The 113,710-nt window shown below is 67.6% G+C and carries 105 protein-coding genes and 1 riboswitch (2 of these 106 running past the window's edge); of the genes, 42 read left to right on the top strand and 63 right to left on the bottom strand.

What is annotated here, in order from left to right; translation table 11 throughout:
• Both CFB39_RS21930 and CFB39_RS21925 read right to left on the bottom strand, forming a co-directional pair.
• A protein-coding gene (locus tag CFB39_RS21930; protein ID WP_089474417.1) for a CHAD domain-containing protein crosses the window boundary here: on the bottom strand, positions 1-1,332 show its 5' portion. 303 nt of this gene lie to the left of the window's left edge; 1,332 of the gene's 1,635 nt are visible here — the first part of the coding sequence; its start codon is at positions 1,330-1,332; the stop codon falls past the left edge of the window.
• A gap of 126 nt (positions 1,333-1,458) precedes the next feature.
• Entirely contained in the window at positions 1,459-1,842 is a 384-nt protein-coding gene (locus CFB39_RS21925) for a tautomerase family protein (RefSeq protein ID WP_089428020.1), read from the bottom strand.
• A gap of 115 nt (positions 1,843-1,957) precedes the next feature.
• On the opposite strand from CFB39_RS21925, the gene CFB39_RS21920 reads away from it, so the two are divergent.
• From CFB39_RS21920 to CFB39_RS21900, 5 genes are all read left to right on the top strand, one after another.
• Positions 1,958-2,815, top strand: coding sequence for a LysR substrate-binding domain-containing protein (locus tag CFB39_RS21920; protein ID WP_039358052.1), 858 nt, complete (start codon positions 1,958-1,960; stop codon positions 2,813-2,815).
• 41 nt (positions 2,816-2,856) lie between these two features.
• Positions 2,857-3,780, top strand: coding sequence for a DMT family transporter (locus tag CFB39_RS21915; protein ID WP_089432355.1), 924 nt, complete (start codon positions 2,857-2,859; stop codon positions 3,778-3,780).
• 67 nt (positions 3,781-3,847) lie between these two features.
• The gene (locus CFB39_RS21910) at positions 3,848-4,627 is read left to right on the top strand and encodes a sensor histidine kinase KdpD (protein ID WP_089474416.1); all 780 of its coding nucleotides are present in this window, start codon (positions 3,848-3,850) and stop codon (positions 4,625-4,627) included.
• 76 nt (positions 4,628-4,703) lie between these two features.
• Entirely contained in the window at positions 4,704-6,047 is a 1,344-nt protein-coding gene (locus CFB39_RS21905; RefSeq protein ID WP_089428023.1) for a hemolysin family protein, read from the top strand.
• Between the two features lie 22 nt (positions 6,048-6,069).
• Positions 6,070-6,654, top strand: coding sequence for a thiamine phosphate synthase (locus CFB39_RS21900; protein ID WP_089474415.1), 585 nt, complete (start codon positions 6,070-6,072; stop codon positions 6,652-6,654).
• Between the two features lie 72 nt (positions 6,655-6,726).
• Here the strand turns inward: CFB39_RS21900 and CFB39_RS21895 are convergent, their stop codons facing one another.
• Positions 6,727-8,379 (bottom strand): DUF3459 domain-containing protein, encoded by a 1,653-nt coding sequence (locus tag CFB39_RS21895; RefSeq protein WP_089475630.1) that lies wholly within the window; start codon positions 8,377-8,379, stop codon positions 6,727-6,729.
• 309 nt (positions 8,380-8,688) lie between these two features.
• Here CFB39_RS21895 and CFB39_RS21890 point away from each other — a divergent pair, with 309 nt between their 5' ends.
• Together CFB39_RS21890 and CFB39_RS21885 are read left to right on the top strand one after the other, a co-directional pair.
• Entirely contained in the window at positions 8,689-9,396 is a 708-nt protein-coding gene (locus CFB39_RS21890; RefSeq protein ID WP_089474414.1) for a class I SAM-dependent methyltransferase, read from the top strand.
• 153 nt (positions 9,397-9,549) lie between these two features.
• On the top strand, positions 9,550-10,218 hold the full coding sequence (locus CFB39_RS21885) for a glutathione S-transferase (protein ID WP_089474413.1): 669 nt from the start codon (positions 9,550-9,552) through the stop codon (positions 10,216-10,218).
• A 24-nt stretch (positions 10,219-10,242) separates the two neighbouring features.
• Here the strand turns inward: CFB39_RS21885 and CFB39_RS21880 are convergent, their stop codons facing one another.
• A complete protein-coding gene (locus tag CFB39_RS21880; RefSeq protein ID WP_089475629.1) occupies positions 10,243-10,896 on the bottom strand; it encodes a DUF1345 domain-containing protein in 654 nt (217 codons plus the stop codon).
• 139 nt (positions 10,897-11,035) lie between these two features.
• On the opposite strand from CFB39_RS21880, the gene CFB39_RS21875 reads away from it, so the two are divergent.
• Positions 11,036-11,767: a metallophosphoesterase gene (locus CFB39_RS21875; RefSeq protein ID WP_089474412.1), complete on the top strand. Its 732-nt coding sequence runs from the start codon at positions 11,036-11,038 to the stop codon at positions 11,765-11,767.
• 44 nt (positions 11,768-11,811) lie between these two features.
• On the opposite strand, the gene CFB39_RS21870 is transcribed toward CFB39_RS21875, so the two are convergent.
• Positions 11,812-12,507 carry an RES family NAD+ phosphorylase gene (locus CFB39_RS21870; protein ID WP_089428028.1) on the bottom strand — a complete coding sequence of 232 codons (696 nt, stop codon included), beginning with the start codon at positions 12,505-12,507 and terminating at the stop codon, positions 11,812-11,814.
• 2 nt (positions 12,508-12,509) lie between these two features.
• Positions 12,510-12,929, bottom strand: a complete 420-nt coding sequence (locus tag CFB39_RS21865) for an MbcA/ParS/Xre antitoxin family protein (RefSeq protein ID WP_089474411.1) — start codon at positions 12,927-12,929, stop codon at positions 12,510-12,512.
• A gap of 234 nt (positions 12,930-13,163) precedes the next feature.
• On the opposite strand from CFB39_RS21865, the gene CFB39_RS21860 reads away from it, so the two are divergent.
• Complete coding sequence (locus tag CFB39_RS21860) at positions 13,164-13,946, top strand: ABC transporter substrate-binding protein (RefSeq protein ID WP_089474410.1); 783 nt, start codon at positions 13,164-13,166, stop codon at positions 13,944-13,946.
• A gap of 1,103 nt (positions 13,947-15,049) precedes the next feature.
• Positions 15,050-15,436, top strand: coding sequence for a GtrA family protein (locus CFB39_RS21850; RefSeq protein ID WP_089474409.1), 387 nt, complete (start codon positions 15,050-15,052; stop codon positions 15,434-15,436).
• 28 nt (positions 15,437-15,464) lie between these two features.
• On the opposite strand, the gene CFB39_RS21845 is transcribed toward CFB39_RS21850, so the two are convergent.
• Positions 15,465-16,946: a sigma-54 dependent transcriptional regulator gene (locus tag CFB39_RS21845; RefSeq protein WP_089474408.1), complete on the bottom strand. Its 1,482-nt coding sequence runs from the start codon at positions 16,944-16,946 to the stop codon at positions 15,465-15,467.
• A gap of 450 nt (positions 16,947-17,396) precedes the next feature.
• Positions 17,397-18,314, bottom strand: a complete 918-nt coding sequence (locus CFB39_RS21840) for a metal-dependent hydrolase (protein WP_089475628.1) — start codon at positions 18,312-18,314, stop codon at positions 17,397-17,399.
• A gap of 581 nt (positions 18,315-18,895) precedes the next feature.
• Here CFB39_RS21840 and CFB39_RS21835 point away from each other — a divergent pair.
• The 3 genes from CFB39_RS21835 (at position 18,896) to CFB39_RS21825 (ending at position 21,675) form a co-directional block, all read left to right on the top strand.
• Entirely contained in the window at positions 18,896-19,237 is a 342-nt protein-coding gene (locus CFB39_RS21835) for an FKBP-type peptidyl-prolyl cis-trans isomerase (RefSeq protein WP_089474407.1), read from the top strand.
• 35 nt (positions 19,238-19,272) lie between these two features.
• Positions 19,273-20,046: an AraC family transcriptional regulator gene (locus CFB39_RS21830; RefSeq protein ID WP_089474406.1), complete on the top strand. Its 774-nt coding sequence runs from the start codon at positions 19,273-19,275 to the stop codon at positions 20,044-20,046.
• A gap of 189 nt (positions 20,047-20,235) precedes the next feature.
• Positions 20,236-21,675, top strand: coding sequence for an MFS transporter (locus CFB39_RS21825; protein ID WP_089474405.1), 1,440 nt, complete (start codon positions 20,236-20,238; stop codon positions 21,673-21,675).
• Positions 21,676-21,702: 27 nt separating this feature from the next.
• On the opposite strand, the gene CFB39_RS21820 is transcribed toward CFB39_RS21825, so the two are convergent.
• The gene (locus CFB39_RS21820; RefSeq protein ID WP_179257717.1) at positions 21,703-22,155 is read right to left on the bottom strand and encodes a helix-turn-helix domain-containing protein; all 453 of its coding nucleotides are present in this window, start codon (positions 22,153-22,155) and stop codon (positions 21,703-21,705) included.
• Positions 22,156-22,309: 154 nt separating this feature from the next.
• Here CFB39_RS21820 and CFB39_RS21815 point away from each other — a divergent pair, with 154 nt between their 5' ends.
• On the top strand, positions 22,310-23,545 hold the full coding sequence (locus CFB39_RS21815; RefSeq protein ID WP_089474403.1) for an MFS transporter: 1,236 nt from the start codon (positions 22,310-22,312) through the stop codon (positions 23,543-23,545).
• A gap of 139 nt (positions 23,546-23,684) precedes the next feature.
• Here CFB39_RS21815 and CFB39_RS21810 read toward each other — a convergent pair whose 3' ends face one another.
• From CFB39_RS21810 to CFB39_RS21765, 10 genes are all read right to left on the bottom strand, one after another.
• Positions 23,685-24,851 (bottom strand): glycosyltransferase family 4 protein, encoded by a 1,167-nt coding sequence (locus tag CFB39_RS21810; protein WP_046549987.1) that lies wholly within the window; start codon positions 24,849-24,851, stop codon positions 23,685-23,687.
• Positions 24,851-26,035 (bottom strand): glycosyltransferase family 4 protein, encoded by a 1,185-nt coding sequence (locus CFB39_RS21805; RefSeq protein ID WP_089428037.1) that lies wholly within the window; start codon positions 26,033-26,035, stop codon positions 24,851-24,853. Before CFB39_RS21805 ends, CFB39_RS21810 begins: the two co-directional genes overlap by 1 nt.
• Positions 26,032-27,498, bottom strand: coding sequence for a glucose-6-phosphate isomerase (locus CFB39_RS21800; protein ID WP_089474402.1), 1,467 nt, complete (start codon positions 27,496-27,498; stop codon positions 26,032-26,034). Before CFB39_RS21800 ends, CFB39_RS21805 begins: the two co-directional genes overlap by 4 nt.
• A 10-nt stretch (positions 27,499-27,508) precedes the next feature.
• Positions 27,509-28,657, bottom strand: coding sequence for a glycosyltransferase family 4 protein (locus tag CFB39_RS21795; protein WP_089474401.1), 1,149 nt, complete (start codon positions 28,655-28,657; stop codon positions 27,509-27,511).
• 43 nt (positions 28,658-28,700) lie between these two features.
• The gene (locus tag CFB39_RS21790) at positions 28,701-29,660 is read right to left on the bottom strand and encodes a glycosyltransferase family 2 protein (protein ID WP_089474400.1); all 960 of its coding nucleotides are present in this window, start codon (positions 29,658-29,660) and stop codon (positions 28,701-28,703) included.
• 64 nt (positions 29,661-29,724) lie between these two features.
• A complete protein-coding gene (locus CFB39_RS21785) occupies positions 29,725-31,950 on the bottom strand; it encodes a polysaccharide biosynthesis tyrosine autokinase (protein WP_089474399.1) in 2,226 nt (741 codons plus the stop codon).
• Positions 31,951-32,000: 50 nt separating this feature from the next.
• Positions 32,001-33,179 carry a polysaccharide biosynthesis/export family protein gene (locus tag CFB39_RS21780; RefSeq protein ID WP_069251045.1) on the bottom strand — a complete coding sequence of 393 codons (1,179 nt, stop codon included), beginning with the start codon at positions 33,177-33,179 and terminating at the stop codon, positions 32,001-32,003.
• Positions 33,173-33,616 carry a low molecular weight protein-tyrosine-phosphatase gene (locus CFB39_RS21775; protein WP_089428042.1) on the bottom strand — a complete coding sequence of 148 codons (444 nt, stop codon included), beginning with the start codon at positions 33,614-33,616 and terminating at the stop codon, positions 33,173-33,175. Before CFB39_RS21775 ends, CFB39_RS21780 begins: the two co-directional genes overlap by 7 nt.
• Before the next feature lie 30 nt (positions 33,617-33,646).
• Positions 33,647-35,059, bottom strand: a complete 1,413-nt coding sequence (locus CFB39_RS21770) for a UDP-glucose/GDP-mannose dehydrogenase family protein (RefSeq protein WP_089428043.1) — start codon at positions 35,057-35,059, stop codon at positions 33,647-33,649.
• Positions 35,060-35,132: 73 nt separating this feature from the next.
• A complete protein-coding gene (locus CFB39_RS21765) occupies positions 35,133-36,506 on the bottom strand; it encodes an undecaprenyl-phosphate glucose phosphotransferase (protein WP_089475627.1) in 1,374 nt (457 codons plus the stop codon).
• 428 nt (positions 36,507-36,934) lie between these two features.
• On the opposite strand from CFB39_RS21765, the gene CFB39_RS21760 reads away from it, so the two are divergent.
• On the top strand, positions 36,935-38,461 hold the full coding sequence (locus tag CFB39_RS21760; protein WP_089474398.1) for a mannose-1-phosphate guanylyltransferase/mannose-6-phosphate isomerase: 1,527 nt from the start codon (positions 36,935-36,937) through the stop codon (positions 38,459-38,461).
• Positions 38,462-38,584: 123 nt separating this feature from the next.
• Here CFB39_RS21760 and CFB39_RS21755 read toward each other — a convergent pair whose 3' ends face one another.
• The 8 genes from CFB39_RS21755 to CFB39_RS21720 form a co-directional block, all read right to left on the bottom strand.
• Positions 38,585-39,517 (bottom strand): transposase, encoded by a 933-nt coding sequence (locus CFB39_RS21755; protein WP_089428045.1) that lies wholly within the window; start codon positions 39,515-39,517, stop codon positions 38,585-38,587.
• 734 nt (positions 39,518-40,251) lie between these two features.
• Complete coding sequence (locus CFB39_RS21750; RefSeq protein WP_089474397.1) at positions 40,252-40,833, bottom strand: DUF3501 family protein; 582 nt, start codon at positions 40,831-40,833, stop codon at positions 40,252-40,254.
• A gap of 31 nt (positions 40,834-40,864) precedes the next feature.
• A complete protein-coding gene (locus CFB39_RS21745; protein ID WP_089474396.1) occupies positions 40,865-42,202 on the bottom strand; it encodes a heterodisulfide reductase-related iron-sulfur binding cluster in 1,338 nt (445 codons plus the stop codon).
• A gap of 123 nt (positions 42,203-42,325) precedes the next feature.
• Entirely contained in the window at positions 42,326-42,748 is a 423-nt protein-coding gene (locus CFB39_RS21740) for a rubrerythrin family protein (RefSeq protein WP_089428047.1), read from the bottom strand.
• 277 nt (positions 42,749-43,025) lie between these two features.
• Positions 43,026-44,294, bottom strand: a complete 1,269-nt coding sequence (locus tag CFB39_RS21735; protein WP_089428048.1) for an RNA polymerase sigma factor — start codon at positions 44,292-44,294, stop codon at positions 43,026-43,028.
• On the bottom strand, positions 44,291-44,707 hold the full coding sequence (locus CFB39_RS21730; RefSeq protein WP_089428049.1) for a VOC family protein: 417 nt from the start codon (positions 44,705-44,707) through the stop codon (positions 44,291-44,293). The genes CFB39_RS21735 and CFB39_RS21730 overlap by 4 nt, the downstream gene beginning before the upstream one ends.
• Before the next feature lie 41 nt (positions 44,708-44,748).
• Positions 44,749-45,168 (bottom strand): YciI family protein, encoded by a 420-nt coding sequence (locus tag CFB39_RS21725; RefSeq protein ID WP_089474395.1) that lies wholly within the window; start codon positions 45,166-45,168, stop codon positions 44,749-44,751.
• A 125-nt stretch (positions 45,169-45,293) separates the two neighbouring features.
• Positions 45,294-45,647: a YciI family protein gene (locus tag CFB39_RS21720; protein ID WP_089432340.1), complete on the bottom strand. Its 354-nt coding sequence runs from the start codon at positions 45,645-45,647 to the stop codon at positions 45,294-45,296.
• A 204-nt stretch (positions 45,648-45,851) separates the two neighbouring features.
• On the opposite strand from CFB39_RS21720, the gene CFB39_RS21715 reads away from it, so the two are divergent.
• The 4 genes from CFB39_RS21715 to CFB39_RS21700 all read left to right on the top strand — a co-directional run bounded on the left by CFB39_RS21715 (position 45,852) and on the right by CFB39_RS21700 (position 50,327).
• Positions 45,852-47,717, top strand: coding sequence for an ExeM/NucH family extracellular endonuclease (locus CFB39_RS21715; protein WP_089474394.1), 1,866 nt, complete (start codon positions 45,852-45,854; stop codon positions 47,715-47,717).
• Positions 47,718-48,002: 285 nt separating this feature from the next.
• The gene (locus CFB39_RS21710) at positions 48,003-48,389 is read left to right on the top strand and encodes a YqjD family protein (RefSeq protein ID WP_089428053.1); all 387 of its coding nucleotides are present in this window, start codon (positions 48,003-48,005) and stop codon (positions 48,387-48,389) included.
• Between the two features lie 64 nt (positions 48,390-48,453).
• A complete protein-coding gene (locus CFB39_RS21705; RefSeq protein WP_089428054.1) occupies positions 48,454-49,038 on the top strand; it encodes a YSC84-related protein in 585 nt (194 codons plus the stop codon).
• A 236-nt stretch (positions 49,039-49,274) separates the two neighbouring features.
• Complete coding sequence (locus CFB39_RS21700) at positions 49,275-50,327, top strand: AI-2E family transporter (RefSeq protein WP_089428055.1); 1,053 nt, start codon at positions 49,275-49,277, stop codon at positions 50,325-50,327.
• A 43-nt stretch (positions 50,328-50,370) separates the two neighbouring features.
• Here the strand turns inward: CFB39_RS21700 and CFB39_RS21695 are convergent, their stop codons facing one another.
• The 6 genes from CFB39_RS21695 to CFB39_RS21670 form a co-directional block, all read right to left on the bottom strand.
• Positions 50,371-50,886 (bottom strand): thioesterase, encoded by a 516-nt coding sequence (locus CFB39_RS21695; RefSeq protein ID WP_089474393.1) that lies wholly within the window; start codon positions 50,884-50,886, stop codon positions 50,371-50,373.
• 208 nt (positions 50,887-51,094) lie between these two features.
• Entirely contained in the window at positions 51,095-52,111 is a 1,017-nt protein-coding gene (locus CFB39_RS21690) for an NADP-dependent oxidoreductase (RefSeq protein WP_089474392.1), read from the bottom strand.
• Positions 52,112-52,148: 37 nt separating this feature from the next.
• Entirely contained in the window at positions 52,149-52,937 is a 789-nt protein-coding gene (locus CFB39_RS21685; RefSeq protein WP_089474391.1) for an SDR family oxidoreductase, read from the bottom strand.
• A 464-nt stretch (positions 52,938-53,401) separates the two neighbouring features.
• Positions 53,402-53,992, bottom strand: a complete 591-nt coding sequence (locus CFB39_RS21680; protein WP_089474390.1) for a phosphatase PAP2 family protein — start codon at positions 53,990-53,992, stop codon at positions 53,402-53,404.
• Positions 53,993-54,073: 81 nt separating this feature from the next.
• The gene (locus CFB39_RS21675) at positions 54,074-55,390 is read right to left on the bottom strand and encodes an Nramp family divalent metal transporter (protein ID WP_089428060.1); all 1,317 of its coding nucleotides are present in this window, start codon (positions 55,388-55,390) and stop codon (positions 54,074-54,076) included.
• A 71-nt stretch (positions 55,391-55,461) separates the two neighbouring features.
• Entirely contained in the window at positions 55,462-56,391 is a 930-nt protein-coding gene (locus CFB39_RS21670; RefSeq protein ID WP_089474389.1) for a helix-turn-helix domain-containing protein, read from the bottom strand.
• A 497-nt stretch (positions 56,392-56,888) separates the two neighbouring features.
• Between CFB39_RS21670 and CFB39_RS21665 the strand changes: the two genes are divergently transcribed.
• Both CFB39_RS21665 and CFB39_RS21660 read left to right on the top strand, forming a co-directional pair.
• A complete protein-coding gene (locus CFB39_RS21665) occupies positions 56,889-57,812 on the top strand; it encodes a LysR family transcriptional regulator (protein WP_089474388.1) in 924 nt (307 codons plus the stop codon).
• Between the two features lie 95 nt (positions 57,813-57,907).
• Positions 57,908-58,309, top strand: a complete 402-nt coding sequence (locus CFB39_RS21660) for an OsmC family protein (RefSeq protein ID WP_089474387.1) — start codon at positions 57,908-57,910, stop codon at positions 58,307-58,309.
• A gap of 102 nt (positions 58,310-58,411) precedes the next feature.
• On the opposite strand, the gene CFB39_RS21655 is transcribed toward CFB39_RS21660, so the two are convergent.
• Positions 58,412-59,293, bottom strand: a complete 882-nt coding sequence (locus tag CFB39_RS21655; protein WP_089474386.1) for a Dyp-type peroxidase — start codon at positions 59,291-59,293, stop codon at positions 58,412-58,414.
• A 489-nt stretch (positions 59,294-59,782) separates the two neighbouring features.
• Between CFB39_RS21655 and CFB39_RS21645 the strand changes: the two genes are divergently transcribed.
• The gene (locus tag CFB39_RS21645; protein ID WP_089474385.1) at positions 59,783-61,645 is read left to right on the top strand and encodes an ABC transporter ATP-binding protein; all 1,863 of its coding nucleotides are present in this window, start codon (positions 59,783-59,785) and stop codon (positions 61,643-61,645) included.
• A 206-nt stretch (positions 61,646-61,851) separates the two neighbouring features.
• Entirely contained in the window at positions 61,852-62,565 is a 714-nt protein-coding gene (locus tag CFB39_RS21640; RefSeq protein ID WP_089474384.1) for a riboflavin synthase subunit alpha, read from the top strand.
• Positions 62,566-62,579: 14 nt separating this feature from the next.
• Here CFB39_RS21640 and CFB39_RS21635 read toward each other — a convergent pair whose 3' ends face one another.
• The 12 genes from CFB39_RS21635 to CFB39_RS21575 all read right to left on the bottom strand — a co-directional run bounded on the left by CFB39_RS21635 (position 62,580) and on the right by CFB39_RS21575 (position 79,081).
• Positions 62,580-63,158: a hypothetical protein gene (locus tag CFB39_RS21635; protein ID WP_179257716.1), complete on the bottom strand. Its 579-nt coding sequence runs from the start codon at positions 63,156-63,158 to the stop codon at positions 62,580-62,582.
• Positions 63,159-63,246: 88 nt separating this feature from the next.
• Complete coding sequence (locus CFB39_RS21630) at positions 63,247-64,488, bottom strand: voltage-gated chloride channel family protein (protein WP_089474382.1); 1,242 nt, start codon at positions 64,486-64,488, stop codon at positions 63,247-63,249.
• 79 nt (positions 64,489-64,567) lie between these two features.
• Positions 64,568-64,674: riboswitch (Fluoride riboswitch) on the bottom strand.
• Positions 64,675-64,745: 71 nt separating this feature from the next.
• Positions 64,746-65,765, bottom strand: a complete 1,020-nt coding sequence (locus CFB39_RS21625) for a chemotaxis response regulator protein-glutamate methylesterase (protein WP_089474381.1) — start codon at positions 65,763-65,765, stop codon at positions 64,746-64,748.
• Complete coding sequence (locus CFB39_RS21620; RefSeq protein WP_089474380.1) at positions 65,762-68,071, bottom strand: hybrid sensor histidine kinase/response regulator; 2,310 nt, start codon at positions 68,069-68,071, stop codon at positions 65,762-65,764. The genes CFB39_RS21625 and CFB39_RS21620 overlap by 4 nt, the downstream gene beginning before the upstream one ends.
• Positions 68,068-68,775: a chemotaxis protein CheW gene (locus CFB39_RS21615; protein ID WP_089474379.1), complete on the bottom strand. Its 708-nt coding sequence runs from the start codon at positions 68,773-68,775 to the stop codon at positions 68,068-68,070. The genes CFB39_RS21620 and CFB39_RS21615 overlap by 4 nt, the downstream gene beginning before the upstream one ends.
• 46 nt (positions 68,776-68,821) lie before the next feature.
• Positions 68,822-70,231 carry a CheR family methyltransferase gene (locus CFB39_RS21610; RefSeq protein ID WP_089474378.1) on the bottom strand — a complete coding sequence of 470 codons (1,410 nt, stop codon included), beginning with the start codon at positions 70,229-70,231 and terminating at the stop codon, positions 68,822-68,824.
• On the bottom strand, positions 70,228-70,740 hold the full coding sequence (locus CFB39_RS21605) for a chemotaxis protein CheW (protein WP_089432330.1): 513 nt from the start codon (positions 70,738-70,740) through the stop codon (positions 70,228-70,230). Before CFB39_RS21605 ends, CFB39_RS21610 begins: the two co-directional genes overlap by 4 nt.
• Positions 70,737-72,413 carry a methyl-accepting chemotaxis protein gene (locus CFB39_RS21600; protein WP_089474377.1) on the bottom strand — a complete coding sequence of 559 codons (1,677 nt, stop codon included), beginning with the start codon at positions 72,411-72,413 and terminating at the stop codon, positions 70,737-70,739. The genes CFB39_RS21605 and CFB39_RS21600 overlap by 4 nt, the downstream gene beginning before the upstream one ends.
• Before the next feature lie 124 nt (positions 72,414-72,537).
• Complete coding sequence (locus CFB39_RS21590) at positions 72,538-73,671, bottom strand: hybrid sensor histidine kinase/response regulator (RefSeq protein ID WP_089474376.1); 1,134 nt, start codon at positions 73,669-73,671, stop codon at positions 72,538-72,540.
• Positions 73,672-74,150: 479 nt separating this feature from the next.
• On the bottom strand, positions 74,151-75,734 hold the full coding sequence (locus tag CFB39_RS21585) for a Na+/H+ antiporter (RefSeq protein WP_089428076.1): 1,584 nt from the start codon (positions 75,732-75,734) through the stop codon (positions 74,151-74,153).
• A 243-nt stretch (positions 75,735-75,977) separates the two neighbouring features.
• Positions 75,978-77,411 (bottom strand): aldehyde dehydrogenase family protein, encoded by a 1,434-nt coding sequence (locus CFB39_RS21580; protein ID WP_089474375.1) that lies wholly within the window; start codon positions 77,409-77,411, stop codon positions 75,978-75,980.
• A gap of 29 nt (positions 77,412-77,440) precedes the next feature.
• Positions 77,441-79,081, bottom strand: coding sequence for an acetolactate synthase large subunit (locus tag CFB39_RS21575; RefSeq protein ID WP_089428078.1), 1,641 nt, complete (start codon positions 79,079-79,081; stop codon positions 77,441-77,443).
• A gap of 351 nt (positions 79,082-79,432) precedes the next feature.
• On the opposite strand from CFB39_RS21575, the gene CFB39_RS21565 reads away from it, so the two are divergent.
• Together CFB39_RS21565 and CFB39_RS21560 are read left to right on the top strand one after the other, a co-directional pair.
• The gene (locus CFB39_RS21565; RefSeq protein ID WP_347880112.1) at positions 79,433-79,750 is read left to right on the top strand and encodes a type II toxin-antitoxin system RelE/ParE family toxin; all 318 of its coding nucleotides are present in this window, start codon (positions 79,433-79,435) and stop codon (positions 79,748-79,750) included.
• A gap of 3 nt (positions 79,751-79,753) precedes the next feature.
• Positions 79,754-80,053 (top strand): addiction module antidote protein, encoded by a 300-nt coding sequence (locus CFB39_RS21560; RefSeq protein WP_021157290.1) that lies wholly within the window; start codon positions 79,754-79,756, stop codon positions 80,051-80,053.
• Between the two features lie 48 nt (positions 80,054-80,101).
• Here CFB39_RS21560 and CFB39_RS21555 read toward each other — a convergent pair whose 3' ends face one another.
• The 5 genes from CFB39_RS21555 to andAc all read right to left on the bottom strand — a co-directional run bounded on the left by CFB39_RS21555 (position 80,102) and on the right by andAc (position 84,890).
• On the bottom strand, positions 80,102-81,388 hold the full coding sequence (locus CFB39_RS21555; protein ID WP_089474372.1) for a DUF445 domain-containing protein: 1,287 nt from the start codon (positions 81,386-81,388) through the stop codon (positions 80,102-80,104).
• A 170-nt stretch (positions 81,389-81,558) separates the two neighbouring features.
• The gene (andAa, locus tag CFB39_RS21550) at positions 81,559-82,779 is read right to left on the bottom strand and encodes an anthranilate 1,2-dioxygenase system ferredoxin--NAD(+) reductase (RefSeq protein WP_089474371.1); all 1,221 of its coding nucleotides are present in this window, start codon (positions 82,777-82,779) and stop codon (positions 81,559-81,561) included.
• On the bottom strand, positions 82,769-83,095 hold the full coding sequence (gene andAb / locus CFB39_RS21545; RefSeq protein WP_089474370.1) for an anthranilate 1,2-dioxygenase ferredoxin subunit AndAb: 327 nt from the start codon (positions 83,093-83,095) through the stop codon (positions 82,769-82,771). The genes andAa and andAb overlap by 11 nt, the downstream gene beginning before the upstream one ends.
• Before the next feature lie 20 nt (positions 83,096-83,115).
• Positions 83,116-83,601 carry an anthranilate 1,2-dioxygenase small subunit AndAd gene (gene andAd, locus CFB39_RS21540; RefSeq protein WP_089443060.1) on the bottom strand — a complete coding sequence of 162 codons (486 nt, stop codon included), beginning with the start codon at positions 83,599-83,601 and terminating at the stop codon, positions 83,116-83,118.
• 17 nt (positions 83,602-83,618) lie between these two features.
• On the bottom strand, positions 83,619-84,890 hold the full coding sequence (gene andAc, locus CFB39_RS21535; protein ID WP_089457761.1) for an anthranilate 1,2-dioxygenase large subunit AndAc: 1,272 nt from the start codon (positions 84,888-84,890) through the stop codon (positions 83,619-83,621).
• A 213-nt stretch (positions 84,891-85,103) separates the two neighbouring features.
• Here andAc and andR point away from each other — a divergent pair, with 213 nt between their 5' ends.
• Positions 85,104-86,063 carry an anthranilate 1,2-dioxygenase regulatory protein AndR gene (gene andR, locus CFB39_RS21530; protein ID WP_089474369.1) on the top strand — a complete coding sequence of 320 codons (960 nt, stop codon included), beginning with the start codon at positions 85,104-85,106 and terminating at the stop codon, positions 86,061-86,063.
• Positions 86,064-86,218: 155 nt separating this feature from the next.
• Here the strand turns inward: andR and CFB39_RS21525 are convergent, their stop codons facing one another.
• A complete protein-coding gene (locus CFB39_RS21525) occupies positions 86,219-87,109 on the bottom strand; it encodes a LysR family transcriptional regulator (protein ID WP_047851664.1) in 891 nt (296 codons plus the stop codon).
• A gap of 91 nt (positions 87,110-87,200) precedes the next feature.
• Here CFB39_RS21525 and CFB39_RS21520 point away from each other — a divergent pair, with 91 nt between their 5' ends.
• Genes CFB39_RS21520 through catC form a run of 3 tightly spaced genes read left to right on the top strand, consistent with a single transcriptional unit; the run spans position 87,201 to position 89,603 of the window.
• On the top strand, positions 87,201-88,334 hold the full coding sequence (locus tag CFB39_RS21520; RefSeq protein WP_089428086.1) for a muconate/chloromuconate family cycloisomerase: 1,134 nt from the start codon (positions 87,201-87,203) through the stop codon (positions 88,332-88,334).
• Positions 88,335-88,366: 32 nt separating this feature from the next.
• Positions 88,367-89,269 (top strand): catechol 1,2-dioxygenase, encoded by a 903-nt coding sequence (gene catA / locus CFB39_RS21515; RefSeq protein WP_089428087.1) that lies wholly within the window; start codon positions 88,367-88,369, stop codon positions 89,267-89,269.
• 43 nt (positions 89,270-89,312) lie between these two features.
• Complete coding sequence (catC, locus tag CFB39_RS21510; protein ID WP_011355923.1) at positions 89,313-89,603, top strand: muconolactone Delta-isomerase; 291 nt, start codon at positions 89,313-89,315, stop codon at positions 89,601-89,603.
• 116 nt (positions 89,604-89,719) lie between these two features.
• On the opposite strand, the gene CFB39_RS21505 is transcribed toward catC, so the two are convergent.
• Positions 89,720-90,499, bottom strand: coding sequence for an NAD(P)H-dependent oxidoreductase (locus CFB39_RS21505; protein ID WP_089474368.1), 780 nt, complete (start codon positions 90,497-90,499; stop codon positions 89,720-89,722).
• A gap of 86 nt (positions 90,500-90,585) precedes the next feature.
• On the opposite strand from CFB39_RS21505, the gene CFB39_RS21500 reads away from it, so the two are divergent.
• The gene (locus CFB39_RS21500) at positions 90,586-91,479 is read left to right on the top strand and encodes a LysR family transcriptional regulator (RefSeq protein ID WP_089474367.1); all 894 of its coding nucleotides are present in this window, start codon (positions 90,586-90,588) and stop codon (positions 91,477-91,479) included.
• 164 nt (positions 91,480-91,643) lie between these two features.
• Entirely contained in the window at positions 91,644-92,048 is a 405-nt protein-coding gene (locus CFB39_RS21495; RefSeq protein ID WP_039344831.1) for a DUF2471 family protein, read from the top strand.
• A gap of 195 nt (positions 92,049-92,243) precedes the next feature.
• Here CFB39_RS21495 and CFB39_RS21490 read toward each other — a convergent pair whose 3' ends face one another.
• A complete protein-coding gene (locus tag CFB39_RS21490; protein ID WP_089475625.1) occupies positions 92,244-94,277 on the bottom strand; it encodes an NADPH-dependent 2,4-dienoyl-CoA reductase in 2,034 nt (677 codons plus the stop codon).
• An 85-nt stretch (positions 94,278-94,362) separates the two neighbouring features.
• Here CFB39_RS21490 and CFB39_RS21485 point away from each other — a divergent pair, with 85 nt between their 5' ends.
• Positions 94,363-95,463: an AraC family transcriptional regulator gene (locus CFB39_RS21485; protein ID WP_089474366.1), complete on the top strand. Its 1,101-nt coding sequence runs from the start codon at positions 94,363-94,365 to the stop codon at positions 95,461-95,463.
• Here CFB39_RS21485 and CFB39_RS21480 read toward each other — a convergent pair.
• Positions 95,460-96,350 (bottom strand): LysR family transcriptional regulator, encoded by an 891-nt coding sequence (locus tag CFB39_RS21480; protein WP_089474365.1) that lies wholly within the window; start codon positions 96,348-96,350, stop codon positions 95,460-95,462. The genes CFB39_RS21485 and CFB39_RS21480 overlap by 4 nt on opposite strands.
• Positions 96,351-96,505: 155 nt before the next feature.
• Here CFB39_RS21480 and CFB39_RS21475 point away from each other — a divergent pair, with 155 nt between their 5' ends.
• A complete protein-coding gene (locus tag CFB39_RS21475; RefSeq protein WP_089428106.1) occupies positions 96,506-96,925 on the top strand; it encodes an ester cyclase in 420 nt (139 codons plus the stop codon).
• Positions 96,926-96,974: 49 nt separating this feature from the next.
• On the opposite strand, the gene CFB39_RS21470 is transcribed toward CFB39_RS21475, so the two are convergent.
• The 3 genes from CFB39_RS21470 to CFB39_RS21460 all read right to left on the bottom strand — a co-directional run bounded on the left by CFB39_RS21470 (position 96,975) and on the right by CFB39_RS21460 (position 99,296).
• Positions 96,975-97,415, bottom strand: coding sequence for an aconitase X swivel domain-containing protein (locus CFB39_RS21470; RefSeq protein WP_373452748.1), 441 nt, complete (start codon positions 97,413-97,415; stop codon positions 96,975-96,977).
• A gap of 16 nt (positions 97,416-97,431) precedes the next feature.
• Entirely contained in the window at positions 97,432-98,679 is a 1,248-nt protein-coding gene (locus CFB39_RS21465; protein WP_089474363.1) for an aconitase X, read from the bottom strand.
• 188 nt (positions 98,680-98,867) lie between these two features.
• Positions 98,868-99,296 carry a MarR family winged helix-turn-helix transcriptional regulator gene (locus tag CFB39_RS21460; RefSeq protein ID WP_089428109.1) on the bottom strand — a complete coding sequence of 143 codons (429 nt, stop codon included), beginning with the start codon at positions 99,294-99,296 and terminating at the stop codon, positions 98,868-98,870.
• 90 nt (positions 99,297-99,386) lie between these two features.
• Here CFB39_RS21460 and CFB39_RS21455 point away from each other — a divergent pair, with 90 nt between their 5' ends.
• From CFB39_RS21455 to CFB39_RS21435, 5 genes are all read left to right on the top strand, one after another.
• Positions 99,387-100,307 (top strand): LysR family transcriptional regulator, encoded by a 921-nt coding sequence (locus CFB39_RS21455; RefSeq protein ID WP_089474362.1) that lies wholly within the window; start codon positions 99,387-99,389, stop codon positions 100,305-100,307.
• Between the two features lie 81 nt (positions 100,308-100,388).
• Positions 100,389-100,820, top strand: coding sequence for a MarR family winged helix-turn-helix transcriptional regulator (locus CFB39_RS21450; protein ID WP_069250988.1), 432 nt, complete (start codon positions 100,389-100,391; stop codon positions 100,818-100,820).
• A 64-nt stretch (positions 100,821-100,884) separates the two neighbouring features.
• Positions 100,885-101,979, top strand: coding sequence for an HlyD family secretion protein (locus tag CFB39_RS21445; protein WP_089474361.1), 1,095 nt, complete (start codon positions 100,885-100,887; stop codon positions 101,977-101,979).
• 13 nt (positions 101,980-101,992) lie between these two features.
• Positions 101,993-103,567, top strand: a complete 1,575-nt coding sequence (locus CFB39_RS21440; protein WP_089474360.1) for a DHA2 family efflux MFS transporter permease subunit — start codon at positions 101,993-101,995, stop codon at positions 103,565-103,567.
• 19 nt (positions 103,568-103,586) lie between these two features.
• On the top strand, positions 103,587-105,023 hold the full coding sequence (locus CFB39_RS21435) for an efflux transporter outer membrane subunit (RefSeq protein WP_089474359.1): 1,437 nt from the start codon (positions 103,587-103,589) through the stop codon (positions 105,021-105,023).
• 162 nt (positions 105,024-105,185) lie between these two features.
• Here CFB39_RS21435 and CFB39_RS21430 read toward each other — a convergent pair whose 3' ends face one another.
• A complete protein-coding gene (locus CFB39_RS21430) occupies positions 105,186-105,437 on the bottom strand; it encodes a hypothetical protein (protein ID WP_241025782.1) in 252 nt (83 codons plus the stop codon).
• A 262-nt stretch (positions 105,438-105,699) separates the two neighbouring features.
• On the opposite strand from CFB39_RS21430, the gene CFB39_RS21425 reads away from it, so the two are divergent.
• Positions 105,700-106,404: a hypothetical protein gene (locus CFB39_RS21425; RefSeq protein WP_089474357.1), complete on the top strand. Its 705-nt coding sequence runs from the start codon at positions 105,700-105,702 to the stop codon at positions 106,402-106,404.
• Between the two features lie 287 nt (positions 106,405-106,691).
• Here CFB39_RS21425 and CFB39_RS21420 read toward each other — a convergent pair whose 3' ends face one another.
• The 4 genes from CFB39_RS21420 to CFB39_RS21405 all read right to left on the bottom strand — a co-directional run bounded on the left by CFB39_RS21420 (position 106,692) and on the right by CFB39_RS21405 (position 110,364).
• Positions 106,692-108,116 carry a phosphatidylserine/phosphatidylglycerophosphate/cardiolipin synthase family protein gene (locus CFB39_RS21420; protein ID WP_256991442.1) on the bottom strand — a complete coding sequence of 475 codons (1,425 nt, stop codon included), beginning with the start codon at positions 108,114-108,116 and terminating at the stop codon, positions 106,692-106,694.
• Positions 108,117-108,528: 412 nt separating this feature from the next.
• Complete coding sequence (locus CFB39_RS21415; RefSeq protein WP_089474356.1) at positions 108,529-109,035, bottom strand: hypothetical protein; 507 nt, start codon at positions 109,033-109,035, stop codon at positions 108,529-108,531.
• 142 nt (positions 109,036-109,177) lie between these two features.
• Positions 109,178-109,810: a glutathione transferase gene (gene yfcF / locus CFB39_RS21410; RefSeq protein ID WP_089474355.1), complete on the bottom strand. Its 633-nt coding sequence runs from the start codon at positions 109,808-109,810 to the stop codon at positions 109,178-109,180.
• Between the two features lie 143 nt (positions 109,811-109,953).
• On the bottom strand, positions 109,954-110,364 hold the full coding sequence (locus CFB39_RS21405; RefSeq protein ID WP_089428115.1) for a TIGR02594 family protein: 411 nt from the start codon (positions 110,362-110,364) through the stop codon (positions 109,954-109,956).
• A gap of 183 nt (positions 110,365-110,547) precedes the next feature.
• Here CFB39_RS21405 and CFB39_RS21400 point away from each other — a divergent pair, with 183 nt between their 5' ends.
• The 3 genes from CFB39_RS21400 to CFB39_RS21390 all read left to right on the top strand — a co-directional run.
• Positions 110,548-111,459, top strand: coding sequence for a LysR substrate-binding domain-containing protein (locus tag CFB39_RS21400; protein WP_089474354.1), 912 nt, complete (start codon positions 110,548-110,550; stop codon positions 111,457-111,459).
• A gap of 138 nt (positions 111,460-111,597) precedes the next feature.
• Positions 111,598-112,914 (top strand): MFS transporter, encoded by a 1,317-nt coding sequence (locus CFB39_RS21395; protein ID WP_089474353.1) that lies wholly within the window; start codon positions 111,598-111,600, stop codon positions 112,912-112,914.
• A 12-nt stretch (positions 112,915-112,926) separates the two neighbouring features.
• Positions 112,927-113,710, top strand: the 5' portion of a protein-coding gene (locus CFB39_RS21390; protein WP_089474352.1) for an amidohydrolase family protein. Its footprint extends 458 nt past the window's final position; only the first 784 of its 1,242 coding nucleotides appear in the window; its start codon is at positions 112,927-112,929; the stop codon falls past the right edge of the window.

Raw genomic sequence — 113,710 nt, 5'->3', positions numbered from 1 at the left:
GGCCGTGTCGAGCGACGTCAGCGACGGTGACGCGTACAGATGACCGAACAGCCGCCGCACGCGCTTCGTCGCGTGGCGCCGCAGCGAAGGCGCGTCGCCGTCTTCGGCCGACGGCAGCGCAAGCGAGCTCAGCCACTCGAGCCAGCCGAGCGTCAGCCGCGCATAGCGGGCCGAATGCAGCGCCTGGCGCAACTCGACCCGCGCGGCCGCGCACTGCGCGCGCGCGGCGTCGAGCGTGCCGTTCCACTCGCCGTCGCCGCCGTCGGCCGCAATCAGCGCGGGCAGGCTTTCGGTCGCGAACACGTCCCAGTCGCGCACCGTGCCGAGCAGCGACGCAAGCCAGCGCAGGTCGACACCGAGCGTGTCGCGCCACTGGCGGTCGGCAAAGCGCGGGAAGAAGCGCATCAGCGTGCGCAGGCGGCGCAGCGCGACACGCATCTGGTGCACGAATTCGGGATCGTCATGCTCGAGCACCCCGCCCTCGTTGCCGAGCCACTGCGCGGTGATGTCGCCGGACAGCGCGAACAGCGCGGCGCGCTGCGTGCGCACGCCGTTCAGGTCGACGGGCTTGGCCTTGACGGGCCCATCGGCGGCCGGCTCGGCCGCGCATGCGCGATCGATCACGCTCGTCAATTGCACGAAGGCGGGCCACGCGCCGCTCAATTCGCGCGCCGCGGCAAACAGCGCATGCAGCGCGGCGGTGCGCGCGGGCAGTGTCTCCCAGTCGGGCGCCGCAAGGCGCAGCTCGACGAAGCGACGCGGCGGCTCGCTGCCGCGATGCAGCGTGACGTCGTCGAGCGTCATCTCGACCACGACGCCGCCGTCGTCGGCCCAGCGCCCGCGCCGCCGTTCGCTGACGAGGCGCAGCGCCGACGATTCCGGCTGCACGCTCGGGGCCGGGAGCGCTGCGGCATCGGGCGCGACGCCGTCCACTTCATCTGCCGGTGCATCGGCGGCGGCTGCAGCGGCCGCCTCGGGCACGGGCAGCGGCATCGCGACGGCGATGCCCGCATGCTCCGCGTCGAACAGTTCGCGCGCCGTGACGCCTGGCGCAAATGCCGTCGTGCGCGACGCGACCACCCGCCTGCCGTGCGCATTCGACTCGACCCACGTCCACCAGCTCGCGCCGGGGCTCGACTCGGCCTCCTCGATCTGGCACGGCTCGATCGTCACGCGCTCATGGCCGCGGCGCATCCGGACCTGCGGGCAGATCCGCCACGCGCGCACGAGTTCGGCGCCGAAATCACGCTGCGCCCCCCGGGCGCGACTCACGGCCTTGACCGGCCACCCTTCCAGCGACAGCGACAACACGATTTCCAGCACACGCGACATGGAGGCTCCTGCACATGAAGAATCGCCGGCGCATCATCCGCGCCGGCGTCGACCGTGAAGCTGCTTCCATAGTACACGTCGCCCAAATTCGCAGGCGACGATCTGGCCCTGTCGTGCTGTCGCAGGTCAAACGGCGTATTGCGCGAGGCCGTTGCCGAACGACCAGTCCTCCTTCAGCACCTCGACAAGACTGATGAATACGTCCTGCTGCCGCACGCCCGGCTGCTGCGCGAGGTTGTCCGCGATCGCCCGGTACAGCGCCCGCTTTTGCTCGAGCGTACGCGTGTTGTTCGCGGTGATCTGGATTATCACGAGATCGTCGCTGCGTTCGATATCGAGGTAGTGACGACCGAACACGAAGTTCTCGGCCGCATGCTCGGTGACAACCATGAAGATGTCGTCCTCGGGCACGTTGAACGTGTGCATCAGCGCGCGATGCACGCCGTCGACGAGCGCCGCACGGTAGGCGGCCGGCTTGCCTTCGCGCACTGCGATACGGGTGAATGGCATGGTCCTGCTCCTGTCGGTGAAATTGACGTTGAAGAACGGAAACACAGCGTCAGGTTAGGCGCGCCGAACTATAATGAACAGTCATCGATGAATATTTCATCCATTTACATCGAAAATGAAAGTCCTGGATCTCGATGCGGTCCGTGCGTTCGTGCTGGTCGCCGATCTCGCCAGCTTCACGCGCGCCGCCGACGCGCTCGGCACCACCCAATCGGCCGTCAGCCTGAAGCTGAAGCGGCTGGAGGCCCACCTCGGCAAGCCGCTGCTCGCGCGTACGCCGCGCGTCGTCAAGCTGGCCGCCGACGGCGAGAACTTCCTGCCGGCCGCCCGCGCGCTGCTCGATGCGCACGATCATGCGCTGGGCGCGATCTCGGCCGGTACGCACCGGCTGTCGCTCGGCGTCAGCGAGCACGTCGCGGTGCCCGACCTGCCGGCCGTGCTCACGAGCCTGCATCGGCAGGATCCGGGGTTGTCGCTCGAAATGCATCTCGGCACGTCGACGAACCTGCTCGCGCAATACGACGAACGCCGGTTCGATGCGGTGATCGTGCGGCACGAGCCGGGCGAAGACCCGCCGCGCGAAGACGGCACGCTGCTGTTTTCCGAACCGCTCGCCTGGCTCGCCGCGCCGGACTGGGTGCCGCGCGCGGGCGAGCCGCTGCCGCTCGCGGTGCTGGCCGGCCCGTGCGGCGTGCGGGCCGCCGCGCTGCGCGCGCTCGACCATGCGGGGCGGCCGTGGCGCGAGCGCTTTACGGGCGGCGGCGTGGCGGCGGTCACGGCCGCCGCCGCCGCGGGGCTCGCCGTCTGCCCGCTGGCGCGGCGGGTCGCGCCGCGCACGCTGGTCGACGTCGGCGCGAAATTCGGGCTGCCGCCGCTGCCGCTGTCGCAGGTCGTGCTGTATTCGCGGGTACGCGACGCACGTGCCGGCGCCGCGTTGCGCAGGTTTGCCGACAGCCTTGCAATCTCGGCGTAAACTAACGGGTTTCGCCGCCCGCAATCTCCAGAAGAATTCCGATGACGCCCGACGCCCGCAAGCACCTCCGCGCCAACCTGCTGATGCTCGCCGCCGCCGCGATCTGGGGTTCGGCTTTCGTCGCCCAGCGCCTGAGTCTCGACGTGATCGGGCCGTTCCTGTTCACGGGGCTCCGTTTCCTGCTCGGCGCGCTGGTGCTGGTGCCGCTGCTGATGCTGAACACGGCGTCGCGCACGCAACTCGCGGCGATCCGCCGTGAGCCGACGCTGCTGCTGCCGGGCCTCGCGCTCGGCGGGCTGCTGGCGGTATCGATTTCGCTGCAGCAGATCGGCCTGCAGTACACGCGCATCGCCAACGCAGGCTTCATCAGCTCGCTGTACGTCGTGATCGTGCCGCTGATGGGCGTGTTCGCCCGTCACCGGATCGGCCCGGGCACGTGGTTCGGCGCACTGCTCGCGGCGATCGGCCTGTATTTCCTCAGCATCAACGAGCAATTCTCGGTGCTGTACGGCGACTGGTTCCAGCTCGCCGGCGCCGTGATCATCGCCGCGCACGTGATGGCCGTCGGCCATTTCGCGAAGCGCCACAATCCGCTCGTGCTCGCGTTCATGCAGTTCGTCGTGTGCGGCGTGGCGTGCCTCGCGGTCGGCCTCGTCATCGAGCCGGTCAGCGGCACGATGCTGCGCAACGCGCTGCCGACGCTGCTGTACGGCGGCCTGCTGTCGGTCGGGGTCGGCTATACGATGCAGGTGGTCGCGCAACGCGACGCGGCGCCCGCGCACGCGGCCGTGATCTTCAGCATGGAAGGCGTGTTCGCGGCGATCGCCGGCTGGGCCGCGCTCGGCGAAACGCTGACGCTGCGCGCGCTCGTGGGCTGCGCGCTGATGCTGGCCGGCCTGCTCGCGTGCCAGTTGCTGCCGAACGGCGACGCCCGGAAAAAGGACGAAGACGCGCTCCCGGCGTGACACGCACCGTCCCTATAATGACGGTTCGCGTGACTTCCACGCCAACCGCTTCCGACAGGCCAGCTCCGTGACGTCCACTACCGTCGATCCCGCCGCCGACCTGCTGCGCGAACGCGCAGCGCATTACGCCACCCAGGCGGCGCTGTTCCTGCGCGACCAGGCGCTCTCCACCGCGTCGCACGACCTGCGCAGCCCGCTGAACGCGATGCATAGCTGGGCGTACGTGCTCGAACGCCAGCTCGCCAACGCCGATCCGAACCTGCAGCGCGCGCTCGCGGGCATCCGCACGGGCATCGACCAGCAGGTTGCGCTGATCGACGACGTGCTCGACGCGCCGCGCGCCGAAACGCGCACGCTCGCCGTCAAGCCGCAGCCGTTCGCGCTGCGCGCGCTGCTCGACGACACGATCGCACTCGCCCGTTTCGCGCTCGCCGACGCACGGCAGGTCGCGCTCGACGCGACGCTGCCGGACGGCGAACCGTCGCTGACCGCCGACCGCGAACGCATCGCACAGGCGCTCTGGACGATGCTCACCGCCGCGGTCGAAGCCAGCGCCGCCGGCAGCCGCGTGACGTTTGCGTGCGCGCGCGACGGCCTGCAGTTCACCGCGCGCGCCACGTGTACCGTCAACGCCGTCACGCTCGCCGATCCCGCGCAACCGCATGCATTCGAATCGTTCGCACGACGCGAGATGCTGCGCGAGCGCGACGCCAAGCGCGTCGCCTGGACGCTCGCGCTTTGCCAGCGCGTCGCGCTCGCACACGGCGGCACGTTCGCGCACGACGCGTTCGTCGACGGCGCCACGGCCACCATCACGCTCTCCGTCCCCGGTGAGGCGCCGGTGTAAGCAATCGGCCGCCCGACACATTACAAATTCCTTTCTGGCTCTATACTGACGGGCCTGTCATAACCGGAGTGCTTCTTTGTTACAGATCTTCGCGCTCATCGGCGCGTTGTTCCTGGTGGCCCTGAACGGGTTCTTCGTCGCGGCCGAATTCGGCCTCGTCAAACTGCGCGCCACGCGCGTCAAGACACTGGCCCGCAAGCACGGCCTGCGCGGCCGCATCCTCGGCATCGTGCACGGCCGGCTCGATGCGTATCTTTCCGCGTGCCAGCTCGGCATCACGCTTGCGTCGCTCGGCCTCGGCTGGGTCGGCGAACCGGCCTTCGCGCAACTGCTCGGCCCGCTGCTCGACCTGATCGGCGTGGAATCCGAACGCGTCGTGCACCTGATCTCGCTGGTGTTCGCGTTCTCGCTGATCTCGTTCCTGCACATCGTCGTCGGCGAGCTGGCGCCGAAATCGATGGCGATCCGCCAGCCGGAGAAGGTCGGCCTGTGGGTCGCGCTGCCGCTCTATGCGTTCTACTGGGCGATGTATCCGGCGATCTGGGTGCTCAACAACAGCGCCAACGCGGTGCTGCGGCTCGCGGGGCTCTCGGCCGACCACGGCAGCGACGCCCACTACTCGACCGACGAGCTGAAGCTGATCCTGCGCAGCCGCCGCAGCACGGCCGGCAATCCGGCCCAGCCGGCGCGCGGCACGTACAGCAACGACGAGTGGAACACGCTCGCGCATTCGCTCGACTTTTCGTCGATGACCGTGTCGGACCTGATGCGGCCGGCCCATGAAATGATCGGCCTGCGCCGCGACCTGCCGCTGCCCGACAACATGGAGATCGTCGCGCGGCACCGCTTCAGCCGCTATCCGCTGTTCGAGGATGCGTCGCGCGAACAGGTGAGCGGGCTGATCCACCTGAAGGACCTGCTGCTCGCGCGTCACGCGGGTGCAGCGCTGGAAGACCTGTCGGACTACGTCCGCCCCGTGCAGTACGTGAGGCCCGACACGCCGGCGCTCGACCTGTTCCGCCGCTTCCGCAAGGGCGCGCCGCACTTCGCGCTGGTCGGCAACAAGGGCGAGAAGCCGATCGGCTTCCTGACGCTCGACAACCTGCTCGGCGCGCTGGTCGGCCAGATCCACGACGAGTTCCGCCAGGGCGACGCCGACTGGAGCCGCCTCGACGACGGCACGCTGATGGGCAAGGGCAGCCTGCCCGTCGTGTCGCTCGAGCAGGCGCTCGGCATCGACATCGACGAAGGCCGCGCGGAATCGGTCGGCGGCCTCGTGATCCAGGCGCTCAGCGACCTGCCGACCGAAGGGCAGCGCGTGTCGTTCGACCGCTTCGACGTCGTCGTGAAGAAGATGAACGGGCCGCGTATCGTGCTCGTGCGCGTCTACCCGAAGATCTCGAAAGAGGCCGACGAATGACGGCCGCGCTGCGCCGCACGCGATGAACGCCACGCTGCCGCGCTGCTGCGTGATCACGCCGGAGCCGGCGTCCGCGTCGGCGGCCGATTGCGCGGCGTTCCTCGACCGGCTGTCGGCCGTGCTCGCGCGCGGCGAGACGCTCGTGCAACTACGCGTGAAATCGCTCGACGCAACCGCGTTCGCGCGACTCGCCGCCGAAGCGCTCGCGCGCTGCGACGCAGCCGGCGCGCATCTGATGCTGAACGGGCCGATCGATGCGGCCGGCGTGATGCGGCTCGACGGCGCCGGCTGGCATCTCGACGGCACCGCGTTGCGCGCCGCCACGCAGCGGCCGTTGCCGGCCGGAAGATGGGTGTCCGCCGCCTGTCACACGCGCGACGACCTGCGGCTGGCCGCGCGCGCCGGTGCGGATTTCGTCACGCTGTCGCCCGTGTTGCCGACGCTCAGCCATCCCGGTGCGCCGACGCTCGGCTGGACACGGTTCGGCGCGCTGGCCGCCGAGGCCGCCATGCCCGTCTTCGCGCTCGGCGGCATGACACGTACCCACCTCGACGATGCACGCCGCCACGGCGCCTACGGCATCGCAGGCATTCGCGGGTTCTGGTAGTTCGGAGATTGCCCTGCGGTGCAGCCGGGCGCAGATGCGCCCGGCCGCTCAAACGCTTACCCGCTCACGTCGTCATGCGTTCAGGTTCGGACGCATGCCGCGCCAGGCGCCGTCATCGATGCGACGCGCATCGTGCGTGAGCGCATACCGGTTGACGTCACCCGTCAGCCACGCGACGAGCGCATACGGCGGCAACACGCCTTCATCGACCCGGTCGCGCGCACGCGCCGGCGTCTCGAACACGACCCGCCCGCTCGGTGCATCGAACGGCACCGCGTCGGGCGACAGGTTCAACGCGATCGTCAGCGTCTCGTCGTCGGCGAGCCGCCATGATGCGAGCAGCGCGTCGGCATCGCCGTCGCCGTCCGACTTCAGCGCTCGCGCCTCCTGCGGCCGGCAATCGGACAATCGCGGCGCGATCAGCTTCGCGCGCACCGCGAGCGCCGACTGCACGAAATGCGCGCGATCGACATCGCGCGCGGTTTCGTCGAAGATCAACGGGATCTGCGGCGTGAGCAGCGACAGCGCCAGTGCGGCCAGACCGGCCGCCTGCCCGTGGTCGCCCTGCCCGCAGTCGCGCCACGCGCCATCGGACAGCACCAGCGACGTCAACGACAGCCCGCTGTCGGCGGCCATGCCTTCCCCCGACCCGGCCGGCTGGAATGCGGCTCCGGCCGCGGTCAGCGCGCGGGCGAGCGTGTGGATCGACTGGTGCGTGGAAATGCCTTCGTGGGCCGACACATCGCGCCCCGTCAGCCGGTGCAGCGCGCGTTCGCCGCAGCCGTTCCACTGTGCATCGAAATGGGTATCGGCTAGATGCGCCGGATGCCGTTCGCTGCCGAGGACGAGATGGATCAGCCGGTCGGCCGGCACGGCCGCGCGCACGCGATCCGCGATCTCGCGCAGCCACGACACGCCGATCCGGTCGGCCTCGCGCAGGCGCAGCCCGTCGCAACGGTACTCGTCGATCCAGTACAGCGCGTTGTCGCAGAAGAAATCGCAGACTTCCGGATGATCGAGCGCGAGCGGCGGCGCCTGGAGCGGATCGTCACGCGTATGGAAGAACGGCGCCGCGTAGTGGCGCAGCGCCTCGGTGCCGCTGCCGAAGCGCGCGTAATCGAGTTCCAGCAGCACCGCGAGACCGTAGCCGTGCGCGTCGTCGATCAGCGCCTTCAGCGCGTCGGGGCCGCCTTCGGCCGCGAGCGGCGCGAACGGCAGGCTGTCGTGCGGCGACGCGAGCAGCTCCAGCGCGGTCACGCCGAGCCGCGCGAGTTGCGGCAGGCGCCGGCGCACGCCGTCGAAGCCGCCCACCGCGTGCGGGCGAATCGCATAGAGCGCGATGTCTTCCCATGCGCGCCCGTGCCAGAACGTGTTGCGCCACGTGAACGCGCGCGGGTCGATGACCTCGCTCGGGCCGTTGAGCCCTTCGGGTTGCGAGCGCGACGCGGGATCGGGAATCGATACCGCATCGTCGAGGCGATAGCGATAAAGCGCACCCGCACCGCAATCGGCAAAGACTTCGAACCAGTTCGTGCCGGCCGCCGTCATCGGGACGAGCAACGGGCCGAAGCCGGTATCGAGTTCGAGCTGGACCTGCGTGCTGCCCGGCGCCCACACGCGAAAATGCGTGCGCGGCGTCGCGCACAGCGCGCCACAGGGCTGGGCGCCGAACGGCAAGCAGTGAATGTAGTGCTGCGCATACGGATCGTGCGGACAATCGGACATCATGCGCTCCTCGTGCGTGCCGAGCGGCATGGCCGCGCCAGCGGGGCGCGGCGCATCGGGGCCCGGCATGCGACGGCCAGGCGAGGGGAGAGAACCGAGTATGCGCCGGATTCGCTACCGCGATGCATCGCATCCGGACATTTTTAAATACGAATCGACCCCGGGAAAACCCGCAATCCTGCCGGTCCCGACGAGTCGGGTAGCAGTCATACCGGAATGGCTGCTCGCCTTGTTGCACCGGCCGCGCACGCTTACGCTCTGCGCCATGCTCGCGGACACGACGTCCGCGCCCGACCCGAGGAACCCGCCATGTCGCTTCCCGCCAGCGCCGCCAAATTCGATCCGGCACGCGCGCACGAATACGCCGAGCAATCCCGCATCGCGCTCGCCGGCTACGATGCCTGCCACGAACTCACCGCGTGCATGCTCGCGTCGGCGATCGCGGCGCCCGACGCGCGGATCCTCGTCGCGGGCGCGGGCGGCACCGGGCAGGAAATCTGCGTGGCGGCCGCGCTCGAGCCGGGCTGGCAGTTCACGGCCGTCGACCCGTCCGCGCCGATGCTCGCGCTCGCGCGCTCGAACGTCGAAGCCGCGGGTTTCGGCGCACGCACGGCGTTCGTCGAAGACGGTGTCGATGCGTTGCCCGACACGCCCGCGTTCGACGGCGCGACGCTGATCGGCGTGCTGCACCACGTCCCCGGCGACGAAGCGAAGGCGGCGCTGCTGCATGCGATCGCGCGGCGCCTGAAACCCGGCGCGCCGCTCGTGCTCGCCGGCAACCATCGCCGCTACGCGGACCACCCTCGCCTGCTCGACGCGTGGCAGCAGCGCTGGCGCATGAAAGGCGCGACGCCCGAAGCGGTGCGCGCGCAACTCGCGAAGATCCTGCAGGGCGCCGATCCGCCCGCGTCCGAGGACGCCGTGTTCGGCCTGCTGAGCGATGCGGGCTTCGATGCGCCGCTGCGCTTCTTCGCGAGCCTGTTCTGGAGTGCGTGGATCGCGGTGCGGCTCGCGTGATGGAGCGGGGTGGCCGGCCAAGCGCGGTCGGCCAGACGCGGCCGACTAGGCGCGGCCGGCTAGGCGCCGTTCGTCACGGCGCGCAACGCGTTTCGCGTATGCGCCCTCCGCGCTGGGTATGATGTCGTTCCCGCCCTCACTCCCGGCGTCGACATGCTCACCGTCCATCACCTGAACAACTCGCGCTCGCAGCGCGTGCTCTGGCTGCTCGAAGAACTGGATGTGCCGTACGAGATCGTGCGCTACGCGCGCGATCCGAAGACGATGCTGGCGCCGCCCGCGTTGCGCGCGATCCATCCGCTCGGCAAGTCGCCGGTCGTCACCGACGACGGCCGCACGTACGCCGAATCGGGCGCGATCATCGAATACCTGGTCGAACGCTACGGCAACGGGCGCCTCGCGCCGCCGCCCGGCACGCCGGCGCGGCACGACTACACGCACTGGCTGCACTACGCGGAAGGGTCGGCGATGCCGCCGCTGCTGCTCAAGCTCGTCGCGCTGCGAATCGCGCACGCGCCGATGCCGTTCTTCGCACGGCCGATCGCGCGCAAGATCGCCGACACGCTGCAGTCGAACTTCGTCGATCCGCAGATCGCCCTGCATCTCGGGCATGTCGACGACACGTTGGGCCGCACCGGCTGGTTCGTCGGCGACGGTTTCAGCGCAGCCGACATCCAGATGAGCTTTCCGCTCGAAGCCGCGACCGCCCGCGGGGGCGGCAGCCGCTATCCGGCGATCGCGCGTTTCCTCGACGCGATCCACGCGCGGCCCGCGTACCAGCGGGCGCTGGAGCGCGGCGGCCCGTACGACCTGCTCAAGTGACGCTGCGATTCACCCTGGCCTGCGTCAGCTCAGCAGGCCCGCCGCGACGTTGATCGACAGCCCGAGCACGGCCATGTTGAAGTAGAACGACAGGATCGACTGCGCGAGCACCGAGCGCCGCGCGGAACGGTTCGCCAGCGACACGTCGGCCGTCTGCGACGCGACCGCGAGCGTGAACGCGAAATACAGGAAATCCCAGTAATCGGGTTCGGGGCTCTTGTCCGGAAAGCGCAGCGCGCGATCGTTGCTCGGCGAGCCGTAATAGAGCCGCGCATAGTGCAGCGTGAAGATCGTCGGGATCAGGAACCACGCGCCGAACAGCGTCGCGCCCGTGATTGCGTAATGGCTGAGCCCCGCGCTGAAGCCGACGCTCTTGACGGTCGCGAGTTCGATCGCGATCGCGGCGACGCTCGCGACGGTCGCAAGGCACACGACGGTCAGCACGGTCGTCGCGTTTTCATCCTCGCGGATCGCGATTTCGCGCACCTGGTGATGGTGCGCGGTGACCATGCGCACCCACATCAGCACGAGATACAGCCAGATCGCGCAATCCCAGCCGATCAGCGCACGCGCGGTCGGACGCAGCGAAAACGGCAGCAGCACCGCGCACAGCGCGCCGGCGACGAATGCCGCGACCATGCGCGGCCGGTTGCGTAATACCTGCGGATAAAGCGTCATCATGTGATTCCGAAAGCAAATGGAAAGGGTTCGGCCGGCGCGCGGGACATACCGCCGCGCCGCACCGGCGGGTATTGCCCCGATTATCGTCATTCCATCGTGACGTGGCGATGGGGGCGCGAGCGCCTAAGATATTGGGATGACTGCCACCGCCCCCCTCTGCCGCCATCCGGCGAACACGGTCGGCCGCGACTTCGTCGTCGGCGACCTGCACGGCTGCGTGGATGTGCTGCGCGCGCTGCTGCACGACATCCGCTTCGATCCGGCCCGCGACCGCCTGTTCTCGGTCGGCGACCTCGTCGACCGCGGCCCTGCCTCCGAAGCCACGCTCGACCTGCTCGACCGCCCGTGGTGCCACGTCGTGCGCGGCAATCACGAGGAAGTGCTGAGCCTCGTGGCGCGCGGCAAGCTATCGCCCGACGCGTGGCGCGGGATCGGCGGCGACTGGGGTGCCGACCTGCCGCCGGAACGGCTGCACGCGCATGCGGCGCGCGTCGACGCGCTGCCGCTGGTGCGGGTGATCGGCGACGGCCCCGGGCGCTTCAACGTGCTGCATGCGGAATTCTTCGGCTCGGACGCCGATCTCGACACGGGCAGCTATGCGCACGACGTGCGCGAGCGGCTGATCTGGGGCCGCGATCTCGTCCAGGGGCTCGCCGATCCGGCGCGGCAGGCCGGGCTGTCGCTGACCTGCACCGGGCACACGCCGGTGCGCGCGCCGCAGCGGATCGGCGCGCAGTGGTTCATCGACACGGGCGCGTTCGCTCCGGCCGGGCGGCTCACGCTCGCCGAGCCGCGCACCGGGCGCACCTGGTCGATGACGCAGGCCGAGGCACGCGAACGCCATGCGGGCGACTGGCCGCTGCCTTGAGGCGCCGATAGGTGCTGATCGGTGCTGACGCGCGCGAGCGGCCCCTAGCCGACCTGGTTCAGTTCGAATACCGCATCGACGGCCGAGCCGTTCCAGTTGTATTCGAGGTAGGCCGCGTGATGGCAGTCGCGCAGCAGCGCGGTGCGGAACGCCGCCAGGCACTCGCCGCGCGGGTCGCGCACCGACGGATAGACGATCCCTGCACCGCCCGCATTGCGCACCGCGCGGCCGAGCGCCTGCCCGGCGCTGTAATCGAGCGGATGCAGCAGCGCCGGATCGCGTTTCGGCCACGTGCGGATGTCGGCCACGTCGCCCTGCGCGATCACCGTATAGAGCCGCATTTGCTGGCGCATCGGCGGCTCCTTGGTCGCTTCCAGGAACAACGCGCTGTGATACCGCGTTTCGGCGATCGCCGTGTCGCGCGAACGCGCGCAGTAGAACACGCCGTAGCTGCCGTCGGAAAAGCGGCTGCCCTGCGGATTCAGGTGCGTGAACGCGGCCATGATCGGCCCCCAGCCCTGCCCGTAGCGGCGCTCGGCGGGCGGCACGAGGTCGAGTGTGCCGACTTCGTTGCGGATGCGGTCGTTGGTCAGCGATTCGAGTGCGTAAAGCGCGTCGAAATCGTCCGCCGAGGCTACGCGGTCGAACAGGTTGATCGCCGGGAAACGGGTGGGGATCACGCGATAGGCTGGCGCCCAGTCGACCGCGGTCGTGGGCCATTGTTGTGCTTGGATCGGCATGGTCACGCCCAGCCACCTCGCATCGCGTCGAGATATTGCCGGACGGCGACCAGATCGCCGACGTTGCCGGCGAGCATCCGGTCGAGTGCGCGCTTGCCGCCGAACGGCGCCGCGTCGTTCGGCCGCTTGACCCACGCATCGGCCGCGGCCGGCTGCGGCAGCAGGATCTGCAGCGCCTTGTAGATGCCGAGCAACAGCGATAGCCGTTCGAGCGTATCGCGCGGCAGCCGCGCCGATTCCGGCGTGGCCTTCCACTTGAAGAACGTCGAGCGGCCGGGCGACCCGAGCAGCACGATCTGCTCGTCGATCGTCAGTTCCCAGTCGCGCGCGATGTTGAAAAACGCGCGCAGGCCGGCCGCCGACATCTGCGCGACCGAGGCCTGCGGCGAGGCGGAGTGCGATTCACAAGCGGGCCGTGACATGATCGTTAGTCTCGAAACGAATTTACTAACAAGATTAGTCCATTTTCGTATTTTTGCAAGGGTCGAGACCCGCCGATCGATCCGCCCATCCGACAAAACGATATTTTTTGTCCATTCTGGACTCTGATTTTATTTTCTGCGTTAATGGCCGTGCGGACACCGCGCACAGACGCGGTTCGTATCCGTGAAACCGTGTCGCACAGAAACCGGAAGCACCCCGCCAAGGAACGCACCATGAAGAGACTGATTGCCGCTGTTTCGATCGCCCTGCTCGCGGTATCCGCAGGCCCCGCCGTCGCGAAGGACTGGACCACGATCCGCTTCGGCACCGATGCCAGCTACGCGCCGTTCGAGTCGAAGGCGCCCGACGGCAAGCTCGTCGGCTTCGACATCGACCTCGGCAACGAGATCTGCGCGCGCCTGAAGGCGAAGTGCGTGTGGCTCGAGAACGATTTCGACGGGATGATTCCGGCGCTGAAGGCGAAGAAGTTCGACGCGGTGCTGTCGTCGATGTCGATTACGCCGCAGCGCGCGCAGCAGATCGGCTTCACGACGAAGATCTACAACCAGCCGACGCGGCTCGTCGTGAAGAAGGGCTCGCCGCTGCTGCCGACGGCCGAATCGCTGAAGGGCAAATCGATCGGCGTGGAACAGGGCACGACGCAGGAAACGTATGCGAAGGCGTACTGGGGCAAGCAAGGCGCGAACGTCGTGTCGTACCAGAACCAGGACGGCGTGTACGCCGACCTGACCTCGGGCCGCCTCGACGCGGCACTGCAGGATGAAGTGCAGGCGGCCATCGGGTTCCTGAAATCGCCGCGCGGCGCGAACTACACGTTCGTCGGCCCGGAGCTCGTCGACGAGAAGGTGCTCGGCATCGGCGCCGGCATCGGGCTGCGCAAGGAGGACACCGACCTGAAGGCGAAGATCGACGGCGCCATCCTCGAGATGGTCAAGGACGGCACCTACAAGCGGCTCGCGTCCAAGTACTTCGACTTCGACATCTACGGCGGCTGAAACGGCGTCGCGCGCGTACGGGCGCCACACCCGTCGCGCGCGTCCGACCGCCCCTCCCCTCACCACCGGACGGCACCGGCGTAACACCGTTTGCCGTCGCATCGAATGCTTCACCCGTCGCACACATCGCACGACGCTTCGCATTTCATTCGGATTGCAGATTGATCGTCCGCGGGGACGATGCCTCGCGCGAACGGGTATCGTGCGGCTTCAGTCAGTAGGCGAAGACCGGGCGTCGAGGTACCGGCGCCCGTGTGCACATGCCCTTGCGAATCGGGTTCGCGTGCAGGAAAGTGCCGACCCGGCGCGGATGACCGGCAATCAACCGGATCCGCCTCGCACCGGGCGCGGAGAGATGGCCTGTCGATGCATGCCGGCCGGCTGCAAGAACGACGTTCGACCGACGATGCTCCGAATCACTGCGATCGCGGCCTGCCGGCCGCGGCGTGTGGCGATCGATCATTTTTCTTCCCCGTATCAATCTGATGGTTGTTCCGGCAACCGGACTCGACCGGTGCCCCGACGATCAGGCGACGACACTCCGTGCTCGCCGGAACGCAGCTGTCGTGCCGCGCGCCGTCGCCGCATCCCCGCGGACTCTGTCCTGGCCGGTACTGACAGCGTTCGCTGCCGAACCGGACGGACCGTGCATCATCGACTTTCGCATGCTCACTGTCGCAAGGAGCGGGCCAGCGTCGCGCGAGCCTGTCCGGACAAGCGATTGACCGGGCAGCATGGTGGCCGGAACGGGTGCGGAAGGCGGGAAGTTACGAAACTGAAACACGCGGCGCGCGGCCTGCGCTGGCCGCGTCGCAGCGCTGCCTTGCCGGATAAGGCTGAACAATGCAGCGCGACATTTTTACCGACGGGCGCCAGCCGTTCACCCCGATTTCCCGCGCCAATTTGCGTGACCGTCGAGGCGAAAATGTTTCATGCGCTTTACATGGCGCAGGCGGCACGGGAGCCGCAGGTTGTCCGCGCATCCATCGGCCGGCGGCATCGCTATACTGCGAAACCGGCGCGGGTCATGTTTGCGCCGGCGCCCTTCGCCGGCGCGTGACGTACTTCACCACGCCGCCCCATCACCCGAACGACCGCACCCGATGATCCGCACCCTCTATACCGCCGAACGCGCCAGGCTGATTCGCTTCGGGGTGTCGGGCGTCGGCTCGACCGCGCTGCATGCGCTGATCGCGGCCGCGATGTTCGCGCTGTTCGACGCGACGCCGGTGAGCGCGAACGCGGTCGCGTTCGCGTGCTCGACCGCGTTCTCGTATCTCGCCAACACGCTGTGGAGTTTTTCGTCACCGGTGACGTGGGGCAACTTCGTGCGCTTTCTCGCCGTCGCGCTGGCCGGACTCGGCATGACGATGCTGCTGGCGCACGGCACCGAGACGCTCGGCCTCGCCCGCGCGTGGAGCATCGTCGCGGTCGTGCTGTGCGTGCCGCCGGTCACGTTCGTGCTGCACCGGCTCTGGACCTATCGCTGAACCGGCTCACGCGTCACGCATGCGCCGCTCAGCCGACCCGCTGATGCCCCGCGTCGCCGGACGGCGCGCCGTCGTGCCCGCCGTTGTCGCCGTTCCCGCCGTTGTTGTCGTGATCGTTCAGCCCGTGCTCGATCATCATCCGGTAGAGCGTCACGCGTGAAATGCCGAGTTCGGCCGCGGCCTTGTTGATGCGGTGATCGTTGCGCAGCAGCGCATTCTCGATCGCGGTGCGCTCGGCGAGCGCCCGCGCCTGTTCGAGCGTCACGGGTTCGGTTTCGCCCGGCGTCTCGAGCCCGAGATCGTGCGGCGTCAGCAGCCGGCTTTCGGCCATCACGATCGCGCGCCGCACGCGGTTGATCAGCTCGCGCACGTTGCCCGGCCATTCATAGCGGCGCATCGCGTCGAGCGCGGCCGACGTGAAGCCGCTGATCTTGCGGCCGCTGTCGGACTTGAATTTCTGCAGCACGTAGTGCGCGAGGATGTCGATATCCTTGCCGCGCGCGCGCAGCGGCGGCTCGTGGATACGCAGCACGCACAGACGGTGATAAAGGTCCGCGCGGAAGCGCCCGGCCTCGACCGCGCCGTCGAGATCGACGTGGGTGGCCGAGATGATCCGTACGTCGACCGGAATCGATTCCTGCCCGCCGAGCCGCTCGATCTTCCCTTCCTGCAGGAAGCGCAGCAGGCTCGCCTGGCTTTCGACCGGCATGTCGCCGATTTCGTCGAGAAACAGCGTGCCGCCGTTCGCCGATTCGATCCGGCCCGCGCGCCGCTGGTTCGCGCCGGTGAACGCGCCGCGCTCGTAGCCGAACAGTTCCGACTGCAGCAGGTGATGCGGAATCGCGCCGCAATTGATCGCGACGAACGGGCCCTTGCCGCGGCCGGAGCGCTCGTGAATCGCGAGCGCGGTCAGCTCCTTGCCGGTGCCCGACTCGCCGGAGATGAACACGCTCGCGTCGGTCTTCGCGACCTTGCGGATCGTGCTGAACAGCTGCTGCATCGCCTCGCAGTTGCCGATCATCCCGTGTTCGCCGATCGACGCCGCGTAGGCCGCGCCATCGACGCGATCGAGCGCGGCCATCCCGCGCGCATGGCCGAGCACGTGCGAAATCCATTCGTAGGGCAACGGAAGGGTCACGTAATCGAAGCAATAGCTGCGGATCAGTTCGCGCACCGCGGGGCTGATCGTGATGCCGGCCTGCGCGATGGAAATCCAGCCGATCGACGGCTGGCTCAGGCACGCCTTCAGCGCGGGATAGTCGCGCGACGTGAACCCGGTGAAATCGACCAGACCAGCGGCGACGCTCACGCCGGAGGTCATGTTCTGCGCGGCGCCGGCCGTCTTCGCGACGGCGATTTCCCAGCCGAGCCCGCGCAGTTGCGCAAGCAACGGCTCATCGGGCGAGCGCATGATCACGAACAGCTTGCGTCCGTCCTCGGGCGCGGTGACGGACACATGCGACATCTCGGGCACCGCATGCCCGTTTGCGTCAGGTGACCTAGCAACCATCGTTGTTCCCCGCTTGGCGTTGGTATCGCGCCGGCTCGCCGTCACGCGCGACGGACCTCGATCGAACCGACATATTGGCCGCATTTCCGTCCGAATAAAATCCCCCCGTGCAGGAATCGCGCGTGAGGTGGACATTGTCATGAACGGTATATCGATGCGGCCGGTGCGCGGCTAGATGGGTGTTATCCCGGTGGCGTACGCGGCGGGACCCCTGAACGGGCGGCTGCGCGGCGCGCAAAGCCGCGCCGGTGCTGGCGCATGGCGTTCCCGGGCGATGCCGCGCGCGCCGGATCGGCTCGCCCGCGCATGCGTGCACTACCGGTCGACGGGCCCTCAGGGCGTCCGCGCAGCCGGTTCGAATTGATTTCGGTCAATCGTCAGAAGAAGACGGTTGATGCACGAACGCAACATGCGCGGCCCGATGCCGCGCCTGCCGGCGCAGCGGCGGTCTCAGCGGCCCGATGCGAGCGACGCCGGCGCGTTGGCGCGGCCACGGCCGGCCGGTGCGCCGCCCTGTTCGCCGTAGGCGGCGGCGAGCGCGTCGACCCGCGCCAGATGGTGGTGATTGTCGTGATCCCACGGATGGAAGCCCGGCCGGAAGAAGCTCAGCCATTCGCCGGCGATGCGCGGGAACAGCCCCCGGCGCGGCCCGTACAGGAACGCGATCATCCGCAGCATGCCGCGCACGTGATGGCCGGCGCCGCGATCGCGCCACAGCAGCGTCGCATGCATCAGGAATACGGTCGGCCAGAACGTCAACGTCGTCAGCAGATACACGCCGATGCGGATCAGGTAACGACGCAGCCCCGGTTCCATCGCGGTGTTCCAGACGTCGAACGACACGGCCTTGTGCTCGGTTTCCTCGAGCGCGTGCCAGATCCACATCTGGCGGTAGCCCTCGACCGAGCCGTCGAGGCGCGTCGGGTCGCGCAGCAGCCAGTCGGCGAGCATCGCCGTGTAGTGCTCCGCCGCGACCGTGTGCGCGAGCTGCACCGAATGCGGCAGCTTGCGCTTCATGTAGCCGAGCACCGTCCAGACGCGCTTGTCGAGCTTGCGAGCGGGCAGGTGGTTCGCCTGCATCAGCTCGTTGTACTCGATGTGCTCGCGCGTGTGCATCGCCTCCTGGCCGATGAAGCCGAGCACCTGCTGCTTCAGCACGGGATCGTCGATCCGGTCACGGTAGTTGCGCACCGAATCCATGAAGAAACGCTCGCCGGCCGGAAACAGCAGCGACAGCGCGTTGAAGAAATGGGTCACGTGCGACCCGAGGCCATGCCAGTCCTTCGCGCGTTCGACCGGCAGGTCGAAGCGCAGGTCGCGGCGCACCGGCATGATCCCGGCTGCGGTGGCGGAAGCGGCTGACTTCATGTTCATCGTTCTCCTGGTTCCGGAGCGGCCCGGCGCGTCGTCCGACGCAGCCGGCGCAGGCCCGGGCGGCGCGTCGCGCACCGCCAAAATCTTGACATCGACAGCTGTAAAGATAGGCCGCCCGCGGCGGCGCACGCAAGCTACGCGGTAGATGCGCGCTTCCAAACAGGGCGCGGTCGAAAAGGCGGAGAAAACGGCGCTCGAACAGCGTGCAGACGGGGCGGGATTCGAACGCGCGCGGTGGCTCGCGAGCGATAGGCGCAGCGCCATGCCGTGTCACGTCGGCGGCCTGAAAGCTCCATTCGGCGGGCGTTTCACGGAAATCGGCAATGCCACACGGTACGCCGCGGCGCGCCCTGGTAGCACCGATTCATACACGCGTCGCACTCGCACGGTGCAACCGCGGTCGCGAGGCGCGCGAAAAATTCAAACGCGCGTTCCATTTGCGCTTCGGACGATCACGGCCACTGCGGCCCGGCGCCGCCCGCGACATACGTGCGAGCGGCCGACAGCCACGAGCGGCGGCCCGCTGCGCGCTCGCCTACAATAGCGGTTTTACCCATCCTTTTTCAGGAGAAGTCATGTCTGTCATCACGACCGAATCGGGCCTCAAATACGAAGACCTGACCGAAGGCACCGGCGACGTAGCGCAAGCCGGCCAGACCGTCAGCGTCCACTACACGGGCTGGCTGACCGACGGTCAGAAATTCGACTCGAGCAAGGATCGCAACGACCCGTTCGCGTTCGTGCTCGGCGGCGGCATGGTCATCAAGGGCTGGGACGAAGGCGTGCAGGGCATGAAAGTCGGCGGCGTGCGTCGCCTGACGATCCCGCCGCACCTCGGCTACGGCCCGCGCGGCGCAGGCGGCGTGATTCCGCCGAATGCCACGCTCGTGTTCGAAGTCGAACTGCTCGACATCTGACACCGCGCGCGAGCCGCCGACTGACGCGCTGCCCCATGGCACACCTTTCGTCCCCCACCATCGCACTGCAACGCTACGACACGCTCGAAGCGTCGGACGTGCACGACTTTCACCAGATCGTGCTCGGCATCGACGGGGCGATGGTGATGGCGGTGGACGGCGTCAGCCAGCGGCTCGACCGGCACGGCGCGTGGCTGGTTCCGGCCGGCGCGCGCCACGATTACGCGGGCCTCGGCGAAAACCGCCAGCTCGTGCTCAATCTTCCCCTCGCGTCGCTCGCGGTGCCGCAGCGGCTGTTCGACAGCGCGCGCGCCGTGGCGATCGATCCGGCACTGACGTCGCTGGTCGCGCAGATCGCGGCCGCCGCCGCGCAACTCGACGCCCCCGCCGACGACGCGCGGCACGCGGCCGCGCACCGTTTCCAGTGGCAGGCCGCCGCGCGGCTGTGCGGCGCGCTGCTCGACGAACGCGCCATCGCCGCGCCCGCCTCGGGCCTCGATTTCGCACGCATCGACCGCTGGCTGCGCGCACGGCTCGAGGAGCCGCTGCGCATCGCCGATCTCGCCGCGCACTGCGGCTACGGAATGCGCCGCTTTCATCAACTGTTCGTCGACGCGTTCGGCGAAACGCCGCATCGCTACCTGCAGCGGCTCAGGCTCGACGCGGCCGTGATCCTGCTCGCGGACGGCCGGTATCCGCTCGTCGATATCGCCGGGAGGGTCGGCTTCGCGGATCAAAGCACGTTCACCCATGCGTTCACGAAGCGCTTCGGCGTGGCACCGGGACGCTGGCGCGGCGAGCGGCATTGAACGCAGCCGCTGGCCCGCGCTGAGCGCGCATCCCGGCACGTAGCGGCACGCTTCTTCGGCACATCGCGTTCGCGCCGGCCGGGCCGCAGCCTGTCTGTTCCCGCTTCGCGCCCCCTGCTTCGCCTCTGGCGTTTCGACGCTTCACGTTCCGCTGAAACATTGCATGTCCGTCGCGCCTACGATTGACGCATGGATCCGACCGCCCCCACGCCCGCCTTCCCGCCCGCGCTCGCCCGCGTCGTCGCGACCGTCAGCACCGGTTTCGTCGTGACGCAACTCGACGTGACGATCGTCAATATCGCGCTCGCGCATCTCGCCGGTGACCTGCATTTGCCGGTCGCCGGCCTGCAGTGGGTCGTCGATGCGTACACGCTCGCGTTCGCGGTACTGATGCTGTCGGGCGGCGCACTCGGCGACCGCTTCGGCGCGCGGCGCCTGTACATCGCCGGCCTCGTGCTGTTCGCGCTGGCGTCGCTCGCGTGCGGCGCCGCGAACGCGCCCGCGATGCTGATCGCGGCGCGCGCGCTGCAGGGCGTCGGCGCCGCGGCGATGCTGCCCAATTCGCTCGCGCTGCTCAACGACGCGTGTCGGCACGACCCGCGCCTGCGGGCGCGCGCCGTGGGCGGGTGGACGGCGGCCGGCTCGATTTCGATCGCGGCGGGCCCGGTGGTGGGCGGCGTGCTGATCGCGGCATGGGGCTGGCGCGGCATCTTCCTCGTGAACCTGCCGCTGTGTGCGGCCGGGCTGGCGGCTGCGTTTGCATGGATCCCCGCGCGCCGTGCGGCGGCGCCGGCCGCGCCCTCCCGTTCCATCCGCGCACTCGACCTGCGCGGCCAGTTCATCGCGATCGCGATGCTGACCGCGCTGACCGGCGCCGTGATCGAATGGCGGCCGCTCGGCTTCACGCATCCGGTCGTCGCCGGCGGCTTCGCGGTGGCCGCCGTCGCCGCGCTCGCGTTCGTCGTGGTTGAAGCGCGCACGGCCACGCCGATGCTGCCGCTGTCGCTGTTCCGCCATCGCACCTTCAGCACGGCCGTGCTGTTCGGGATCTGCGTGAACCTCACGTACTACGGCACCGTGTTCGTGCTCGCGCTGTACCTGCAGCGCGCACGCGGCGAAACGGCGTTGCAGGCGGGCCTTGCGTTCCTGCCGCTGACCGGCGGCTTCCTGCTGTCGAACCTCGCCAGCGGGCGCGTCGTGGCGCGTCACGGCCCGCGGGCGCCGATGCTGGCGGGCGCGCTCGTCGCCGCGCTCGGCTACGGGTCACTGCATTTCATCGGCGCGTCGACACCGCTGGCCGCCCTGCTCGTGCCGTTCCTGCTGATTCCGACGGGCATGGGCTTCGCGGTGCCGGCGATGACGACCGCCGTGCTCGCGTCGGTCGCGCCCGAACGGGCCGGCATCGCGTCGGCCGTGCTGAATACCGCGCGGCAGGCCGGCGGCGCGATGGGCGTGGCTGCGTTCGGCGCGCTCGCCGGCGGTGGCGGCGCGGCGCAGGTCGTGGACGGGTTGCGGATCGAAACGGCCGTGTCGGTCGCGCTGCTCATCACCGCCGCGCTGCTCGCGACGCGGGTGCGGCCCGATGCGCATCGCGGCGCGTCGTCCACGCGTCAGGTCGTCAGGTCGTGACGGCGGCCGATTGAACAACGGGTGCGGTCACGCGTCGCCGACCTTCCTCACGACCGTCTCGGCCGCCTTCAAAGGCCGGCCGTCGTCATGCCGCAGCGCGAGCTTGCGGATCGTACGCCCCGTGCTGCGGTCGACCAGCACCGAATGCGGCTCGCCGCGCGCGAACAGGTTCGCCTCGCCCCACTGCCGCAACATCACGATCACCGGAAACAGCCCTTCGCCCTTCTTGGTCAGCACGTACTCCTGATACGCGGTGCCGTCGGATGCCGGCACGACGTCGAACACGCCGGCGTCCACCAGCATCTTCAGCCGGTCGGACAGGATGTTGCTCGCGACGCCGAGGCTCGCGCGGAAATCGCCGAACCGGCGCACGCCGTCGAACGCATCGCGCACGATCAGCAACGCCCAGCGATCGCCGACGATATCGGTCGCCCGCGCCACCGGGCACGGCGAATCCGCAAGACTTTTCTGCCTGGCCATGTTCCTCTCCGCAATCTTGCCGGCCGCCTTCGCGGCAACACCGGCCATCCGTGCGCGGACCGCTCGCCCGCCGCCCAACAGGTTGCATTTTAAAACTACTTTTCCTACACTCCATACCAGTTTCAATTTGCAACTACTTTGCACGAGGGAACCGATGGAGTCTTCCTGTCAATCCGGCACCGTTGCATCGACCGCGCCGACACATGCCGCGCATCCGGCCGACGGTGGCCGCCTGTCCGCGGCGCGCGTCGCGTTGCTGGCCGTTTGCTGCGCGGCCAGTGTCGCGAACGTCTACTATGCGCAGCCGCTGCTCGATTCGATCGCGCGGGATTTCGGCGTGTCGCAGGCGGCCGTCGGCGGCGTGATCACCGCGACGCAGCTCGGCTGTGGGCTCGCGCTGCTGTTCGTCGTGCCGCTCGGCGACCTGCTGAACCGCAAGCGCCTGATCACCGTGCAGCTTCTGCTGCTGACGGCGGCCTGCATCGGGGTCGCCGCCTCGTCGACGCGCGTCGCGCTGCTGGCCGGGATGGTCGCGGTCGGGCTGCTCGGCACCGCGATGACGCAAGGGCTGATCGCGTGCTCGGCCGCGCTCGCGGGCGCCGGCGAACGCGGGCGCGTGGTGGGCGCCGCGCAGGGCGGCGTCGTGGTCGGGTTGCTGGCCGCGCGCTCGCTGGCCGGAGTCGTCACCGACATCGCGGGCTGGCGGGCCGTCTATCTGGTGTCGGGCGCGCTCGCGATCGCGATGCTCGTCGTGCTGTCGCGGCTATTGCCGGACGAGAACGGCCCGCGCGAGCGCATCGGCTACGCGGCGCTGCTGCGATCGATGGTGTCGCTGCTGCGCGATGAACGCGTGCTGCGCGTGCGTGGCGCGATCGCGCTGCTGATGTTCGCGGCCTTCAGCATATTCTGGAGCGCGCTGGTGCTGCCGCTGAGCGCGCCGCCGCACGCGATGTCGCATACGCAGATCGGCGCATTCGGCCTCGTCGGCGCACTGGGCGCGGCAGCGGCCGTCCGCGCGGGCCGGCTCGCGGATCGCGGGCGCGGCGAAGCAACGACCGGCGCCGCGCTCGCACTGCTCGCGTGCTCGTGGCTGCCGCTCGCGTTCGGCGCGACGTCGATTGGATGGCTGATCGTCGGCATCGTGCTGCTCGACGTCGGCGGGCAGGCCGTCCACGTCGTCAACCAGAGCATGATTCTCGGCGCGCGGCCCGATGCGCATGCGCGCCTCGTCGGCTGCTACATGCTGTTCTATTCGGCCGGCAGCGGGCTCGGCGCGATTGCGTCGACGATGATGTATGCGCGCGCCGGATGGACGGGCGTCTGCGTGCTCGGCGCGGTCGTGAGCGTGGCGGCGCTTGGCGTGTGGGCCGCCACGCTCAGGCGCGCGTGACGCGTGCCGGCGCCGAGTATCGAAGGGAGAAGAAGGCCGGCCCGCCCGCTACGGGCGGTCGGCACGCGAACCGGCCACGCACGCGCGCGCCGCCGGTTCGGCTTTCGGTTCGGCACGCAGGTCGCGCGCCGCGGCACACTCAACCTGCCGCCTGGATCGCCTCTTCGTACACGCCGGCAACGCGCCGCGCGATCACCGCGTTGTCGAAATGGTCACGTGCATAGCGCTTGCACGCGGCCTCGTCGGGCAACGTGATCGCGCCCGACAACGCCGCGCCGAGCCCTTCCGCGATCGCGTCCGCGCCCGTGGACGGCAGCACGAGATCGTCGGACAGCCCGGCCACCGCCTCCGGCAGCCCGCCCACCGGCGTGACCAGCACGGGCGTGCCGGACGCGAGCGATTCGACGGTGATCAGCCCGAAGCCTTCGAGCGCGACCGTCGGCACGACGCTGACCGTCGCCGCGCGGTACAACGCGGCCAGATGGTTGTCGGGCACGAAGCCGAGCAGTTTCACGTTGTCCTGCAGCCCGGCGGCATCGATGCGCTGCTGCAGTTCCTCGCCGATCTTGCCCTTGCCGGCGATCAGCAGCAGCACGTCCGGGTGACGGTGCTTGAGGAGGCCGATCGCGTCGATCAGGTCCTCCAGCCCCATGCGCCGCACGAGCCGGCGCACGGCCAGCACGATCGGCCGGTCCTGCGGCAGTTGCAGCTTGTGCCGCGCCTCGGCCGGCGTGAGCGGCGTGTCGAACTGCGCGGTATCGACGCAGCCGGGAATCACGCGCACGCGCGACGGATCGATTCCGTAGCGGTTCGTCAGGATCTGGCCGAACGCCTGCGACAGCACGATCAGCCGCGACGAACGCGTATAGACCGCCTGTTCGAGATAGCGCTTCGCGCGCTGGCCGAGCGACGCGGCGCCCTCGACCTGGCTTTCGTCGGCCCACGGCCCCTGGAAATGCGACACCTGCGGAATCCCGCGCGTGACGTCGAGGCCCGGGAACGTGTACAGCGCGAAGTGCGACGAGATCACGTCCGGCCGCTCGCTGCGGATCTCCTCGCGCAACGCGCGCCGCGCGGCGAGCATCCGGCGTGCAAGCGACTCCGATGCGGGGCCGAAGCCCTGGATCGCGCCGTCCGTGTCGTCGGCGACCTTCGGCGAGCCGGCGACGAGCCCGCGCACCTCGACGCCCGCGCCCGGCAGCGCGCCGACGAGCGAGTAGTACATCCGGTCGAGGCCGCCCGCGCGCTCGGGGAACCAGTGCATGCCGATTTGCAACGATTTGATCGGCCGGGAAGATTGGGACATCACGTTTGCTCCTGCGTGACTGCATGCTCGGCCCGCTCGAAAGCGGACGGCTGCGTGGGTTGGCCGATGCGCCGGTAAAGCGCGACATACTGGGCGCCCATGTGCGCCCAGCCGAAACGGGTCATCAGTTCGCGGGCGGCTTCGCCCATCGTGCGACAGGTGTCGCGCGATGCCGCGAGCGAGCCGATCGCCTGCGCGAGCGCGGCCGGATCGTCCGGATCCTCCAGCACGATCCCGCATTCGCGCGTGATGATTTCCGCGCCGCCCGCCGTGCGCGCGGTGACGACCGGCAGCCCGGCGGCCATCGCCTCGAGCAGCGACAGGCTCATCGCTTCGTAGCGCGACGGGAACACGTACGCGTCGACCGAGCGCATCAGCGTCGGCATGTTTTTAACGAGGCCGAGGAAATGCACGCGCGAATCGATGCCGAGCGCGCGCGCCTCCTCCGGATACGGGCTGCCGGGCAGATAGCCGGCCACCGCCAGGTGCACGTTCGCCGGCAGCTTCGTCAGCGCCTTCAGCACGGTGCCGAGGTTCTTGCGCGGCGTGCGCAGGTCGCCGACGAACAGCAGCAGGAACGCATCGTCCGGCAGCTTGAATGCCGCGCGGTCGGCCTGCGCCCCCGCGAACGCGCCGGCGTCGACACCGTTGTAGATCACGCTGATCTTGCGGCTGTCGATGCCGAGCCCGGCGATCTCGTCGGCCACCTTCTGCGACACGGCCGTGATCGCGCGCGAACGCCGGTACGCCCAGCGCTCGAGCGTGGTATTCACACGCGTATAGACGTACTGGTAGGCCGACCACAGCCCCTTCGTCGGCCCGAACGGATAGTACGGACTCTTGAACCAGCCGCCGTGCACGAAGTGCGCGGTATTGACGTCGGCCTTGATCCACGAAATGAAGCCGTTCACGTGCAGCACGTCGTACTCGCTGCGGTGCGATCGCAGCCAGGCCGCGCTCTTCAGCGCGAACACCTGCTGCTTGACGAGATTCGACGGCCAGAAGCCGCCGACCTTCACGGGCACCCAGCGCACGCGCGGGTCGGCCAGCAGCTCGGGCGCGACATGCGACGCGACCAGCGTGACCTCGTAGTTCTCGGCCAGCGCCGCGCGCGCGATTTCGTAATTGACGCGGCCCTGCCCGTCGTTATGTCGCACGACGTGCGTGACGATCGCGATTCTCAATGGTCGCCTCCCCGTAAACGCGCGGCGGCCAGCAGGCGTTGTGCCTTTTGCCAGTGCGCCGCGGAAAGAATCGAAAAAATGGCTGTGAACATCAGCAGGCCGCCCGTGCCGATCAGCGAGTTCGTGAACACGAGCATCGCGAAGGTCGACAGGCACAGGCTCAGGCACGCGCCGACGAACTTGTCCTTGCGCAACTTGAACGCCGCGCGCAGCGTGCGGCTGAACAGCATCACGACACCCGAGAGGTACAGCAGCGTGCCGGGCCAGCCGAGCACGAACGGCACGTTCATCACGCCGCTGTCGAAGCTGCCGTACTTGCCGAGCTCGCCGCTGTCGCTCGACAGCTTCGTGGATGCACCCGTCGCGCCCATCCCTTCGCCGGCGACGTCGGTGAACGCCGTCTGCGCGAAGGTGGCGTAGAACTTGTTGCGGTCGTCGTAGCTGCGGTCGTCCTTCAGGTTCGTGATCGACTGCAGGCGCGCGCCGAGACGGTCGGCCACCGGCCCGACGGTCAGCAGCGGCACGCACAGGCCGACCAGCACGACACCGCTGATCAGGATCCGCATCCGCACGCGGTTGTTCGACTGCGCGAGCTGGATCGCGAGCGCGATCACCCAGCCGCCCCACGTCGAGCGCACGAGACACAGCGCGAACGACACGAAGCCGGCCGCCCCGGCGAACCAGCGGATCTTCTGCGGCGCGGCGAACACGAACACCAGCGCGCCCATGATCGCGAACGCGAACGGCCCCGACGAGTTCATCGTGCTGAACACGCGCACGCCGTACGGCACCGGCTCGCCCTGCGAGCCCATGTCGGAGCCGATCATCCACAGCACGTCCCACTGCGGCATCACGAAGTACTGCACGACGCCGTACAGGCCCATCACGAGCATGCCCCACATGAACGTGGACAGCAGCACGTCGCGGTACTCGGGGTAGTCGCGTGCGTTGACCATGATGTGAAAGCCGATCAGCAGCGGGTACACCCAGTTCGCGAGGTCGTAGGTCGCGGCCATCACGCCGCTCGACACGATCCCGACGAGGTAGGCGTACGCAAGCCCGAACAGCATCAGCAGGATCGGGATCCCGCGCCGCTGCGCGAGCACGCGGTAATGCCGGATCAGCCCGAGGCCGGCGATCATCGTCACCGCGAGCGGCGCGACCTGGATCAGGCTCGTCGGCGTGAACGCGCCCTTCGACCAGTCGGCGAGACGCCGCACTTCCGGGCTCAGGAACCACACCCACCACATGAAGCCGACATAGCGCGCCGGACTCTTGAAATACAGCCAGAGGCCGACCGCGATGGCCAGCACCGGAAACGCGAGCGTCAGCACCTTGCCCTGGTGAATGGCGATCAGCGCGGCCGTGAACGTCCACAGCCCGGCCTGCCCGACCCAGTGCTTCCGCTCGGGAAGCCAGTTGCGTTTGCGCGACGGTGCGCGTTCGGCGGCAATCGTACTCATCGATCCGCTCTCACCGCGACGACGGGCGCGAATCCGCGAGCGGCATCGCGAGGCCCGCGGCAGCCGGCGTCCGGCGCCGGCGCAGCATGTCGCGCGTGATCCGCACGTGCTGCTCGGCGAACGCCTGCGTGGTCAGGTCACGGTCGCGCAGGCACGCGGCGGCGGCCTGCGCGCAGGCGAGCGCCGCGACCGGATCGGCCACGAAGCGATCGGCGGCCTGGCGCATTGCCTGCGCGTCGAACGCCGGCACATAGGCGGCCGTATCGTGCGGGAAGTAGTCACTGAGCCCGCCGACATCCGACACGATCATCGGCTTGCCGACGGCGGCGGCCTCGAGCATCACCGTGATGCCCGACGCATGGAAGTTCGGCCGCAGCGGCACGACGATCACGTCGGCCCATGCGTACAGCTCGTGCTGCTTCGCGAGCCCCGACGCCGAGCCGATCTTCACGTTCGGCGCGTGCCACTCGCGCGGCACGCGGCGGCGCGTCGCGAGCCGCACGTCGTAGCGCTCGTCGCCGCCGAACGCGGCGAGGAAGGTGCGCCAGTCGCGGTCGCGATCGTTGCCGATCGCCGCGATCCGCAGCGGCCGGTTCGGTTGCCATTGCCGCGGCTCGGTGATCGGGAAATCCTGCGTGTTCAGCCCGTAGTAGACGAACTCGGCGTCGCGGCCGAGATAGCGGCGGCACAGCTCGGCGTTGTCGCGGGCGAGCGTGGTCAGCGCGTCGGCGCGCGCGATCAGCTTGCGGTACAGCCAGCGGCGCGGGCCGCCGAAGCTGTTCCACTTGTCGAATAGCCACACGCTCTGCGCGAGCAGCAGCGGGCGCTTGCCCTGCGCGCCAGCCAGTTTCAGGATCAGCGCAGCGGCCAGGTGCTCCTGCTCCGTGTGCGTCCAGATCACGTCGGTGTTCAGCAGCGCGGCGCGGTTGCGCCACGCATGCACGACGTCGAAGCCGAGCGCCGCCTTCAGCGCGCGGCGCGCGAGGCTGGCGACGCGATTTTCGCCGCCGTCCTGCGAATAGGTCAGCCGGAATTCTTCGGATTCTGCATGGTGATAGCCGTACAGGCAGCCGATGTTCTCGCCTTTCCGGTAAGTACGCGGATCGGCGCCGTAAAACAGGTGAACGTGGACGTTCGTGGCAGCTTTCGTTGCAGTCATGCGAGCCCTCCGTGGGTGGCCGCGCGCGAGGCGCGCAGGCCGTTCAAGACGTCACCGGCGGCATCGCCGCACGATGGGGGGCAAGGTTCGCGCGGCGGGCGTCGCGCGCGCCGCGGCGCACCGCGCGCCAGTGCTCGCGGATCCGCTCGCGCCGCGCCGTATGCAGCGACAGCAGCACGTGCGCGAGGCCCGGGTAGACGCGCGTGCCGACCAGCGTCCACCACCACCACGCGATCTCGCGCCGGACCGGCGGCAGATGCTCGCGCAGGATCAGGTGCATGTTGTACGCGCCGTTGCTGATCGCATTCAGCGACGCGGCATCGCGCCGGTCGTCGTCGAAGCGCTCGGCCGGGAAATGATCGACCGCGATTGCCGGGTCGTAGACGAGCTTCCAGCCGTCGCGCTGCACGTGCATGCTGAAACCCATGTCGTTGTGCATCTGCGCGCCGGCGCCGCGCAGCCGCGTGTCGAAGCGCAGCCGCTCGATCGCCGCGCGGCGGTAGCTCATGTTCGCGCCTTTCAGCATGTCGACTTCGCGCAGGCCGCCGACGCCGAGATGATGGTTGCCGACGATCTTGCCGGACAGCGTGAGCTGGCCGACGCGTTCGCGCGATTCGTCGAGCACGCGGCCCTTCTCGTGCACCCAGTCGCGCCCGCCAACCGCGCCCACGCGCGGATCGGCCTCGAACACCGACTCGACGCGCGCGAGCCAGTCGGGGTGCGGCGCCGCGTCGTCGTCGGTGATCGCGACGATGTCGCCGTTCGCCGAGTCGAGCCCCTTGTTCAGCGCGGCGACCTGGCCCGGCACCTCGACCGGCACGATGCGCAGCGGCAGCGTGCCACCGACCGCCGGATCGGCGAGCCGTTCGTGCGTGGCGTCATCCTCCGGGCGCGCGACGACGATCACCTCGTCGGGCAGCCGATGCTGGCGCTGCAGCGCCAGCAGGCAGCGCGCGAGGTCGGCGGGCCGCCGATAGGTCGGAACGAGCACGGAAATTTTCATCGTTGATTCTCCTGTCGGCCGGGCAGGCAACACGCGCTGCCCGCCCGGTTACGTGCGATGCGGATCAGGCGCTCAGGTATTCATGCACGGCCGCATAGCCGCGGCCGTAGCCGCGCGCCTTCGGCGGCACGCCGTTGAAGATCCCGCCTTCCAGGTCGACGCCCGCGGTGCGCAGGCGCTTGATCGCGTCGGCGATCTCGCCTTCGGTATGCATGCCCGAGCGCAGCACGAGGAACGTCGAGCCGGCCATGCGGCCGATGATGGTCGCGTCGGTCACCGCCAGCACCGGCGGCGAGTCGATCAGCACGACGTCGTAGCGCTTGCCGAGCCCTTCGAGGTATTGCGGCAGGCGCGTCGACATCAGCAGCTCCGACGGGTTCGGCGGGCGCGTGCCGGCCGAGATGAACGACAGGCCCTGCACCGGCGTCTCGCGCACGGCGTCCTCGAGCGCCGACTGGTCGCTCAGCAGCTCGGACAGGCCCGGCTGCGACGTGAGGCCGAAGTAGCGGTCGAGCAGGCCGCGCCGCATGTCGGCGTCGATCAGCAGCACGCGCTTGCCCGAATGGGCGAGGAGCACCGCGAGGTTGACCGTCAGGAAGCTCTTGCCGATGCCCGGCGTCGGGCCCGTCAGCACGATCACGCGGTTCTTCGCATCCATCATCGCGAACTGCATCGCGGTGCGCAGGCTGCGCAGGCTCTCGACGCTGAGATCCTTCGGACGCAGGCTCGCGAGGATCGGCCGGGTACGGCTGCCGCTCTTCTCGGCCTGCGCGTCGAGCTTCACCTGCTCGGCGCTTTGCGGCACCAGCCCGTACAGCGGCAGGTTGAACGCGCGCTCGATGCGGTCGGGATCCTCGATGCCCTGGAACATGTTGCGGCGCAGGAACACGACGCCCGTGCCGAGGATCAGCCCGAGGAACACGGCGGCCGACAGGATCAGCACCTTCTTCGGCTTGACCGGATCGCCCGGACGCAGCGCCGAATCGACGAGGTGGATGTTGCCGCCCGTGCCGGCCTTCTGCACCGACAGCTCCTGCACGCGGTTCAGCAGCAGCACGTAGATGTCCTCGGCCACCTTCGCGTCGCGCTGCAGCTGGACGGCCTTCACTTCGGTGGCCGGCAGGCTGCGGAAGCGGTTGCTGAACTTGTCCTTCTCGCCCTGCAGCTCCGCGAGCTGCTGCTTCGCGGCGATCACCATCGGGTGCGAATCGGTGAAGCGCTGCGCGAGCGACGCGAGCTGCAGGCGCTGCGCGGCGATCTGCTGCTCGTACTGCACGCTGCCTTCGAGGTAGACCTTCGCCTCGTCGCTCGCGTTGATCGAGCCCGACGTGCGCTGGTACTGCGTCAGCGCGGCTTCCGCGCGTTCGAGGTCGGCCTTCAGGCGCGGCTCCTCGCCCTTCAGGAAGTCGAGCATCTTGGTCGCTTCGGCCTGCTTCGCGACCACGTGCTGGTTCAGGTACGACTGCGCGAGCGCGTTCGCGATCGCGGCGGTCTGGTCCGGGTCCTTGCCTTCGAGCGAGATCTGCACGACGCCCGTCTGCTTGCCCTGCTCGGTCACCTGAATGCCGGTCTGGAAGCCGCTGATCGCGTCGAGATCGTTGTAGCGGACCACCGTGAACTGCGTGCCGGGGCGCGCGACGAGCTTCGACACGAGCAGCGTCACGCCGCCGCCCTGCGCCGATTCGCCGACATGGCCCGACAGCAGCCGCATGCCGTTCTGGTCGACGATCGAATAGGTGCCGTTCGGGCCGGCCGTCAGCGTCAGCTTCTTGCCTTCGAGCGCGGGCACGACGTTGATCGAATCGACGTCGGCCACTTCACCGCCCCATGCGTACGACTTCAGGCCGAGCCACGGCTTCGCCGGCTCGCCCGGCGTCGCGATGCGCGCGGCGAGGCTGCCGATCACCGGCAGCGTCTTCGGCACGACCGAGAAGTTCAGCTTGAACTGCTCGACCACCGGCGCGACCACGCCGCGGCTCTTGATGATCTCGATTTCCGCGTCGGTCGGCGCCTGCTGCGGGCCGCTGTTGATCATCGCGCCCGTCTGCGTCTGCGTGAGCGCCTGCGACGTGTTGTCGTTGCCCTCGACCCGCACGTGCACGTCGGCCTGGTAGACCGGCTTCGCGATGTAGCAGTAGAGGCCGGCGAGCGCGACGACCGTGACCGCGATGCCGAGCAGCAGCCAGATGTCGTCCATGATCACCTGGAGCAACTGGCCGAGGACGACGTCCTCTTCCTCGGTTTTCGCGGACAGATCCGCGTAGGTGTGTTTCGCTTGCGTGTTCACCATTCGTTCCCGCTTGAGTGGTGCCGGGGCGGAGGCGCCGCCCCGGCGGGCTATCAGCGCGTGATTTGCCGCATGTAGAAGATCGTCTGGATCGTCGGCAGCACCTGCTGCAGCACACGGTTGAACTGCACCGAGCTGGCCGTGCTGACGTAGACGACGTCGAGCGGTTGAAGCGGGAAGCGGCTCGACAGCATCAGCGCATCCGGCTGCGTCATGTCGAGGCGGAACACTTCAGGCTTCGTCGGGTTGTCGCGCATCCCGCGCATCACGTAGATCTTGCGCGGGTTCGCGTCGGTGTCGAGGATGCCGCCGCCCGCGGTCAGCGCATCGGCGATGGTCAGCTTGCCCTTGAGCATCGGCACCGTGACCGGCGTCTTGACCTCGCCCATGATGAACACGCGGCTGTCGCTGCGGTCCGGCACGTTGACGATGTCGCCCGGCTGCAGCATCACGTTCTGCTTCACCTCGCCGCGATCGAGCACGCCGTTCGCGTCGAGCGTGTAGAGCTTGCCGTCGCGCGTCAGGCGCACGCGCTGCAGGTCGGCCTCGTTGGTCGAGCCGCCGGAGCGCGAGATCGCGTCGACGAGCGTCAGCGGCACGTCGCTCACCGCGAGCGGGCCCGGCTGCTTCACCTCGCCCGTCACCTGCACCTTCTGGCTGCGGAACGACAGCACGCGCACGTCGAGCTGCGGATTCTTCACGTAGCGCGACAGCGTGGTGGCCATCTGCTCGCGGATCTGCGCGACCGTCTTGCCGGCCACCTTGATGCGGCCGACGAACGGGAAGAAGATCGTGCCGTCCGAGGCCACCGTCTGGCCGTACGGATCGGCCTGGCCCGGCAGCGCGGTCGTATACGGCTGCTGCAACGCACCCGCGACCGACTGCGTCGTGTTGCCGCCGCTCGAGAACGACTGGCCCTGCGGCGTCGTCAGCTCGGGGTGGTCCCACACGGTGACGCCGAGGATGTCCTGCGGGCCGACGCGGTACACGTACTCCGACGGATCGGTATAACGTCCGGGCGGCAGCGGATGGTCGACCTGCGCTTTCTGCAGCTGGTCCATCACCACTTTGGCGTCGATGTAATGAACCGGATAGGTTTCGGCCGCTTGCTGCCGGCCTTCGTCCTTCAGGTTCGACGAGTCGAGGTAGTTGCCGGGCGCGGTTGCACAGGCTGACAGGAAAGTCGTCAGCGCGACGGCAAGCGCCACCGGGCGCATCGGGCGTTTCAGCATAGTTTCTGTAGCCATCCTTGAACCAGACGTTCGATCAGTGAGTAGCTCTCGCGGTAATCGGCCTCGGGGCCGCCGTGCGGGTCGGCAATCTCGGCCCCTTCCCACTTGCCGAGCAGGTGGACCTTGCCGCGCGCGAACGGATCGACCGATTCGACGGCCTTGATCTGTCCGCGCTCGCTGACGAGAATCAGGTCGGCGTCGCGCACGATCCGGCGCGACAGCCGCCGCGAGCGATGGGTCGTCGCATCGACGCCCCGCTCGGCGAGCAGCTGACGCATCACCGGATCGATGCCGTCGCCGTCGTTCGCATGCACGCCCGCCGAGTGGAACGTCGGGCGCGGGCCGCCGCGCGACGCGGCGTGCGACTTGAACAGCAGTTCCGCTGCCGGGCTGCGGCAGACGTTCGCGTGGCAGACGATCAGGATGTTCCGGAACATGGCGTCTCGTAACGAGTGACGGGAAACGGGTTACGCGCTGGCGGGCGCGGTGCCCGGCACACGGGCGGCGACGGCCTGGCGCGAGCCCGGCCGGCCGATCGGGTGGTATTCGATGCCCTGCTCGCTCATCGTCTCCGGCTCGTACAGGTTGCGGCCGTCGAAGATCACCGGCGATTTCCACAAGCGGCCGAGCGCGACGAAATCGGGGCTCTTGAAGATCTTCCATTCGGTGACGATCACGAGCGCGTCGGCATCGCGCGCGGCCTGCGCCTCGTCGTCGACGAAGCTCAGGCGCTCGAGCCAGCTCGGGTGATCGGCGAGATCGAGCGCGATCACGCGGCGCGCTTCCTCCTGCGCGACCGGGTCGTACGCGGCGATGCGCGCCCCGCGCGACAGCAGCTCGGCGATCAGCTCGCGGCTCGGCGCTTCACGCATGTCGTCGGTGTTCGGCTTGAACGCGAGGCCCCAGATGGCGAACGTGCGGCCGCTCAGGTCCTCGCCGAAGCGCGCGACGATCTTCTCGGCGAGCACGCGCTTTTGCGTGGCGTTGACCGACGACACCGCCTTCAGGATCTGCAGTGCCTGCCCGTGCTCGTCGGCGGTGCGGATCAGCGCCTCGACGTCCTTCGGGAAGCACGAGCCGCCGTAGCCGCAGCCGGCGTACAGGAAGTGATAGCCGATGCGCGGATCGGAGCCGATCCCGCGGCGCACGGCCTCGATGTCCGCGCCGAAGCGGTCGGCCAGGTTCGCCAGCTCGTTCATGAACGAGATGCGGGTCGCGAGCATCGCGTTCGCCGCGTATTTCGTGAACTCGGCCGAGCGCACGTCCATGTACAGCGTGCGCTCGTGGTTGCGGTTGAACGGCGCGTACAGCTTCTTCATCAGCTCGCGGGCGCGCTCGCCCGGCACGTCGTCGTCGCAGCCGATCACGATGCGGTCCGGCCGCGTGAAATCGTCCACCGCCGCGCCTTCCTTCAGGAACTCCGGATTCGACACGACCGAGAACATCTGGTCGCCGCCGCGCTTCGCGAGCTCCTCGGCCACCGCCGCGCGCACGCGCTCGGCCGTGCCGACCGGCACCGTCGACTTGTCGACGATCACCTTGAAGCCCGTCATGTAGCGGCCGATGTTGCGTGCGGCCGCAAGTACATATTGCAGGTCGGCCGAGCCGTCCTCGTCGGGCGGCGTGCCGACCGCGATGAACTGCACGTCGCCGTGCGCGACCGCGGCCTCGATATCGGTCGAGAAGCGCAGGCGGCCCGCCGAGCGGTTGCGCGCGATCACTTCCTTGAGGCCCGGCTCGTGGATCGGCACGCCGCCGTTGTTCAGGATGTCGATCTTTGCCTGGTCGACGTCGAGACAGAACACGTCGTGCCCGATGTCGGCCAGACATGCGCCGGTGACCAGCCCTACGTAACCGCTGCCGATGATAGTCAGATTCATGATGTGTCGGACCTCTTGACCAATGATTCGAAATTCGTAAAACCGGAATGCCTGCGCGGCGCGATCTCGGTGCTCAGTACGCGTTGCTGCCGGTGAAGCCTTTCCAGAGCGTCAGCACGACGATCTTGATGTCGAGCCAGAACGACCAGTTCTGCATGTAGTACAGATCGAGCTTCACGCGTCCCATCATCTTCTCGATCTGGTCGGTCTCGCCGCGATAGCCGTTGATCTGCGCCCACCCGGTGATGCCCGGCTTGATCCGGTAGCGGAACATGTAGCCCTTGACCAGATCCTTGTAGATGTCGTCGTGCGCGAGCGCATGCGGGCGCGGGCCGACGACCGACATCTCGCCCTTCAGCACGTTGATGAACTGCGGCAGCTCGTCGAGGCTCGTGCGGCGCAGGAACCGGCCGACCGGCGTCACGCGCGAATCGTTCTTCTTCGCCTGCGTGACCTGCCCCGCCACTTCCTGGTGCACCTTCATCGAGCGGAACTTGTAGATCTCGAACTCGTGCCCGTCGATGCCCTTGCGCTTCTGGCGGAAGAACACCGGGCCGCGCGACGTCAGCTTGATCAGGCACGCGATCAGCAGCATCACCGGCGCGAGGCCCGTGAGCGCCACCAGCGCGAACGCCCGGTCGAACACGAACTTCGGCAGGATCCGCACGTCGGTGATCGGCGACGCCGCGAGGTTGATCGCCGGCACGCCGAGCACCTCGACCACTTCCTGGTTGAAGAACGACAGCGTGCGCACGTCCGGGATGAAGCGGATATTCACGAAGTCGTGGCGGAACACCGTCACGATCTGGTGAATCCGGCGCTCCTCCGTGATCGGCAGCGTGAGCCACAGCTCGCTGATCGCGCGGCTGCGCACCAGCCATACCAGCGATTCGAACTGCCGCTCGATGCGCACGTCGTCGAGCGCGACTTCGCCGGGCGCTTCGCTCTCGTCGTACACGCACACCGGGTTGAAACCGGCTTCCGGCCGCGCCCGCATCTGGGCGATCAGCCGCCGCGCCGCCGGCGTCCCGCCGACGATCGCGACCGCCTTCAGGTTGTAGCCGCCGCGGCGCAGTTGCCGCAGCACGACGTGCACGCAGGCCTTCGAGCCGGCGAGCAGCGCCATCGTCACGAGCGCCCAGTACCCCAGCCACAGCCGCGACAGGTCGCCCGACTGGTGAAAGCTGAAGCTCAACAGGATGCCCGCGAGCTCGACCACCAGCCACGCGAACGCGACCCGCCCCACCAGCCCGACGAGACGCTTGCCGCGCCACGACTGGTAGATGCCGAAGGCGGGAAAGCACACGACGACGAGCAGGCAATCGAACAGCATCATCGTGCGCTGCAGGTCGTTGAGCCAGATGCTGCCACCGTGCAGCGCGGCGGCGATCAGCGCCCCCGTCACGACCATCGCGATATCGATGACTCTCGCCAGCACGCTCAACATGTCTGCTTCCTCTTTGAACAGGCGTTTGCCGAACAGCTCCTTGTGCGACCCGTGCCGCACATTCGATTCAAACGTTGCATGACGCTATTGAAGCGGTAAGAAATTTTCGCCTCAAGCGTACAAGTATTTCGAAAAATAATCGGAAATTCTTGCCGCGATGTTTCTGAATTAATTCGGCACGTTTTCCCGAAATTCCCTGGAATCGGGAATTTTTCAGAAGCTTTACGATTTCCGCTCACCCTTTGCGGGCGGTCAAGACCAGCCGATTCACCGATTTATTTTTTACTTTTTTATTTGCATCGGATGCCGGCTCGGAAAATTCTTCCCGATGAATGCGTGGCGAATATCCGGCAATGGATCCGGTTTTATTGTCGATTTACTTCATGCTACAACGACAGGCACTGACTTCAACCGTGGAGAGTGTCCTCATGAATGCTCCGGCCGTGGCTGCCGAAACGCGCCATTCTTCTTCCACCGCGCCCGCCGCCGGCACGCGCGTCGCCGTGCAACCGGTGATTCTCGCCGGCGGGTCCGGCACGCGCCTGTGGCCGATGTCGCGCGAACGTTTTCCGAAACAGCTGATCGGCCTGCTCGGCGAACATTCGCTGCTGCAGTCGACCGCACTGCGCCTCGACGGCCTGGCGGCCGACCATCCGCTGAACGACGACGTGCTGATCGTATGCGGCGAGGATCACCGCTTCACCACCGCCGAACAGCTGCGCCTGACCGGCAAATCCGCGTCGATCATGCTCGAGCCGATCGGCCGCGACACCGCGCCCGCGCTGACGCTCGCCGCGTTTCGGCTGGTCGCCGACGGCAACGATGCGGTGATGACCGTGATGCCGGCCGACCATGCGGTCGCCGACCTGCCGCGCTTCCATGCGGCCGTCGCGGCCGGCGTGCACTGCGCGATGCAAGGCAAGATCGCGACGATGGGCATCGTGCCGAAGCACGCGGAAACCGGCTACGGCTACATCCGCGTCGGCGCGCCGCTCGGCGACGCCGCCACGGGCCCACTCGACGTGCGCCGCCTCGACCGTTTCGTCGAGAAACCGCATCTCGAACTCGCCCGGCAGTACGTCGAATCGGGCGAATACTGGTGGAACAGCGGCATCTTCATCGTTCGCGCGTCGGTCTGGCTGAAGGCGATCCGCCAGCTCGAACCGGCCATCTACGCGGCCTGCGAACAGGCCGTCGCCCAGGGCAAGGCCGATGGCGATTTCTTCCGCATCGATCGCGAAGCGTTCGCCGCGTCGCCGTCGAACTCGATCGACTACGCGGTGATGGAGCCGCTCGCGAGCCTGCCGCAACTGTGCGAGAGCGTCGTCGTGCCGCTCGACGCGGGCTGGTCGGACGTCGGCTCGTGGGACGCGATCTGGCAGATCTCGCCCAAGGACGAGGCCGAGAACGTCGGCCGCGGCCACGTGCTGTTCGAAGGCGCGGAATCGACGTTCGCGCATTCGGAAAGCCGGCTCGTCGCCTGCGTCGGCACGCAGAACCTCGTCGTCGTCGAAACGCCGGACGCCGTGCTCGTCGCGGACAAGTCGCGCGTGCAGGACGTGAAGAAAATCGTCGGGCGCATCAAGGCGCAACGCGGCGCGGAAGCGACCGATCACCGCAAGGTGCATCGCCCGTGGGGCCACTACGACTCGGTCGACATGGGCGAGCGCTTCCAGGTGAAACGCATCGTCGTGAAGCCGGGCGCGCAACTGTCGCTGCAGATGCACCACCATCGCGCCGAACACTGGATCGTCGTCTGCGGCACCGCGCGCATCACGCGCGGCGACGAAACGTTCCTGCTGTCCGAAAACGAATCGACGTACATCCCGCTCGGCGTGTCGCACCGCCTGGAGAACCCGGGCAAGATGCCGCTCGAGCTGATCGAGGTGCAGTCGGGCGCGTATCTCGGCGAGGACGACATCGTCCGCTTCGACGATACCTACGGCCGGCAGTAACGCACGTGCACAGCGAGGCGCCGCTTCGACAGCGGCGCCTCGGGCAAGGCAGGCATGGAAAGACGGGACTTCCGCGCGGGCGTCGTGGCACACGACGGCCCGCGCGTTTCACCCGGTCGGCGATCAGCCGACGCGGTACACGTACTCGCGACGCTCCGGCTGCACCGGATCGTTGCGGCTTTCGGACAGCGCGCCCGCATGGCGCTCGGCGATGAAGCGCTGGATGTCCGACTCGGCACGCGCGAGCGCGGACAAGCCGGCCAGCACCTCGCCTTGCGGCTCGCGCGCCGGTTCGTCGCTCGCGCCATGGCGATCGATCCACTGGCGCGCCCAGTCGAGCGCGAACTGCTCGGCTTCCTCGGCATCGGTGAAGCGCGGCCCGATCAGGCCCGAGCGTTCGACGCGCCGGTCGTCCTGCGTAATCTCGGCCCACGCGCGATACATCAGGTTCTGCACCGGCTGCGCGATGCCGCAGATCGTATAGCCGCGATATTGGTCGACTTGCGGTTCGGCCGCGGCGAAGCTCGCCGACGACGCATGCGCATGGCGCAGCGCCGTCGACGGCGCACCGGGCACCGCGAACGACGGATCGACGACTTCGTCGACCGGCCGCGCGCTCATCGACGCACCCTCGCCCTCCCAAACGTTTGCCTGAGCGACCGGCAATTGCCACGACTCGGGGTTCTGCCAGAACACGCCGCGCAAGCGATCGTTATCGGGCACGGGCTCGGCACGGCGCGCGGGCACGGCCGGCTCCGGCGGCGGCGGGATATATGCGAACGTGCGCCCGCTGAACTGGGTCAGCACGTCGATCATCTGAAGCAGCGTGCCGGACGCGAGCCACTCCTCGTAGCGGCGACGGCACGTCGGCCCGGATGGATAGCGGCCGGGCAGTTTCGACCAGGCTTCACCGGTCGTCAGGATCCAGAGCACCGCGTTGGCAACGACGCGCGGTTCGGCTCGTGGACGCCCACGGCGGTTCAGCCGGATGGGTTCATCGGCGATCAGCGTTGAAAGACGAAACCACTCTTCATCGGTAAGCTCATCGAAGAACATAGTAGATCTCTCCACGCAGCCAGGCCGGGGCTGCGATTGGCGGCGCCGTCGCGACACATCGCGTCGCGGGGCGGCCAGGTTGCACATTATGGTTATCCGCTGTTGTGCATGCCGGTGCGACACCGCACTTTCACGGTGCCGAGATTCCCGGCAATGACGCACAAATCACGGTCTCACTCCAATGTGGGAATTTTTGTGCACGAAGCATACCATCCCTAGGGTTTATCTCAATATGACAATGACTTAATGTTACGCACTGAAACAACCTGCCATGGATGCGTAATGTATTTACGCTTGAATTTTTTTGCGGGATCTTTATGCCCGTCGCTGCAAAGGCCCGTCTGGCGGGGCTCCGCAGCGTATGAAGAATGCCTTTTCACGGGCATTTCCGGGCTGCTCCGACCCCGGCCGGCAACAATCCCGCGCATTGCTTCCCGATATCGGTAAATCAGGGAAAAAAGCGTAACAAGATATTCACGAATCGGTAAATCATTCAAATTCGGCCGATTTAAATTATCTCCATGCACAATCTTTTTATTGTTTCTCTGCGAGTGATGAAAGCACGGTGACGTGCGATGCACATTTTTCGCCACGCGCAAACTCGTGACGTCTGTTACATCTTCCGGGGCGACGCGCGGGCGATCGCGTCGCATCGGGGGCGGGAATTGTGTTTCGGGTCGGAACGGAAAAAGGAAAACCGGTGGCAAGCGGTGCCGGACGTTGCAGCGGACGCGTCAGCGCAGATCTGCAGCCAGCGACGCGGTCACGTCCGCGTCCACGCGCTGCGGCGGCATCGTGTAGGCCGGGTGATCGCAACCGATCGAGAGTGCCGCCCCGCCCCTGAGCGCCGCGCGCATCGGCCCGTCGAGCTCGAAGCGCACGAAGTGCACGGCCGACGTCTTCTCGGCGGTGTCGCGGTCGAGATCCTCGTCGGCGATCGCGTAGACGCGCGCATGCCCGTCGACCTGCAGGTACACGCGATCCTCGACACCGATCAGCCGCGCGAGCGCCGCGCGCCGTTCGATCTCGTGCTCGTATTCGATCTGCATCGTCGCCTTCAGGTTCGTGCCGTCGGGCACGAGCGGCAGATACGCGTCCAGCTCCCCTTCGATGCCGGCCTGGTCGAAGATCTTCTCGATGTGCAGCATCTCCTGGATCTGATAGCGGATCGTCGTCTCGTCCTCGAACAGGAAGCGCAGATGGTTGCCGAGCGCCACCGCGCGGCGGCGCTTGTAAGCGACGAGCCGCGCGTGTTCGGCCTTGCGGATCTTCGCGTACGCTTCGAGCGTCAGCAGGGAGTCGCGGGTCAACGTCATGGGAGATCCTCGTGGGTCGGCCGGCGGCGGCTCAGATGCCGTACGCGCGGCGCAGCAGCGTAAGCGGATGCGCGAGCGGCGCGGACGGCAGCCCCTGGTCGTCGATGCCCTGCACGATGTGATGGCCGGCCAGCGCGCAGTCCGACGACACGACATCCGGCCGCGGCTCGGCCATCGCCTTGAACACGGGAGCGCCGATCCGCATCGCGTCCGCGTGAAACTCCTTCTTCACGCCGAACGTGCCCGCATGGCCCGAGCAGCGCTCGACGACGTTCACGCGCGTGTCGGGCACGAGCGACAGCGCGTCGGCCGTCTTGCGGCCGATGTTCTGCACGCGCGCATGGCACGGCACGTGATACGACACGGTGCCGAGGCCGGTCTTGAAATCGGTCTTCAGCAGTCCGTCGCGATGGCGCGCGATCACGTATTCGAACGGATCCCAGAATGCGTCGGCCACCGCGCGCACCGCTTCGTCGCCGGGGAACATCAGCGGCAGCTCGCTCTTGTACATCAGCACGCAGCTCGGGATCGCACCGATCAGCGCATAGCCTTCGCGCGCGTAGCGTTCGAGCACGGGCAGGTTCATGTCCTTCTTCGCGGCCACGCCAGCGAGATTGCCCTGCTCGAGCAGCGGCATCCCGCAGCAGGCTTCGCGCGTGACGAGTTCGTACGGGATGTCGTTGTGCGCGAGGATCGCGAGCAGGTCGTGGCCGATGCCGGGCTCGTTGAAATTCACGTAGCAGGTTGCATAGATCGCAACCTTGCCGGGCGTGCGTTCGCCGTCGCGCACGGGCAAGCCGTCCGACGGCCTCGCCGCGCGCCGGAACTTGCGCGGCGCGAATTCCGGCAGCCACGCGTGGCGATCGACGCCGAGCGTCGCCTCGAGCGCATGGCGCGCGGGCGGCGTGCGGTTCACCGCGTTCACCGCCTGCGTGACGATCGGAATGCCGGCGAAGTGGCCCAGCGCGTCGGTGTTCGACAGCACCTTGTCGCGCAGCGTCGCTTCGCCGCGCTTGTAGCGCGCGGCCTTGCCGCGCAGCATCAGGTGCGGAAAGTCGACGTTCCACGCATGCGGCGGCACGTACGGGCATTTCGTCATGTAGCAGAGGTCGCACAGATAGCACTGGTCGACGACCTTGCCGAACGCGGCCTTCGGCACCTCCTCGATATCGCCCATCGGCGTGTCGTCGACCAGATCGAACAGCGTCGGAAACGCGCCGCACAACGACACGCAGCGCCGGCATCCGGCACAGATGTCGAACACGCGCGTCATTTCCGCATCGATCGCGGCCTGGTCGTAGAACGCATCGGACTGCCAGTCGAGCGGATGCCGGGTCGGGGCTTCGAGACTGCCTTCCTTGTGGGGCATGGAGCGCTCCATCCAGCGCGGCGCGCATGCGCGCCAGCGCCGCCCGCGCGATGCGGGCAGCGATGAACGAACAGCCGGCCGCTTGCCGGTCGCACGGCCTGCCGTGCGGCCCGCGGCGGCCCGTCAGTCGACGAGACTGTCCAGCGCCTTCGTATAGCGGTTCGCGTGGCTGCGTTCAGCCTTCGCGAGCGTCTCGAACCAGTTCGCGATTTCGTCGAAGCCTTCCTCGCGCGCCGCCTTCGCCATGCCCGGATACATGTCGGTGTATTCGTGCGTTTCGCCGGCGATCGCCGATTCGAGATTCTGGCGCGACGAACCGAACGGCAAGCCCGTTGCTGGATCGCCGACGGCCTCCAGGTATTCGAGATGGCCGTGCGCATGGCCGGTTTCGCCTTCGGCGGTCGAGCGGAACAGCGCGGCGACGTCGTTCTGGCCTTCGACGTCAGCCTTCGAAGCGAAATACAGATAACGCCGGTTCGCCTGCGATTCGCCCGCGAATGCGGCTTTCAGGTTCTCTTCGGTTTTGCTGCCCTTGAGTTGAGCCATTTGCGCCTCCGTTCGAGTCGGCGCGGCCGCGTGCGGAGCCGGGTCGATCAGGTATGTGGGGAACGATGCGCTTGCCGGGGCGCGCGCATCGTGCTCTTCAATCTAGGCGCTCGCGTTCGCATCCCCCAATAGGCTTTTTCAATCCGGGCGATAGTGCTTGGCGGGATGTGGGGCTCGGGGGCTCGGGGCTCGGGGCTCGGGGCTCGGGGCTCGGGGCTCGGGGCTCGGGGCTCGGGGCTCGGGGCTCGGGGCTCGGCATTCGCGCGTGCCGCGTGCGTCACGCGTCCGTCGCGCGCCTGAGCAGTAATTCGCGTTCGCGTTCGTTGCGCGTCAGTTCCGCCGCGCGGCGGAATTCGGCCTTCGCCTCGTCGGCGCGGCCCAGCTTCGCCAGCAGGTCGCCGCGCACGCTCGGCAGCCAGTGATAGCGCGCGAGCGCGGGATCGTCGCGCAGCGCGTCGACGAGTTCGAGCGCCGCAGCAGGCCCGAACGCCATCCCGACGGCCACCGCACGATTCAGCTCGACGACGGGCGACGGTGCGACTTCGGCGAGCGCGTCATACAGCGCGACGATCTGCGCCCAGTCCGTATCCGACGCCCGCCGCGCCCGCGCATGGCAGGCCGCCAGCGCGGCCTGCAGCGCATACGGCCCGCGTACGCCGCCGAGCTTCGTCGCGCGTTCGAGCGCCGCGAGGCCGCGCCGGATCAGCAGCGGATCCCAGCGGCTGCGATCCTGGTCGAGCAGCAGCACCGGCCGGCCCTGCGCATCGGTGCGCGCATGCATGCGCGACGCCTGCAGCTCCATCAGCGCGACGAGCCCGAGCACCTCGCTCTCGTCCGGCGCCAGCCCGGCCAGCACGCGGCCGAGCCGCAACGCCTCATCGCACAGCGCCGGGCGCGTCCAGTCGTCGCCCGAGGTCGCCGCATGGCCTTCGTTGAACACGAGATAGATCACTTCGAGCACCGACGCGAGCCGCGCGGGCCGCGCGTCGGCCGCCGGCACCTCGAACGGCACGTGCGCCGCCGCGAGCGTGCGCTTGGCGCGCACGATCCGCTGCGCGATCGTCGGCTCGGGCGTCAGGAACGCGCGCGCGATCTCGCCCGTCGTCAGCCCGCCGAGCAGCCGCAGCGTGAGTGCGACGCGCGCATCGGTCGACAGCACCGGATGGCACGACGTGAAGATCAGCCGCAGGAGGTCGTCGCCGATGTCGTCGTCGCTCGCGTCGGCCAGCGCCTCCGCGATGTCGGGGACGACGTGCGCCTCGAGCGCGTCCATCTCGTGACCGAGCTGGTCGCGCTTCGCCGCGTGGAGCGACTCCTGCCGGACACGATCGAGTGCGCGACGCTTCACGGCCGTCATCAGCCATGCGGCCGGGTTGTCGGGCACGCCGTCGACGGGCCAGTGCTCGAGCGCCGCGACGAGCGTGTCCTGCGCCAGTTCCTCGGCCACGCCGACGTCGCGCACCACGCGCGCGGCGCGCGCGATGATCTTGGGCGCCTCGATCCGCCAGACCGCTTCGATCGCACGGTGAGTCGCCTCACGCGTCACGACGCCTGCCCCTCGGCGGACGCGTCCAGCGGCATGGCCATCAGCTCCCATGCATGGCCGTCCGGATCGTCGAACCCGTGGCCATACATGTTCGGGTACTCGCGCGGCGCCTGCGGCGCGGACCCGCCGGCCGCCAGCGCCTTCGCGACGATCGCGTCGACCTCGGCGCGGCTGTCGCACGACAGGCACGACAGGACCTGCACCTGCGTTGCCGGATCGATGATGGTTTTGCCGGTGAACGTCTGGAAGAACGGCCGCACGAGCAACATCGCGAAGATCGTGTCGCTGATCTTGATGCAGGCGGCCTGGTCGTTGGTATAGGCCGGTACGACCTCGTAGCCGAGCGCCTGGTAGAACGCCTTCGAGCGCGGCAGGTCGGCCACGGGCAGGTTGATGAAAACCATCTTGTGCATGTCGGGTACTCCCGGTGAGGTTGGATTCAGGCGGCAATCAATCAGGCGCTGGTGCGGCCGACGTGGAGTTCGCGGAACCGCTCGACTGCATCGCTCGGCGTGAGGTCGTCGAGCTCGAACAGCGGCCGCACCTCGATCTCGCAATCCATCTCGGCGCCGAACGGCGCGGGGAACCGGCGCGTCCATTCGAGCGCTTCGTCGCGCGAACGCACCTGGATCAGCGTATAGCCGGCAATCAGTTCCTTCGTTTCGGCGAACGGGCCGTCGACCACGGTGGCCTTGCCGCCCGTGTAGCGCACGCGCCAGCCACGCGCGCTCGGCCGCAGCCCGTTCGCGTCGAGCAGCACGCCGGCTTTGGCCAGCTCCTCGTGATAGACGGTCATGGCCTCGACCAGCCGGTTGTCCGGCAACGCATCGGATTCGCTGACGGCGTTCGCCCGGATCATGATCATGAATCGCATCGTTCACTCCTTGTCGTCGGTGGAAGGCAGCGCCCATTCATCGGCGCCTTATCCGGACGACGGCCGGAAGACGGCCGGATCGACATATTCCGCGACATATCAGGGTAAATACCGAGTCGCGACCTTCACAGGAAGCACGGACCAACCGCCCGCACCTCGACCGTGCACCATTGCGCGGCCGGGCACTGGCGCGCGATCTCGATCGCTTCCTCGCGGGTATCGACGTCGACGATGAAGAAGCCGCCGACCATCTCCTTCGCCTCCGCGAACGGGCCGTCGAGCAGCCGCGTCTCGCCGTCGCGCACCTGCACGCGCGTCGCGCGCTCGGAACGCTCCAGCGACTCGACGCCGCGCAGCACGCCGCGCGCCTTCAGCGTCTCGGCGAAATCGACCATCCGCGCGTACAGCGCCTGACCTTCGTCGAGCGTGCGTTCGGCGCGCTGCTCGGTCGGCTCGACTATCAACAGCATGTAAGACATGGATGACTCCTGTGGGAACGGGGTGCGGCAGCGCTCGCCGCGCAATCGGGATGCGCCGGCCGATGCAAAAGCGTAACAGCCGCCGTGCGGCTTGCATCGTCGGCCGATCGGCAACTGGCCGGACGGCCATTTCGGCCGTTTCCTGACATTTTGCCGTCAAGATGCCTTCCCGAACCGTCGGATTTTCTTCCTGTGGACCGCCCCATGTCACGCCTGCTTGTGCCGCTTGCCGTTGCACCGTTCATCACCCTCGCCGCGCTCGCCGCCTGCCCTGCCCGGCCGGCCTTGGCCGCGCCGCCGGTCAGCGCCCGCTGCGGCGGCGCAACCACACCGATTGCCGACCTTCGCGGCGCCGGCGGCCCGTCGCCGCTGGCCGGGCAAACGACCTCGATCGAAGCGGTCGTCACCGCGGCGTTCGGCGGCGCCGACGGCCTCGGCGGCTTCTTCGTCCAGCAGGCCGACGCGCAGCGACGGCACCGGCCGGGCGTCTCCGAAGGCGTGTTCGTGTACGCGCCGAACACGCGCGCGCAGGCCGGCGATCGCGTGCATCTCACGGGCCGCGTCGACGAGCGCTACGGCCGGACGCAATTCACGCTGTCGGGCGGCATGACCGTCTGCGCCCGCGGGCAAACGGTCACGCCTGCCACGCTCACGCTGCCCGTCGCCACCCCGGCGGTGCTGGCCGCGCTTGAAGGCATGCGGGTGCGCCTGCCGCAAACGCTGACGGTCAGCGATACCCACGAACTCGGCCGCTACGGCAGCGTCGTCCTCAGCCACGGCCGGCTGCGCATCCCGACCCACGTCGCGCCGCCGGCCGAGGCCGCCGCGATCGCGATCGCCAACGCACGCAACCGCATCGTGCTCGACGACGGCTCGACCCGCCGCGATCCCGCGACCGTGCGCTATCCGCCGCCCGCGCTGAGCGCCGCCAACACGCTGCGCGCGGGCTACACGGTGCGCGGCGTCGAAGGCGTGCTCGAACTGCGCTACGGCGCATGGCGGCTGCAACCGGTCGCCGGCGCGGCACCGGTGTTCGATGCCGCCGCGAACCCGCGCACCGAGGCGCCGGCCCGGCACCCGGAGGCCGATGTGCGCATCGTGTCGTTCAACGTTTTCAACTATTTCAACGGCGACGGGCGTGGCGGCGGTTTCGATGCCCCGGCCAACCGCGGTGCAAAAACGCCCGCCGCGTTCGCGCGGCAGGAGGTGAAGATCGTCGCGGCGTTGCGCGCGCTGCGTGCCGACGTGATCGGGCTGATGGAAATCGCGAACAACGGCCACGGTGAAACGAGCGCCGTACGCCGCCTCGCCGCGCAACTGGGCGACGGCTGGCGCGCGGTCGAGCCCGGCGCCGCGCGCCTCGGCCGCGATGCGATCGCAGTCGCGCTGCTGTACGACAGCCGCTCGGTCGAGCCGGCCGGGCGCGCCGCGACCGTCGCACTCGGCGGCAGGCACCGCCCGCCGCTCGCACAGACGTTCCGGCGCACCGGCGGCACGCGCGCCTTCACGGTCGCGGTCAATCACCTGAAATCGAAGAACTGCCCGAACGCGACCGGCGCCGATCGTGACCAGTCGGACGGCCAGGGCTGCTGGAATGCGGCGCGCACGCAAGCCGCCGCGCGCGTCGCCGACTGGCTCGCCACGTCGCCGACCGGCACCACGGCCGATGGCGTCCTGCTGATCGGCGACCTGAACAGCTACGCGAAGGAAGACCCGGTGCGCGCGCTCGAATCACGCGGCTACGCGAACCTGGTGACCCGCTTCGTCGGCGATGCTGCGTACAGCTACGTATTTCGCGGCGAAGCGGGCAGCCTCGACCACGCGCTGGCCACGCCGGCGCTCGCCGCGCGCGTGAGGGCCGTGCATGTCTGGCACATCAACGCCGACGAGCCGGTCGCGCTGCAACCGTTGCCTGATTACAAAACGGCCACGCAACGGTCGATTTATTACGCACCCGACGCGTACCGGTCATCGGATCACGATCCCGTCGTGATCGACGTCGCGCTTGGCGATGGCGGCACGTCGGCAGCCCCGGGCACGAACCATGCTCCTCGACCAACGGTCGATTAGTGCATTTGCATCAGCACAAGGCCTGCAACGGCACTATTTACCTGATGGCCCTGGTGACGCGATATTTACCGGACCTTCACTGCGTACCGCAGCCCGATACGCCGCTTCGCCCGGAATGCGAATTTTTTTCAATCGCCTCGCAGCCCCGTGCGGCGGGGCTTCTCGGCAATCCTGCCGACGAATTGAAAATTTGTCTCGAAACAAAATCGGGCCAAGTGAATCACACAGGTTGCTGGGATTCGTCTTATCTTCAAATTTGCCTTGAATCGAAGGAGGATAAACACCATGGCGCTCACCGACTCGATCGAACACAAGCTGGACCGCGGCCTGTCCGACATTCGTCGCACGGGCCGGCGCGTGGGACGCACGACGCGCTCGGCCGCCCGCGACCTGCATGACGACGTCACCGACGATCTGCGCGGGCTGGTCGACGAACTGGAAGATCTGCTGAAAAACGACGGCGACGGCGATATCGCCGCGCTGCGCAAGCGCGTGCAATCCAAGCTGGATGAGGCGCGCGGCGCACTCGACCATGCGTCGGGCAGCGCGGCCGCCCGGCTGCGCGATTCGGCCGAACGCGTGTCGCAGGTCGTGCAAGACAACCCGTGGCAAACCGCCGGCGTCGTCGCCGGCCTCGCGTTCGTTGCGGGCCTGCTCCTTGCCCGCCGTTGAGCGGAGCCGGCCGCCACGCGCCCGCCCCGTCCGTCCTCAATCAGACAAACGAAGGAGAAACGCCATGCAGAAGACCTTTGCCATGAAAGCCGCCGCCGCCGTCCTGCTCGGCAGCCTCGCGCTCGCCGGTTGCACGACCACCCCGGACAAACCGGAAGGCGCCGCGGCCAGCGCGTCGAAGCGCCAGTCGATCGACGCCAGCGTCAACGCGACGCTGTCGCGCCTCTATTCGACGGTGCCGGGTTCGCGTGAACTCGTCGCGAAATCGCGCGGCGTGCTCGTGTTCCCGAACGTGCTGCAGGCCGGCTTCATCGTCGGCGGCCAGTCCGGCAACGGCGCGCTGCGCGTCGGCGGCAGCACGGTCGGCTACTACAACACGTCGTCGCTGTCGGTCGGCTTGCAGGCCGGCGCGCAGTCGAAGGCGATCGTGTTCCTGTTCATGACGCAGGATGCGCTCGACTCGTTCCGCAAGTCCGAAGGCTGGGCCGCGGGCGCCGACGCGTCGGTCGCGGTCGTGAAGGTCGGCGCGAATGGCGCGGTCGACTCCAACACCGCCACCGCCCCGGTCGAGGTGCTGGTCCTGACCAACGCGGGCCTGATGGGCGACCTGTCGGTGAACGGCACCAAGGTCACGAAGCTCAACATCTGACGATGCGGCACGCGGCATCGCGCCGCGTTTGCTTCCCGGCAGCGCCGCGGCCCCGGCCGCGGCGTTTTCGCATGGGCCGCGCGCAGCGGCTATGATGGCGGCGCCTTTGCGGGCATACTCCGCTTCGGGCCGCCCTGCGTCGCATTTCGCCGCGAACCCGTGACGATCGAGAACCGATCGCGCGCGGGGCAACGAGATTCAATCAAACCACGCATCAATCTGCGCGAACGTCATCCATGGAAAGCGGACACGACCACCAAAAATTCTTCTATTTCCTGCTGGCCGCGGTCACCGTCGGACTCTGCTGGATCCTCGCGCCGTTTTCCGGAGCCGTGTTCTGGGGCACCATTCTCGCGATCCTGTTCCAGCCCGTGCAGCGCTGGCTCGCCGCACGCTTCGGCAAGCGGCGCAACCTGGCCGCGCTCGTGACGCTGTCGCTGATCGTCCTGATCGTGATCCTGCCGCTCGTGTTCGTCGCCGCGACGCTCGTGCAGGAAATCGCGTACGTGTACCAGGAACTCAAGGACGCCCAGCCGAACTATTCGCAGTATTTCCACGACATCATTCACGCGCTGCCGACGTCGATCCAGAACCTGCTGCAGAAATACGGGCTGACCAACATCCCGGGCATCCAGAAGAAGCTGACCGACGGCGCCGCGCAAATCAGCCAGTTCGCGGCCACCCAGGCGCTCAGCATCGGCCAGAACACGTTCCAGTTCGTCGTGAGCTTCGGCGTGATGCTGTACATGGTGTTCTTCCTGCTGCGCGACGGCGGCGAGATCGGTCGCCGCGTGCGCCGCGCGCTGCCGCTCGACGAGGAGCACAAGAACCTGCTGCTCGCGAAGTTCACGACCGTCGTGCGCGCGACGGTGAAGGGCAACATCGCGGTCGCGCTCGTGCAGGGCGCGCTCGGCGGCCTGATCTTCTGGATCCTCGGGATCGAGGGCGTCGTGCTGTGGGGCGCGCTGATGGCGTTCCTGTCGCTGCTGCCCGCGATCGGCGCGAGCCTCGTCTGGGTGCCGGCCGCGCTCTACTTCCTGATGATCGGCGCGGTCTGGAAGTGCGTGATCCTCGTCGCGTTCTGCGTGGGCGTGATCGGCCTCGTCGACAACCTGCTGCGCCCGATCCTCGTCGGCAAGGACACGAAGATGCCCGACTGGGTCGTGCTGATCTCGACGCTCGGCGGGATGGCGCTGTTCGGCATCAACGGCTTCGTGATCGGGCCGCTCGTCGCCGCGCTGTTCATGGCGAGCTGGGACATCTACGCACGATCCGAACAGGGCGAATGACGCATCGCGTGGCCGCGTGCCACGCACCTGCCGGCACGCGCCGTCATGGATGGCGAATGCGGATCACGACGGGCGCCTCGGCGCCCGTTGCTTCGTCCGCCGCCAGCGACATCACGCCGCCATACGGACCGACGCGATACGTGCGGCCCGATACCAGCGGCACGCTTCGATCGCCGTGCGCATCGCGCCACGTTGCACGCACGCGCGAAGCGACATCGGGCGAGAACGGCGCACCGTCGGGCCCGACCAGCGCCACCTGGGCGCCCGGCAAACGCCGGCCATGGGCATCGAATCGCAGTGTTGCCGCCGCCCCGCCGTTCGCCACCGCTCGACCTTCGACCACCACGCCCGCCGGTGCGTCGAGCGTCACGTCGTAGAGATCGACGAGCGCGCCCGTGAACCGTACGATGCCATCCGACGCGGCATGCCCGGCCGCCACCGCATTCGACATCGCGAACGCCACGCCAAGCCCGATTGCGATCTGCCGCACGGCACCGGCGCACCGCACCGTTCGATTGCGCATCGCCACCGCTGCCGCCCGCTTCGCGTCGTTTCGCATGTTCCCTCTCCTCTTCCGCGTGACCAGAAAAAAAGGCGGCGTGACGCGTCGGTCACGCCGCCTGTCTGCTGGCAATCACTTTAGGGAGAGACGTCCGGACAAGATATGGGACTAGTCCGAAACTAAAGCCCGGCCGTTCGAACGCGCCGCGTTCGGCACCTGCTCGCGGCAGCGTACGAACGGCATCGCACGCTGCACGACGGGCCGGTCACGCGCCGGGATCGACGCGCAGCACGAGCTTGCCGCGATGGTCGCCGTCGAACAGGCGATTCAGCACGTCGGGCGCATTCTCGAGGCCGTCCGCAACCGTCTCCTCGGCCTTGAGCCGGCCGTCGCGCAGCCAGCCCGTGAGCGTCTGCACGGCTTCACGGCTCTTGCGATAGTCGAGGATCAGGAAGCCGCGCATCGTCAGCCGCTTCGATATCAGCACGCCGACGTCGTCCGCCGCGCGCCCGCTGTTGTAGTTCGAGATCACGCCGCACAGCGCGACGCGCCCGCCGATCACCATCCGCGACAGCACCGCGCGCATCACCTCGCCGCCGACGTTTTCGAAGTTCACGTGCACACCGTCCGGCGTCGCCGCCTTCAGCTGCTGACGGAAATCGTCGGCCTTGTAGTCGACGGCCGCGTCGAAGCCGAGCGTCTCGGTCAGGTAGCGGCACTTGTCCGCGCCGCCCGCAATGCCGACCACGCGTGCGCCATGGATCTTGCCGATCTGCCCGGCGATCGAGCCGACCGAGCCGGCCGCCGCCGACACCACGAGCGTCTCGCCTGGCTGCACCGGCGCGATATCGGTTAGCCCGTAATACGCGGTCAGCCCGCTCATCCCGCACGCGCCGAGCAGCGTCGGCAGCGGCAGGCCCGACTCCGCGGGCAGCTTCACGAGCTGCGCAGCCTGGTCGGCCGGCACGACCGCGTAGTCCTGCCAGCCGACGAGCCCCTGCACGAGATCGCCTTCCGCGAACCCCGCATGACGCGACGCCACGACGCGCCCGATGCCGAGCGCGCGCATCACCTCGCCGATCGCGACGGGCGGCAGGTACTGCGGCACGTCGCTCATCCACACACGGTTGGTCGGATCCATCGACAGATACAGCACGCGCACGAGCACCTCGCCGTCCGCGAGCGCCGGCACCGGCGTCTCGACGAGCGAAAAGTGTTCGCGGCCGACCCGCCCTTCCGGGCGCGTCTTCAGCAGCAATTGGCGGTTCACGGGTGTGGACACGATGTTCTCCTCCGGTCGTAGTGGTTCGGGATGCGCGTCAGACCGCGCACATGCCGCCGTCGATCACGAGTTCGGCGGCCGTCACGAAGCGGCTCTCGTCGGACGCGAGATACACGGCCGCGTGCGCGACGTCGTCCGGCTCGCCGAGCCGGCGCAGCGGAATGCCGCGCGCGAGCTTGCGCGTCGCGTCGCGTTCGCCGAGCGACTGGAACAGCGGCTCGACGATCCCCGTGCGGATGAACGCCGGGTGAATCGAGTTGCAGCGCACGTCGATCTCGCGGCGCGCGCAGTCGATCGCGACCGACTTCGTCAGCGACGCGACCGCCGCCTTCGACGCGTTGTACGCGGTGAAATCCGGCTCGACCTTGAACGCGGCGACCGACGAGATGTTGATGATCGACGCGGGATGGCTCTCGGCCAGATACGACAGCGCATGCTTGCAGCCGAGCACGATGCTCTCGACGTTGATCGCCATCACGCGCCGCCATTCGTCCAGCTCGATCTGCGCGGGCGAGCCGATCGAGCCGACGCCCGCGTTGTTGACGAGCACCGACAGCCCGCCCATCACATCGACCGCCTGCGCAAGCAGCGCCTGCCAGCGTGCTTCGTCGCGCACGTCCTGCGTCGCGGCGAACGCGACCGGCGTCGCGTGTCCCGCGTTGAGCTCCTGCGCGAACGCGTCGAGCACCGCCGCGTCGGCGATGTCGGTCACGAACACGCGCGCGCCCTGCTCGACCATCCGGCGCGCGATCGCGCGGCCGAGGCCGCCCGCGGCGCCCGTGATGTATGCGCACTTGCCGGCAAGGCGCGAAGAAACGACTGTCATGTGACCTGCTCCTATCGTGAATCGTCGTCGCGGAACGCTGCCGCGACGGGTGGGCCGTGCCTGTTCCGGCCGGCGCGGGCCGGTCGACCGTGCCTCGACATCACGAGGCGCCGCACGGTTTCGACGAGTATATCGAGACGAACCTGACGCGTGCCGGACGCGCCGGGCAGCCTGCCCCGGTTGAACGACAGCCAGCGTACGCGAATGCCGCCAATCGATGAAATGAATAATCGTTATGCCCAGTCATAGGTACTGTTCATGACCTCGGCGTGTCGGCGCACATGTACGGGCCAGCGGCACCCGCGGATCACGCAGACCGGCCAGGTTGATTCAGGCAATGACGAAGCGCGGCGTTCCGCGCAGACGCGAAAGCGGTCGCGAAAATGAACGGGGTGGAATCGTGCAACCGCCGGGCGAATGCCGGCGGCAAGAACGCGGCGCCGGGGCGCCGCGGCCGGCTGCCGTCAGAATCCGTCGCCCGACGGCGCGCGCACGAACGCGCAGAGTTGCGGCGAATGGGTGTCGATCATCTGCTGGAACGGCGCACGGTGCCCGTACGCGATGCCCGACACGAGCAACAGGCAGACGGCCGCGACGCGCGGCGAGAAGGCACGCTGCCGCGCGCTGTCGTAGCCGCGCAGGAACACCAGCGCGACCAGCGCGCCGAGCATCCAGCCGACGATCACTTCCGGCACGGTGTGCGAATGATCGAACACGCGCGCGACGGCCGTGAGCGCGCCGACGGCCAGCCCGGCCGCGATGCCGGGCGCCTTGCCCGTCCGGAACGCCTGCCACAGCATCGACAGCGCGACGGTCCACACGGACGTCGACAGCATCGTATGGCCGCTGATCACGCGGAAATCGAATTGCGGCAGCTCGATGCCGCACCCGGCATAGAGGATCTTGGTGGCGCCGACGAGGCCCATGCCGGCGGCGAGCAGCACGCCCCAGCGGACGGCGAGGCGCCAATCGGTCAGCGCGAGCCACGCCGCGCAGGTCAGCGCGATCGGCAAGGTCAGCGCGGCATCGCCGATGTTGCTGATTTCACTCCACATAACGGACTTCGGACGACGATCGAAAGGCCGCAGTTTACCGCATGCGCGCCGCGCGACTGTGTCAGCCTGTGTCAGGCTGTATCAGCCCGCGACACCGGTAATCAGCAGCAGGTTCGTGCCGGTGATGACGGCGAACAGCGCCCATGCGGCAATCTGCATCCCGCGCCCGATCGTGTGCTCGCCCATCATGTTGCGATCGCTGACGGAGCGGATCAGCGGCCACATCGCGAACGGCAGCTGCAGGCTCAGCAGCACCTGGCTCCACACGAGCAGCTGCCCCACCGAGCTGTCGCCAAGCCACAGCACGCCGATCAGCGCCGGCACGAGCGCGAGCCCGCGCGTGATCAGCCGGCGCTGGTAGCACGGGATCTTCGTATGCAGGAAGCCGTCCATGATCACCTGGCCGGCGATCGTGCCGGTCAGCGTCGAGCTCTGCCCCGACGCGAGCAGCGCGATGCCGAACAGCAGTGCCGCCGCGCCGCCGGCGATCGGCGTAATCAGGTTGTAGGCCTGCTCGATGTCGGTCACGTTGTGCTGGCCCGTCGCATGGAAGGCCGCGCCCGCGACGACCAGGATCGCCGCGTTGACGAGCATCGCGACGAACAGCGACACGCAGGTATCGATGCGCACCAGCGCGAGCGTGTCGCGGATCATCCCGCGCGCGCCGCCGACCACGTGCCGCGTCTGCACGACCGACGAATGCAGGTACAGGTTGTGCGGCATGATCGTCGCGCCGACGATGCCCAGCGCGAGCACGATCGCGTCCTTGCGGTCGTGGCCCGGATCGCCCGGCACCAGCCCGCCGACCACCGCGTGCCAGTCGGGCGGCGTGATCGCGACCTGCGCGACGAAGCAGAACGCCATCGTCGCGATCAGCGCGAGCACGATCGCCTCGATCTGCCGGAACCCCTTGCCCTGCAGGCCGAGCACGATCACCGTGTCGAGCGCGGTCAGCACGATCCCCCACGCGAGCGGCACGCCGAGCAGCAGCTTGAACGCGAGCGCGCAGCCGAGGACTTCCGCGATGTCGCACGCGATGATCGACACTTCGGCGGTCACCCACTGCACGATACGGCCGAACCGGCCATAGCGGTCGTAGCTGGCCTGCGCGAGATCCCTGCCGGCGACGAGGCCGAGTCGCGCCGCGAGCATCTGCAGGAAGATCGCCGCGAGGCTCGAGAACGCGACGACCCACAGCAGCGAATAGCCGAACTGCGAGCCGGCCTGGATGTCGGTCGCCCAGTTGCCGGGATCCATGTAGCCGATCGCGACCAGCAGGCCGGGGCCGAAGAAGCGCTTGAGCTTCTGCCAGCGCGGCGCGCCGGCATCGATCGTGATGCTGCCCTTGACTTCCGACGGGCAGAAAGGGGCGGTGGCGGTGGTGGGGAGGAAGGACATGGAAACCGGGGCTCGAGATCGGGACAGGACGATTCTACGGGTATCCGCCCGATTTTCTCCCGCGCGGCCTCTCACGCGGCGCGATGCCCCTCGGTGCCGTCGCCGGCCCCCTCGCCCGCGTCGGCCGGCCTCGCGCCACGGGTGAGGATCCTTTCGCGTTCGGAGACGCGAAATTCGGTCGGCGACATCAGCATGCGCTGGCGAAACAGCTTCGCGAGCCGCTCGCCGCTGCCGAACCCGGTGCGGCGCGCGACCTTGTCGGCCGGCAGCGTCGTGTGGACCAGCATGTGGCAGGCGCGCTCGAGCCGCACGTGCTGGACGAATTCGGTCGGCGTCACGCCGATTTCCTTCTTGAAGCGCCGCAGGAAGTTGCGCTCGCTCATCGCGGCGGCCTGGGCCGCGTTCGCGATCGAGATGCGGTTCACGCTCTGCGCGCGCAGCCGCTGCGCCGACATCCGGATCGACGGGCTCGCGCTCAGCTCGCGAAAGGCCCACATCGACTGTGCATAGCGCTGCTCGACCGGCCGCAGCAGGTTGCTGGCGATCTCCTGCGCGGCAATGTCGCCGAGCTCGACGCGGAACAGGTCGAGTACGGCGGCGAACACGTCGGTTTCGCCGGCCTGCAGCTCGACCGTCGCGGCGACCCGTCGCCCGCCCCGGCCGGGCCGCCCGTCGAGCGCCGCCGACGGACGCTGCATGGCCGCGAGCGTGGGCAGGTCCATCCCGTCGACGATCCAGCGCGCATGACGGCGAATGTCGGCGAGGCGACGCTGCAATGCGTCGTCCCAGTTGACGACCGCGCGGTCACCGTGAAGATGAAAGAACGCGAGCGCGCGGCGGCCGTGCTCGTCACCGAGCGGATCGGCCGCGATGCTCACGCCGGAGGACGACTGCACCAGTCCCCCGCTTTCGGATACGTACTTCAACTGGTAGTCAGCACTGTAGGCGTGCAGGCGATTCGCCAGGTTGAAAGCCTCGCCAAGACGCGCGGCCTGGGCCAACGAAAATCCCGTACTCAAATAGATAACGACCCATCTCTGATCTGCTGCATTCACTGGCCAAGCCCCCGACTTGTTCGACTTCTTCTAATACCGTCGAACTGTCAGGCTTATATTTGGTTTGAATGCGTGCGACAGGACGGCTATCCCGAAATATGAAGCGACGGCATCTTAGCCGAACGGGTCGCGCCTTTGGCGCGAAATGGCCGACGTGGACAGCATGATGGCGGATTACTACAGGCTGTCGCGGTTTGCCGGCGGCCCAGTGTGGAATTGCCCTGGCCGATATTGCCCATTATTACGATTGTGTATGTCGCAATCCGCGCATTTCATTGCGACTTATTGCGTCGGATATCCGGATAAATGCACAACCGAATATCGGCTCAAATGATATCGATTCGTATCCCGTGCCTGCGATCGTCACGCAGGAAAGCCCGCCGTATCCGTTGCCTGCGCATCCTTTAGAATCGGTCCACCCTTCACCACGTCACCCGCGCCCCGTGCCCGCCGATCACCGTCTCGACCTGAACCTGTTTCGCGTGCTCGACGCCGTCTACGTGCATGGCGGCATCGGCGCGGCCGCCCGCGCGCTGCACCTCACGCAGCCGGCCGTCACGCATGCGCTCAACCGGCTGCGCGCGCATTTCGACGATCCGCTGTTCGTGCGGCAGGGCAACCGCGTCGTCGCAACCGAACGTACGCGCACGATCATCGCGGACGTGCAGTTGCACCTGAAGGGCCTGCAAGGCACCGCGCGCGCACCGTCGGCATTCGATCCCGCGACGCTCGACCTGAGCATCGCGGTCGGCATTCGCGACGTGCTGGAATCGATCGCGCTGCCGCGGATCGTCGCCGCGTTCGCCGACGAAGCGCCGGGCCTGCGGCTCGTGAGCCGCCGCATCGCGGTGGCCGACATCGAGCGCGAACTCGCATCGGGCAATCTCGATCTCGCCATCGATCGTCGCGTGCCGACGGGCCCGCGCATCGCCACCGAACACCTGCTCGACGATTCGCTCGTCGTCGCGCTGCGCGGCGATCATCCGCTTGCGCACGAGCCGCTACGGCGCGGCGACTATTTCGCGGCGCGGCACGTCGCGGTGTCGTCGCTCGGCGAGCCGCAATCGCTCGACGTGCTGCTCGGCAACGACGGCCGCTTCCGCGATATCCGGCTCACCTGCCAGCACTATTTCGCCGCCTGCCAGATCGCCGCGACCGGCGACCTGCTGGTCACGCTGCCGCACACCTATGCGTTGCGGATGGCCGCGCTGCTGCCGATCGTCGTGCGGCCGCTGCCGTTGCGGCTCAAGCCGTTCCCGCTCCTCGCGTACTGGCACGAATCGCGCGACGCCGATCGCGCGCACCAGTGGGTGCGCGAACGTATCGCCGCACTCGTGCGCAGCAGCGCCGGCGTCACCGACGCCTAGCCGCGCGGCGCACGCCGTCCCGATCGGGGCGGTATGCTGACGGCTGCGCGTCACCCTCTTCCGTTTTCTCACTTTCCGCTGACCGGAGACTTGCCATGTCGCTCATCCATGCCGCCGCCGTCCTCGACGCCGATGCGCCCGACTACGTCGTCCAGCTGCAGGCCGGCACGCACGCGTTGACCGGCGACGAAGCGCCCCGCGAAGGCGGCCAGGACCGCGGGCCGGCGCCGTACGAGTTCGTGCTGGCCGGCCTCGCGCAATGCACGGCCGCGACGCTGCGCATGTACATGCAGCGCAAGACGTGGCCGGCCACGCGCATCGACGTGCGCACCGAACTGCATGCCGATCGCGACGGCACGCAATACGTGGGCCGCGTCGTGACGCTCGACGGCCCGCTCGATGAAGCGCAACGCCAGCGCCTGGCCGAAATCTGCGAGAAAACGCCGGTCACGCAGTTCATCAAGCGCGGCACGCGGATCGACACGACGTTGAACTGACACGCCACGCACGAAAGCACACGGCACACGATCGCCGCGCAAAAGGAAACGGGGGGCCGCGCACGATGCGCGGCCCCCCGTTTCGTCGAACCCGTCAGGCGCTTACAGACCGAGCGCGGACAGGTCGAGCTTGCCGTCCTTCAGCGGCGGGCACCAGAAATACGCGCCCGTCAGCGGCCGCGTGAAGCGGAACAGGCCGTCGACGATCCCGTCATCCGCACCGCTCATCCGGCGCATCTGCACGTCGAACGCGCGGAACGAGCAGCCGAACGCGACGAAGTAGAGGCCCGCGCGACGCGCGTCCGCCCACGGCGACGAACGGCGCAGCATGAACGCCTCGGGCTCGAAGCTTTCCTGCGCGGTGCGCTTCACGTGCGCGAACTCGGGTGCGCCGTCGAGTTCTTCGTTGTCCGAGCGGCGGCGCCCGATGATGTTGTCCATGTCGCCCGACGGAATGCGCTCCATCTGGTCGAAGTCGTGCAGCCATTGCTGGACCGCGACGAAGCTCGCCCCGTCGAGCCCCGCGCCCTGCCCGGTCACGATCGCCGCGGCCACCGCGTCGTCGCCTTCCGGGTTCTCCGTGCCGTCCTCGTAGCCGGACAGGTCGCGATCGTTCGAATAGCGGAAACCGTCGACCGCATCCTGCAACGCAAACGCCGGCGCCAGCGCACGTTCGATCGCCCGCGCGCGCAGCACGAGCTCGCCGCGATCGTCGCCGCGCAGCCAGACCCACACGTCGGCCGGCGTCGCCGGCAGCGTGCGGTCCTTCACCGCGAACGCCGGGAATTCGGTCAGGCCCGGCACCGGGTGCCCGAGGTGCGCCGCCAGCGCATGCCCGAACCCGACCACCGTGTCGCGTCCGTCGACGATCTCGCGCAGCGCGGCCAGCGCCGCGGCCACATTGCCGTCATTCGACATCGTGAAAGTGAGGTATCGGGCCGCCGAATCGATCGGGGTCAGGATGCCTTGCTGAACGTCGCTCATCGTTTCCTCAGGAATGTATCGTGGTGAATCTGCGCGGGCTGCGGCAACATGCGCCGCAGACGCCGAAGCGCAATCGACGCGCGTGCCGGCCCTTGCGCTGCCGCACTGGGGAAAGGCCGCAAAAGAAGGGCCGAAACCCTGAATACTAACGTATCGACGCTGCAACGCCGCATTCGTCAGACGTTGCGGCGCGCCCTTCACTGCTGATAGAATCTTTTCACGTCTTTTCGGCGTCCTTTCAACCGTTCACTTCAGGGGAGGTGCAGATGTTCCGAATGCCAGCCACCTTCCCGAACGTGGTCCCACGGCGCAGCTGATCCAGCCCGCCGTCCGCGCCGGCTCCCGAGTTTTCCGCTAACCCGTCAGCCGCGCCGTTTCCCGACAGCCCGTTTCGTTTTCCGCCCGCGATGTTCGCGCGGCCCGGCTGTTGCGTTTTCGATGTTCTCCGAACCGGAAAGTCCCGTCGCGCGATGCGCCGGGCAACGATAAATGACCAGAAAAACCTCCCATCTGGGCGGCCAGGCATTCCAGGCCGTCTTCGGCTTTACCTTCCGCTACTGGCGCAAGCAGCCGGCGCGCACCGCGACGGTCGCGAGCCTCGCCCTGCTCGCCGCGCTCGCCGACGTGCTCACGCCGCTGTTCGCCGGTCGCCTCGTCGACGCGCTGTCGACCGGCCTGACCGACCGCGCCGCCGCGTGGCATGCGGCCCTCGTCGCGTTCGGCACGCTCGCGGCGCTCGGGCTCGGCGCGACGGTGCTGCGGCAAGGCGTCTACCTGAACATCATCACGCTCACGTTGAAGATGATGAGCGAGATCGCGGCCGCGTCGTTCCATCGCGTGCAGCGCTTCTCGACCGACTGGCACGCGAACAGCTTCGCGGGCTCGACCGTGCGCAAGATCACGCGCGGCATCTGGGCGCTCGACCTGCTGAACGACACCGTGCTGATCGCGCTGCTGCCGTCGGTCACGATGCTCGTCGGCGCCACCGTGCTGCTCGGCACGCACTGGCCCGTGATGGGGCTCGTCGTCGGCGTGGGTTCGCTGCTGTACATCACGGTGACGGTGGCCGTGTCGCTCGGCATCGTCGCGCCCGCCGCGCGGCTCGGCAACCTGTGGGACACGCGCATGGGCGGCGCGCTCGCCGATGCCGTAAGCTGCAACGCGGTCGTCAAGGCGTTCGGCGCGGAAACGCGCGAGGAAGCGCGGCTCGCGCGCGTGATCGGCAAGTGGCGGCAACGCACGCGCCGCACGTGGGTGCGCGGCACGTTGAACGGCGGGTTGCAGGGCGCGATGCTCGTCGCGATGCAGGCCGCGATGATCGGCGTCGCGCTGCGGCTGTGGGTGAACGATGAAGCGAGCGTCGGCGACATCGCGTTCGCGCTGACGATGTTCTTCATGCTGCAGGGCTACCTGCGCGACGTCGGCATGCACATCCGCAACCTGCAGCGCTCGGTGAACGACATGGAAGAACTCGTCGCGCTCGAACGGCAGCCGCTCGGCATCGATGATCGTCCCGGCGCGCCGGCGATCCGGATCGGGCAAGGCGAGATCCGCTTCGAGCACGTGACGTTCCGCTACGACAACCATCCGGTGCCGCTGTACGACGATTTCTCGATGCGGATCGCGCCGGGCGAGCGCGTGGGCCTCGTCGGCCACTCGGGGTCGGGCAAGACGTCGTTCATCAAGCTGATCCAGCGCCTGTACGACGTGTCGGGCGGCCGCATCACGATCGACGGCCAGGACATCGCGCTGGTCAGGCAGGATTCGCTGCGCAGCCAGATCGCGATCGTCCAGCAGGAGCCCGTGCTGTTCCACCGCACGCTCGCGGAGAACATCGCGTATGCGCGCCCCGACGCGAGCCGGGCCGACATCGAGCGCGCCGCGCGGCTCGCCAGCGCGCACGACTTCATCGCCATGCTGCCGGACGGCTATGACACGCTCGTCGGCGAGCGCGGGATCAAGCTGTCGGGCGGCGAACGCCAGCGGGTCGCGATCGCACGCGCGTTTCTCGCCGATGCGCCGATCCTGATCCTCGACGAAGCCACGTCGAGCCTCGACAGCGAAAGCGAGCTGCTGATCCAGCAGGCGATGGAGCGGCTGATGGTCGGCCGCACGACGCTCGTGGTCGCGCACCGGCTGTCGACCGTGCGCGCGCTCGACCGGCTGCTGGTGCTCGATCGCGGCAAGGTGATCGAGGAAGGCAGCCACGATGCGCTGATCCGGATCGACGGCGGCATCTATCGCCGGCTGTTCGAGCGGCAGGCGCTGGAGCTTGCGAAGGGGCTCGCCGATTCGCCGCGGCGCACGGCGGACGACGATGCCGGGCCGCTCGGCGAGCCGGCCGAGGTGTGACGCAAGCGTGTCGCAACGCGCGCCGTCGGCGCGGTCATCGCCGCCGGCGCGCATCGATAAACGGATCCGGATCGAGGCCGTGCCAGGTGCACGGCTTTTTTTCGCCTGCACGTCACGCCTGCCACCCCGACGCCGAGCGCCACGACGTGCCCTTTTCCGGTATCCCTTATCATGTCGACCAGGAAATTTGCGACTAGGGATCGACCATGTTTACAGGAATTGTCCAGGGCGTTGCCACCATCAAGCGCATCGCCGATCACGGCGAACTGAGAACCTTCAGCATCGAATTCCCGGAGCGGTTTACCGACGACATCGAGATCGGCGCCAGCGTCTCGGTAGACGGCGTCTGCCTGACGGTGACGACCATCCATTCGCCGGAGCTGATCGACTTCGACGTGATGCTGCCGAGCCTGCGAATCACGACGCTGGCCGATCTGACGACGGGCGCGCACATCAACGTGGAGCGGGCCGCGAAGGACGGCGCGGAGATCGGCGGGCATCCGCTGTCCGGCCACGTGGATTTCACCGGGACCATCCGGCACATCGCGATGTCCGAACACAACCGGATGGTGCGCATCGGCGTGCCGGAGGCATTCAAGCGGTATGTGTTCGCGAAGGGTTATATCGCGATCAACGGCTGCAGCCTGACGGTGTCCGACGTCAACCGCGACGAAGGCTGGTTCGATGTCTGGCTGATTCCCGAAACGCGCCGCGCGACGACCTTCGATGCGAAGGGCGTCAACGACACGGTCAACATCGAGATCGAGCGCAGCACGCAGGTGGTCGTCGATACGATCCGGGAAGCGGTCAAGGAGACGCTCGGCGAACTGAACGGTGTCGTCACCGCGTTGCTGGCAGAAAAAGGCATCGATATCGAGGAACTGCTGGCGCGGCATGTCGCGAAGCTGCCGAAGCAGTAACTGATGCCGGGAAGCTAGGTGATCCGCTGGATCACCGAGTACCGGCTACCGTCGGAAAACACCTCGATCCACGGCTCCGATTCCTCGAACGTCCAGAGGACGAGATCGAGGTCGACCCGTTCGTCGTCGTCGGGCCAGGGCATGTTCCACCCGCCCGCGACGGCGACCACCCCGCCCGTGTACAGCGGGCATTGCGCCATCCACTCCCGCTCGTAGTCGTGCGCCGCGGTGCCCTTGAAGTTGCTGTTGAATCCCCAGTCGCGTTGCCAGCCGTGTGCGCCGAGGTAGGTGTCGATCGCGGCAGAGCCGAAGCGGAACACCGCTTCGATCGGCGGGAGCGATATCGCGTCGGATCGGCACAGCGGGCGTTCGGACCGATCGGGTTGCGCGGCGGTTTCCACGCGGCCCGATGCGCCGTCCGCGTCGAGATACACGTTCAGCCATGTGCCGTCGCGCTCGACGGAAACGCACAACGCGCCCGCCTCGACGCCATGCCAGTAGCCGGTGACGGGTTCGCCGTCTTCCGCGAAGCGGTATTGACGGGATGGCCTGGCGAGGCGCCGCGCTTCGATCAGAAAGTCTTCCAGCGTCATTGGGTGCTCCCTGGTGGGTTTTCGGAATTCGGTCAATGGCATCGGTGCACGATTGACGGAGATGAGCAGTGGTCATGCTTTCTCCCGCTCACTCCACCTCCACCTGCGCCCCCTTCCCCACCGCCACCCGCTGCGCGCGGTAAATCCCCGCGTGCCCCGAGAACAGATACGCGACGACACACGCGACAATCGCATACACGCCGATATCCGCGCCGAACAGTTCGATCGCCATGATCGTCGACGCGATCGGCGTATTGGCCGCGCCGGCGAACACCGCGACGAAGCCGAGCCCCGCGAGCACGGGCACCGGTAGCGCCAGCACCTGGCCGAGCGCGTTGCCGAGCGTCGCGCCGATGTAGAACAGCGGCGTCACTTCGCCGCCCTTGAACCCCGACGCGAGCGTGACGACGGTGAACGCGAACTTGCCCGCGAAATCGTAGAGCGGCAGCGGGCCATGAAACGCCGCCTCGATCGTCGGGATGCCGAGGCCGAGATACTGCGGCACGTTCAGCGCGGTAGCGGCCGCGGCCACCAGCAGGCCGCCGAGTACCGGCTGCAGCGGCGCATAGCGGACCACGCGCCTGAACCACGCAGTCAGCGCATGGGTCGCAAACGCGAACAACCGCCCGACCATGCCGAACGCGATGCCCGCGACGACCGTCACCGCCAGCCCCGTTGCCGACACGGCCGGCACGAACGGAATCGCATAAGCCGTGTGATGCACGCCCCACGCGCGGCAGACGACATCCGCGACGATCGCGGAGGCGACGCAGGTCAGCAGCGCGTCGTACCGCACGCGTCCGATCGCGAGCACCTCGAGCCCGAACACGGCGCCCGCGAGCGGCGTGCCGAACACCGATGCGAAACCGGCCGCGATGCCGCCCATCAGCAGCACGCGGCGATGTTCGCGATCGAGACGGAACACCTGCGTGATGCGATCGGCGAGCGCGCCGCCCATCTGCACGGCCGTACCCTCGCGCCCGGCCGAGCCGCCGAACAGGTGCGTGACGACCGTCGCGACGAGCACGAGCGGCGCCATCCGCTTCGGCACCAGCGCCTTCGGGTCGTGAATCTCGTCGATCAGCAGGTTGTTGCCGCGCGCGACGGACTGGCCGAAGCGATGGTAGATCCAGCCGGTTGCGAAACCGGCGGCCGGCAGCCCCCACAGCAGCCACGGATGCGCGACACGCGTGCCGGTCGCCCAGTCGAGCGCGATCAGGAACAGGGCGGAAGCCGTGCCGGCCAGCGTGCCGAGCAGGGCCGAGAGCGCGAGCCAGCGGCACACATAGCGCACGGTCGCGAGAAGATCGGCAGAAGTGGTGAAGAACATGATTTCCAGATTCGACGGAACATCAAAACCTGGGCGGCAGAAACCCGCATGGACGGCCTGCGACCTCCTGACGACCCAGGAACACGCAGGCATCATCAGCCGGGCGAACCGGCGGTTGAGGGCCGCACCGTGCGCAACAACGCGCCGGATACGACCGCAGGGAGGCATGCCATCTCCGCTGGCCGCCATTGTACGCGACGCCCCGCGCCGCCCGCAACGTGGCCACGGCACGGCACCGCGCGCACCCCTCGGCGCCGTCAGTCGCGCAGCGGACGCGCGATGCGCGAGATCAGTTGGGGCGCGATCCGCTCGAGCGGCAGGATCGCCGACGCCGCGCCGATCGCCGCGGCCGCCTTCGGCATCCCGTAGACGGCGCTGGTCGCCTCGTCCTGCGCGATCGTGTAGCAGCCTTTCGCGCGCATCGCCTTCAGGCCGAGCGCGCCGTCGCGCCCCATGCCCGTCAGCAGCACGCCGAACGCCTCGCCCTGCCAGCCGTCGGCGACGCTGTTGAAGAACACGTCGATCGACGGCCGGTACGGCGTCTCGACCGGATGCCGCGTATAGCCGAGCACCCCGCGCGGCGACAGGGTCAGGTGATCGTTGGTCGCCGCGAGCAGCACCTCGCCGGCCTGCGGCATGCTGCCCTGCCGCGCGACGCGCACCGGCAGCCGCGTATAGCCGTCGAGCCACTCGGCCATCCCGAGCGCGAACGCCTGGTCGACGTGCTGGACGATCACGATCGCCGCCGGAAAATCACCCGGCAGCGCACGCAGCAGCGCGGTCAGCGCGGTCGGCCCGCCCGCCGACGCACCGATCGCGACGAGCGTCGGCTGGCCGCGCTCGGGCGCCGGCCCCGGCGGCACGAGCGCCGCGGTGCGGCTTTCGAGCAGCCGGCCGATCTGGTCGATCTTCGCGAGCAGCGCCTGCGGCGACGCGTCCGTCGACAGCCCGAGCGCGAGCGTCGGCGTGTCGACCGCATCGAGCGCACCGGCGCCCATCGCCTCGTACACCGACGACGTGTTCGCGCTGACGCTCGCCGTCACGATCAGGATCGCGCACGGCGCGCGCGCCATGATCCGGCGCGTCGCGGCGACGCCGTCGACCTTAGGCATCACGAGATCCATCAGCACGACATCGGGCGGATGCGCGACGCAGAAATCCACCGCCTCGTCGCCGTCGGTCGCGACCCACAGCACGCGGTGGTCCGCGCGCAGCGCGATCACGCGGCGCAGCGCCTCCACGGCCAGCGGCAGGTCGTTGACGATGCCGATGTTCATGCGCGCGCGTCCCCGATCAGGTCGTGCACGGCATCGAGCAGCGCTTCGTCGTGGAAGCTGCTCTTCGCGAGGTAGTAGTCGGCGCCCGCATCGAGCCCGCGACGGCGATCCTCGTCGCGATCCTTGTACGACACGATCATCACCGGCACGCGCTTGAGCATCGGATCGCCCTTGATCAGCGTGACGAGCTCGATGCCGTCCATGCGCGGCATGTCGACGTCCGTGACGACGAGATCGAACCCGTCGCTGCGCACCGCATTCCAGCCTTCCATCCCGTCGACCGCGACCGTCACGTCGTAGCCGCGCTTTTCGAGCAGCTTGCGTTCGAGCTCGCGCACCGTCAGCGAATCGTCGACGACGAGCACGCGGCGGCGGCGGTCGGCGAGCGCAAGTTGCGGATCACGCGTGAGCCGCGCGAGCTGCCCGCCGCGCACGAGCTTGTCGACCGAGCGGATCAGGTCCTCGACGTCGACGATCAGCACCGGGTCGCCGTTCTCGAGCAACGCGCCGGCCGCGATGTTCTGGATCTTGTGCAGGCGGCTGTCGAGCGGCTGCACGACGAGCATCCGCTCGCCGAGGAAGCGGTCGACCGCGACGCCGTACAACTCGGGCTCCGCGCCGACGACCACGACCGCCGTGCTCGTGCGCGCGACGTCGGGCTCGCCCGCGTCGAGCAGCTGGTGCGCAGCGACGAGGCCCGCGCGCCGGCCGTCGAACGGGAAATGCGGCTGCCCTTCGAGCACGTCGATGTCGTCGTGCGCGAGTTCGAGCGTGCGGCGCACGTGCGCGAGCGGAAACGCATACGGCTCGCCGCCCACTTCGACGAGCAGGCTGCGGATCACCGACAGCGTGAGCGGCAACTGCAGCACGAAACGCATGCCCGCGCCCGGTTCGTTGAAGATCCGCACCGCGCCGCGCACGCCGCGCACCATCTCCTGCACCGCGTCGAGCCCGACGCCGCGGCCCGACACGTCGGTCACCGCATCGCGCATCGAGAAGCCCGGCAGCAGCAGGAATTCGAGCAGTTCCGGATCGGACAGCCGCGCGGCCGTCTCGTCGTCGGTCAGGCGCTGGCGCACGACGGCCGCGCGCAGCGCGTCCATGTCGACACCAGGCCCGTCGTCGATCACGCTGACCAGCAGCGAGCCGGCGCTGTGGCGCGCCTCCAGCGTCACGCTCGCCTCGGCCGGCTTGCCGCGCGCACGCCGCGCGTCCGGCGAATCGACACCGTGGTCGATCGCGTTGCGCAGCAGGTGGCCGAGCGGCGCGTCGAGCAGGTCGAGGATGTCGCGGTCGACCTGCGTGCCCTCGCCGACGATCGAGAAACGCACCTGCTTGCCGAGCGAGCGCGCGAGATCGCGGACGATGCGCGGATACGCGCGCGTCGCGTCGCCGAACGGCCGCATCCGGCACTGCAGCGCTTCGTCGTACAGTTGCTCGGCGATATGCGTGCTGCGCCGCTCGAAGCGGTCGAATTCGTCCATGCGCTCGGCGAGCGAACGCTGCAGGTCGTTGAGCATGTGCCGCACTTCGTTCATCGACGCGAGCATGCCCGCGTCGAGATCGTCGGCGAATTGTTCGTACATCAAATCCAGCGACCGGGCCGCGTCGCGCTGGGCGCGCTTCACGCGCAGCATCGATTCGGCGAACGGCTTGAGCCAGCGCGACTCGACCAGCGATTCGCCGGACAGGCTCAGCAGCCGGTTCAGCGTATCCGCACGCACGCGACGCATCGCGCCGGCGCCGGCCACGCGGCCGGCCTGGGCCGGATCGGGCACGCCGCCCGATACCGCAAGCGGCGGCACCGCGGCGCTGGCCCCGACGGGTTCGTTCGCGGCGCCGTCGTGCTCCCGATACGGCGCGACCGACGGCGGCACCGGCGGCGGGGCCGCGGCCGCCGCCTGCATCGTCTGCGCGCCGTCGGCGCCGGTCAGCGCGGCCGCGAACACGTCGATCTCCGTCTGCGTGACGGGCTGCCCCTGCGGATCGCCGACGCGCACCAGCAGATCGACACCCGCCAGCAGCACGTCGACGTGCGTGGCCGTCAGCGCGATCGTGCCGGCCTGCGCGGCGACGAAGCACTCTTCCATCCGCCCCGCGATGTCGACGCCGAGCGGCACGCCGACGATGCGCGCGGCGCCCTTCAGCGAATGCGCGGCGCGCATGCATGCCTCGAGCGCGACGGAATCGGGTTCGCCCGATTCGAGTGCGAGCAGCCGCTCGGACAGCGCCTGGGTCTGCGTGCGCGTCTCCTCGCGATACAGCTCGAGCAGCGACAGGTGGCTCAGGTCGTCATCGCCGCTCATCGCATGCTCCGTGTGACTGCGTCGAACAGGCGGTCGTCGTCGAGCAGGCCCACCGACTTGCCGCGCCACGACAGCACGCCGCGCGACAGGCCGGCGCTCGCGCGCCCGACCGTCGCCGGCACGGGCACCCAGTCGGCGGCGCCGAAGCGCAGCACGCCCTCGACTTCGTCGACCGGAAACACGACCGGCTCGCCCTGGTGCGCCGCCACCAGCAGCCGCGTGAAGCGGCCGTCGTCACCGCCGTTGCCGCCCTTGCCGGCATCGAGGCCGAGCAGCGCGCCGATCGAGATCGCGATGCGCAGCGTGCCGCGGATGTTGACCACGCCGCGCACGGCCGAATGCCGGCGATGCGGCAGCGAATGAATCGGGCGCGTGCCGGCGATCTCGCGCAGCACGCCGATCGGCAGCGCGAGCCATTCGTCGGCCACGCGGAACGCCAGCGCCGCGTGATGCGTATCGGCATCGGCGTCGTGCACGTGCGGCGCGCCGGGCGCGCTCATCCGGCGCGTGGTGTCGGCCATCTCGGCACTGTCGAGCGGGCGCTCGAGCAGCTTCGCCGCGTGATACGCGTACACCGGGCAGTTCAGGCAGCGCAGGCAGTCGTTCAGCCGCTCGCACGTGCGGTCGCCGTGCGTGCCGATCCGGTTCCAGCAATCGTCGACGTCGATCGTCGTTTCGTCAATGGCAGCGGCGGCGCGGTTCATGGATTCCTCTGGTCATCGCGGTGTCGGTCCCCAACCCGTAGTCTTGTCAGCCGGCCGAGCGCCGTGCGCGCTCGAGCAGCCATTGCGCGCCCGCACGATCGCCGCCGACGTCGAGCAGCGTCGCGAGATGGGTCAGCGCTTCGTGGTGCGTGGGCCGCAGGTACAGCGCCTTCCGGTAGAAGTCGCCGGCTTCCGCGGCGCGGCCGCGCGCGTCCGCGATCAGCCCGTTCAGGTAGAACGCATCGGCATGCGGACCGACGCGCGCCGAGAACTGCGCGAGCACGCGCTCGGCCTCGTCGAACGCGCCGGCATTCGCCAGCGCCTGTGCGTCCTCCAGCGTCGGCGCGGCGCTTTCCGCCATCGGTGCGAGCGACGCGGCCGGTTCAGCCGCCGTCACCGGCTGGTCGCCCCGCGCGTCGAACGCGGCCGCGCGCATGGCGGGCGGCGGTGCCGCGAACGGATGACGCGTGTCGTCGAGCCACGCCGCCGGCGCAACTGCCAGCACCGAGCGCGTCGCCGCGAGCGGCGCGACCGTGAAGCGCTCCGCGCGCCGATACGGCGCGGCCGCCGCCAGCGGCGCCGCCGGCCGGGCCGCGAAGACGTCGGCCGCCGCCGCCGCGGACTCGCGATGAAACGCGAACGCCAGCGGCACGCGCGCCGAGCGCATCCCGTGCCGCATCGCGACGCCCGTTTCCGCCGGTCCGACGAACAGCATGCCGTCGTCGGCCAGACGCGCGTCGAGCGAGCGGATCACGCGATCCTGCGCGTCGCGATCGAAGTAGATCAGCACGTTGCGGCAGAACACGAAATCGTAGCGAATGCCGGTATCCACGGCCGGTTCGACGAGGTTCGACTGACTGAACTGCACGCACGCGCGCACGCGCTCGTCGAGCAGCCAGCCGTCGCGGGTCGGCGTGAAGTGCCGCGCGCGAAACTCCGTCGCGGTGCCGCGGAACGCATTGCGCCCGTAGCAGCCGAGCCGAGCCTGCTCGATCGCGCGCGTGCTGAGGTCGATCGCGTCGATCGTGAAGCTGGCCGGGTCGAGCCCCGCGTCGAGCAGCGCCATCGCCGCCGAATACGGCTCCTCGCCCGTCGAGCACGGCGCGCTCAGCACGCGGATCACCCGCCCGGGCAGCGCGGCGAGCCGCTCCGTCGCGAGCCGCGCGAGCGTCGCGAAGGCCTCGCGGTCGCGGAAGAACCAGGTCTCGGGCACGACGAACAGCTCGATCAGCGCACGCCGCTCGTCGGCCGACGCATTGAGCTGCTGCCAGTAGGCGTCGAGCGCGTCCTGCGTGACGGGCGGCCGCGCCGCCGACGGCAGGCGCTCGCCGTCCGCCTGCAGCGCGTGCACGCGTTCCGTCAGCGCGCGGATCAGGAAATCGTTGCCGAGCGAATCGGGGTCGATGCCGGTCTCGCGCAGCAGCCAGCCGCGAAATCGCGATTCGGACTCTTTCATGCGGACTCTCCCCCGTGGCCCGGCAGGCCGTCGAACAGATACAGGCGCGCGACGTCGTCGACCAGGTCGGATACCGATACCTGCTGCACGACGCCATCGGGCGTATTCGCGACGGGCCCGAGCCAGCGCGTGCGTGCGGTCGAGATGCCGCTCGAGCGGAACGCCGCGCGGTCGATCCGCATCGTCTGCGTCGCGCGCTCGACGATCAGCCCGATCGTGCGCTCGCCGCCCGCTTCGTCCGCGCGGTAGCGGACCATCACGAGCCGCGTCGAGCGCAGCGCATGGGCGCGGCGCCCGAGTGCCAGCATCGGCACGTCGATCACCGGCACCGGCTGGCCGCCGCGCATCAGCAGCCCGGCGATCCAGTCGGGTGCGCCGGGCACGGCTTTCGTGACCGCGAGCGGCAGCACCTCGTCGATGCCGGCTGCGTCGAGCGCATATCGCCCGCCGTCGAGCTCGAACATCAGGAACAGCGCGTGGGCGCCGTTCTGCGGGTCGGCGCGCGTCACGCGTCGACCTTGAAGCGCGACACGCTGGTGCGCAACTGGTTCGCGACGAGCGTCAGGTCGTCGATCGCCTGCGACGACTGGCGCAGCGACTCGGCCGTCTGCTGCGCGGCCTCCGACAGCTGCGACAGCGCCTGCGTGATCTGCTCGGCGCCGTTCGCCTGCGTCTGCATCCCTTCGTTGACCATCTGGAAGCGCGGCGCGAGCGTCTGCACCTCGGCGATGATCTGCGACAGCTGCCCGCCGACCTGCTGCACGTCGAGCATCCCGCGGCGCACTTCCTCGGAGAACTTGTCCATCCCCATCACGCCCGCCGACACCGCCGACTGGATTTCCTTCACCGTCTGCTCGATGTCGTAGGTCGCCACCGCCGTCTGGTCGGCGAGGCGGCGGATCTCGGTCGCGACGACCGCGAAGCCGCGGCCGTATTCGCCGGCCTTCTCGGCCTCGATCGCCGCGTTCAGCGACAGCAGGTTGGTCTGGTCGGCCACCTTGGTGATCGTCGCGACCACCTGGTTGATGTTCAGCGCCTTCTCGTTGAGGATCGCGAGCTTCGCGTTCACCGAACCGGCCGCGTCCATCACGCTGCGCATCGTCTCGCCCATCCGCGTGAGCCCGCTCTGGCTCACGCCCGCGAGCGTCGCCGACTGCTCGGCCACGCCGGCCACCTCGTTCATCGTGCGCAGCAGGTCGCGCGACGTCGCGAAGATCTCGCGCGAGGTCGCGCCGATCTCGGTCGTCGTGGCCGCGGTTTCGTTCGCGGTCGCCTGCTGCTCGCGCGACGTCGCCGCGATCTCGGCCACCGACGTCGTCACCTGCAGCGACGATTGCTGCGCGCGGGCGACGAGCTCGGTCAGCTCGTCGGCCATCCGGTTGAAGCCCGTCTCGAGCGTGCCGAATTCGTCGCGGCGGCGCAGGTCGAGGCGGCGCGTCAGGTTGCCGGTGCGCATCACGTCGTGCACCTCGACGAGCCGCGCCATCGGGACGGTCACCGACCGGTACAGCAGGTAGCCGAGCCCGAGCGCGGACAGCAGCGTGATCGTCAGCGCGCCGACGAGCACGACTTCGGTGTCCTGCACGGATTCGCGGATCAGCTTCGCGGACTGCTCGGCGAACTTGCGATTCTCCTGCACCAGCACGTTCGCGTTGCGCACGACCTCGGTCCACGCGGGCAGCACTTTCGCGTACGCGGCGACGGCCTCCTCGCGCGACACGCGGCTCTTCTGCACGGCGTCGTTCAGCAGCGGCACGTAGTGGTCGAACGCGCCGCGGAACGCCGCGAAGCGCTGCCGGTCGTCGTCGCGGAACGTCGTGCTCTGATAGTCGACCGACAACGCCTCGACTTCCTTCAGCGCATCGGCGATTTTCGCGAGATCGCGATGCACGCTGTCGGGATCGGTTTCGACGAACGTCGCCTGCTGCAGCAGCATGAACGATTCGTTGACCGAACCGCGCAGCGACGACGCAAGGTAGACGCCCGGCAGCGAGTCGCGCTCGATGCTGACGGCTTCGCTGTTGATCGCGCGCAGTCGCTCGTAGGACACGCCGGCTGTCACCAGCATCAGCACGAACAGCACGCCGAAGCTGAGCAGGATGCGATTGCCGAGCGTCAGCCGGGCAGCGCCGATCGTCGGATGCAGGCTTTCATTGGTCGCGCGGGGCGTTACGGTGGCCATGTTCGTTATGGGCTTTATAAAATCAGCGTTGAAAAAATCCACGCCCGCCGGCGCGCCGGACGGCGCGCCACGAGCACATCAGGGTCTCTCGGGCAGCGCGGCGCCGGCAGGCCGCGCCGCGACATCACCGCTCCGCTTGCGCCGGCAGCCGAAGCGCGACCATGAAGCCGCGCGCCGTATTGCGCATCAGGATCTGGCCGCGATGCCGCGCCGCCGTCGCGCGGACGAACGCGAGCCCGAGGCCGAAGCCGCCGCGCGCCGCGCCGTGCGCGGATTCGAGCTGCACGAACGACTCGGTCGCGGCCGTGCGCTGCTCCGGCGCGATTCCCGCGCCGGTGTCCTCGACACCGATCAGCCAGGCGCCATCCTCGTTGCCCAGCGTGCAGTGCACGTCCGTGCCGGCCGGGCCGTACTTCAGCCCGTTGTCGATCAGGTTCGCGACCGCGCGCGTCAGCATCATGCGGTCGCCCATCGTCACGCATTCGGTATCGGGCACGTGCGCGGCGACCCGGCTGCCGAGTCCGGCCGCCTTCTCCCACAGCTGGTCGACGGCGTCGAGCACGATCTCGTTGAGACTCACGACCTCGTGCGCGCGGCGCTCCGACTGCGCGCGGGTCAGGTGGATGAAGCCGTCGGCCAGCGCGAGCGCGCGCCGTGCATGGCCCGCAATGCGCTCCATGATCGCCGGCATCTCGCCGTGCTCGGTCCGGTAGACGTCGAGCAGCGCGAGGATCGACGTCTGCGGCGAACGCATGTCGTGCGACAGGAAATCGAGCGCCTCGTCGCGCTGCCGGGACATCAGGTAAGAATTCGAGTGATAGCGGATGCGGGCAGCCAGCTCCATCGCGTCGGGGAGCTTCACCAGATAGTCGTTCGCGCCGGCGATGAACGCCTCGCGCTTGACGATCGGCTCCTCCTTCGCGGACAGCACGATGATCGGCACGCGAGCGGTGCCGGCGTCCGCGCGCCACGCGCGGACCAGATCGAGGCCGTCGATCTCCGGCATCACGAGATCCTGCAGGATGACCGTCGGCTTCACGTCGCGCGCGACCGCCATCGCCCGGTGCGCGTCGGTGCACACGTGCAGGTCGATGTCATGTTCGCTGCGCAGCGCGCGGCGGATCACCTCGCCGACGAACGGTTGATCGTCGACGAGCAGGACCGATAACCCCGATTCAAGACAATCCGAGGCATTATCACCGCTCGATTCTTTCATAAATACAGTTTCAAACGCCGATTCTCCAATCGATTCTTTCATAGGAGTTGTTTATCAGACTTGGACGCTATCTTAATTCAGCGGTTGAAAACCCCGCCTGATTCCGCCGACTTGGCCTGTCGGCACCGCCTTGCAGGGTTTCGGACGCCGATTTCTCCCCGTTGGCGGCCGCATTACCTCCGCATCCTTTCTCTCAATAAACATAACCGGCTGATTCTAAATGAAATTAGAACACAGCATCTATCTCAATCCGGTTTAGTTTTGCCAAATATGCAGAAACAGACGGAAACAGTTAAATCGGATCATTTCCGGATTCGAAACACGATAACGTTTGCGAGACCCGCGCGATAAGGCTTGCATGCGCTGCAAGGCTGGCTGCCGCCGCATTTGAGGGCCGGATGAATATCAGCCAATCGGGGGCGCTCGAAAGAAAAAAAGCGCGCCGGGCAACGATCGGCCGGGCGCGCTTCGGGCCGGCTGACGCCGGCCGCTCGATGGCGATGTGACGGAGGTGTGCGGCCTTACCCGCGCGCGTGCTGCGCGGACACTTCCTGCAGGTCGAGGTCGCGTTCGAGCGCGTGCAGCATCTCGTCGTGGATGCGCCCCGAACGGTGCAGGCGCAACAGTTCCGCGCGCCCCGCCCGGATCGCGGCCAGCACGACGTCGTAGTGCGCGGCACGCACTTCAGCCGGATACGTCGGCTCGTTCTTCGCCCTTTCCGTCAATTCCGCGCGATACGTGTACTGCTCGAGCAGGCGTGGATGGATCACGACCCCGTTCTCGTCGCGCACGAGCGGCTGGATCGCCGCAAGTTGCGCCGCCTCGACGTACGCCCACGTCTGCGGCTCGGTCAGGTGGTGCGACGCGCGTTCTTCACGCTGCGGCAGGCGCAACAGCCGGATCAGCGGCCCGATCGTCGTGCCCTGCAGCAGCACGGTGACGAGGATCACCGCGAACGACGCGACCAGGATCACGTCGCGGCCGGGCATCGCCTCGGGCAGCGACAACGCGATCGCCAGCGTGACGACGCCGCGCATCCCGGCCCAGCTCATGATCGTCGCGGCCTTCCAGTCGGGCGCTTCGCCGCGCCGCGCGATCCCGCGCACCGGCCACTTCAGCGCCTCGACCGCGTAGATCCACACGAAGCGCGACACGATCACCGCCGCCAGCACCGCGAGCATCGGCGGCACCATCGTGGCGAGCACCTGCTCGAAACCGCCGAGCCGGTGGATCGCGCCGCGCAGCGACAGCCCGATCAGCACGAACACCATCGCTTCGAGCAGGAACACGATGACCTGCCAGAACGCGGTGCCGCGCGTGCGCACCGCCGCCGAGAACACCTCGTGCTGATGCCAGCCGACGATCATGCCGGCCGTGACGGTGGCGATCACGCCGGACACTTCGACCATTTCCCCGGCGATATACGCGATCCAGCCGGCGATCACCGCGACGGTGATCACGAGATAGTCGTCGTCGAGCAACTTCAGGAACCACACGACGAGCTTGCCGACCACGAAGCCGACCACCACGCCGCCGAGCCCGAGCTCCGCGAAACCCACGACCGCGTGGCCGAGGCTGAAGGTGCCCGACAGCGCCGCGACGACCGCGAAGCGGAACAGCACGAGGCCGGCCGCATCGTTCAGCAGGCTTTCGCCTTCGAGCAGCACCATCAGCCGGCGCGGCAGCGCGACGCGCTCGAGCACGGCCTTCGCCGCCACGGCGTCGGGCGGCGACACGATCGCGCCGAGCGCGAAGCACGCGGCCCACGGCAGCGACGGCGCCACCCAGTGCACGGCAAAGCCGACCGCGAACGTCGTGAACACGACCGCGCCGATCGCGAGCAGCAGGATGCCGCCGACGTTGCGCTTGAACTCCTCCCACACCGAGAAGTACGCGCCGTCCATCAGCAGCGGCGGCAGGAACACCAGCAACACCAGTTCCGGATCGAGATTGATCGGCGGCAGGCCGGGAATGAACGCGATGCCGATGCCGCCGATCAGCAGCGCGGCCGCGGGCGGCAACCGTAGCCGCTTGGCGATGCATTCGAGCGCGACGATCGCGAGAAATGACAACAAAACCAGCTTGAATGCCGAGACGGGGGACATGAATCGACCTCGTGAAGAATGAATTCGCGCGTTCCGGTGTCGTACCCCGGTCGGCAGTTTCGCGCGATTACATCACGAGGCGAGGCCCGCAGTCGAGCGCGTTCGAGCCGCCCGCCGTGCGAGGCGGTCACGATGCGGGCCCGGCGCCGGCCCAATGCGTGCGGCGCCATGAAAAACGGCACGCGGGCCGGCCCGATCGCCCGCCCGCGTGCCGTCGCGGCACCCGCGCCGCCTGCCCGCGCGTTACCGGCGCCGCACGACCATCAGCCGCGGCTCGGTCATGTCCTCGATCGCGTAGCGGATCCCTTCGCGGCCGAGGCCCGAATCCTTCACGCCGCCGTACGGCATGTTGTCGACGCGGAACGACGGCACGTCGTTGATCACGACGCCGCCGACCTCCAGCTCGTCCCACGCGCGCTGCGCGTGCGCGAGCGAATCGGTGAACACGCCGGCCTGCAGCCCGAAGTCGCTGTCGTTCACGCGCGCGAGCGCGTCGTCGAACCGGTCGAACTTCTCGAGGATCGCGACGGGGCCGAATGCCTCCTTCCGGTACAGGTCCTGCTCGTGCCCGACGTTTTCCAGCAGCGTCGCCTCGAACATCGCGCCATCGACCTTGCCGCCCGCGACGATCTTCGCGCCCGCCGCGACGGCCGCATCCATCCAGTCCGACAACCGGCGCGATTCGGATTCGGAGATCATCGGGCCGACGAACGTCGACGGATCCTTCGGGTCGCCCATCTTCAGCGAGCGCGTCTTCGCGATCAGTTTCTCGCGCAGCGCGTCGTACAGGTCGGCATGCACGAGGATCCGCTGCACGCCGATGCAGCTCTGGCCCGACTGGTAATACGCGCCGAACGCAAGGCGCTCGACCACGTAGTCGAGCTGGTCGCGCTGATCCGCATCGACGATCGCGGCCGCGTTGCCGCCGAGTTCCAGCACGACTTTCTTCTTGCCGGCCTTCTCCTTCAACGCCCAGCCGACGGCCGGCGAACCCGTGAACGACAGCAGCTTGAACCGCTCGTCGGTCGTGAACAGGTCGGCGCCGTCGCGATGCGCGGGCAGCACCGAGAATGCGCCCTTCGGCAAGTCGGTTTCCGCGAGCACTTCGCCAATGATCAGCGCGCCGATCGGCGTGCGGCTCGCCGGCTTCAGCACGAACGGACAGCCGGCCGCGAGCGCGGGCGCGACCTTGTGCGCCGCGAGATTCAGCGGGAAGTTGAACGGCGAGATGAACGAGCACGGGCCGATCGGCACGCGCTTCGTGTAGCCCGTATAGCCCTGCGCACGCGCGGAGATCTCGAGGTTGATGATCTCGCCGTCGATCCGCACCGATTCCTCGGACGCCACACGGAACGTATCGATCAAGCGCGTCACTTCGCCCTTCGAATCGTTGATCGGCTTGCCGGCCTCGATGCACAGCGCCTCGGCCAGCTCGTCGAAGCGCTCGCGAAAGCGCGCGACGCAATGGTCGAGCACGGCCTGCCGCTTGTAGGCCGGCAACTCGCGCATCGGCTTTGCGGCATCGACCGCCGCGCCGATCGCCGCGTCGATGGCCTTCGCATCGGCCAGCGCGACGCGTGTCGCGACCTTGCCGCTGAACTTGTCCGTCACGTCCAGATCGGTGTTCGCGTAGACGGCTTCGTTGGCGAGGTAGTACGGATAGGTTTCCTTCAACATGGAACGACTCCTTCCTGTGAACGTGGCATTCAGAGTTGCGCCGACAGGCGCTTGATCTCGCGGTTCAGCACGCGCTCGTTGTCCGAATAGTCGATCGGCACGTCGATCACGTGCACGCCCGGCGACGAGAAACACTCGCGCAGCAGCGGTTCGAGATCGTCGGCCGATTCGACGCGATGCCCGTGCGCACCGTAGCTTTGCGCATACGCGACGAAATCGGGGTTCTGCAGCGTCATCGCGAAATCGGGGAAATTCATGTTCTCCTGCTTCCAGCGGATCATCCCGAACGCGTCGTCGCGCAAGATCATCACGACGAGGTCGAGCTTCAGCCGCACCGCGGTTTCGAGCTCCTGCGAATTCATCATGAACCCGCCGTCGCCGCACACGGCGATCACCTTGCGCTGCGGATGCACGATCTTCGTCGCGATCGCCGACGGCAGCCCCGCCCCCATCGACGCGAGCGCGTTGTCGAGCAGCAGCGAATTCGGCTCGTGCGCGCGCCAGTAGCGCGCGAACCAGATCTTGTACATCCCGTTGTCGAGACAGACGATGCCGTCGACCGGCATCGCGTTGTACAGATCGTTGACGATCCGCACCGGGTACATCGGGAAGCGCGAGTCGTGCTGCCCCTTCTGCAGATGCGCGTCGAAATGCTCCTTGATCATCCGGAAGCGCTCGAAATCCCAGTGCGATTGCGGCGTCACCGCTTCCTTCATCTGCCACACCGCGTTCGCGATGTCGCCGACCACCTCGATCTGCGGGAAATAAACAGGATCGACCTGCGCGCCGAGGAAGTTCACGTGGATCACGGTCTTGTCGTCGGTACGCATGAAGAACGGCGGCTTCTCAATCACGTCGTGGCCGACGTTGATGATGCAGTCCGCATGCTCGATCGCGCGGTGCACGAAATCGCCGTCGGACAGCGTCGCGTTGCCGAGCCACAGCGGATGCGTCTCGTCGATCACGCCCTTGCCCATCTGCGTCGTGAAGAACGGGATGCCCGTCTTGTCGACGAATTCGAGCAGCATCTTGCAGGTGGTCTTGCGGTTGCCGCCCGCGCCGATCATCAGGAGCGGATGGCGCGCGGCCTGGATCGCGTCGACCGCATGCGCGACCGCCTTCTCCTCGGCCACCGGCCGCCGGCTGTAGCTGCGCGGGATCGGCTTGCCGTCGCCCTCCTCGTGCGCGATGTCTTCCGGCAGCTCGAGGTGCGCGGCGCCCGGACGCTCTTCCTCCGCGCGGCGGAACGCCTCGCGTATGGCCGACGGGATGTTGCCGATCGACACGATCTGCCGCGTGAACTTCGTGAGCGGCTGCATCATGTCGACCACGTCGACGATCTGGAAGTGGCCCTGCTTGCTGGACTTGATCGGCTTCTGCCCGGTGATCATCAGCATCGGCATGCCGCCGAGCTGCGCATAGGCGGCGGCCGTCACGAAGTTCGTCGCGCCGGGCCCGAGCGTGGCGATACACACGCCGGTGCGGCCCGTCAGGCGGCCGTAGGTGGCGGCCATGAACCCGGCCGCCTGCTCGTGCCGGGTCAGCACGAGCTTGATTTTCGATCGCCGCAGCGATTCGAGCAGATCGAGGTTTTCCTCGCCGGGAATGCCGAACACGTACTCGACGCCTTCGGCTTCCAGCGCCTTCACGAACAGATCCGATGCTTTCATGGGGACTCTCGGTTGATGCCGCCTGCCCGGCCTACGGACACGCAGCGTTCAGAACGCGCGCCGGCCTACGGCACGCGGACGCTTTACCTACTGGACACAAACCACGGCACTGCCCGCCGCGCAGCACGCGCTGCATGGCGGCGCCTCCGGATACCGGAGGACAAACGGATCCGCCCGCGCGCGGCAAACACGCACGGGCGGCAAGGACGTTTTTGATTGTAGACGGATTCGGAAGATCCCGACTTCGGCCGAACGGCCATTTGGCACACAAGCGAAGCGCGTGGCCCTACTGTAGCGGCATCGAAATTCAACCCATCAAACATGTGAACCATGGTTGACAGACTGCAATCCATGCCCTACAGTGCGCCTACGTTCAGCATCCGGACCACCGACGTCTTCGACACCTGGTTTGCCGGCCTGCCGGATCGCGTCGCGAAGCGCCGCATCCAGGCACGCATCGACCGCCTCTCGATGGGCAATCCGGGCGACTGGAAGTCCGCCGGCTCGCCGGTCGTCGAGATGCGGATCGACCACGGCCCAGGCTATCGCATCTACTACGTTCGGCGCGGAACGATCTGGGTCATCCTGCTCTGCGGCGGCGATAAATCGACGCAACAGGCCGACATCCGCGCCGCGCACGCGATGCTCGCGCATCTCGACATGGAGTAACCGATGGACAAGATCAGCACCCGGCCCTGGGATTCGGCCGATCATCTGAAAACCGAAGACGACATGGCCGACTACTTCGAAGCGTGCCTGCAGGAAGCCGGCGACGATCCGGCCTTCATCGCGCATGCGCTCGGCGTGATTGCACGGGCACGCGGCATGTCGCAGGTCGCGCGCGATGCGGGCCTGTCGCGCGAAGGGCTGTACAAGGCGCTGTCGCACGACGGCAACCCGAGCTTCGGCACGATCCTGAAGGTCATCAAGGCGCTCGGCCTGCAGCTGCACGGCGCGAAAGCGCACGCATGACGCGCGGGCGCGGCCCGTCTCGCCCGCCGCGCGATACCTGTGGCCGTGTCAGTGCAGCCAGCCGGCCGCCCAGCGCGGCACCAGCGACACCAGATACAACCCGAGCCCGATCAGGCCGCCGACCAGCGTGCCGTTGATGCGGATGTATTGCAGGTCCTTGCCGATGTTCAGCTCGATCTGCCGCGACATCTCGCGCGCGTCCCAGTTGCGCACCGTGTCGCGGATGTGGCGCATCAGGAAATCCGCGAAATCCGGCGCCATCTCGTGCACGGCCTTCTCGACGTGCTCGTTCAGCGACGCACGCAATGCCGGGCTCTCCGCGAGCCGCGCGCCGAGCCAGCCGCCGAGCATCGCGGCCTGCCGGTGCAGCGCCGAATCAGGGCGCGCGAGATCGGCCTTCAGCCACGCGCGCAACTGGTCCCACAGGTCGCGCGCATAGTCGTTGAATGCGGCGCCGTCGCGGACATAGCGCTTGATCTCCTCGCCCTTCTCGATGAACGCGGGATCGTGCTTCAACCGCTCGCTCAAGCGCACGACCGTCCGGTCGAAACGTTGCCGCAGCTCATGCTCGGGATCGGCCGCCACGCCTTCCAGCACGCGGCTCACCGCGCTCGCGAGCATCCGCGCGCCGTTCTCGCCGAACCACTGCGTCGGCATGATCTTCTCGACCTTCGGGTACTGCGTCTTCAGCCATTCGACGATGAAACCCGCGATCACCTCGCGGTTCTCCTCCTTGTCGAGCACGTCGACCACCTGTTCGATCGCGTCGTCGAGCAGCGCCTGGTGGCGGCCGTCCTTCGTCAGCGTGTCGAGGATCGCGCCGGCCGATTGCGACAGGTCGATCCGGTCGATCACCGCGCGAAACGCGTCGTGCACGAACGACTGGATCCGCGCGTCGTCGGTCATGTCGAGCGCGAAACTCATCAGCTTCGTCACATAGCCGCCGAGCGCCTCGGTGTTCGCCGGCTCGCCGAGCCACGCGCCGAGTTTCTGCGCGGGATCGTGCTGGCGGATCTGCGCGGCGAGTGCGTCGGGGCCGAGGAATTTCTCGCGCACGAACACCGCGAGGTTGTCCGCGATCTTGTCCTTGTTCTTCGGAATGATCTCGGTGTGGCGCGACACGAACGGGATCGGCACGCGGCGAAACAGCGCGACGACCGCGAACCAGTCGGCGAGCGCGCCGACCATCGCGGCTTCGGCCACGGCCTTGACGCCGTCGACCCACGGGCCGCGCGGCAGCAGGATCGTCGTGACGAACACCGCGACGGCGGCCAGCAGCAGCCACAGCGCGCGGCGCTTGCTGCGTTTCAGTTCGAGGGCTTTGTCTGGCGTCATGGGCAACGGGTCGGGCGAACGATGCCGCTAATATGCACCGGTTGCGGGGCTGCCGACAAACATTGCGGCACCCTTTGCGCGGGCAGCGCCCCGCCAGAGCCTACCGGCGGAGCGCGCACGGCGCCGGCCGGCATCGCTGCCGCATGCCGGCCCGGACGACCGAGCGCCCGCTACATGAACGTCTTCAGGTTCACCGCCGGATCCGCAAGTTTCACCGGATCGGGCACCGCCCCCGCCGCGATCAACCGGCGCGATGCGCCGATGTCACGCCCCACGTTCGCCGCCGCCACCGCGACGATCCTGCCGTCATCCCCCAGGCCGAACACCGTGAACGGCCCGCTCGCCGGATCGCCGCGCACGACGATCGTGCGCTCGCCGCCGAACAACCCGAGCATCTGCAGGTTGCAGTCGTACTGATCGGACCACAGCCATGGCAGCTCGGCATAAGTCTCGTCGGCGCCGAGCAGGTTCGCGGCCGCAACCGCCGGCTGGTTTTCGGCCACCTGCCACGATTCGATCCGCACGTGACGCCCGAGCAGCGGATTGAAGTGCATCGTCACCTCGCCCGCCGCGAAGATCGCGGGATCGACCGTGCGGCAGCCCGCGTCGACGCGAATCCCGTTGTCGACCTCGAGCCCGGCCGCCTGCGCGACCTCGACATTCGGCACCACACCGATGCCGACCACGACGAGGTCGGCCGGCACGTCGCCGTGATCGGTCTCGACGATCGCGCCGCCGCCCGGTGCGCGACGGATCGCGCGCGGCAGCGTCGCCATCTGGAAGACCACGCCGCGCGCATCGTGCAACCGATGCGCATACGCGCCGACCACTTCCGGCAACGCACGCTGCAGCAGGCGCGGCGCCGGATCGATCACCGTCACGTCGCACCCGAGCTGGCGCGCCGCCGCCGCGACCTCCAGCCCGATGAACCCGCCGCCGAGCACCGCCACGCGGCGGCCCGGCGCAAGCTGCGCGCGCAACGCACGTGCATCGTCGACCGTGCGGACGTAGTGCGGCGTGACGCCTTCGTCGATCTCACCACCGAACATGCGCACCCGCGAACCCGTCGCGAGCACGAGCCGCGCATAAGCCAGCGTCGTGCCGTCGTCGAGCCGCACGCGCTGCGCATCGCGTTCGATCGCATCGACGCGCATGCCGAGCCGCAGCTCGATGCGCTGCGCGTCGTACCACGCGGCGTCGCGCACGAACGCACGCTGCTCGCCGCCGTCCGTCAACAGCGCGTCCTTCGACAGCGCGGGCCGGTCGTACGGCAGCTCGCGCTCCGCGCCGATCATCACGATGCGCGCCGCCGCGTCGCGCTCGCGCAGCGCTTCGGCCGTGCGCCGCGCGGCATGCCCGGCGCCGACGATCACGAACGGATCAGCCGACATTGACTTCCACCTGCCCGTCGACGATCCGGATCGGATAGGTCCGCACCGGCTCCGTGATCGGTGCGCATTTCGGCGCGCCGGTGCGGATGTCGATCAGCCCCTGGTGCAGCGGGCATTCGACGCAGCCGTCCTCCACATAGCCTTCGGACAGCCGCGCATGGCCGTGCGTGCAGAGGTCGTGCATCGCGAACAGTTCGTCGCCGATCCGGAACACCGCGATCGGCTTCTGGCCGGCGACGCGCGCGGCCGGTTCGTCTTCGGAGAATTCGTCGAAAGCGCCGAGCGGATGCCACTCGGTGAGCGTTGCTTCGGTCATGTCAGTTCCTTGCTTCCGTATCAGATCGGGGTGGCGAGCAGCGTCTGCACGCGCGACGTGTCGTAGATCACCCGCTTGGTCTTGTAGCGCAGCCCGTCCGGCGTGCGCACGACCGTGTCGTAGTACTTGCCGGCCTGGTACACGTTCGACTCGCCGTTGCTGCGCGTCTGCACGACGACGTAGTTGCTCTCGGTGTCGATCTCGCCGTCGCGTTCCGCGACGATCGTCAGGCCCGACGTCATATGCCGGTACGTGTGCTCTTCGTAGATGTTCGCGTGCCGCAGCGACACCACGCGGTCGCGCAGCATCCGCTGGTTCGTGCAGTGGACGATCCCGACCGGCAGCCCGAGGTCGGCGTTCTCCTTCGGCACGATTTCGTACGTGCAGTCCTCGGTGAACATCGTCGGCCACGCTTCGAGCCGGTCGTTGTCGAGGTGCCCGATATAGCGGTTCTGGAGCATGTAAATCTCGAACCACGTCTTCATGTCTTCCGTCAGGTTTTCCATCGTTCCGCGCTCCCGCCTCAATAGCCCATCAGCTTCTGGTAGCCGACCCAGAACTTGCGGATCAGGCTTTCGGTGATCACCGTGTCCTGCTGGTCCGGATTGCCGCGCGACATCTCGATCACCGACGTCGCGTCGCCGTCGCGCACCGTGCCGCGCTGCACGAGCTCGGTCGCCTCCGTGTCCTCCATCGAGATGTAGCCGGCCGGCCCGACGAGGTTCGCCTGCTTGATACGCAGTGCGCGCAGCTCGGGCGTATCGTCCGCGTAGCCGAAGAAGTGGAAGATCAGCTCGAAGTTGTCGGGGCCTTTCGGCAGGATCTGCCGTGCGACCAGCGTGTTGTGGATCTGCTGGATCACGAGCTGCGGGAAGATCGGCTGGATATGGTTCGTGCAGTCCTCGTCGTATTCCGACACGAGGTCGAGAATCGATTCGTCTTCCAGATGAAAACCTTCGTCGAACGAGCGGATGTTCTGCTGCTTGTACGCGGCCGACGTGTCGTCGCCCGTCTTCGTCACCGTGATGATGCTGTGCAGCCCGTGGTTCGCATCCGGAATCGAGCGCGCCTTCATCCCGACGCGGAAGATGTTGAAGGTCGTATGGAACAGGTGCAGCATGCTCGCGTGATACGGGTCCTTCACGTTCTCCATGTACAGCTTCCAGTTCGACTTCGAATACTGACGCGTGCAGCCGAGATACTCGATCGGCTTGTGGAAGATCCGGTCGATCCACGGCCGCATCTGCTCGCCGAGATAGTCGGGCAGCGGCATCACGTCGTCGCTGAAGGTCGCGAACACGAGCCCGCGGTAGCTGTCGACGCGCAGCTTGCGCAGCCCGTGCTGCTTCGGGTCGAAGTCGGCCGGCATCCCGGACATCCCCTTCTGGCCGCGCCGGAACGGCACGCCGAGCAGGTTGCCGGAATTGTCGAAGCTCCACTGGTGATAGACGCAGGTGTGCGAGCTCGCGTTGCCGCGCGACTTGCGGCACACCTGTGCGCCGCGGTGCGCGCAGCGGTTCACCCACGCGGACAGCGCGCCGTCCTCGGTGCGCGTGACGACCACCGGCGTGTCGCCGACGAACGTGCTCTTGAAGTCGCCGGCGTTCGGGATTTCCGCTTCCAGCGCGACGAAGTTCCACGTCGGGCCGCGGAAGATGCGTTCCTGCTCGCGATCGTAGACCGCGCGCGAGCTGAACACCTTGTACGGCACGCGCGAGCCGTCGTCGTGCGGAAAGCTCACGTCGGACGCGTCGTCGCGCGCGGCGAAAACGACGGGCGATTCTGTCTGCTCCATGTCGGACTCCTTGTCGATCCGTTGCGTTGAATGCATGGAGCCGATTTTTGAAAAGCTAATATTCGCCGTCTATCCGGAAAGTGCGATTGCGGCGGCGCAATATCCACTTTCGGCGGATTTCTGCGCTAGCATGACGGCACACACGACCCGGCGCACGATCGCGACCCATTGATCGGATCGAAGCGCACGCCGTCCACACCAAGGCTGATGCCCATGTCCCCAACGTCGTTCGAGCCGCTCGCGCTGCGCGCGCACCGGCTGTTCGAATCCCGCGATCTCGACGAGACGCGCGAGCGGATCTCGCGCGTGATGCAGCCGCATGCGCTGCTGCCGAACGGCCGCACGCGGGGCGCGTCGCACATGGATTTCGTCCGGCTCGGCGGGCTCGGGATCGGCACGATCGCGTTCGGCGACGCGATGCGCGTGCAGGTCGACGCGGTCGACGGCTACTACCTGCTGATGTTCTGCCTGTCCGGCCAGGCCGAGGTGCGCGCGATGGGGCGGCAGCTCGGCGTCGACGGCCAGACCGGCGTGCTGTGTGCGCCCGGCGAACGCTTCGACGCGGTGCTGTCGGCCGATTGCGAGCAGTTCGTGCTGCGCATCGACGCGGCGACCGTCGGCTCGCTGACCGGCGACCCGCGCGCGACGCTCGATCCCGTGCTGCACGTCAGCGACGCCGCGCTCGCCGCGTGGCGCCAGCAACTGATGCTCGTCGCACGCTCGCCCGAACTGCTCGAACGCGCGAACGCAAACCCGCGCGTCGCCTCCCAGCTCGAGCACCTGCTGATCGACCTGCTGATCGAAGGCCACCCGCCGTCCGTGCTGCAGGCGTCGCACCGCGACCCGGCGCCGGGCTTCGTGCGGCGCGCGCAGGAGTTCGTGAACGCGCACTACGCGCAGCCGCTGCAGCTCGCCGATATCGTCCAGGCCGCCAACGTGCCGGAACGGACGCTGCGCGACGCGTTCCTGCAGTTCCGCGGGATGAGCCCGATGCAATACCTGCGCGCGACGCGGCTCGACCACGCGCGCGAGCTGCTGCGCGGCGCGATATCCGACCGCCGGATCGCCGATGTCGCGCTCGATTGCGGGTTTACACACCTGGGGCGCTTCGCGATCGCGTATCGGGAGAAGTTCGGGGAATCGCCGTCGGAAACGCTCGACGGGAAGCGGTAACGTCGTCGCGCATGCTCGCGCGCCCGGGCGGGCGGCTTGCGTAACCGCCGAAACACTCGCGCCACAGCGCATGACATCGCGGCGCCCTCCCCCCATCTGCCAGTGTTTGCCGAAACAGACCGTTAGTTGCAATTCGAAGAAGTTAATGACAATCGTCAACCCGCCGGGACGATCATCTCCCGCGCAATCGCACAGAAGGCGGCCGTCGCCGCGCTTTCGCCGTGCAGCCGGCGGCTCATGATGATCGGCGACGTCGCGGCCGGCTCCGGCAACCGCCGGTAGACCACGCCCTTCACGCGCACGCCCTCCACGCTCTCCGGCACCAGCGACACGCCGACCTGCGCGGCCACGAGCCCGAGCGCCGTCTGCAGCTCGCGCACCTCGTGAACGGCCGCCGGCACCAGCGCGCCGTCGCGCAGCGCCGAGAGCTGCTGATCGGCGAAGCTCGGCCGCGGCGTGCTCGGATAGACGATCAGCGTCTCGTTCGCGATATCCGCGAGCGTCAGCGGCCGGGCCGGATCGGCGAGCGGATGCCCGACCGGCAGTGCCGCGATCAGCTTTTCCTCGATCAGCGCCTCGCGCACCAGCTGGTCGTCGTCGAAACGCAGCCGGCCGAAGCCCACGTCGATCCGGCCGCCCTTCAGCGCGCCGAGCTGTTCGAGCGTAAACATTTCGATCAGCGACAACTCGACGTCCGGCTGCGCCTCGCGAAACGCGCGGATCACGTCCGGCAGCGCGCCGTACAGCGTCGACGGCACGAAGCCGATCACGATCCGCTCCGACAGCTGCGCAAGCCGCCGGGTCAGCGGGCCCAGTTCGTCGGCCTGGTCGACGAGGCGCTTCGCCTGCGCATAAAACACCCGCCCCGCATCCGTCAGTTTCAGCGGCCGCGCGCCGCGCTCGAACAGCGGCAGCCCGATTTCGTCCTCGATCGCCTGGAGCTGGCGGCTGAGCGGCGGCTGCGTCATGTGCAGTCGCTCGGCCGCCCGCGTGATGTTCATTTCCTCGGCGACGGCGATGAAGTAGCGGAGCTGACGCAATTCCATTTCATGCCTCAAAGGTATGGAAGTAGTCGGAAAGAGTGTTGGACGACGCGGGGCGGGAATTCCTACCATGTGCACCAACAGGAGGAATCGCATGATAGCAACTGCCGCCACCATCGAACGCATCGAGACCCTGCTCGTCGACGTGCCGACGATCCGGCCCCACAAATTGTCGGTCGCCACGATGAATTGCCAGACCCTCGTGCTGGTGCGTGTTCGATGCACGGACGGTATCGAAGGCGTCGGCGAGGCGACCACCATCGGCGGTCTCGCATACGGCGAGGAGAGCCCCGAAAGCATCAAGGTCAACATCGACACCTACTTCGCACCGCTGCTGCAAGGCATGGACGCGACCCGCCCGGGCGCTGCGCTGGCGCGCGCCCGCAAGCTGTTCCAGGGCAACCGCTTCGCGAAGTGCGCGATCGAGACCGCGCTGTTCGACGCGCAGGCGCGCCGCCTCGGCGTGCCGCTGTCCGAGCTGTTCGGCGGCCGCCGGACCGATGCGGTCGATGTCGCCTGGACGCTCGCGAGCGGCGACACGCAGCGTGATATCGCGGAAGCCGAAGCGATGCTCGACGCGCGCCGCCACCGCGCGTTCAAGCTGAAGATCGGCTCGAACGCGGTGGCCGACGACGTCGCGCACGTGATCGCGATCAAGCGCGCGCTCGGCGAACGCGGCGATGTGCGCGTCGACGTGAACCAGGCGTGGAGCGAAACCGACGCGATCTGGGCCGGTGCGCGCTTGGCGGAAGCCGGCGTGAGCCTGGTCGAGCAGCCGATCGCCGCGACCAACCGCGCGGGGCTGAAACGCCTCACGCAACTGGCGCAGGTGCCGATCATGGCCGACGAGGCGCTGCACGGCCCCGTCGATGCATTCGCGCTCGCGCAGGATCGCGCGGCCGACGTGTTCGCGGTGAAGATCGCGCAATCGGGCGGCCTGCAGGGTGCGGCGAGCGTCGCGTCGATCGCGGCGGCGGCGGGCATCGAACTGTACGGCGGCACGATGCTCGAGGGCGCGGCCGGCACGATGGCGTCCGCGCAGCTGTTCAGCACGTTCGACTCGCTGAAATGGGGCACCGAGCTGTTCGGCCCGCTGCTGCTCACCGAGGAGATCCTCGTCGAGCCGCTGCGCTACGCGGATTTCAAGCTGCACCTGCCGGCAGCGCCCGGCCTCGGCATCACCTTCGACTGGGCCCGCATCGAACGGATGCGACGCGACGCCCGCTGATCCCCACACGACAACCGAAACCGGAGACACAGATGAACAAGCAAGCCATCGACGCACTGCTGAAGACCTTCGACGACGCCGCCGAGAAGCCGGGCAACCCGCGCGTGCGCGCGATCGTCAACCGGATCGTGAAGGACATCTGCTACACGATCGAGGACTTCGACGTGCAGCCGAGCGAATTCTGGACGGCGCTGAATTACCTGAACGAAGCCGGCCGCGAATTCGGGCTGATCGCCGCGGGCCTCGGCCTCGAGCGCTTCCTCGACGTGCGCATGGACGAAGCCGAGGAAAAGGCCGGCATCCAGGGCGGCACGCCGCGCACGATCGAAGGGCCGCTGTATGTCGCCGGTGCGCCGGAATCGGTCGGCCATGCGCGTCTCGACGACGGCACCGATCCGGGCCAGACGCTGATCATGCGCGGCCAGGTGCTCGGCCAGGACGGCGCGCCGATCGCGAACGCACTGGTCGAGGTATGGCACGCGAACCATCTCGGCAACTACTCGTACTTCGATCAGTCGCAGCCCGCGTTCAACCTGCGCCGCTCGATCCGCACCGATGCCGAAGGCCGCTACAGCTTCCGCAGCGTGCTGCCGGTCGGCTACAGCGTGCCGCCGGGCAGCAAGACCGAGCAATTGCTCGACCAGCTCGGCCGCCACGGCCATCGTCCGGCGCACATTCACTTCTTCGTTTCGGCGGACGGTTATCGTAAGCTGACGACGCAGATCAACATCGATGGCGACCCGCATCTGTGGGACGACTTCGCCTTCGCGACGCGCGACGGGTTGATCCCGCCGGTGAAGCAGGCCGAAGGCGCGGAAGGCAAGCCGTATGGCGTCGACGGGCAGTTCGCGCTGATCGATTTCGATTTCTCGCTGCTCAAGGACAAGCAGGACGTGCCGGGCAGCGAAGTCGAGCGGGCCCGCGCGCAGGCGTGAGTGGCCTTCCGATTCGACGAACCGATAACGCAAGGAGTGCAGGATGCTGTTTCATGTGGAAATGACCGTCCGTCTGCCGACGGACATGGATCCGGTCAAGGCGGCTACGCTGAAGGCGGAAGAAAAGGCGATGTGCCAGCGGCTGATGAACGAAGGGACCTGGCGGCATCTGTGGCGGATCGCCGGGCAGTATGCGAACGTCAGTATTTTCGACGTCGAGAGCGTGCAGCAGCTGCATGACCTGCTGAGCCAGTTGCCGCTATTTCCGTATATGGAGATGGAAGTGCGGGCGCTGTGCCGGCATCCTTCTTCGGTGCGGGAAGACGATCGGTAAGTGAACGCGAATCGCGGCCGTTGACGACGGCCGCGCAATGGACGGCACGGGCATGCCCGTGCCGTTTTGCATTCGGCCACGGCTCGGTCGCGCCGCATCAGGGTACGCGGCAACCGTCACTCCGCCAGATGCACCGCAAACCCCACCTTCCCCGGCACGATCTCGTCCTTAAGCGTCAACGCCGGGATCTCGTAATCACCCGCGTTCTGCCTGCGGAACGGAATCGGCTGCGTGCTCCACAGTTCATCCAGACGCTTGCCGAGCGCCGCGCGCGTTTCGTCGAAGCGCGCGTCGTTCATCTTCCCCGTCCGATAGATCACGAACGGCGGCAGCACGTCGAAGCCTGGGTAATACAGCATCCCGTGCTGGATCGGGAACAGCACGTCGTCGATCGGCCCGTTGATGCCGCGCGGGCTGTAATGCGACTCCCACCCGCCCGCCGTGACGATCACCATCGCGCGCTTGCCGGCAAGCGAACCTTCGCCATAGCGATCGCCCCAGTGCGTATCGGAATGCTCGCCCACGCCGTAAGCGAAGCCGCACGCATACACGCGCTCGAACCAGCCCTTCATGATCGCCGGCATCGAGAACCACCACAGCGGGAACTGCAGGATCACCGCATCGGCCCACCGCAACTTGTCCTGCTCGCGCACGATGTCTTCGCGCTGCGTGCCGGTCGCAAACGCGTGCTTCGAGTCGTTCGACGGATCGAAACGCGCGTCCGGCTCACGCCCGGTCAGGTCGTCCGCGTCGAACGCCGCCTTCCAGTTCATCGCATACAGGTCGGTCACCTGCACCGTGTGGCCGGCCGCTTCGAGATGGGCGACGGAGAAGTCGCGCAATGCGCCGTTCAGCGAACGCGGTTCAGGATGGGCATAGACGATCAGCACATTCATGTTCGGTACTCCGTTGCTTGAATGACTGCAGGATGCCGCCGCCAACGGTATATTTGAAATGAATTCCTGATATTCCAGGTATAGCCTTGAACAATCTCAGACGACTCGATCTCAATCTGCTCGTCACGCTCGACGTGCTGCTCGCCGAGCACAACGTCACGCGTGCGGCCGAGAAGCTGAACATGTCGCAGCCGTCGGTGAGCGTGCAATTGCAGAAGCTGCGCGACGTTTTCGGCGATCCGCTGCTGCTGCCGGGGCCGCGCGGAATGCGGCCGACCGCGCGCGCGGAAGCGCTGCGCGAACCGTTGCGCGATGCGCTCGAAGCAGTCGAGCGCGCGGTCATTCCGGCCACGCCGTTCGATCCCGCGACCGCGACGAACACGTGGCGCGTGGCCGCGACCGACTACGGCGAATCGACGATCGTGCTGCCCGCGCTGAACACGCTGCGTTCGGCCGCGCCCGCGACGCGCCTCGCCGTGGTCGAGCTTGTACCGCCGCGCATCGAGCAGGATACCGAACGAAACGGCATCGATCTCGTCTTCCATATGACCGAAGCGTCGCCGCCCGGGATGCGGCGCTTGCCGCTGTTCGCCGAGCGTTACGTGCTCATCGGCCGTGCCGGGCACCCGAAGCTGAAGCGGCGCCCGACGCTCGCGCAGTTCGGCACGCTCGAGCACGTGATCGTGTCGCCCGACGGCGGCGGCTTCTTCGGCGTGACGGACGAAGCGCTCGCGAAGGTGGGCGCCACGCGGCGCGTCGTGCTGTCGGTGCCGCATTTCCTGTTCGTGCTGTCGGCCGTGGCGAGCACCGATCTCGTCGCGATGGTGCCCGAGCGGCTGGTGCGCGACGTGCCCGCGCTGCGCGTGGTGGCAGCGCCCGTCGACGTGCCCGGCTATGAAATGTCGATGCTGTGGCACGAACGCGTGCATCGCGATCCGGCGCATCGGTGGTTGCGGGAGACGATCGCGGCAGCGGTGTAGATCGGTCGCGTGCCCGGGGCGGCCGCCCGCTTCGATCGCCATCGCACGAAATCCTTCATTCGGGGCTTGAAACCGCGCCAAACACTGTATATATTTACAGTGCTTTTGCACCATTTGACCCGAATTCCGTCATTCACAGACGAACGGACTTTTGTGAGGCGACCATGTTCCAGGCATCCGCATTCGATCCCGAGCAACCCGGCTTCAACCCCGTCCACTTCGAGCGCGCCGCGCAGCGGGCGGTCGTCGATCTGCAGCGAGTCGCGGGCGGCCCCGCGCAGCGGGCGCTCGGCCTGCGGCGCCGCACCCATCCCGCGGCCGTGCGCACGATGAGCTGGCAGGCGCTGCTGAACGTCGAAGAGCTGGCATTCTCGAATGCCGGCTTCCTGAGCCGCAACGATCCGGCCGTCGTCGACGCGTTCATCCGGCTGCGCGACAGCCGCCTGGTCGCCGCGGATGTCGAGGAGCCGGTCGACTGGCGCCGCGACGATGACGACCTGCCGGCCATCTACCTGATCGTCAAGGCGATGCTGGAAGCGGAAGAGGAAGAACGGGCCGAAGCGGCCTGAGCCGTGTGATGGCCAGTCGCCGCCACGGTCTGTCAGGGTAGCGCCGCCACGTTGCGTGGCGACGCGGCCGGCGTTGCGGCTCATTTCCGTCCTGCGCCCGCGAATCGGTGCAGCAGACGGTGAGCCACGAATCGCCGCGCTGGCGGATCACCGCCACGCGGCGCACCTTCAAGGGGCCGTCGCAGCGACCGCCCGTTACAGCCGCGCGGCGAGCCGTGAGCCCTGATCGATCGCGCGCTTCGCGTCGAGTTCGGCGGCCAGTTCCGCGCCGCCGATCAGGTGCACCGAGCGCCCGGCCGCCTGCAGCGGCTCGAGCAACGCGCGCTGCGGCTCCTGCCCCGTGCAGAGCACGATCGTGTCGGCTTCGATCAGCTCGTGATCGGTGCGCTGCTCGCCGTATGACACGTGCAGCCCACGCGCGTCGATCTGTTCATAGTTCACGCCGCCGATCATCTTCACCTGCTTCATCTTCAGCGTCGCGCGGTGAATCCAGCCGGTCGTCTTGCCGAGCCCCTTGCCGAGCGGCGCGGCCTTGCGCTGCAGCAGCGTCACTTCGCGCGCCGGCGCCGTCACCTGTGCCCGCGTCACGCCACCGCGCGTCGCGGCCGGGTCGGTCACGCCCCACTCGGCCTTCCACTCTTCCAGGTCGAGCGCCGGCGATTCGCCCTCCTGCACCAGGTACTCGGCGACATCGAAGCCGATCCCGCCCGCCCCGACCACCGCGACACGCCGGCCGACCGGCTGCCGGCCCGCGAGCACGTCGATGTAGCTGAGCACGTTCGGCCCGTCCTGCCCCGGGATCTTCGGGTCGCGCGGCGCGACGCCGGTCGCGAGCACGATCTCGTCGTAGCCGCCCGCGATCAGGTCGCTCGCATCGACGCGGCGGTTCAGGTGCAGGTTCACGCCGGTCAGCTCGACCTGGCGGCCGAAGTAGCTCAGCGCTTCGTGAAACTCTTCCTTGCCCGGAATCCGCTTCGCCATGTTGAACTGGCCGCCGATCTCGGCCGCGCCGTCGAACAAATCGACCTGATGGCCGCGCTGCGCAAGCACGGTCGAGCATGCGAGCCCGGCCGGCCCCGCGCCGACCACCGCGATGCGCTTCGGCTGCGCGGCGGGCGTGTATTTCAGCTCCGTCTCGTGGCACGCGCGCGGGTTCAGCAGGCACGACGCGATCTGGTTCTTGAACGCGTGATCGAGGCACGCCTGGTTGCAGCCGATGCAGGTATTGATCTCGTCGGCACGGCCCTGCGCGGCCTTGACGACGAACTCGGCATCCGCGAGCAGCGGGCGCGCCATCGACACCATGTCCGCGCAGCCGTCCGCGAGGATCTGCTCGGCCACTTCGGGACGGTTGATGCGGTTGGTCGTCACGAGCGGAATGCCGACCTCGCCCTTCATCTTCTTCGTCACCCACGCGAACGCGCCGCGCGGCACCGACGTCGCGATCGTCGGCACCCGCGCCTCGTGCCAGCCGATTCCCGTGTTGATGATGGTCGCGCCCGCGCGCTCGACGGCCTTCGCGAGCTGCACGGTTTCGCTCCAGTCGCTGCCGTCCGGAATCAGGTCGAGCATCGACAGCCGGTAGATCAGGATGAAATCGCGGCCGACCGCTTCGCGCGTGCGCTCGATGATCTCGATCGGCAGCCGGATGCGGTTCTCGTACGAACCGCCCCACTGGTCGGTGCGCTTGTTCGTATGCATCGAGATGAACTGGTTGATCAGGTAGCCTTCGGAGCCCATGATCTCGACGCCGTCATACCCGGCTTCCCGCGCGAGCTTCGCGCAGCGGACGAACGCGCGAATCTGCCGCTCGACGCCGCGCGCGCTCAGTTCGTGCGGCGCGAACGGCGAGATCGGCGACTTGATCTTCGACGGCGCGACCGCGAACGGGTGATAGCCGTAGCGTCCCGTATGCAGGATCTGCAGCGCGATCTTGCCGTCCTCCGCGTGCACGGCCTCCGTGATCTCGCGATGCCGCCGCGCGGCAGCCGACGTCATCAGCGTGCCGCCGAACGGCTTGGTCCAGCCGGCCACGTTCGGCGCGAAGCCGCCCGTCACGATCAGGCCGACGCCGCCGCGGGCGCGTTCGGCGAAATATTCGGCGAGCCGCGGCAACGTCTTGCGGCTGTCCTCGAGGCCCGTGTGCATCGAGCCCATCAACACGCGGTTCTTCAGCGTCGTGAAGCCGAGATCGAGCGGGGCGAGCAGGTGGGGAAAGGTCGTGGTCATGATGAGCGTGCCGATTCGTGCCAGTAAGCGATGCGTGACATCGTAGGCGCGCGCCGCCTTGAACGTGAGGGGGCAAACAGCCATAATGCTTGTCATTTCCGGCCAAGACGACATGACTTCCCCTCTCGCCAAGGACCGCCTCGGGCTGCGCCGGCCGACGATTCCGGTCGCCTATCCGCGCCTGCTGCTGCAGGCGCTGGCCGCGCGCGGCGTCGATCTGGCCGCCGTACGCGCCGGCACCGGCCTGCGCGATGCGGTATTGGCCGAACCGGACGCGCGCGTCGCGCCGTCGCAATGGGGGCGGCTCGTGCTCAATGCGATCGAGATCGGCGGCGATCCGGGCATCGGGCTCGCGTTCGGGCTGCTGCTGAAGCCGACCGTGCACGGTTTTCTCGGCTATGCGACGCTGACCGCGCGGGACATCCGGGAAGCGCTCGCCGTCACGCAGCGCTACTTCCGGATGCGCAATCGCCAATATCGCCTGACCTATGCAGAAGACGAACGCGGCGCGACGCTCGAACTGCACGGCGTACAGGCCAGCCCCGTGCTGCAGCATCACGTGATGTTCGAATTCGTGTTGACCGGGCTCGCGCAGAACATTTCGCAATGGGCCGGACGCGAGTCGCCGCCGATCAAGCTGCAATTCGCGTGGCCGGAGCCGCCTTATTTCGCGCGCTATCGCGATCAATTGCCACCGGTCGAATTCGGCTGCGCCGCCAACGCGCTGTGGATCGCGCGCGACGTGCTCGACTGGCCGCTGCCGCTCGCCGACGAAGTCGCGCACCGGCAGGCGCTCGTGCAGGTGGAGCGCGAATACGCGCAGGTGCGTCAGGAGGAAGGCGATCTCGTCGAACGCGTGCGCGCGGAGCTGGCACGCGGGGCCGGCGATTACCCGGGACCGGAGACGCTCGCCGACGCGCTGCTCGTGTCGACCCGCACGCTGCGGCGCCGGCTTGAGGACGCCGGTTCGAGCTATCGGCAATTGCTCGACGAAGCGCGGTTTCGCGACGCGAAGCAGTTGCTCACCGCGTCGGATCTCGACCTGAAGACGATCGCCGAACGGCTGCAATTCACCGACCCGGCGAACTTCACGCGCGCGTTCCGGCGCTGGGCCGGGCAAACGCCGAGTGCGTATCGTGAAGCGGCTGCCGGGTTGACGGGACAGAAGCCGGACAGCGCACGCTAATCCGATTCGATCGTCGCATCCAGGCTCGTCGACGCACGCGCCGTCAGGACTTCGACGAACATGCCGACGAGCGGCTCGACGACGGGCTGCGTGGCCGGGCCCTCACCGATCACGGCGACTTCGGACGCGGGCAGCGCCGGCCATTGCGCGGACGTCGGCAGGATCTTCATGCCGGGCTGCAGGAACGACTTGCCCAGCGCGGTGACGCCCAACCCACCCGCCACCGCGGCCTGCACGCCGGCCAGATTGCTGGCCGTGCAGCCCACCGACCATTCGCGGCGTGCCGCATCCAGGCTTTCGGTCATCACTTCGCGATAGGCGCAAGGCGGCGGCATCATGACGAGGCGCGCAGGGCGGCCCGGGTCGTTCCGGTAGTTTTTCGCGGCCAGCCACACCAGCGGCTCGCGCCAGATCACGCGGCCGCGCAGTGGCGCGCCTTCCTGCTTCTGCCGGGCGAAGACCACATCGAGCAGGCCGGCCCGATGCGCGTCGGCGAGTTCCGGGCTCGATCCGGTGACGAGTTCCAGCTGAACGGCCGGGAAGCGCTCACCGAAGCGCGCGAGGATGAGCGGCAATTGCGCGTGCACGAGATTTTCGGAGACGCCGAGCCGCAACCGCTCGACTCGCTGCGGCTCCCGCCATTCGCGCATGAACGCGTCGTACTGCGCCAGCAACCGCCGCCCGCCGGCAAGCACGCGCTCGCCTTCCTGCGTCAGCCTCAGCGAGCGGCTCGTGCGCTCGAACACGCGCACGCCCAGCGCCTCCTCGAGCCGCAACACTTTCTGGCTGACGGCCGATTGCGAACGGCCGACGACGTCGGCAGCCGCCGTGAAGCTGCCCGTCTCGGCCACGGCGACGAACGCGTGCAGCAAATCCAGGTCCAGCATCGTGCCCCATCCATTCGATAATCTTCTAGATCCAAGAAAGATTATTCGTTTGTCTTCTTGTTGGCAAGTTCACACAATGACTGCGTGTCAGCCGGACTCGATCGCGAGTCGCGGCAGGCAACGGATCAAGGTCGTCGTTTCAACGGAGCAGAAAGATGAGCAAACGCAATTCGGTCGAGATCGTCGAGCACTTCTGGCGGGAAGTCTGGCAGGCGCGCAATCCCGACGCGGTGGACGCACTCGTCGCCGAGGATTTCGCGATCACGTCGGGGGGCGTGGTCATCCGCTCGCGCGCGGCATTCAAGACGTGGGTCGCGGCGTTCCTCGCGAGCATCGACGACTTCCGGTTCGACGTCGTCGAAACGTTCCAGAACGAAGCGGGCGACCGCGTCGCGAGCCGCTGGCGCGTGACGGGGAAGAACAACGGGTTCATGGGATCGGCGCCGTGCGGGTCGCCCATCGACATGACGGGCACGGCCGTCTGGCACGTGCGCGACGACGGGTTGCTTCAGCACAACTGGGTCGAACGCAATGCGCTCGAGGTGCACCGGAGCCTGAAGGGCGCGCAGCTGTAACACTCAGGAGCGGCGAGCAAGCGCGCTCGCCGTGCCACGCGCGAATCGATCAGGCCGAACGCGCCGCGCCGCCCAGATCAATCCGCGCGCCGCCGTCACCCTCATCCGCTTCGATCCGCACCTCCCCCGTCGCGGCGACGATCGCGTCGTACACGTCGTCGGTCACGCACACCACCGGCACCGCGATCGCATACAGCTCGGCCGCCACGATCGCGCCGATCGAGATGATCAGGTCGCGCTCCTTCAGCACGATCGCGACCGGCCCCGTGCCGTTGCGCACGGCTTCCGCGAGCACGCTGCTGCTCGAACTCGAGCCCTTCGCGTGCGGCATCACCATCACCTTGCCGGCGAGGCTCGCGCCGGCCTGCGGATGGCCGCGATCGACGATCTTTCCGGCGCCCGAGTCGTAGCCGCCCCAGAAGCTGAGCGGCTTGTCGAGCACGAACGGGCGCGCGCATGCGCTGCCCGGCACGAGCGTGTCGCCCGTCATCATCTTCCCCGTGGCTTCAGTCACCGAATCGCACCTTTCCTTCGTACGCCGAACGCACGCATTCGCGCATGCTGCCGTACGCGACCGTCACGCCGATGTTCGCGGGCGCATACGACGCCCATTTCCCCGAATTGGTCATCACGAGCCCCGACAGTTGCTTCATCACCGGCGTGATGTACGTGCAGGTATCGACGACGATCTGGATGCCGCGTGCCGCGAATTTCTCCGCGAGGCCGGCCTCCTCCAGTTCCCACAGGATGAACCGGCTCGTGTTCACGTAGAAATCGCAGGCCGGCTTGCCGTCGAACGCATCGAGCAAGGTATCGAGCGTGCGGAATTCGGCCAGCGAGAAATGCGGCGTGCCGAGCGCCACCGCGACAAGCGCATCGCCGGCCGCGCCGTGGTTCAGCGTGCGGCGAATCTCGTCGAGATCGGCCATCGCGACATCGACCGTGCGTTGCGCCGCTTGTCCGTGCAACGCGGCATCGAGCGTGGGGGCTTCAGGTGTCACGCCGACCGCATGGAACAGCGCGACGGCCCCGCTCGACGCGGCGGCCGCGCCGAGTGCCTTGAGTTCGTCTTCGGTGGTGTTCGCCGGCAGCCCGACGATCGCCGGCACGACCGCGCCCGCGATCCTGCCGATCAGCAGCCCGAGTGCGGCGAAATAGATGTCGCGCGACAGCAGGCGACTGAAATCCGGTGCGTTGAACACGATCCGCGCGGCGCGATTCGCTTCGACATGCAGCCCCGCATACGGCGCACGCCCGGTGATCGCCGCGGCCAGGTCGAGAAAATCGCCGTACCGGCTCGTCCGCGCGCCGAGCACCGAGTTCGCGAACACGATCGCGTTCGATTCGGCCCACGCGATCTGCTCGCCTTTCGCGGGACGGTTCTTCAGTTGATAGGGCGCGCACGTGAAGCTCGATTCGCAGCCGAGCTGCAGATGCGCATCCATCAGGCGCTGCGCATCGCGCTGGATCGTGCGATCGCCGTGGTACAGCTCGGGATGGATCAGATCGAGCGACCCGACGTTCAGCGTGGTCGGCACCGCGACCTTCGCGCCCGTGTCGACGAAATACTCGACGAAGTCGAGGCTGGTCTGGCCGTGGTACAGGCAGCCGTCGATATGCGCGGACGTGATGTCGATCAGGTGCGGCGCGGACATCACGTGTGCCGTGCGCGCGACGATCCGCATCGCGCGTGCGACGCCCTCGCCGAAATCCCCACGCAGCATGGCGCTGTCGCGGTCACTCAACTGCAGCATCGGTGGCTCCTCTGACGCGTGCCGACGGCGCCGGCGCGTGAAATCCGTCAGGGGACTCTACAACTGGAAATAAAAACTGTCCAGATCACCATCGATCCGGACATTTTCAAAAACCAATTTCCGCCATTGAACGCTGCCGACGCAACCAATGGCTCGAATTCCGCACCAGTTTGTCGCCAGCCCGCCGTCTAGCGTTCCGCGGTCACACTGAACAGCTCGTCGCGCAGCGCCTTCGCGCGGTCGCGGCCGAACTGCGTCTCGAATTCGTCCTGTGCAGCCTGCCATGCGACTTTCGCTTCAGCGAACGTGCGCTCGCCCAGCTTCGTGAGGCTCAGCGCATGCGCGCGCGTGTCGTGCTCGGACGCGGCCGTCGCGACGAAGCCGTCGCGCTGCAGCGGCTTCAGCGCGCGCAGCAGCGTCGTGCGATCCATCACGAGCGTATCGGCGAGTTCGCTCATCAGCAGGCCGGGCTGGCGCGTCAGGTTCGCCATGATCGAGAACTGGGCGGGCGTGACGCCGACCGGGGCCAGATGGCGCTCGTACAGTTGCGTGACGAAGCGCGCCGCCTGACGCAGCGCGAGGCAGTTGCACGCCTGGGCAATCGAGGTGTCGTTCATGTTTCGCAATTTATATGTGCATATGCATAAAGTCAATGTACACTCCGCCGTAACAAGGCCGGCGGCCGGCCTCGCGTCAAGGAGACGGACATGGACTACATCGACAAGCTGCGGGTTTTCCGGTCGGTGGTGGAGATGCGCAGCTTCACGCGCGCCGCCGACATGCATGGCCTCGCACGGCCGGTCGTGTCGCGCGCGGTCGCGGATCTCGAGGCACGCTTCGGCAGCCGGCTGCTGCACCGGACCACCCGCCAGGTGTCGCTGACCGAAACGGCCGAGCGCATCTACGAGCGCTGCGCGGCCGTGCTCGACGAACTCGACTCGCTCGAAGCGGAAGCGCAGTCGCCGACGCGCGAGCCCGCAGGCCTGCTGCGGCTCGTCGCGCACACCACGGCCACGCTGAACCGGCTGGTGCCGCTGATCGCCGGCTTCAAGGCCGCGCACCCGAAAGTGCGCCTCGACGTGACGCTGACCGAGCGCCCCATCGATCTCGTCGGCGAAGGCTACGACATCGGTATCGTCGTACCGTACATGCTGACGAACGAATCGACCGTCGTGCGGCTGATCGAGCGGATTCCGCTCGTGATCGTCGCGACACCCGCATACCTGCGCGCCCATTCGCGCCCGGTCGCGCCGGCCGATCTCGCCGACCATCCGTTCGTGCCGATGTCGCCGTCGCTGCGCCGGCCCGCGCTGTCGTTCCGCGTCGACGGCAACACGCTGACCGTGCCGTTCCGCTTCGACATCTCGTCGAACAGCCCCGTCTTCAACCGTGAAATGGTGATGCACGACTTCGGCATCGGCGTCGTGCCGAAGACGCTCGTCGAGGCTCAGCTTGCGTCGGGCGCGCTCGTGCAGTTGCTGGCCGACGCCGATCTCGTCGATGCGTCCGTCGAGATCAAGCTCGCCTACGCGAACCGCGCGCTGCTGCCCGCGAAGGTCAAGACGTTCATCGACTACACGGCCGCCTATTGCGACCGCGAAGGCTGGATCGTTCCGGCTGCCGCCTGACGCCGATTGGTACAGCCGCGACAACAATCTGATCGTGCCCCGCCGCTCGCTTCGCGCCGCATTGCCCCCTAACATGTGTACATGCACAAGATGACGCTCACCGATGACGATTGCTTCGCGGTCCGGCAAGCCGCCCGCCGGATCTCACAGTTCTACGAGCGTTATCTGTCGCGGGCGGGCGTGACGCCGTCGCAGTACAGCATTCTCGCGCTGCTGCGCGACCGGCCCGGCTTGACGATGGCGACGCTGTCGACCGTGCTGGTGATCGAACGCACCGCGCTGCTGCGCGCGCTCAAGCCGCTCGTCGGCGCGGCGCTGGTGGCCGGCCGGATCGAGCCGCGATGCCGCCGCCAGACGTTCGCGCTCACCGCGCACGGCGAAACGAAGATCGCCGACGCGCACGTGCACTGGCTCGCCGCGCAGGAAGCGTTCGAGCAACGGTTCGGGTCGGCGCAGGCGGCCCGCCTGAGAGACGAATTGTTCCGGATCACGCACAACCTGCCGGAACGCTAGCCCCTTCCCCGATCGACGACACGTTGTCGATCGCTTTGATAAGTGCATATACATAGGTGAATCGATGGAAACGACCCAAGCCGCTGCCTCATCCCGTGAAGCAGCAACACTCGACCAGCCCGCGAAGCAACAGCGCCGCGTGCCGTGGATGCGCATCGCGGTGGGTGCCGTCGTCATCGTCGTCGCCGCCGCCGCGCTCGACTGGCTGTTCGTGCTGCGCTTTCAGGAAAGCACCGACGATGCGTATGTCGGCGGCGACGTGACCGTGCTCGCGCCGAAGGTCAACGGCTTCGTCGACAAGATCCTCGTGACCGACAACCAGCGCGTGAAGGCCGGCGACGTGCTCGTGCAGCTCGATGCGCGCGACTACGACGCGAAACTCGCGCAGGCCAGCGCCGAAGTCGACAGCGCCCGCTCCGCGGTGACCGAACTCGAGGCGAAGCAGCAACTGCAATTCGCGGTGATCGGCCAGCAGGCGGCCGAGAAGAATGCGTCATCGGCCGAGCTGACGCGTGCCGCGTCGGATCGCGTGCGCTATCGCGAGCTCGTGAAATCCGACGCCGTGTCGAACCAGATCGTCGAACGCGCCGACGCCGACTATTCGAAGGCCGGCGCCGCCGTCGACCGCAGCGACGCCGCGCTGCTCGCGTCGAAGCGGCAGCTCGACGTGCTCGGCGCGCAGCTCGCCGACGCGCGGGCCCGCGTGAACACCGCGCTTGCCGCGCAGCGCGTCGCCGCGCTCAACGTCGAATACACGACGATCCGCTCGCCGGTCGACGGCTACGTCGGCAATCGCACCGGCCGCGTCGGGATGCTCGCGAACGTCGGCGTGCCGCTGCTGACGGTCGTGCCGGCATCCGGACTGTGGATCGACGCGAACTTCAAGGAAGACCAGCTGCGCAAGATGCACGCGGGCGATCGCGTCGACGTGTCGCTCGATGCGTCGAACACGAAACTGCACGGCCGCGTCGACAGCCTCGCGCCCGCCACCGGCGCGACCTTCAGCGTGCTGCCGCCCGAGAACGCGACCGGCAACTTCACGAAGATCGTCCAGCGCGTGCCCGTGCGCGTGCATCTCGATCCGCAGCCGGGCCTCGACCACGTGCTGCGCCCCGGCCTGTCCGCGGTCGTGACCGTGCATACCGATCACGCGAACTGAGCGGGAGACGACGATGACCACCGCGTTTTCCGGCGACCCGGCGTCGCAACCGACCAAGCAGCGCGTGTTCGCGTTCGCGCTGATGTGCATCGGCTTCTTCATGGCGACGCTCGACATCCAGATCGTCGCGTCGTCGCTGCGCGACATCGGCGGCGGACTTTCCGCCAGCCAGGACGAACTGTCGTGGGTGCAAACCGCCTACCTGATCGCCGAGATCATCGTGATCCCGATGTCGGGCTGGCTGTCGAAGGTGATGTCGACGCGCTGGCTGTTCGCCGCATCGGCCGTCGGCTTCACGATCACCAGCATGCTGTGCGGCGTCGCGTGGGACATCAACTCGATGATCCTGTTTCGCGGGCTGCAGGGTGCGCTCGGCGCCGCGATGATCCCGACCGTGTTCACCACCGCGTTCGTGCTGTTCCCCGGCAAGCAGCGGCTGATCGCGTCGACGACCATCGGCGCGCTGGCCTCGCTCGCCCCGGCGATCGGCCCCGTGATCGGCGGCTGGATTACCGACCAATGGTCGTGGCACTGGCTGTTCTACCTGAACCTCGTGCCGGGCATCGCGGTGGCCGCACTCGTGCCGCGCTACGTGCACATCGACGAACCCGACCTCAGCCTCATCAAGCGCGGCGACTATCTCGGCATCGTGCTGATGTCGGGCTTCCTCGGCTGCCTCGAATACGTGCTGGAGGAAGGCCCGCGCAAGAACTGGTTCGGCGACGACGCGATCGTGATCTGCGCGTGGATCTCCGGTATCTGCGGTTTCCTGTTCATCGTGCATGCGCTGACCGCGAAGGATCCGATCGTCGACCTGCGCGCGCTCGTCGTGCGCAACTTCGGGATCGGCAGCCTGCTGTCGTTCGTGACCGGCATCGGGATTTTCGTGACCGTGTTCCTGACGCCGCTGTTTCTGGCGCAGGTGCGCGCGTTCAGCTCGCTGCAGATCGGCATGGCGCTGCTGTCGGTCGGCGCGTTCCAGCTGATTGCGCTCTGTGCGTATGCGTTCGCCGCGCGCTACTTCAGCCTGCGCGCGCTGCTCGTGTTCGGGTTGATCTGCTTCGGGCTCGGCTGCTACCTGTACACGCCGATCACGCACGACTGGGGCTGGCGCGAACTGCTGCTGCCGCAGGCGCTGCGCGGCATCGGCCAGCAGTTCAGCGTGCCGCCGATCGTGACGATGGCGCTCGGCTCCTTGCCGCAGTCGCGCCTGAAATCGGCAAGCGGCCTGTTCAACCTGATGCGCAATCTCGGCGGGGCGATCGGCATCGCGGTGAGTGCGACGATGCTCAACGACCGGCTGAACTTTCACTACCTGCGCCTGAACGAACACGTGAGCGCCGGCCAGCCGCAGATCGCATCGCTGCTCGATCGCCAGGCCGCGTACTGGACATCCGTGGCCGGCAACACGCTGGACACCGCGCAAGCCGGGCTCGCGAACCTGCATCACCTGATCTATCGCGAGGCGCTGACGCTCACCTATGCGGATGCGTACTACGCGCTGTCGCTGTGCTTCGTCGTCGCGCTGCTCGCGGTCGTCTTCTCCAAACCCATTTCCCTGAACGCGCCGCCGCCGGACGCGCACTGAGGTTGAGGTCATCACCATCATGAAAAAACTTCTCGTCGCCCTCGCCGTCAGCGCACTCGCCGCAGGATGTGCGGTGCAGCCCGCGCAGCATCCGGCGCTTCAGGATTCGGTTCGAACGCTCGCGCCGGATGCATGGGACACCGATGTGCCGCGTGCGGACATCGACGCCGCCGCGTGGTGGGCGCAATTCCACGATCCCGCGCTCGACCGGCTGATCGCCACCGTGCTCGACGGCAACCTCGATCTGCAGGCAGCAGCCGAACGCGTGAAGCAGGCGCAGGCGCTGACCGTGCAGAAGCGCGCGGTGCTGCTGCCCGAACTCGATGCGACCGCGCATGCGGCCGACGCACGGCAGAACACGCCGCCGCCGCTCGGCTATGTGCGGCAGGCTGGCGCGGGGCTTGCGCTGAGCTGGTCGCCCGATGTGTTCGGCGGTGAACGGCTCGACCTGCTTGCCGCTCAAGCCGAGCTCGTCGGACAGAAGCATGCGGAAGATGCGATGCGGCTCGCGCTCGCGGCCGATGCGGCTTCCGCGTATGTCGATCTGCGCTGGGCGCAGCAGGAATTGAAGATCCTGCAGGACAACGCGAAGATCCGGCAGCATGCGCTCGAACTCACGCGCAAGCGGCAGGCGTTCGGGCTGTCGACCGAGCTTGACGTCACGCGTGCGCAGAACCAGCTCGATGCACTCGAAGCGCGGATTCCGCCGACGCAGGCGCAGATTACGCATCAGCTCAATCTGATTGCGGTGTATTCGGGGAGGACGCCGGAGTCGGTCGATCGGCTCTTGCTGGTACAGGCTGGGGAGATTCCTGCGCCGCCGGTTGGCGCGCCGGGGACGTTGCCTTCGCAGGCGTTGCTGCGGCGGCCGGATGTGCTGACGGCGTATGCGCAAGTCGAGCGGCGGGCGGCGCAAGTCGGCGTGGCGAAGGCTGAACGGTATCCGAAGTTTTCGTTGAACCTGACGGACGGGATTCTGGCCGCTTCTTATCTCGGGTTGCCGACGTTGACCGATAACCTGTTCAGTGCGGCGTTGAGTGCGACGAGCCCGATCTTCAATGCAGGACGGATTACCGCCGATATCTCGCAGAGCGAAAGCCGGATGCGTGAGTCGGAGCTCGGGTTGCGGCAGACGATGCTGCAGGCGTTGCGGGAAGTCGAGGATGCGCGGGCGAATCTCGTCAGTTCCGATGAGGCAACGCGCAGGCTGGGTAGCGCGCTTTCTGCGTCGGACAAGGCGCTTGGGTTGGCGAATCAGCTTTATAAGGGCGGTGCGACGGATTTTCTGGATGTGCTGTCCGCGCAGGAGGTTTATCTGCGGGATTCGGATTCGCTGAATCAGGTCAAGCGCGAGCATGCGCTGGCGGCGGTGGCGCTGTATCGGTCGCTTGGGGGTGGGTGGAGCAGGAATGACGCGGCGGGTGGGCCGGAGGTGGAAGCCGTGGCGAAGAACTGAGCGGTGCAAGTCTAGATCTGCTCTCTCAGTCAGCGTCAGGTTGGCTCTGAGCTTGCTTGAACATCACCTCATCAAGGGCGGTGATCGACCCGGAGCGGACAATTACGACCACCCCGGACGGAGCTTTAAATCAGGGCTCGTCGCCACAGGTCGAATGTATGATTATTGGAGCGCTCGGTAGCCTTGATTCAGAAATCGCCGACATATCCAGGCGCTGCCATGGCGAGCACTGTAGATGTTCTTTGCCACGAAGAGTATTAAAGCCGCAATCAAAAAGGCCAGACGGCCGGAGGAACAGAGGAGACCGGAGGCAGCATCGACAGCGGCCATCCGCCCTCCTTGAACAACCAATCCTTCGGAGTATGCCCAGATTGTGCCGAATATCAGCGCAGACCAGTTGAAACCGAGCTTCACGCGCTGCTCCGGCATTATCGGATGGATCATTAAGGTTGACGGCATCGTAGATAGGGAATTGATTATGGCGATATATCGATTATCGCCCTGGAAACGACGTTCTTTAGACGTCCGGTCGCGAATGATTCAATACTGGACGGATATTTTGGACAATCCTGACCTCGCTGTCGACTGACCGCTCATGGCCGATTTTCGCCGACGTGATCAGGCTGAATCGTTACAATCGCCCAGATGCCCCCTTCGACAGCGTCGAATTCGAGACATGCTGACTTCCTATTTCTGGAGCGGCGACGCCATCCGCAGTCGACGCGTAAGTGGCATCGTTCTATCAGGCACGGTCGACGTGCCCGTTCCCTCCGCACGCGTGCTTGCAGACTGGGAACGAGAAGCATCGTCGCGGCTCGTCCTGGAACCCGGGGACGTCGAGGCGATGCCTTTGGCGCGAACGCAAGCGCGCTGGCCGGACTATAAGCGCTGCGTGCAGGCAATGTCCGACTGGACGTGCGCACTAGGACTGCCCAACGTGCTTGCCTCCAGCGACGTAGCCCTCATGGCCTGTCGTGGCGCGAAGTACCATCATGACGGTGCGCAATATGGCGGTGCGGCCTTCTGCAATCTATTCCTGAGCGAGGACCGGGGGCTGGACTTGCATTTTCCCTCTACGGGCCATCGCATTCCCCTGACCCGGGGGACAGCTGTGATATTCGATACCGGCCAGCCTCATGGCGTCATTCAGCGCCGCAGCAGCGGCTTTAATGCGGCCGACTTCGCGACGGACCAGGATTGCATCCAGATATTCGTGACTTGGGAGCTTCCCATCGAAGATGCCCATGTCGGGCAAGCACTGAAGGTCGTCTTCGACGTCGCCCCTTCGACCTCGCTGCACCTGGATGAGGAGCAAGTCTGGTCGAACGGCGCACCAGCCGCTGTGTGTCCAGAATCTGGCCGCTGGTACCGGGTTGACTGATTGTTCGGGACACACCGCGGCGTTGCCGCGGCACGCTGGACAGACTTCTGCTCAGCAGGATAGACGCAAGCAGCGAGCGCCGTTGGGCTAACGTCAGCGATTTCAGCCTTTGCAATCGAACGGATGACGCGGCGCGGCCGCGCCGTAAAGTACCTGGCCATCTCTAAAAGTTCGGCGAAGTGATCGCTGCCGGCAGTCTGGCGCTGATCAATCGTCGACTACCGCGCGACACGATGCGGACGGCAACCCGAACTGGCCACGCGGCTTGGCGACAGGACGCGCCGCGCTCAGAGGAAGCGCCTGACCAGCATCGTCACCCACCGCCACGCACCGCCGCAGCCGACGGCCCGGCAGCGCGCATCGGGATCCGCCAGAAGGCGGCCATTGGCGTCGCTCACCAAACTCGAGTTGCGCAGGAAGTACGCCACGCTGTCCTGCAAGGGATCGAGCCCGTCCTCGGGGGTGTCGATCCACAGGCCGTTTTCGGTATTCAAGCGGGCCGACAGCGAATCGAAATTGAAACTGCCGAGATAATATCGATGGCCGTCGATGAGGACCAGCTTGGCGTGCATCATCCGGTTCTCCCGGTCGGAATATTCGCGCACCTCGATTCCGGCATTGACCAAGCCGGGCAGATCGTCGGCATAGGCGCGCCCAACTGCGGGGAATTCCTGCGTGATGCTCGCCAGCGACGCGCTCACCAGGATCACGTGGACACCTTCGCGCCGCTTGCGCTCAAGCGCCTCGCGCAGTTCCGGCACCAGGATCAGGTAGGGGTTGATGATCAGGATCTCGTGCTGCGCCGTATCGAACGCATGCAGCATGTCCTGCAACGTGCCTGGCGAGCGCTTGTCGGGCCAGTCGTGGACATAGCGCAGGCGCTCGCAGGCGATCGGCATCCAGACGGGATCGAAATTCGCCCCGGGAGCGGGCGGAGCGGCGGGATCATTGGGCGTATCGGAGGCAGTCGGTGTATCGGTAGCGACCCGCTCCGTCGCCCGGGCCGCAGCGTCGGGCGGAGCCATCAGCCATTCGCGCCAATAACGGATGCGCGCCGGGTCCAGCGTCGCATAACCCTGCGACGCGCGATAAGGACTGGCGACTTCGAGGAATTTTTCCGGCTCGGGGCGAACCCCTTCCGGGCTATTCCAGAACGAAGCGAAATGCTGGTACATGGCGTGCAGGGAAGAAGCATCCTGGCCGGCGTCGCCCGACACCATCAGGTCGCGCTCACTGAGCCAGTTGCGGAAGCTCGCATCCCAGATCGAGGTACTGCCGATCACGGCCGTGTCCCCAACCAGAAACAGCTTGTCATGCATGCGATGCGAAATCTCGACGAGATCCGATCGTGGATGGAAGATTCGGAGTTCGATGCCGGGCGCCACCTCGTGCAGGGCGACGATGAGCTCGTCCTCGAACGGGTAATGCGGCTCGGGGCCGATGCCGTCGATCAGCAGCTTGACCGGCACGCCTCGGCGCGCAGCCTCGACCAGATGACGCAACAGCAGGCCGCCGGTCTGATCGATTTCGAAGATGTAGGCGAGGATGCGGATCTGTTCGGCAGGTGTCGCACGGTCGACCAGCGCAATCCGCGACTGCATCAACTGACCGTCGTCGAGACTGGCGACCAGGTCGACACATTGCGCGTGGCCGTGCTGAGAAAAGGCAAACACGCATGCCAGAATGAGCGCCAGGCTTTTCGTTGTGGTCATGATGTGGCGAGCGGGTTCGACGTGTCTCGGGCCCTGCGTCCTTGAAAGTCTGGAGGATTTTGTCGCGTCAGCACGGTCAAGTAGCTCACTGTTCTTCGAGAAGGTGAACAGAACAGCCAGCCCAAGATTGTTACCGTGGACACGAGCGGCGCGAATCTGGCCGTACCTTAAGCACGCAGCAGACATGACATCAGCGCAGTTGAAAGAACGGCGTTCCGGAAAGTCCGATTGTCGTCGATCCATGAGCACTATTCCAACGAACGCTCATGGCCGAACCGAGTCAGACAATCTGACGCCATCTGCCTGGTCCAGTCCAGACTGATACAACTGGCCACCGGGATGTGCAGGGTTGGCGGGTCACTGAATGGCCCCACTGCCCTGCACGATGCGATACCGTGCAGGAAAAGGTCACTCACTGCCTGACATCGCGTACGACAAAGTACAGGTCTTTGGTTTTCGCATTCAGCAAGTATCCGCCGTGAACATTCTGATACGCCCCGCTTCGCCCGAGTCCGTCGAAATTGAAGCCCACGCATAGATAGCGCTGACGGTCGACCGTTGCCATGCTCCACTCGGCCAGCACGGGATTGAATGCAGTCGGCTTGATTCCACCGTTATTTCCAACGGGTATCGCCGCAGACAGTCGGTAGAGCTTGCCCGCGTAGATAAGCGCCTGCGTCGACTTTCCTTCGGCATAGCCAACGTCGGCACCCTCATGTTTGACGACGTAACTGGCGTTGAAACCGTCTGCGTAGTCGTCCTCTTGCGACACCTCATGCGTGTTGATGTCCTCGATCGTAATGGACGGCGAGACGGACCGCGCCATCAGGCAGCTTTTCACCAGCCCGTCGCCCGGGGGCGCCGCCCATCCGACGCCGGACGCGGCCATGACTGCGACGGTCAACCCGATCTTCTTCATCGATATTCGTTCTCACGCCGATTCGGCGGGTGACATGAAGTCGCGCCGACATACCGCTTCTCGATGTGGGCGGGACCGACTGGCCTGCAACTCATCGGCGTGCAGCGCGGACGCCCGCGCCGCCGCCTCTTGCATCCGCGAATTACAGCGGCGGCCGCTTCAGCTTCACCCAGCGCTGCACCGACGGCCGCTCCCACTGCGATCGCGCATAGTCGGCGAGACGCTGCGGCACCGGATCGTCGTTCAGCACCAGACGGTTCAGCATCACCGCCAAATCGACATCGGCAATGCTCCACTCGCCGAACAGGTTCGCCGCACCCGGTGCGAGCAGCTTGTCGGCAGCCGCGAACAGCTTCTGAGCGGCAGCCTGCGCCAGACTCGACAGCGGCTCGCTCGACGGCCCGTAGAACAGCACTTCGGTCGACCGCTCCGTCCGAACCGGCATCAGGTCGCTGCGCAGCCACGCCTGCACCTGTCGCGCCCGCGCACGCTGGCGCGGCTCGACCGGATAGAGCCGCGTGCCCGGGAAAGTCTCGTCGAGATACTCGGTAATCGCCGACGATTCCGACAGCGCGAAATCGTCGTGCACGAGCGTCGGCACGCGTTGCGTCAGCGAGGTCGCCGCGTAGTCCGGCGCGAAATGCGCGCGGTTGCCGAGATCGACGGTCACCAGTTCGTACGGCAGCGCCTTTTCCTCGAGGGCGACGAAGACCGACATCGCGTATGGGCTCGTGTATTGCGTATCCGCGTAGAGGCGGAGATGACCGGTTTGCACTGCTGGCTCCTTGTGGGTGCGGAGGCCGGTGGCGGCGCGTTGATGCGCCGACGGGCTCCGGGTGGGTCGATGCGGTTGGGTGACAGGTTAGCAGCGGCCGGTTACGCGGCGCTTGTGGTTTTGTATGGGCTGTTGCTGCGTCGTCACGCGGCGTCGGGCCAGCGGTAGCCGATCACCTCGTTCAACGGGTACGCGAGTTCGCGCACTTCTTCCAGCTGATTGCCGCCGAAGAGATACACCTGTTCGTCGTCGTGGCGCAGGTAGAAACCGACATGCCCTTTCCAGCTCGCGGGATCGTCGCGCGTCAGGATCGCAATGCACCCGTAGACGGGGCGCTCCAGCGGCCGGCCCCATTCGAGCCACGAACGCGCGAGCGCCGAGCCCGTGCCGCGAATGCCCGCGTGCGTCATGCACCAGTTGACGAAGGACGAACACCAGGAAATCTTGTCGTCGTAGCCGACCAGGTTCGTCTGGTTGTTGTATTCGACGATGCGCGGGTTGATGCTGCCGGGCGGATGGCGGCGGATGCCGAGTTCGGCCATCGCGACAGGCATCCACGGCGGATGGGCGGCGTCGGGTTTTCTCTCAGGGTTGAACGGGGTCACGTCGTTCTCGGGCGAGTGTGTTGTGCGGTCAATCTTCGCATGAATGCGACGACTGGGGCACCCTGCTTCCTTGTGATTTCCTTTCGATCCGCTCGTATCATATCGGCAGCCTCCTCGACCTCCCAAGCTGCCATGCGCATCACGCCCCTGCCGCCCCTTCAGTGCCTCATCGCGTTCGAAGCCGCCGTGCGGCATGCGAGCTTCACGCGCGCGGCCGCCGAGCTGCACCTGACCCAAAGCGCGATCAGCCGGCAGATCCAGCAGCTCGAGGAATTCCTCGGCCGCTCGCTGTTTGTGCGCGAGCATCGTTCGCTGCGGCTGACGATCGCCGGCGAGCAATACGCCGCGCAGGTGCACCATCTCCTCACGCAATGCGCGGAAGCCACGCACGATGTGATGAAGCCCTATGGCGACCTCGAACTGACGATCGCGTGCTCGTCCGGTGTGGCGCTGCTGTGGCTCACGCCGCGCCTGCCCGAGTTTCGCGCCAACTATCCGGACATCAAGCTGCGGCTGATCGTGCGCGACGGGCTCGCGTCGATGTCGCCGGCGGAGTTCGACGTGGGTGTGTACTACGTGCGCCAGCAGGCGCCCGCCGAATACACCGCGCGCCGCCTGTTCAACGAGGAAGTGTTTCCTGTCTGCGCGCCCGGCTATCTGGCCGGCCGCACGCTCGACGCAGCCGATCTTGCGAACGAGACGCTACTGCGTCTCGAGGATGGCCAGCGCCAATGGATGTCGTGGTCCGAATGGTTCGACCAGAACGACATCGACCGACAGAAGGCACGGCCGCAGGACATCATCATCAACTCGTATCCGCAGATCGTGCAGATGACGATTCTCGGCCAGGGCGTGTCGCTCGGCTGGCGCTACATGATCGACGCATGCATCGAGGCCGGGCTGCTCGTGCGCGTGACGGAAGCATCTGCGAGCCACGGCGGTGGCTACTACGTGATCTCGCCCAACGACCGCGCGCAGAACCACGCCGCACGCCTGTTCACACGCTGGCTGTTCGAACAGGCGGAGCGGCAGACGGCGCCCTGACCCATCCGAAACGCAACGCATGCGCCCAGCGCATGCGTGCATGCAAATCTTTCGTTTCAGAAAAAAATCGCGCTGTCCTTAGCATGGGTTCACGCGGGGCAGCCGTCCCGTCTTCTGATTCCGATAGAGGAAGAGACCATGCAAGGAACGCTTTCCCCGCGCGCCGCGCCTGCCGTCGATGCGGCAGTGCAGCAGCGTCGCCGCGCCATCGTCGCGACCGTGATCGGCAACGGTCTCGGATGGTTCGATTTCACCGTCTACAGCTTCTTCGCGGTCATCATCGCGAAACTGTTCTTTCCGACCGGCAACGAACTGACGTCCGTGCTGCTGACCGTCGCGACGTTCGGCGTCGGCTTCTTCATGCGGCCCGTCGGCGGCATCGTGCTCGGCATCTACGCCGACAAGGTCGGGCGCAAGGCCGCGCTGTCGCTCACCATCCTCATGATGGCCGCCGGCACCGCACTCATCGGGCTCGCGCCGACCTACGAACAGGCCGGTATCGCCGCGCCGCTGCTGATCGTCGTCGCGCGGCTGCTGCAAGGCTTCTCGGCCGGCGGCGAGATGGGCGGCGCCACCGCGTTCCTCACCGAATACGCGCCGCCGGAGAAGCGCGCGTACTACTCGAGCTGGATCCAGTCGAGCATCGGCTTCGCGGTGCTGCTCGGCGCCGCGACCGGCACCTTCGTCACGACGTCGCTCGACACGCAGGCGCTGCATAGCTGGGGCTGGCGGCTGCCGTTCCTGCTCGGGATCATCGTCGGGCCCGTCGGCTACTACATCCGCAGCCATATCGACGAGACGCCCGCATTCAGCGCCGTCGAAGCGCAGGCAAAAGAAAGCTCGCCGCTGAAGGCAGTGCTGTCCACCTACCCGCGCGAGACGTTCGCGAGTTTCTCGATGGTCATTCTGTGGACCGTCTGCACCTACGTGCTGCTCTTCTACATGCCGACGTATTCCGTGCGCACGCTGCACCTGCCGCAATCGACCGGTTTCGCGGCCGGCATGGTCGGCGGGCTGATGATCATGTGCTGCTCGCCGATCGTCGGCCGGCTCGCCGACGTGTGGGGACGGCGCGTGTTCCTGTCCGGATCGGCGCTCGCCATTTTCGTGCTCGCGTGGCCGATGTTCGCGTGGATCAACCATGCGCCCGGGTTCACGTCGCTGATCGTGTTCCAGGCCGTGTTCGGCGTGCTGATCGCGACCTACACGGGGCCGATCCTCGCGGCGTTCGCCGAACTGTTCCCGACCAAGGTGCTGTCGACCGGGCTGTCCGTTGCCTACAACTTCGCGGTGACGATCTTCGGCGGCTTCGCGCCGTTCCTGATCACGTGGCTCATCGCCCGCACCGGCAGCAACATGGCGCCTGCTTTCTACGTGACGCTTGCGGCGGCCGTCAGCTTCATCGGCACGCGCTTCGTGAAGGACGCCAAGCGGGCGGCTTCCGTCAATCGATAAGGATCTCTATCCATGACCATTACCGTGCTGCAAGGCGGCAACGTACTCGATCTCGAACGGGGCGTGCTGCTCGAACATCATCATGTCGTGATCGACGGCGAACGGATCGTCGAAGTCACCGATCGGCCGGTGGATTTTCCGAATGCGCAGGTGATCGACGTGAGCGGCAAGACCGTGATGCCGGGGTTCATCGATTGCCATGTGCATGTGCTGGCTTCGAATGCGAATCTCGGTGTGAATGCGACGCAGCCGAATATTCTTGCCGCGATTCGGTCGTTGCCGATTCTCGATGCGATGTTGTCGCGTGGGTTTACCAGCGTGCGGGATGCTGGGGGCGCGGACTGGAGTTTGATGCAGGCGGTCGAAACCGGGCTGGTGTCGGGGCCGCGGATTTTTCCGTCGGGAAAGGCGTTGTCGCAGACCGGCGGGCATGGGGACTTTCGGCCTCGCGGGGACTTGCTGGAGCCTTGTTCTTGCTGCTTCAGGACGGGGGCGATTGCGCGGGTGGTGGACGGGGTCGAAGGTGTGCGGCTCGCCGTGCGCGAAGAAATTCAGAAAGGCGCGACGCAGATCAAGATCATGGCGTCAGGTGGCGTGGCTTCGCCGACCGACCCGATTGCGAACACGCAGTATTCGGAGGACGAGATTCGGGCCATCGTGGATGAAGCCGAGGCCGCGAATACTTATGTGATGGCGCATGCGTATACGGGGTGGGCGATTGCTCGGGCGGTGCGCTGTGGGGTTCGGACGATCGAGCATGGGAATCTCGTGGATGAGGCTGCGGCGAAGCTGATGC

It is taken from the genome of Burkholderia sp. AU6039, assembly GCF_002223365.1.
In the GTDB taxonomy this organism is placed as follows: Bacteria; Pseudomonadota; Gammaproteobacteria; order Burkholderiales; family Burkholderiaceae; genus Burkholderia.
The sequence above is the reverse complement of the archived record's forward strand: the minus strand, read 5'-3'. Positions and strand labels throughout refer to the sequence as shown.

Bases quoted from the DNA above. Each gene is read 5' to 3' on its own strand.
- CFB39_RS21925 (WP_089428020.1), bottom strand. From the start codon at position 1,842: ATGCCATTCACCCGTATCGCAGTGCGCGAAGGCAAGCCGGCCGCCTAC.
- CFB39_RS21920 (WP_039358052.1), top strand. From the start codon at position 1,958: ATGAAAGTCCTGGATCTCGATGCGGTCCGTGCGTTCGTGCTGGTCGCC.
- CFB39_RS21915 (WP_089432355.1), top strand. From the start codon at position 2,857: ATGACGCCCGACGCCCGCAAGCACCTCCGCGCCAACCTGCTGATGCTC.
- CFB39_RS21900 (WP_089474415.1), top strand. From the start codon at position 6,070: ATGAACGCCACGCTGCCGCGCTGCTGCGTGATCACGCCGGAGCCGGCG.
- CFB39_RS21895 (WP_089475630.1), bottom strand. From the start codon at position 8,379: ATGTCCGATTGTCCGCACGATCCGTATGCGCAGCACTACATTCACTGC.
- CFB39_RS21890 (WP_089474414.1), top strand. From the start codon at position 8,689: ATGTCGCTTCCCGCCAGCGCCGCCAAATTCGATCCGGCACGCGCGCAC.
- CFB39_RS21885 (WP_089474413.1), top strand. From the start codon at position 9,550: ATGCTCACCGTCCATCACCTGAACAACTCGCGCTCGCAGCGCGTGCTC.
- CFB39_RS21880 (WP_089475629.1), bottom strand. From the start codon at position 10,896: ATGACGCTTTATCCGCAGGTATTACGCAACCGGCCGCGCATGGTCGCG.
- CFB39_RS21875 (WP_089474412.1), top strand. From the start codon at position 11,036: ATGACTGCCACCGCCCCCCTCTGCCGCCATCCGGCGAACACGGTCGGC.
- CFB39_RS21870 (WP_089428028.1), bottom strand. From the start codon at position 12,507: ATGCCGATCCAAGCACAACAATGGCCCACGACCGCGGTCGACTGGGCG.
- CFB39_RS21865 (WP_089474411.1), bottom strand. From the start codon at position 12,929: ATGTCACGGCCCGCTTGTGAATCGCACTCCGCCTCGCCGCAGGCCTCG.
- CFB39_RS21860 (WP_089474410.1), top strand. From the start codon at position 13,164: ATGAAGAGACTGATTGCCGCTGTTTCGATCGCCCTGCTCGCGGTATCC.
- CFB39_RS21850 (WP_089474409.1), top strand. From the start codon at position 15,050: ATGATCCGCACCCTCTATACCGCCGAACGCGCCAGGCTGATTCGCTTC.
- CFB39_RS21845 (WP_089474408.1), bottom strand. From the start codon at position 16,946: ATGGTTGCTAGGTCACCTGACGCAAACGGGCATGCGGTGCCCGAGATG.
- CFB39_RS21840 (WP_089475628.1), bottom strand. From the start codon at position 18,314: ATGAAGTCAGCCGCTTCCGCCACCGCAGCCGGGATCATGCCGGTGCGC.
- CFB39_RS21835 (WP_089474407.1), top strand. From the start codon at position 18,896: ATGTCTGTCATCACGACCGAATCGGGCCTCAAATACGAAGACCTGACC.
- CFB39_RS21830 (WP_089474406.1), top strand. From the start codon at position 19,273: ATGGCACACCTTTCGTCCCCCACCATCGCACTGCAACGCTACGACACG.
- CFB39_RS21825 (WP_089474405.1), top strand. From the start codon at position 20,236: ATGGATCCGACCGCCCCCACGCCCGCCTTCCCGCCCGCGCTCGCCCGC.
- CFB39_RS21820 (WP_179257717.1), bottom strand. From the start codon at position 22,155: ATGGCCAGGCAGAAAAGTCTTGCGGATTCGCCGTGCCCGGTGGCGCGG.
- CFB39_RS21815 (WP_089474403.1), top strand. From the start codon at position 22,310: ATGGAGTCTTCCTGTCAATCCGGCACCGTTGCATCGACCGCGCCGACA.
- CFB39_RS21810 (WP_046549987.1), bottom strand. From the start codon at position 24,851: ATGTCCCAATCTTCCCGGCCGATCAAATCGTTGCAAATCGGCATGCAC.
- CFB39_RS21800 (WP_089474402.1), bottom strand. From the start codon at position 27,498: ATGAGTACGATTGCCGCCGAACGCGCACCGTCGCGCAAACGCAACTGG.
- CFB39_RS21795 (WP_089474401.1), bottom strand. From the start codon at position 28,657: ATGACTGCAACGAAAGCTGCCACGAACGTCCACGTTCACCTGTTTTAC.
- CFB39_RS21790 (WP_089474400.1), bottom strand. From the start codon at position 29,660: ATGAAAATTTCCGTGCTCGTTCCGACCTATCGGCGGCCCGCCGACCTC.
- CFB39_RS21785 (WP_089474399.1), bottom strand. From the start codon at position 31,950: ATGGTGAACACGCAAGCGAAACACACCTACGCGGATCTGTCCGCGAAA.
- CFB39_RS21780 (WP_069251045.1), bottom strand. From the start codon at position 33,179: ATGCTGAAACGCCCGATGCGCCCGGTGGCGCTTGCCGTCGCGCTGACG.
- CFB39_RS21775 (WP_089428042.1), bottom strand. From the start codon at position 33,616: ATGTTCCGGAACATCCTGATCGTCTGCCACGCGAACGTCTGCCGCAGC.
- CFB39_RS21770 (WP_089428043.1), bottom strand. From the start codon at position 35,059: ATGAATCTGACTATCATCGGCAGCGGTTACGTAGGGCTGGTCACCGGC.
- CFB39_RS21765 (WP_089475627.1), bottom strand. From the start codon at position 36,506: ATGTTGAGCGTGCTGGCGAGAGTCATCGATATCGCGATGGTCGTGACG.
- CFB39_RS21760 (WP_089474398.1), top strand. From the start codon at position 36,935: ATGAATGCTCCGGCCGTGGCTGCCGAAACGCGCCATTCTTCTTCCACC.
- CFB39_RS21755 (WP_089428045.1), bottom strand. From the start codon at position 39,517: ATGTTCTTCGATGAGCTTACCGATGAAGAGTGGTTTCGTCTTTCAACG.
- CFB39_RS21750 (WP_089474397.1), bottom strand. From the start codon at position 40,833: ATGACGTTGACCCGCGACTCCCTGCTGACGCTCGAAGCGTACGCGAAG.
- CFB39_RS21745 (WP_089474396.1), bottom strand. From the start codon at position 42,202: ATGCCCCACAAGGAAGGCAGTCTCGAAGCCCCGACCCGGCATCCGCTC.
- CFB39_RS21740 (WP_089428047.1), bottom strand. From the start codon at position 42,748: ATGGCTCAACTCAAGGGCAGCAAAACCGAAGAGAACCTGAAAGCCGCA.
- CFB39_RS21730 (WP_089428049.1), bottom strand. From the start codon at position 44,707: ATGCACAAGATGGTTTTCATCAACCTGCCCGTGGCCGACCTGCCGCGC.
- CFB39_RS21725 (WP_089474395.1), bottom strand. From the start codon at position 45,168: ATGCGATTCATGATCATGATCCGGGCGAACGCCGTCAGCGAATCCGAT.
- CFB39_RS21720 (WP_089432340.1), bottom strand. From the start codon at position 45,647: ATGTCTTACATGCTGTTGATAGTCGAGCCGACCGAGCAGCGCGCCGAA.
- CFB39_RS21715 (WP_089474394.1), top strand. From the start codon at position 45,852: ATGTCACGCCTGCTTGTGCCGCTTGCCGTTGCACCGTTCATCACCCTC.
- CFB39_RS21710 (WP_089428053.1), top strand. From the start codon at position 48,003: ATGGCGCTCACCGACTCGATCGAACACAAGCTGGACCGCGGCCTGTCC.
- CFB39_RS21705 (WP_089428054.1), top strand. From the start codon at position 48,454: ATGCAGAAGACCTTTGCCATGAAAGCCGCCGCCGCCGTCCTGCTCGGC.
- CFB39_RS21700 (WP_089428055.1), top strand. From the start codon at position 49,275: ATGGAAAGCGGACACGACCACCAAAAATTCTTCTATTTCCTGCTGGCC.
- CFB39_RS21695 (WP_089474393.1), bottom strand. From the start codon at position 50,886: ATGCGAAACGACGCGAAGCGGGCGGCAGCGGTGGCGATGCGCAATCGA.
- CFB39_RS21685 (WP_089474391.1), bottom strand. From the start codon at position 52,937: ATGACAGTCGTTTCTTCGCGCCTTGCCGGCAAGTGCGCATACATCACG.
- CFB39_RS21680 (WP_089474390.1), bottom strand. From the start codon at position 53,992: ATGTGGAGTGAAATCAGCAACATCGGCGATGCCGCGCTGACCTTGCCG.
- CFB39_RS21675 (WP_089428060.1), bottom strand. From the start codon at position 55,390: ATGTCCTTCCTCCCCACCACCGCCACCGCCCCTTTCTGCCCGTCGGAA.
- CFB39_RS21660 (WP_089474387.1), top strand. From the start codon at position 57,908: ATGTCGCTCATCCATGCCGCCGCCGTCCTCGACGCCGATGCGCCCGAC.
- CFB39_RS21655 (WP_089474386.1), bottom strand. From the start codon at position 59,293: ATGAGCGACGTTCAGCAAGGCATCCTGACCCCGATCGATTCGGCGGCC.
- CFB39_RS21645 (WP_089474385.1), top strand. From the start codon at position 59,783: ATGACCAGAAAAACCTCCCATCTGGGCGGCCAGGCATTCCAGGCCGTC.
- CFB39_RS21640 (WP_089474384.1), top strand. From the start codon at position 61,852: ATGTTTACAGGAATTGTCCAGGGCGTTGCCACCATCAAGCGCATCGCC.
- CFB39_RS21635 (WP_179257716.1), bottom strand. From the start codon at position 63,158: ATGACGCTGGAAGACTTTCTGATCGAAGCGCGGCGCCTCGCCAGGCCA.
- CFB39_RS21630 (WP_089474382.1), bottom strand. From the start codon at position 64,488: ATGTTCTTCACCACTTCTGCCGATCTTCTCGCGACCGTGCGCTATGTG.
- CFB39_RS21625 (WP_089474381.1), bottom strand. From the start codon at position 65,765: ATGAACATCGGCATCGTCAACGACCTGCCGCTGGCCGTGGAGGCGCTG.
- CFB39_RS21620 (WP_089474380.1), bottom strand. From the start codon at position 68,071: ATGAGCGGCGATGACGACCTGAGCCACCTGTCGCTGCTCGAGCTGTAT.
- CFB39_RS21615 (WP_089474379.1), bottom strand. From the start codon at position 68,775: ATGAACCGCGCCGCCGCTGCCATTGACGAAACGACGATCGACGTCGAC.
- CFB39_RS21610 (WP_089474378.1), bottom strand. From the start codon at position 70,231: ATGAAAGAGTCCGAATCGCGATTTCGCGGCTGGCTGCTGCGCGAGACC.
- CFB39_RS21600 (WP_089474377.1), bottom strand. From the start codon at position 72,413: ATGGCCACCGTAACGCCCCGCGCGACCAATGAAAGCCTGCATCCGACG.
- CFB39_RS21590 (WP_089474376.1), bottom strand. From the start codon at position 73,671: ATGAAAGAATCGATTGGAGAATCGGCGTTTGAAACTGTATTTATGAAA.
- CFB39_RS21585 (WP_089428076.1), bottom strand. From the start codon at position 75,734: ATGTCCCCCGTCTCGGCATTCAAGCTGGTTTTGTTGTCATTTCTCGCG.
- CFB39_RS21580 (WP_089474375.1), bottom strand. From the start codon at position 77,411: ATGTTGAAGGAAACCTATCCGTACTACCTCGCCAACGAAGCCGTCTAC.
- CFB39_RS21575 (WP_089428078.1), bottom strand. From the start codon at position 79,081: ATGAAAGCATCGGATCTGTTCGTGAAGGCGCTGGAAGCCGAAGGCGTC.
- CFB39_RS21565 (WP_347880112.1), top strand. From the start codon at position 79,433: ATGCCCTACAGTGCGCCTACGTTCAGCATCCGGACCACCGACGTCTTC.
- CFB39_RS21560 (WP_021157290.1), top strand. From the start codon at position 79,754: ATGGACAAGATCAGCACCCGGCCCTGGGATTCGGCCGATCATCTGAAA.
- CFB39_RS21555 (WP_089474372.1), bottom strand. From the start codon at position 81,388: ATGACGCCAGACAAAGCCCTCGAACTGAAACGCAGCAAGCGCCGCGCG.
- andAa (WP_089474371.1), bottom strand. From the start codon at position 82,779: ATGTCGGCTGATCCGTTCGTGATCGTCGGCGCCGGGCATGCCGCGCGG.
- andAb (WP_089474370.1), bottom strand. From the start codon at position 83,095: ATGACCGAAGCAACGCTCACCGAGTGGCATCCGCTCGGCGCTTTCGAC.
- andAd (WP_089443060.1), bottom strand. From the start codon at position 83,601: ATGGAAAACCTGACGGAAGACATGAAGACGTGGTTCGAGATTTACATG.
- andAc (WP_089457761.1), bottom strand. From the start codon at position 84,890: ATGGAGCAGACAGAATCGCCCGTCGTTTTCGCCGCGCGCGACGACGCG.
- andR (WP_089474369.1), top strand. From the start codon at position 85,104: ATGTCCCCAACGTCGTTCGAGCCGCTCGCGCTGCGCGCGCACCGGCTG.
- CFB39_RS21525 (WP_047851664.1), bottom strand. From the start codon at position 87,109: ATGGAATTGCGTCAGCTCCGCTACTTCATCGCCGTCGCCGAGGAAATG.
- CFB39_RS21520 (WP_089428086.1), top strand. From the start codon at position 87,201: ATGATAGCAACTGCCGCCACCATCGAACGCATCGAGACCCTGCTCGTC.
- catA (WP_089428087.1), top strand. From the start codon at position 88,367: ATGAACAAGCAAGCCATCGACGCACTGCTGAAGACCTTCGACGACGCC.
- catC (WP_011355923.1), top strand. From the start codon at position 89,313: ATGCTGTTTCATGTGGAAATGACCGTCCGTCTGCCGACGGACATGGAT.
- CFB39_RS21505 (WP_089474368.1), bottom strand. From the start codon at position 90,499: ATGAATGTGCTGATCGTCTATGCCCATCCTGAACCGCGTTCGCTGAAC.
- CFB39_RS21495 (WP_039344831.1), top strand. From the start codon at position 91,644: ATGTTCCAGGCATCCGCATTCGATCCCGAGCAACCCGGCTTCAACCCC.
- CFB39_RS21490 (WP_089475625.1), bottom strand. From the start codon at position 94,277: ATGACCACGACCTTTCCCCACCTGCTCGCCCCGCTCGATCTCGGCTTC.
- CFB39_RS21485 (WP_089474366.1), top strand. From the start codon at position 94,363: ATGCTTGTCATTTCCGGCCAAGACGACATGACTTCCCCTCTCGCCAAG.
- CFB39_RS21480 (WP_089474365.1), bottom strand. From the start codon at position 96,350: ATGCTGGACCTGGATTTGCTGCACGCGTTCGTCGCCGTGGCCGAGACG.
- CFB39_RS21475 (WP_089428106.1), top strand. From the start codon at position 96,506: ATGAGCAAACGCAATTCGGTCGAGATCGTCGAGCACTTCTGGCGGGAA.
- CFB39_RS21470 (WP_373452748.1), bottom strand. From the start codon at position 97,415: ATGACGGGCGACACGCTCGTGCCGGGCAGCGCATGCGCGCGCCCGTTC.
- CFB39_RS21465 (WP_089474363.1), bottom strand. From the start codon at position 98,679: ATGCTGCAGTTGAGTGACCGCGACAGCGCCATGCTGCGTGGGGATTTC.
- CFB39_RS21460 (WP_089428109.1), bottom strand. From the start codon at position 99,296: ATGAACGACACCTCGATTGCCCAGGCGTGCAACTGCCTCGCGCTGCGT.
- CFB39_RS21455 (WP_089474362.1), top strand. From the start codon at position 99,387: ATGGACTACATCGACAAGCTGCGGGTTTTCCGGTCGGTGGTGGAGATG.
- CFB39_RS21450 (WP_069250988.1), top strand. From the start codon at position 100,389: ATGCACAAGATGACGCTCACCGATGACGATTGCTTCGCGGTCCGGCAA.
- CFB39_RS21445 (WP_089474361.1), top strand. From the start codon at position 100,885: ATGGAAACGACCCAAGCCGCTGCCTCATCCCGTGAAGCAGCAACACTC.
- CFB39_RS21440 (WP_089474360.1), top strand. From the start codon at position 101,993: ATGACCACCGCGTTTTCCGGCGACCCGGCGTCGCAACCGACCAAGCAG.
- CFB39_RS21435 (WP_089474359.1), top strand. From the start codon at position 103,587: ATGAAAAAACTTCTCGTCGCCCTCGCCGTCAGCGCACTCGCCGCAGGA.
- CFB39_RS21425 (WP_089474357.1), top strand. From the start codon at position 105,700: ATGCTGACTTCCTATTTCTGGAGCGGCGACGCCATCCGCAGTCGACGC.
- CFB39_RS21420 (WP_256991442.1), bottom strand. From the start codon at position 108,116: ATGACCACAACGAAAAGCCTGGCGCTCATTCTGGCATGCGTGTTTGCC.
- CFB39_RS21415 (WP_089474356.1), bottom strand. From the start codon at position 109,035: ATGAAGAAGATCGGGTTGACCGTCGCAGTCATGGCCGCGTCCGGCGTC.
- CFB39_RS21405 (WP_089428115.1), bottom strand. From the start codon at position 110,364: ATGCCTGTCGCGATGGCCGAACTCGGCATCCGCCGCCATCCGCCCGGC.
- CFB39_RS21400 (WP_089474354.1), top strand. From the start codon at position 110,548: ATGCGCATCACGCCCCTGCCGCCCCTTCAGTGCCTCATCGCGTTCGAA.
- CFB39_RS21395 (WP_089474353.1), top strand. From the start codon at position 111,598: ATGCAAGGAACGCTTTCCCCGCGCGCCGCGCCTGCCGTCGATGCGGCA.